The sequence below is a fragment of the Catenulispora yoronensis genome, assembly GCF_039531695.1.
Lineage (GTDB): Bacteria > Actinomycetota > Actinomycetes > Streptomycetales > Catenulisporaceae > Catenulispora > Catenulispora yoronensis.
In genome coordinates, this window is the sequence record NZ_BAAAQN010000033.1 from 1 (window position 1) to 115,343 (window position 115,343).

The 115,343-nt window shown below is 74.4% G+C and carries 16 protein-coding genes and 4 pseudogenes (1 of these 20 running past the window's edge); 19 read left to right on the top strand and 1 reads right to left on the bottom strand.

What is annotated here, in order from left to right; translation table 11 throughout:
• From ABD481_RS25220 to ABD481_RS25240, 5 genes and pseudogenes are all read left to right on the top strand, one after another.
• Positions 1–224: pseudogene (locus ABD481_RS25220) on the top strand (F0F1 ATP synthase subunit alpha); the annotation flags it as partial.
• Positions 225–278: 54 nt separating this feature from the next.
• Positions 279–1,190 carry a F0F1 ATP synthase subunit gamma gene (locus ABD481_RS25225; protein WP_344668227.1) on the top strand — a complete coding sequence of 304 codons (912 nt, stop codon included), beginning with the start codon at positions 279–281 and terminating at the stop codon, positions 1,188–1,190.
• Between the two features lies 1 nt (position 1,191).
• Positions 1,192–2,631 carry a F0F1 ATP synthase subunit beta gene (gene atpD, locus ABD481_RS25230; RefSeq protein WP_344668228.1) on the top strand — a complete coding sequence of 480 codons (1,440 nt, stop codon included), beginning with the start codon at positions 1,192–1,194 and terminating at the stop codon, positions 2,629–2,631.
• Entirely contained in the window at positions 2,628–3,065 is a 438-nt protein-coding gene (locus ABD481_RS25235; protein ID WP_344668229.1) for a F0F1 ATP synthase subunit epsilon, read from the top strand. The genes atpD and ABD481_RS25235 overlap by 4 nt, the downstream gene beginning before the upstream one ends.
• 41 nt (positions 3,066–3,106) lie before the next feature.
• Positions 3,107–3,553, top strand: coding sequence for a DUF2550 domain-containing protein (locus ABD481_RS25240; RefSeq protein ID WP_344668230.1), 447 nt, complete (start codon positions 3,107–3,109; stop codon positions 3,551–3,553).
• A gap of 499 nt (positions 3,554–4,052) precedes the next feature.
• Here ABD481_RS25240 and ABD481_RS25245 read toward each other — a convergent pair whose 3' ends face one another.
• Positions 4,053–5,054 (bottom strand): transcriptional regulator, encoded by a 1,002-nt coding sequence (locus ABD481_RS25245; protein ID WP_344668231.1) that lies wholly within the window; start codon positions 5,052–5,054, stop codon positions 4,053–4,055.
• Between the two features lie 682 nt (positions 5,055–5,736).
• On the opposite strand from ABD481_RS25245, the gene ABD481_RS25250 reads away from it, so the two are divergent.
• From ABD481_RS25250 to ABD481_RS25315, 14 genes and pseudogenes are all read left to right on the top strand, one after another.
• A complete protein-coding gene (locus ABD481_RS25250) occupies positions 5,737–5,985 on the top strand; it encodes a DUF5988 family protein (protein ID WP_344668232.1) in 249 nt (82 codons plus the stop codon).
• A gap of 548 nt (positions 5,986–6,533) precedes the next feature.
• Positions 6,534–21,137: a type I polyketide synthase gene (locus tag ABD481_RS25255; protein WP_344668233.1), complete on the top strand. Its 14,604-nt coding sequence runs from the start codon at positions 6,534–6,536 to the stop codon at positions 21,135–21,137.
• A 72-nt stretch (positions 21,138–21,209) separates the two neighbouring features.
• A complete protein-coding gene (locus ABD481_RS25260; protein WP_344668234.1) occupies positions 21,210–31,115 on the top strand; it encodes a type I polyketide synthase in 9,906 nt (3,301 codons plus the stop codon).
• A 33-nt stretch (positions 31,116–31,148) separates the two neighbouring features.
• Positions 31,149–45,854: a type I polyketide synthase gene (locus ABD481_RS25265; protein ID WP_425559282.1), complete on the top strand. Its 14,706-nt coding sequence runs from the start codon at positions 31,149–31,151 to the stop codon at positions 45,852–45,854.
• 44 nt (positions 45,855–45,898) lie between these two features.
• Complete coding sequence (locus tag ABD481_RS25270) at positions 45,899–69,799, top strand: type I polyketide synthase (RefSeq protein WP_344668236.1); 23,901 nt, start codon at positions 45,899–45,901, stop codon at positions 69,797–69,799.
• Positions 69,800–69,866: 67 nt separating this feature from the next.
• Positions 69,867–74,846 carry a type I polyketide synthase gene (locus ABD481_RS25275; protein WP_344668237.1) on the top strand — a complete coding sequence of 1,660 codons (4,980 nt, stop codon included), beginning with the start codon at positions 69,867–69,869 and terminating at the stop codon, positions 74,844–74,846.
• Between the two features lie 27 nt (positions 74,847–74,873).
• Positions 74,874–84,641, top strand: coding sequence for a type I polyketide synthase (locus ABD481_RS25280; protein ID WP_344668238.1), 9,768 nt, complete (start codon positions 74,874–74,876; stop codon positions 84,639–84,641).
• A gap of 80 nt (positions 84,642–84,721) precedes the next feature.
• Positions 84,722–96,499 (top strand): annotated as a pseudogene (locus ABD481_RS25285) (type I polyketide synthase); the annotation flags it as partial.
• A 318-nt stretch (positions 96,500–96,817) separates the two neighbouring features.
• Complete coding sequence (locus tag ABD481_RS25290; RefSeq protein ID WP_344668240.1) at positions 96,818–97,684, top strand: 3-hydroxyacyl-CoA dehydrogenase family protein; 867 nt, start codon at positions 96,818–96,820, stop codon at positions 97,682–97,684.
• A complete protein-coding gene (locus ABD481_RS25295) occupies positions 97,681–97,977 on the top strand; it encodes an acyl carrier protein (RefSeq protein ID WP_344668241.1) in 297 nt (98 codons plus the stop codon). Before ABD481_RS25290 ends, ABD481_RS25295 begins: the two co-directional genes overlap by 4 nt.
• Positions 97,970–99,079, top strand: coding sequence for an acyl-CoA dehydrogenase family protein (locus tag ABD481_RS25300; RefSeq protein ID WP_344668242.1), 1,110 nt, complete (start codon positions 97,970–97,972; stop codon positions 99,077–99,079). The genes ABD481_RS25295 and ABD481_RS25300 overlap by 8 nt, the downstream gene beginning before the upstream one ends.
• A gap of 19 nt (positions 99,080–99,098) precedes the next feature.
• Positions 99,099–100,199, top strand: a complete 1,101-nt coding sequence (locus ABD481_RS25305) for an HAD-IIIC family phosphatase (protein ID WP_344668243.1) — start codon at positions 99,099–99,101, stop codon at positions 100,197–100,199.
• Between the two features lie 181 nt (positions 100,200–100,380).
• Positions 100,381–110,505 (top strand): annotated as a pseudogene (locus tag ABD481_RS25310) (type I polyketide synthase); the annotation flags it as partial.
• A 49-nt stretch (positions 110,506–110,554) separates the two neighbouring features.
• Positions 110,555–115,343 (top strand): annotated as a pseudogene (locus ABD481_RS25315) (type I polyketide synthase) (its annotated part continues 1,976 nt past the right edge of the window); the annotation flags it as partial.

The following is a 115,343-nucleotide window of genomic DNA, read 5'->3' on the forward strand; positions in this document are numbered from 1 at the left end:
AGTTCATCTCCTTCCTGAAGACCGATCATGCCGGTGTGCTGGCCAGTATCCGTGAGACCGGTCAGCTGGCCGATGACACGGTGGTGGCGTTCAAGGACGCCGTCGCGACCTTCAAGCGCAGCTTCGAGCTCGGCGACGGCACCCTGCTCGCCGACCAGAACAAGGTCGAGGCCCTGGACGAGGACGAAGTCGGCCAGGCCACCATCACCCGGCACAAGGCCTGATCGCGGTGACCCAGACATCGTTGAGCAACCAGACGTGGGAAGGGGTGAACTGACATGGGAGGCCAGCTCCGGGTCTACCGGCGGCGCATCTCCTCGGTGAAGGCGACCAAGCAGATCACCCGCGCCCAGGAACTGATCGCCACGGCCCGCATCGTGAAGGCGCAGCAGAAGGTCGCCGCCTCCACTCCGTACGCGGAGGAGATCACGCGCGCCGTCTCGGCGGTCGCGTCGCGCTCCAACGCCGCGCACTCGCTGACCACCGAGCGCGCCCCGCGGCCGGGCGTCAAGCCCAAGGCCGCGGTGGTCGTGGTGACCAGTGACCGCGGCTTCTGCGGCGGCTACAACGCCAACGTCCTGAAGGAGGCGGAGCAGCTGATGCAGCTGCTGCGCGAGCAGGGCAAGGAGCCGGTGCGCTACGTCATCGGCCGCAAGGGCGTGGTCTACAACACCTTCCGGGAGCGGCCGCTGGCCGGCTCCTGGGTCGGCTTCTCGGACAACCCCTCCTACGAGGACGCCCGCGACGTCGCCGACGAGGTGATCGAGGCGTTCCTGGCCGACGAGGGGATCGACGAGATCCACCTGGTGTCGACCCGGTTCATCTCGATGCTGTCGCAGCAGCCCGTCACGGTGCGGATCCTGCCGCTGCAGTACGAGGAGACCAGCGAGCCGCCGGCCGGCGGGGTGTTCCCGCTGTACGAGTTCGAGCCCTCGCCGGAGACGGTGCTGAACGCGCTGCTTCCGCACTACGTGCGGGCGCGCATGTACAACGCCCTGCTGCAGGCCGCCGCCTCCGAGCACGCGGCCCGCCGGCGGGCCATGAAGTCGGCGACCGACAACGCCGGCGACCTGATCGACAACCTCACCCGCCTGGCGAACGCCGCCCGGCAGGCCGAGATCACCCAGGAAATCAGCGAGATCGTGGGCGGCGCCAACGCGCTGGCCGATGCGAATGTGGGAAGTGACTGAAATGACTGCGACCACTGAGACCACGACGAAGGCCGTGGGCCGCGTCGCGCGGATCATCGGCCCGGTCGTCGACGTGGAGTTCCCCGTCGACGCCATGCCGGAGCTGCTCAACGCGCTCACCATCAACTACGAGTTCCTCGGCGAGACCCGGACCCTGACCCTCGAGGTGGCCCAGCACATCGGCGACGGCATGGTCCGCGCCATCGCGCTGAAGCCCACCGACGGCCTGGTCCGCGGCGCCGAGGTGGTCAACACCGGCGGCCCGATCACCGTGCCGGTCGGCGACATCACCAAGGGCCACGTCTTCGACGTCACCGGCGAGGTGCTCAACCTCAAGGAGGGCGAGAAGTTCGAGGTCTCCGAGCGCTGGGGCATCCACCGCAAGGCGCCGAGCTTCGACCAGCTGGACTCCAAGACCGAGATGTTCACCACCGGCATCAAGGTCATCGACCTGCTGACGCCGTACGTGAACGGCGGCAAGATCGGCCTGTTCGGCGGCGCCGGCGTGGGCAAGACCGTGCTGATCCAGGAGCTGATCTACCGCGTCGCGGAGAACTTCGGCGGCGTGTCGGTGTTCGCCGGCGTCGGCGAGCGCACCCGCGAGGGCAACGACCTGATCGCGGAGATGACCGAGACCGGCGTCATCGAGAAGACCGCCCTGGTCTACGGCCAGATGGACGAGCCGCCGGGCACCCGCCTGCGCGTCGCCCTGTCCGCGCTGACGATGGCGGAGTACTTCCGCGACGTGCAGAAGCAGGACGTGCTGCTGTTCATCGACAACATCTTCCGCTTCACCCAGGCCGGCTCGGAGGTGTCGACCCTGCTGGGCCGCATGCCCTCCGCGGTGGGCTACCAGCCGACCCTGGCCGACGAGATGGGCGAGCTCCAGGAGCGCATCACCTCGACCAAGGGCCACTCCATCACCTCGGTGCAGGCGATCTACGTCCCCGCGGACGACATCACCGACCCGGCCCCGCACACCACCTTCACCCACCTGGACGCGACGACGGTGCTCAGCCGTCCGATCACCCAGAAGGGCATCTACCCCGCGGTGGACCCGCTGGACTCCACCTCGCGCATCCTGGACCCGCGCTACATCAGCCAGGACCACTACCAGTGCGCGACCCGGGTGAAGCAGATCCTCCAGAAGTACAAGGACCTGCAGGACATCATCGCCATCCTCGGCATGGACGAGCTGTCCGAAGAGGACAAGATCACGGTGCAGCGCGCCCGCCGCATCGAGCGCTTCCTGTCCCAGAACACCTACGTGGCCAGGGTCTTCACCGGCATCGAGGGCTCCTTCGTCCCCCTGGACGAGACCATCCACGCCTTCACCGCCATCGCCGACGGCAAGTACGACCACGTCCCGGAGCAGGCGTTCTTCATGTGCGGCGGCCTCGACGACCTGGAGAAGAAGGCCAAGGAGCTGGAGCGGGCATGAGCGACCTGCACGCCGGCGCCCGCCGGCTGAACGTCTCCCTGGTGGCCGCCGACCGCAAGGTCTGGCAGGGCACCGCGGAGATGATCGTGGCCCGCACCACCGAAGGCGACACCGGCGTGCTCCCGGGCCACCAGCCGATCCTGTCCATCCTGCTCCCCTCCGTGGTCTCCATCCGCGGCACCGAGCAGGGCACCCTGGAAGCAGTGGTCTCCGGCGGCTTCCTGTCCGTGGCCCGCGACGACGTCAGCGTCCTGGCGGAGAGCGTCCTGCTCCCCTCCGAGATCGACCTCGCCGCGGCCCAGCAGCTCGCCGCCGAAGCCCGCTCCTCCGAGCACAGCGAGGACAAGGCCACCCGCGACCAGGCCGACGCGGACCTCCGCTTCGCCGAGGCCCAGCTCCGCGTGGCAGGCCACGCCCCAGCCGGCACCCACTGAGGCCCCCCGATGCGCCCGGAACCCGACAGCGAGGAGCACTAATGCTCAGCGCTGTCGAGTTCCTGGCCATCGGCATCGTGATCCTCTGCCTGGCCCTGGCCTTCATCCCCATGCGCCGCCACCTGATCCGCCGCGGCGGCGGCGCCTTCGACTGCGCAGTCCGCTTCGCCCCCATCCCCACCCTGGGCGACGCCTCCGGCTGGTCCTTCGCCGTAGGCCGCTACCGCGAACTGACAGTAGAGCTCTACCGCGTCTTCAGCTACTCCCCCCGCCCCCGCACCAGCCTCGCCCGCCGAGGCTTCGACGTCGTAGGCCGCCGCGAAGCAGCGGGGGAGGAGACCCGCACCCTCCTACCCGGCTGGTCCGTCCTGGAATGCTCCGCCGCCGGCGAGTCCGTGGAACTGGCGATGTCCCCCGAATCAATGATGGCCTTCCTGACCTGGGTCGAGGCCGCACCCCCGGGGTGGAACATTTCGCGGGTGAGTTAGCCCCGCGACCGACTGCGTAGCCACGACCAGAACCGGCGGCGGCCCAGCAAAAAAGACTGGCCACCAGCACAACCGGCAGCGGCAAGCAAAACAAGTCTGGCCATCATCACATCCGGCAGCGGCCAGCAAAACCGGTGCTCATCGCAACCGGCCGCCCCGCTTTTGACTTTTGCTTTGCCCCAAAGTTAGGTCTTCGGTTCCGGTCTTTCCGTCGCGTCGGCGGGCGTAGCCAATCGCGCCGCCCAGGCGGTGTCAAGGCTCGCATCAGCCGGGGCACAAGCACAAAGGGTCGCCTTGATACCGCCTGGGCGGTGTGATTCCTTCAGGCGACGATGCGACGGAAAGGCCGGGACCGAAACCGGAACCACCGACCAAGGCCGCGCCAACCCGCCCGGCCCCACTCTTTCCAGAGCGAGGCCCTCCCCGGAGGGGCCGCCGGAGGCGCAGTTGACTTTGATCTGGCTTTTGACTGGCTCTTGATCTCCCCCTCCCCCCACCCCTACCCCTCATCCTCCAACTCCCGCGCAAACTCCATCCACATCCGCGCATAGCACTCCGCCAACTGCCGCACCAACCCCTTCGAATGCGGAGGCATCGCACTCGCCAACGTCGGCAGCTCCTTCGCTCCAATCGCAGTGGTCTGCATCAGCCGCAGCAGCTGCCGCCCATTCTCCGTATGCCGCAGCGACGGGTCGCGCACCAACTTCTCCAACACCGGCGCCGGATTCGGCACCTCCACTCCCAACGCCGCCATCCGGTCTCCAACCCCACCCCCAACTCCACCCCCGGCCCCGCTACCACCATTCCCAACCCCGCCGATCCCCCCACCAGCGTGCGACAAAGCCCCCGCTCCCACCCCCGCCCCCACACCCCTCCCCGGCGCCTCCCCCCGCAACAACCGCTTCCGCACATCACTCGCCGTAGCCGGCGACACCCCCGCAATCCTCGCCAACTCCCGCAACGAAGCATGCGGACGCTCCGTCATCAACTCCGCGACCCGCGCCCTCCGCTCCATCCCATTCAGCGGCCGCGCGCGCCCATCCCGACCGATCCGGCTCGTAGTCCGGCTCGCATCGTCCTCCGACTGATGCCGCAGCATCGCGATCGTCTTCGCCGACAACCCCGTAACCTGCGCGATGGCGCGATCCGAGAGATGCCGATGCGAGCTGAGTATCCGACGTGCCGCAGCCCTGCGATCGTTCAGCGACAGTGGAAACCCATGCGCGACGTTCGCCTCCACCGCGCGCAGAAACACATCCGCGGGATCGCCATCAAAGAACTCGACCTCGATAGTCGGACGGTGGTTGACCGCCGCCGCCATCAACCGATGCGTACCGTCGATCACGCGCATCGTGCGCCGATCCACCAAGATCGGCGGCAGCGGAGCTTCGATCTCCGCCAAGCGTGCGACGTGTGCGGCGTCCTGCCCCTCCAGCCTCGGTGACTCGCCCGGCAACAACAGCGACAAGGGAACAGTCACTGCCCGCGCCTCAGCGTTCATCACGCCAGTAGCCGCGCTAGAAGTCACGCCAGCAGCCGCGCCAGAACCAGCACCCAACAGCTGCCGAGCCTCAGCCTCCGGCAACGGCCTCAGCGGCAGCACCGGCCCCACCAACCCGACCTGCCCAGCCGCCGCCCGCCCGAACGAAGCAGAGCCGGCAGAGGTCCCAGAACTGCCAGATCCCCCAACACCACCCGACCCGAGCGCAGCCGCAACCCCAGAAACGACGTCATCAACAAGCAGCTGATTCACCTCGGAGCTCCCGTCACTCTCGACCAAGGTGCGTGATCTTCGCGAAGGCTAGAACCGCCGTCTACAGCCGAGGTGGTGCCCACCCACAATCAGAGCCCAGCGACACTGGAGCCCCCCACCCCGCGTTCCACACACCCACCGCCCCACCTCGGGGGCAGCCACCGCGGTCATCGCCAGGTGGACGCGAGGAGGTACGTGCGCGGCCGGCGACGAACCCCCGCCCCATAGCGCCGATCGACCCCAACCCGCTATGGTGGCCGGTTTTCCTTCCCCTCAATAAACAATTCCCACCCCCTAAAACCCAACCCCTCAACACCCCCTCACCACCCCCACTGTTCAGAACCCCGCTACCTGCCCCCCGCCCTTCCGGTTACAGTCATCCCGAAGGTCATCACCCGCGTGAATATAGTCCTGAATTGGAGGACCTTCCATGACCGACACCGTGAAGGACGCCACCAAACAGAGCAAGACCGAGAACCACATCCGCGCGATCCTTGTAGGCGGTCCGAGCAGCCTTCCGGAGATGCACCGCATCCAGTCGGTGAGTCCCCAAAAGGACAAGATCAAGATCGTCCACCAGGGCGGATACGAGCACTTCGAACGCCGCACCTGCGGCTCCGACAACGGCCCGGGGGAGATCCACTTCCACTGGACCATGCGCACCAAGGTCGCCGAGTAACCCCAGGCGACGGCTTCCACCAGGCGACCGCAACCACCTGGCGACCGCAACCACCTGGCAACGGCAACCGCCTGGCACCAGCAACCACCTGGCAACCACAACCACCTGGCACCAGCAACCGCCCGGCGACCCCAACCACCGGCCGAAAGTCTCCGCCGGCCAACAACCGGCCGACAGCTTCCACAGGCCAACAACCGGCCGACAGTCTCCCCGGCCAACAACCGGCCGACAGTCTCCCCGGCCAACACCGGCCGAAAGTCTCCACCGGCCACCCCACCCCACCCCCCGGGCACCTGTTCAACCGCGAAGCTTCAGCTGTTGAACACTCACCCCACAGCGTCTCCGCGCTCCCCAGCGCGAAAACGCAGCACCCCAAGCGAATTCTCTTGAGCGAGCGGTGAGAACCGCTCGCTCCTTGGTGGACCGTTCATTTTCCAGCGGGCGTCGGCCCACCGCTGTGCGCGATTCTGCGCGATTCTTGAGAACGACGTAGGGCGACGTTAGGGCGACGTTGTCGTGGCCGCCGGCTTATCGGGATGGCGAAGAATATGGCGAACGAAGACAAGTTCCGTGACTATCTCAAGCTCGTGACCGCGAACCTGCGGCAGGCCCGCCGATCCCTGCGCGAAGTGGAGCGCCGGCGGCACGAGCCGATCGCCGTCGTCGGCATGGGCTGCCGCTTCCCCGGCGGTGTCAGCGCCCCGCAGGAACTGTGGGAGCTGCTCTCCTCCGGCGGCGACGCGATCTGCGGCTTCCCGGACGATCGCGGCTGGGATGTGGACGCCCTCTACGACCCCGATCCGGACCGGATGGGCACCTCCTACTCCCGGCACGGCGGCTTCCTGCGCCAGGCCTCGGAGTTCGACGCCGGCTTCTTCGGCATCAGCCCCCGGGAAGCGCTGGCCATGGACCCGCAGCAGCGCCTCATGCTGGAGGTCGCCTGGGAGGCGCTGGAACGCTCGGGCATCGACCCCCAGTCGTTGAAGGGCTCCCAGACCGGCGTCTTCGCCGGCGCCTACGCCTCCGGCTACGGCCTCAAGCCCGCCGAGGAGTCGCAGGAGGTCGAGGGCCACCTGCTGACCGGCATGGCCACCTCCGTCCTGTCCGGCCGCATCGCCTTCTCCCTCGGCCTGGTCGGCCCGACCGTCACCGTCGACACCGCCTGCTCCTCGGCGCTGGTGGCGCTGCACCTGGCCTGCCAGTCGCTGCGCTCCGGCGAGTGCGATCTGGCGTTGGCCGGCGGCGTCACGGTGATCGTCACGCCCACCATGTTCGTCGAGTTCTCCCGGCAGAAGGGCATGTCCGTCGACGGACGCTGCCGCTCCTTCGCCGCCGCGGCCGACGGCTCCGGGTGGGCCGAGGGCGCCGGTCTGCTGGTCGTCGAGCGGCTGTCCGACGCCCGCCGCAACGGCCATCCGATCCTCGCGGTCGTCCGCGGCAGCGCCATCAACCAGGACGGCGCCTCCAACGGCCTCACCGCCCCCAACGGCCCGGCCCAGCAGCGCGTCATCCGCGCCGCGCTGGCCAACGCCCAGCTCGCGACCTCCGACATCGACGTCGTCGAGGCCCACGGCTCGGCCACCACCCTCGGCGACCCGATCGAGGCGCAGGCGCTGATCGCCACCTACGGCCAGGACCGTCCCGATGGGCGTCCCCTGTATCTGGGCTCTGTGAAAAGCAACATCGGCCACACCCAGGCCGCCGCCGGCGCGGCCGGCCTGATCAAGACGGTGCTGGCACTCCAGAACCAGGCGATGCCGCGCACGCTGCACGCCGACGAGCCCTCGCCGCACATCGACTGGTCCGCGGGCCAGGTTCAGCTGTTGCAGGACCAGGTGGCGTGGGCGCCGGGGGAGCGGACGCGGCGCGCGGGGGTGTCGTCGTTCGGGATCAGCGGGACCAACGCGCACGTGATCCTGGAGGAGGCGCCCGGCCCCGAGGACTTCGTCGACGACGCCGAGACCGACGCCGACGGCTCCAGCGAGCCCGGCGCCGCCTCCGAGCCTGGCACCGCCACCGAGTCCGGCGCCGCCACCGAGCGCACGACCACCCCGGTGGCGACAGCCTCAGCAGTCGCAACAGCCTCAACAGCCTCCGAACAGCCTCAACCCCCTGCGATCCTCAAAACCCCCTCCACCCACCCCGTCTGGCTCGTCTCCGGCCGCAGCGCCGACGGCCTGGCCGGCCAAGCCGGCCGACTCCGCGAGTACACGCTGGCCCGGCCGGAATTGGAGCCGGCCGATGTCGCGTGGTCCCTCGCCGCGTCGCGGTCGGTGTTCGACCACCGGGCCGTGGTCACCGGCACCGACCGCGCCTCGCTCGTCTCCGGCCTGGCCGCGCTCGCCACCGGGCAGAGCGCGCCCGGCCTGACCACCGGTTCGCTGGTCGCCGGCGGCGTCGGCCGACCGGTGTTCGTCTTCCCGGGCCAGGGCAGCCAGTGGGCCGGCATGGGCCGCGAGCTGCTCGCGGACTCCCCGGTCTTCGCCGCTCGCCTCGCCGAGTGCGCCGAAGCCCTCGCACCCCTGGTCGACTGGTCGCTGCTCGACGTCATCAAGAACGCCGAGCCCCTCGACACCGCCGACGTCGCCCAACCGGTGATGTGGGCCGTGATGGTCTCCCTCGCAGCCCTCTGGCAGGCAGCCGGAGTGAATCCGGAAGCTGTCATAGGCCACTCCCAAGGTGAGATCGCCGCCGCCACCGTTGCCGGGATCCTCTCGATCCCGGACGGCGCCAAGGTCGTCGTCGCGCGCTCCAAAGCCCTGGCCGGCCTCAACGCCTCCGGCGGCCTGCTCTCCGTGGTCATGCCGGAAGCAGCGGTCGTGACAGTCCTCGAAGAAACCGGCTTCGCCGACCGCGTCACCATCGCCGCCGTGAACTCCCCGGCCGCGACTGTCGTCTCCGGCACCCCCGAAGACCTCGACGCCTTCGAAGTGAAGCTGTCCAAGCGCCGCATCCTGCGCTGGCGCGTCCCGGCCACCGCCGACTTCGCCGCGCATTCCCCGCGCGTGGAGCGCATCGAGCCCGAGCTGACCCGCGAACTGGCGCGCATCCGCCCCGCCGAGAGCAGGATCGCCTTCTACTCCACGGCGCACAGCCGCTGGATGGCCGGTCCCGAACTCGGCGCCGCGTACTGGTACGCCAACGTCCGCGAGCAGGTCCGCTTCGCCGACGCCGTCGCCGAGCTGGCGCAGGCCGGACACCGCACCTTCCTGGAGATCTCCGCGCAGCCGACGCTGACCGGCTCGATCACCGAGACCGTGCAGGAGGCCGACCTGCCCGCGCCGGTGGTGTCCGGCACGATCACCCGCGAGGACGCCGGCGCCACCGGGCTGCTGGCGTCGTTCGCCGCCGTGCACGTCCAGGGCGTCGCCCTCGACTGGCGCGCGATCCTCGGCGGCGACGGCACCCGCGTGGACCTGCCCACCTACGCCTTCCAGCACCGCCGCTTCTGGCTCAAGCCGCTGGCGGCCACCATCGCCGGCAACCCGGCCGACGACGAGCTGTGGGCCGCGGTCGAGGACGGCGACGTCTCCCGCCTCGCCGACGCCCTGGCGCTGGACACCGACCGCGCCGGCGACCTGCTTCCGGCCCTGGCGTCCTGGCGCCGCCGCGAGCGCGCCGACTCCGCCGCCTCCGACTGGCGCTACCGCATCACCTGGTCGGCGGTCACCGACCCGGGCTCGGCGGTGCTGTCCGGGACCTGGCTCGCCGTCGTGCCGGCCGGGGCCGACGCCCACGACGAGATCAGGGCCCTGACCGACCGGGGCGCGCAGGTCGTGCTCCTCGAAACCGGTGCCGCCGATCTCGATCGCGAAGTCCTGGCGGCCCGCCTGGCCGAGCTCGCCGCACAGACCGAGCTCGCCGGCGTGCTCTCCTTCCCCGCGGCAGCCGCTGGCGACACCGCCATCACGAGCGACACCGCCGCCACCAACGACCCCACCACCGCCGGCGCCCCCTCCACCCCCACCACCGCTGGCGTCGTCCCCAGCCTCGCGACGACCCTGATCCTGATCCAGGCCCTCGGCGACGCGGACATCTCCGCCCCGCTGTGGACCGTGACTCAGGGAGCTGTCTCGGCCGTCGCCGGCGACCCGGTCGCCGACCCGTTCCAGGCCCAGCTCTGGGGCCTGGGCCGCGTCGCCGGTCTGGAGCACCCGGAGCGCTGGGGCGGTCTGATCGACCTCCCGCCGGTCCGGGACGACCGGATCGCCTCCCGCTTCGCCGCCGCGCTGGCCGGGCTCGGCGAGGACCAGGTCGCCGTGCGCGAATCCGGTCTCCTCGCACGCCGCCTGGCCCGCGCCCCGCAGGCCGCGTCCAAGCGCACGTGGACCCCGCACGGCACCGTCCTGGTCACCGGCGGCACCGGAGCGCTGGGCCGCCACGTCGCCCGCTGGCTCGCCGACCGCGGTGCCGAGCGGATCATTCTGGCCAGCCGTTCCGGCGCCTCCGCCGCCGAAGCCGCCGCCCTGGCCGCCGACCTCGCGGTCGCCGCCACCGCACCCTCCGGCGTGGCAATCGACATCGTGTCCTGCGACGTGACCCAGCGCTCTGCGATCTCCACTGTCCTGAACAGCATCGCCGCCTCCGGGCCGCCGCTGACCGCCGTGTTCCACCTGGCCGGCGTCAGCCAGACCACCCAGGTCGCCGACACCACCCTCGCCGATCTGGCCGACGTCGCCGACGCGAAGATCGCCGGCGCCCGCCTGCTCGACGACCTCACCACGGACCTCCAGCTCGAAGCCTTCGTCCTCTTCTCCTCCGCCGCCGCGACCTGGGGCGGTGCCCAGCAGCCCGGCTTCGCCGCCGCCAACGCGCATCTCGACGCCCTGGTCGAGGCCCGCCGCGCGGCCGGCCGCACCGCCACCGCCGTCGCCTGGGGCCCCTGGGCCGGCGACGGCATCGCGGACGGCGACGCCGGCGCCCAGATGCAACGCAGAGGCCTGACGCCGCTGGACCCGGCCCGCGCCGTGGCCGCCCTCGGCCGCGCCCTGGACGCCGACGACCTCCAGGTCACGATCGCCGACGTGGACTGGGAGAAGTTCGCGCCGACCTTCACCCTGCGCCGCCCCAGCCCGCTGATCGAGGCGCTGCCCGAGGTCCGGCAGGCGCTGGCCGCCGCGGCCGCGCAGGGCGCCGCCGAGAGCGACGGCGCGCTGGCCGAGCAGATCAAGACCCTGAGCCGCGCCGACCAGGACCGCCTGCTCACCGAACTGGTGCGCGGCCAGGCCGCCGACGTCCTGAAGTACCCGTCGGCCGCCGCCGTCGAGCCGAACCGCGCCTTCAGCGAGCTCGGTTTCGACTCGCTGACCTCGGTCGAGCTGCGCAACCGCCTCGGCGCCGTCACCGGTCTGCGGCTGCCCGCCACCCTGCTGTTCGACTACCCGACCTCCGCCGTCCTGGCCGAGTTCCTGCGCACCGGCCTGCTCGGCATCGGTGCCGACGACGAGGCCGCGCGCCCCCAGGCCACCGCCGGCTTCGACCGGACCGGCGCCGACGACCCGATCGCCATCGTCGGCCTCGGCTGCCGCTTCCCGGGCGGCATCAGCACTCCCGAGGAGCTCTGGGACCTGCTGGCCTCCGGCGGCGACGCCATCGGCGCCTTCCCGACCAACCGCGGCTGGGACATCGACAGCATCTACGACCCGGACCCCGGCCACACCGGCACCTCCTACGTCCGGCACGGCGGCTTCCTGCACGAGGCCACGGACTTCGACGCCGGATTCTTCGGCATCAGCCCGCGCGAGGCGCTGGCCATGGACCCGCAACAGCGCCTGCTGCTCGAAGTCTCCTGGGAAGCCCTGGAGCGCGCCGGCATCGACCCGCACTCGCTGCGCGGCACGGCCACCGGCGTGTTCGCCGGCGCCAGCTTCGCCGGCTACGGCCTGGCCCCCTCCGACGACGCCGAGAACCTCGAAGCGCACCTGCTGACCGGCACCACCACCAGTGTCATCTCCGGCCGGGTCTCCTACACCCTGGGCCTGGAGGGCCCCGCCGTCACCGTCGACACCGCCTGCTCCTCGACCCACGTCGCGCTGCACCTGGCCTGCCAGGCGCTGCGCAGCGGCGAGTGCTCGCTGGCCCTGGCCGGCGGCGCGTTCGTCTCGGCCAGCCCGGAGCTGTTCGTGTGGACCAGCCGCCAGCGCGGCCTGGCCGAGGACGGCCGCTGCAAGTCCTACGCCGGCGCCGCCGACGGCATGGGCATCTCCGAGGGCGCCGGCATGATCCTGGTCGAGCGCCTGTCCGACGCCCGCGCCAACGGCCACCCGGTACTGGCGGTCATCCGCGGCACCGCGGTCAACCAGGACGGCGCGAGCAACGGCCTCACCGCCCCCAACGGCCCCTCGCAGCAGCGGGTCATCCGCGCCGCGCTGGCCAACGCCAGGATCACGACCAACGACGTCGACGTGGTCGAGGGCCACGGCTCCGGCACCACGCTCGGCGACCCGATCGAGGCGCAGGCCGTGATCGCCACCTACGGCCAGGGCCGCCCCGAGGGGCAGCCGATGTATCTGGGCTCTGTGAAGTCCAACATCGGCCACGCGCAGGCCGCGGCCGGCTCGGCCGGCATCATCAAGATGGTCATGGCGCTGCGCAACGAGCTGCTGCCGCAGACCCTGCACATCGACGAGCCCTCGCCGCACATCGACTGGTCGGCCGGGGACGTGCAGCTGCTGACCGAGGCCGTGCCGTGGCCCACCGGCGGTGAGCGGGTCCGCCGCGCCGGCGTCTCGTCGTTCGGCGTCAGCGGCACCAACGCGCACATCATTCTCGAAGAGGCGCCGCTCTACGCACCCGTCGTCGCCGGTGCCACCGCCGAAGGCGACGACACCTCCGACAACACCTCGGACGCCACCGCCACCGCCACCACCACCGAGGCGACACAGAACCCTGACGAGGCCCGGAACTCCGCCCCGACCCTGCTCGCCCCCTGGTGCCCGGTGACCGCCTGGCCCGTCTCGGGCCGCAGCACCGACGGCCTGACCGGCCAGGCCGGCCGACTCCGCGAGTTCGTCCTCGCCCGGCCCGGCCTCGCACCGACCGACGTCGGCTGGTCGCTGGCGACCTCCCGCTCCACGTTCGAGCACCGCGCGGTGGTCGTCGGCTCCGACCGCGGCACGCTCGCCGCCGGACTCGCCGCCGTCGCGACCGGACAGGCCGCGCCGGGCGTGGTCACGGGGTCCGCCGGATCCTTCGGCGGCCGCACGGTCTTCGTCTTCCCCGGCCAGGGCAGCCAGTGGGCCGGCATGGGCCGCGAGCTGCTCGCGGACTCCCCGGTCTTCGCCGCCCGCCTCGCCGAGTGCGCCGACGCCTTGGCGCCATTGGTCGACTGGTCGCTGCTCGACGTCATCGAGAACAGCGAACCGCTCGACACCGCCGACCTCGCCCAACCGGTGATGTGGGCCGTGATGGTCTCCCTCGCAGCCCTCTGGCAGGCAGCCGGAGTGAATCCGGAAGCTGTCATAGGCCACTCCCAGGGCGAGATCGCCGCCGCCACCGTCGCCGGGATCCTCTCGATCCAGGACGGCGCCAAGGTCGTCGTCACCCGCGCCAAGGCGCTCGCCGACCTCAACGCCTCCGGCGGCCTGCTCGCGGTGGTCATGCCCGAGCAGGCGGTCGTGACCGTCATCGAGGAGACCGGCTTCGCCGACCGGATCACCGTCGCCGCCGTCAACTCCCCGGCCGCGACCGTCGTCTCCGGCGTCCCGGCCGACCTCGACGCCTTCGAGGCCAAGCTGTCCAAGCGGCGCATCCTGCGCTGGCGCGTCCCGGCCACGGCCGACTTCGTGGCCCACTCGCCGCGCGTCGAGCCGATCGAGGCGACGCTGCGCGAGGCGCTGTCCGGAATCCGCCCCGCCGACGGCGCGATCTCCTTCTACTCCACCGCGCACAACCGCTGGGTGTCCGGCGCCGAGCTCGACGCGGGGTACTGGTACACCAACGTCCGCGAGCAGGTCCGTTTCGCCGACGCCGTCGTCGATCTCGCGCAGAACGGCTACCGCGCCTTCATCGAGGTCTCCGCGCAGCCGACCCTCACCGGCGCCGTCACCGAGTGCGCCGACGAGTCCGGCGCCACCGGGACGGTCGTCACCGGCACGGTCACCCGCGAGGAGTCCGGCGCCGCCGGGCTGCTCACCGCGCTGGCCCGGGCCCACGTCGCCGGCGTCCAGGTCGACTGGCGCGCCGTCCTCGGCGGCGGCGAACGCGTCCCGCTGCCCACCTACGCCTTCCAGCGCCGCCGATACTGGATGCAGGGTTCGACGACGCAGGCCGCCGCCGAGACCACCGCCGACGCCGCCGAGGCCCGGTTCTGGGCCGCGGTGGAGGACGGCGACCTGCGCGAACTCGCCGAGGAGCTGGCCATCGACGGCCGGCTGCCGCTCAACGACCTGCTGCCCGCCCTGGCGACCTGGCGCCGCCGGGAACGCGCCGACTCCGTCGTCGGCGACTGGCGCTACCGCGTCACCTGGGTGCAACTGCCCGAACCGGCCTCCGCGGCGCTGACCGGGAGCTGGCTGCTCGCCGTCCCGGAGAGCCACACCGCCGATCCGTGGCTGGCAGCGCTGGTCCGCGCGCTGACCGAGCACGGCGCGCACGTCGTCCAGATCCCGGTCGCGGTCACCGATCCCGCCCTGGACCGGACGACGCTCGCCGCGACGCTGACCGCGGCGGTCGCAGGGCTCGAAGACACCAAGGTGTCCGGGGTCCTGTCGGTGCTGTCGCTGGACGAGACGCCCTACCCGGGCGTGCCGACCGTGCCGGCCGGCGTGGCCGGAACCCTGTTCCTGCTCCAGGCCCTCGGCGACGCCGGGATCGGCGCCCCGCTGCGGATCCTGACCACCGGCGCCGTCGCCACCGGCCTCGGCGAGCCCGTGACCAGCGCGGTGCTGTCCGAGATCTGGGGCCTGGGCCGGGTCGTCGCGCTGGAGCACCCGGACCGCTGGGGCGGTCTGATCGACCTGCCGGCGGCGTGGGACGACCGGATCGCGCACCGCTTCTGCGGCCTGCTCACCCATGTGGTCGAGGACCAGATCGCCGTGCGCGGCAGCGGAATCCTGGGCCGCCGCCTGGTGCGCGCCCCGCAGGCCCGGCAGTCCCGGACCTGGACGCCCGGCGGCACCGTGCTGATCACCGGCGGCACCGGCGCGATCGGCGGCCACGTCGGCCGCTGGCTCACCGGCCGCGGCGCCGAGCGGATCGTGCTGACCAGCCGGTCCGGCGCCGAGGCGGCCGGGGTTCCGGAGCTGGCCGCCGCGCTGGCCGGCTCGGGCACCGACGTGGTGGTGGCCAGCTGCGACACCGCGCGGCGCTCCGACGTGGCCGGCGTGCTCGGCCGCATCGCCGCCGACGGTCCGCCGCTGTCCACCGTGATCCACAGCGCCGGCGTCCTGGACGACGGCGTGCTGGACCGGCAGAGCGTCCCGCGCCTGGCCACCACGCTCGGCGCCAAGGCGGCCGGCGCGGCCTGGCTGGACGAGCTGACCCGGGACGCCGACCTGGACGCGTTCGTCGTGTTCTCCTCGGCGGCGGCCACCTTCGGCGGCGGCGGCCAGGGCAACTACGCCGCGGCCAACGCCTACCTGGACGGCCTGGTGGAGAAGCGGCGCGCGGCCGGGCTGCCCGGCCTGTCGGTGGCCTGGGGCCCGTGGGCCGGCGGCGGCGTGTCGCAGGCCACTGACGCCGCCCGGGCCCGGCTGCGCCGCAACAAGTGGGAGGTCCTGATGGCCCCCGAGCTCGCGGTGCGGGCTTTGGGCCAGGCCCTGGACAACCCCGACGACGTCACAGTGACCGTGATCGACATCGACTGGGCGCAGCTGTGCACCGCGCCCGCCGCCGCCGAGCTGCGCCAGCACCCGATGGTCCGCGATCTGCCGGACGTGGTGCGGAACCTGGCGAACCCCGGCGGCGCTTCGGACAGCCGCGGCGGGGCGGCGGACGGCGACCTGGTCCGGCAGCTGGCCGGCCTGCTTCCCGCCGAGCAGGAACGGACGCTGACGGACCTGGTCCGCGCCGAGGCCGCCGCGGTGCTGAACTACCCCTCGGCCGAGGCGGTGGAACCGGACCGGCCGTTCAGCGAGCTCGGGTTCGACTCGCTGACCTCGGTGGAGCTGCGCAACCAGGTCAGCGCCGCGACCGGGCTGCGGCTGCCGGCCACCCTGCTGTTCGACTACCCGACGCCGACCGTGCTGGCCGCGTATCTGCGTTCTGAGATGCTCGGCGCGCTGGCCGGCGCCGGCGCCGCCACCGGAACCGACGCGCCGGCCGGTCCGACCGCGTCCGGCCCGGGCGCGGACCCGGCCGAACCGCTGGCGATCGTCGGCATGGGCTGCCGGTTCCCCGGCGGCGTGCGCAGCCCCGAGGATCTGTGGCGGCTGCTGGAGAACGCCGCCGAGGGGATCTCGCCGCTGCCCGCGGATCGCGGCTGGGACGTCGAAGCCCTCTACCACCCGGACCCGGACCACGCCGGCACCTCCTACGTCCGCGAGGGCGGCTACGTGCAGCGCGCGACCGAGTTCGACCCGGCGTTCTTCGCGATCAGTCCGCGCGAGGCGCTGGCGATGGACCCGCAGCAGCGGCTGCTGCTGGAGACGTCCTGGGAGGCCCTGGAGCGCGCGGGTATTGACCCGCACTCGCTGCGCGGGTCCCGCACCGGCGTCTTCGTCGGCGGCTATGGCTCCGGCTACGAGGCCCTGGGCATGGCGGCCGTGCGGGACGGCGCCGAAGGCGTCGAAGGACACTTGGTCACCGGCAACGCGACCAGCATCCTGTCCGGCCGGGTGTCCTACGCCCTGGGGCTGGAGGGCCCGGCGGTCACCGTCGACACCGCCTGCTCCTCCTCGCTGGTCGCGATGCACCTGGCCGGTCAGGCGCTGCGCTCCGGCGAGTGCGCGCTGGCCCTGGTGAGCGGCGTGACCATCATGGCGACGCCGCGCGAGCTGATCGGGTTCTCCCGGCAGCGCGGCCTGGCCGCCGACGGCCGGTCGAAGGCGTTCTCCGCGGCGGCCGACGGGATGGGGATGGGCGAAGGCGTCGGCACCCTGATCGTGGAGCGGCTGTCCGACGCCCAGCGCAACGGGCATCCGGTGCTCGCGGTGGTGCGCGGCAGCGCGGTGAACCAGGACGGCGCGAGCAACGGCCTGACCGCGCCGAACGGCCCTTCGCAGCAGCGCGTCATCCGCGCCGCTCTGGCCAACGCCCGCCTGACGCCCACCGACGTCGACGTGGTGGAGGCGCACGGCACCGGCACCCCGCTCGGCGACCCGATCGAGGCCCAGGCCCTGATGGCCACCTACGGCCAGGGCCGCGCCGAGGACAAGCCGCTGTGGCTGGGCTCGGTGAAGTCCAACATCGGCCACGCGCAGGCCGCCGCCGGCGTCGCCGGGATCATCAAGGTGGTGCTGGCGATGCGGCACGAGGTGCTGCCGCAGACCCTGCACGTCGAGGACCCCTCGCCGCACATCGACTGGACCGAGGGCGACGTGCGGCTGCTGGCCGCGCCGGTGCCGTGGCCCGGCGGCGGGAAGGTGCGGCGCGCGGGTGTGTCAGGGTTCGGCATCAGCGGGACCAACGCGCACGTGATCGTGGAGGAAGCGCCGGAGCTGCCGGCCGAGGTGGCGATCGAGGATCCGGAAGCCACTGAAGCCACTGAAGCCGTTGAGAACGTTGAGAACATTGAGGAAGCGGCGGCCGAGAAGCAGCCGGTGCTCGGCGGTGCCGACGTGTCCGCGTGGGTGATCTCCGGCCGGGGTTCCGAGGGGCTGGCGGCGCAGGCCGGCCGGCTGCGGGAGTTCGTGCTCGCGGAAGCGGTCGAGACCGAGGACGTCGCCTACTCGCTGGCGACTGCCCGCGCCCGGTTCGACAACCGCGCGGTGGTGATCGGCCGGACTCGCGAGGAGCTGACGGCGGGTCTGGCGGCCGTCGCGACCAAGCAGTCCGGACCGGTCGTCGGCGTCGCGAAGACCGGCGCCCGGGTCGGCTACCTGTTCTCCGGTCAGGGCGCCCAGCGGGCCGGAATGGGCCGCAGCCTGTACGCGGCCTCGCCGGTGTTCGCAGAGTCCTTTGATCGGGTCGCGGCCATCCTCGAAGCGGAGCTGGGTCTTCCGGTCGCCGACGTCGTCCTCGGCCGGGCCAAGGATGTCGACGCCGACCAGACCGTCTTTGCCCAGACCGGATTGTTCGCGGTCCAGGTGGCGCTGGTCGAGATGCTCACGGCCGCCGGGGTCCGCCCCGACGCGGTCGCGGGCCACTCCGTCGGCGAGATCGCGGCCGCTTGGGCGGCCGGAGTGCTGTCGCTCGAAGACGCCTGCCGCCTGGTCGCCACCCGCGCGCGCCTGATGCAGGCGCTGCCCGAGGGCGGCGCGATGTGCTCGATCGCCGCGACGGAGGCCGAAGTCCTCGAAACCCTCACCGGGAACGTCGCGATCGGTGCGGTCAACGGCCCGATGGCCACGGTCGTCTCCGGTGACGCCGCCGAGGTCGACGCCATCGCAGAGCTCTGGCGCGGACGCGAGCGCCGGGTGCGCCCGCTGCGCGTCAGCCACGCCTTCCACTCCCACCACATGGACCCGATCCTCGAAGAACTCGGTGGCGTCGCCAACACGGTGACGCATTCCGCGGCGCGGATCCCGTGGGCCCAGGCCGCGATCGGCGAGGTCGCCCCGTCCTACTGGACCGAGCAGGCCCGCCAGCCGGTGCGTTTCGCCGACGCCGTCAACGCCCTCGCCGAGCGCGGGATCACCGTCTACATCGAGATCGGGCCGGACGGCACGCTCTCGGCGATCGGCTCGGCGGCCGTGCCCGCCGAGACCGGTGCGACCTTCATCCCGCTGCTCCGCTCGAAGTCCCCGGCCCCGGTGACCGTCGCGACCGCCTTGGCGCGGGCCCACGTGCAGGGCATCGGCGTCGACTGGCCGGCGGTGCTCGGCACCGGCGACCGGATCGATCTGCCGACCTACGCCTTCCAGCACCAGAGCTTCTGGCCGCAGGTCACGCAGGTCTACGGCGGCAAGGCCGCCGAGGCCACCGGCGCCGAGGCCGAGTTCTGGTCGGCGGTCGAGGGCGGCGACGTGTCGCAGCTCGCTGACACTCTCGCCATCGACGGCGACCGGCTCGCCGATCTGCTCCCGGCCCTGGCGTCCTGGCGCCGCCGGGAACGCGCGGACTCGGCCGTCGCCGACTGGCGCTACCGCGTCTCCTGGGCCCCGGTCCCGGAGCCGGCCGCTGCTGTGCTCGACGGCACCTGGCTCCTGATCGCCCCGGCCGGGCACCCGACCGCCGATCTGGCCCAGGCGTTGGGCGCCCGCGGGGCCGAGGTCCGGACCTTCGAGTTCACCGCCGCCGACCTCGACCGCGCCGCGCTGACCGCGCGCCTCGCCGAGACCTTCGCAGGCTTCGAAGAAGGTCGACTGGCCGGTGTGGTCTCGCTCCTGGCGCACGCCGAGACCCCGCTGCCCGACCTGCCGGGCGTCCCGTTCGGCGTCGGCGGCACCCTGGTCCTGGCCCAGGCGCTCGGCGACGCCGACATCGCCGCCCCGCTGTGGGCGCTGACCAGTGGCGCCGTCGCCACCGACCGGGGCGAGGCCGTCGCGCACCCGGTGCAGGGCCAGATCTGGGGCCTGGGCCGCGTCGTCGGCCTGGAGCACCCCGAGCGCTGGGGCGGCCTGGTCGACCTCCCGCAGGAGTGGGACGACCAGATCGCCGCCAAGCTGTGCGCGGTGCTGGCGACGCCGACCGGCGACACCGGCGAGGACCAGCTCGCGGTCCGCGCCGCCGGCATCTTCGGCCGCCGCCTCACGCATGCCCCGGCGGCGCGTTCCGGGCGCGAGTGGACTCCGCGCGGCAGTGTCCTGATCACCGGCGGCACCGGTGCGATCGGCGGCCACGTCGGCCGCTGGGTCGCCGAGCGCGGTGCCGACCGGGTGGTGCTGTGCAGCCGTTCCGGCCCGGCCGCCGCGAACGTCGCGGGCCTGGCGGCACAGCTCGCCGCCGCCGGGACCGCGGTCGACCTCGTGGCTTGCGACACCTCGCGCCGCGAGGCCGTGCAGGGCCTGCTGGCCCGGATCGCCGCGACCGGCCCGGCGCTGACCGCCGTCATGCACACCGCCGGCGTCGGCCAGGCCACCTACATCGCCGACACCACGCTCGCCGAGCAGGCGGCGGTGTGCGGGGCCAAGGCCGACGGCGCGGCGCTGCTGGACGAGCTGACCCGGGACGCCGATCTGGACGCGTTCGTGGTCTTCTCCTCCATCGCCGCGGTCTGGGGCAGCGCGATGCAGCCCAGCTACGCCGCGGGCAACGCGTATCTGGACTCGATGATGGAGAACCGCCGCGCCGAGGGCCGGCCCGCTCTCTCGGTGTCCTGGGGCCCGTGGGGCGGCGGCGGCATGACCGCCGTCGAGGACGCCGAGCGGATGGTCAAGCGCGGCCTGAAGCTGCTCGACCCGCGGCTGGCCATGCAGGCCCTGGCGCAGGCCGTGGACGCCGGCGAGGACCTGCTCACCGTCGTCGACGTCGACTGGGCCACCTTCGCCCCGCTGTTCACGCTGCGCCGGCCCAGCCCGCTGATCGAGGGGCTGCCGGAGGTGGCGGCGGCGCTGGCCGCGGCCCGCGAGGAGTCGGCCGGGACCGGCGCCGGCGGCGAACTGGCCGTGCAACTGGCCGGGCTGTCCGCCGCGGACCAGGACCGGGTGCTGATCGACCTGGTCCGGACCGAGGCGGCGCGGGCCCTGGGCTATCCGTCGGCCGACGCCGTCGAGCCCGACCGGGCGTTCTCCGACCTCGGGTTCGACTCGCTGACCGGCGTGGAGCTGCGCAACCGGCTCACCGCCGCGACCGGCCGGGCGATCTCGGCGACCGTGGTGTTCGACTACCCGACCCCGATCGCGCTGGCCGGCCATCTGCGGCAGGCCATCGCGCCGGCCGAGGCCGAGCAGCTGCCGCTGCTGGCCGAGCTGGACCGGCTGGAGTCGGTGCTGAGCACGGCGGCGGTGTCCGAGGGCGACTCCGGCAAAGTCACAGCGCGGCTCGAGGCCGTCATGACGAAGTGGAAGGAAATCCGAGGCCTGACGGAGGGGACCGCCGTCATGGACAAGCTCGAGTCGTCCAGCGACGACGAGATCTTCGACTTCCTCGGCAAGGAGTTCGGGATCCGCTGATGTACCGCTTTGCGCCGGCCGGAGCAGGTCCGACGCGGCGGCCGACGATTTCTGGCGATGGGGTGACGGTAAGTGAGTGAGGACGACAAGCTCCGGTATTTCCTCAAGCAGGTCACAGCGAACCTGCACGAGACGCGTCGGCGCCTGCATGACCTCGAGGCGGCGGCCGAGGAGCCGCTGGCGATCGTGGGCATGGGCTGCCGCTTCCCCGGCGGGGTGCGCAGCCCGGAGGACCTGTGGGAGCTGGCGGTCTCCGGCGCCGAGGCGGCCGGCGAGCTGCCCCGGGACCGCGGCTGGGAGGGCGCCTCGCCGGTGCGCGGCGGCGGTTTCGTCTACGACGCCACGGAGTTCGACCCCGGGTTCTTCGGGATCAGCCCGCGCGAGGCGGCCGCCATGGACCCGCAGCAGCGGCTGCTGTTGCAGACCGCTTGGGAGGCGCTGGAGCGGGCCGGCATCGACCCGCTGGCGTTGAAGGGCACGAAGACCGGCATCTTCGCGGGCGCCAGCTTCGCCGGGTACGGCTGGTTCTCCGCCGAGCGCGGCGGCCTGGACGGCCACCTGATGACCGGCAACGCGACCAGCATCCTGTCCGGCCGGGTGTCCTACACCCTGGGGCTGGAGGGCCCGGCGGTCACCGTCGACACCGCCTGCTCCTCGGCGCTGGTGGCGCTGCACCTGGCGTGCCGCTCGCTGCGCGCCGAGGAGTGCTCGCTGGCCCTGGTCGGCGGCGCCTTCGTGGCCGCCACGCCGGTGCTGTTCACCGACTTCAGCCAGCATCTGGGGCTGTCCAACGACGGCAAGTGCAAGGCCTTCGCCGACACCGCCGACGGCATGGGCGTCGCCGAGGGCGCCGGCGTGCTGGTCGTGGAGCGGCTCTCCGACGCCCGCCGCAACGGCCACACCGTGCTGGCCGTGGTGCGCGGCAGCGCGGTGAACCAGGACGGCGCGAGCAACGGCCTCACCGCCCCCAACGGTCCGGCGCAGCAGCGGGTCATCCGCGCCGCGCTGGCCGGCGCGCACCTGTCCACCGCCGACGTCGACATCGTCGAGGCGCACGGCACCGGCACCCCGCTCGGCGACCCGATCGAGGCGCAGGCGCTGCTGGCCACCTACGGCCAGGACCGGCCCGAGGACCGGCCGCTGTGGCTGGGCTCGATCAAGTCCAACATCGGGCACGCGCAGCAGGCCGCCGGCATCGCCGGGATGATGAAGATGGTCATGGCGCTGCGCAACCGCACGCTGCCGCGCACTCTGCACGCCGACAATCCCTCGCACGAGATCGACTGGACCACCGGCCTCGTGCGCCTGATCGGCGAGTCGCAGCAGTGGCCGGACCACGGCCGCCCGCGGCGCGGCGGCGTGTCCGGGTTCGGGATGAGCGGCACGAACGTGCACGTGATCGTCGAGGAGGCGCCGGACTTCGCCGCCGAGACCGAAGCAGAACCCGAAGACGCTCCGGTCGTCGAGGAGGAGACGGCACCGGTCGAGCCGGCGCTCCGGGTCTTCGAAGGGCTGGAGAGCACCGCCTGGCTGGTCTCCGGGCGCACCGGGGACGCTCTGGCGGCGCAGGCCGGTCGGCTGCGCGAGCACTTGTTGGCCCGGCCGGAGCTGGACGTGGCGGACGTCGCCTGGTCGCTGGCCACCATGCGCGCGACCTTCGAGAACCGTGCTGTGGTGATCGGCACTGCCGCGCAGGGCCCGAATACTGCCGGTTTGAGCGCCGCCGGTTCGAGCACTGCCGGTTCGAGCGCCGCCGCACTGACAGCGGCCGGAGCCGGTCCCGCTTCAGCGGCCGGGACCGCGATCGCCGGGCTCGCGGCGGTCGCGACCGGCCAGGCGGCAGTCGGCGTGATCACCGGATCGGCGGGTTCCTCGGCCGGCCGGACCGTCTTCGTCTTCCCGGGCCAGGGCAGCCAGTGGGTCGGCATGGGCCGCGAACTGCTGGCCACGTCCCCGGTCTTCGCCGCTCGCCTGACCGAGTGCGCCGAGGCGTTGGCGCCGCTGGTCGACTGGTCGCTGCTCGACGTCATCGAGAACGCCGGTGCCCTGGACACTGCCGACGTCGCCCAGCCGGTGATGTGGGCCGTGATGGTCTCGCTCGCCGCTGTGTGGCAGGCAGCCGGAGTGAATCCGGAAGCTGTCATAGGCCACTCCCAGGGCGAGATCGCCGCCGCCACCGTCGCCGGGATCCTCTCGATCCGGGACGGCGCCAAGGTCGTCGTCGCGCGCTCCAAAGCCCTGGCCGGGCTCAACGCCTCCGGCGGCCTGCTGTCGGTGGTCATGCCGGAAGCGGCCTGCTTGTCAGTGCTCGAAGAGACCGGGTTCGCCGACCGCGTCACCGTGGCCGCCGTGAACTCTCCGGCCGCGACCGTCGTCTCCGGCACGCCCGAGGACCTGGACGCCTTCGAGGCCGCGCTCTCCAAGCGCCGCATCCTGCGCTGGCGCGTCCCGGCCACGGCCGACTTCGTGGCCCACTCGCCGCGCGTCGAGCCCATCGAGGCCGACCTCACCCGCGCCCTGGCCGGCATCGCCCCGCAGACCGGCGACGTCGCCTTCTACTCCACCGCTCGCGGCCAGTGGCTGCACGGCGGCGACCTCGGCGCCGGCTATTGGTACGCCAACGTCCGCGAGCAGGTCCGCTTCGCCGACGCCGTTGCCGACCTGGCGCGCAGCGGCTACCGCACCTTCATCGAGGTCTCCGCGCAGCCCGCGCTCACCGGTGCCGTCGCCGAGACCGTCGAGGACGCCGGGACCGGCGCCCCGACCGTCACCGGCACCGTCACCCGCGAGGACCCGGGCCCGGCCGGCCTGCTCACTTCCCTGGCCCGGCTGCACGTCGCCGGAATCAGCGTCGACTGGGCCGCCGTGCTCGGCGGTGGCGAACGCGTTGAGCTGCCCACCTACGCCTTCCAGAACCGCCGCTACTGGCTCCAGGCCGTCGAGGCCGGCACCAAGACCGACTCCGGCCACAACAGCGAGGCCGAGGCCGAGTTCTGGGCCGCCGTCGAGGGCGGCGACACCGAGCAGCTCGCCGCGTCGCTGTCCGTCGACGACGAGACCCTCGCCGAGATCCTGCCCGCCCTGGCCTCCTGGCGCCGCCGCGAACGCGCCGACTCCGTCGTCGCCGACTGGCGCTACCGGGTCACCTGGGCCCCGGTCTCCGACCCCGGCGCGAGCGTGCTCACCGGCACCTGGCTGGTCGTGCACCCGGCGCAGCCGGACGACACCGTGGACCTGTGTGTCAATGCCCTGACCGAGCGCGGCGCCGAGGTCGCCACCCTCCGGCTCGGCGCCGCCGATCTGGACCGCGACGCCCTCGCCGACCGGCTTGCCCAGCTCACCGCCGGGGACCAGCGGCTCAGCGGCGTCGTCAGCCTCCTGGCCTTCGACGAGACCCCGAACCCGCGGTTCCCCGGCATCGCCACCGGCCTGGCCGGGTCGCTGCTGCTGACCCAGGCGCTCGGCGACGCCGGCGTCGACGCCCCGCTCTGGCTCGTGACGCGGGACGCCGTCGCCGCCGCGCCCGGGGACCGCCTCACCCACCCGACGCAGGGCCAGGCCTGGGGTTTCGGCCGCGTCGCAGGACTCGAACACCCTGAGCGCTGGGGCGGCCTGGTCGACCTGCCGCCGGAGTGGGACGACCGGACCGCTACCCGGTTCACCGCCGTGCTGGCCGGACTCGGCGACGAGGACCAGGTCGCCGTTCGTTCGGCCGGGATCCTCGGCCGTCGGCTGGTACGGCCGCCGAAGCATCGGGACCGCGACCTCAAAACCTGGAGGCCGCGCGGAACCGTGCTCATCACCGGCGGCACCGGCGCCCTGGGCAACCACCTCGGACCCTGGCTGACCGGCCGCGGCGCCGAGCGGATCGTCCTGACCTCGCGCTCCGGCCCGGCCGCGGCCGGCGTCGCCGAGCTCAGCGCCAAGCTGGCGCAGGCCGGAACCCGCGTCGACATCGTGGCCTGCGACACCGCGCGCCGCGACGAGGTCGCCGGACTGCTCGGCTGGATCACCACCGACGGCCCCAACCTCAGCTCCGTCATGCACGCCGCGCTGGTCTTCGACGACAAGCCGGTCGCCGCCCTCGAACTGGAACGGCTGGACCGCGCCCTGGCCGCCAAGGTCGCCGGCGCGCGCTGGCTGGACGAGCTGACCGCCGGGCTGAACCTCGACGCCTTCGTCATGTACTCCTCGATCGCCGCCACCTGGGGCGCCGGTCACGAGCCCGGCTACGCCGCCGGCAACGCGTATCTGGACGCGCTGGCCGACAACCGGCTGGCGCGCGGCCTGAAGGCCACGTCCATCGCCTACGGCCCGTGGGCCTCCGGCGGCCCGACCGAGGGCGACGCCCGGATCCAGCTGGCCCGGCGCGGTCTGCGGCTGCTGGAGCCGCCGCTGGCGATCGAGGCGCTGGCCCGCACCCTGGACGCCGGCGAGTCCCTGGTCACCATCGCCGACGCCACCTGGGAGATCCTCGGCCCGACGTTCTCGCTGCGCCGTCGCAGCCCACTGCTGGAGGGCCTGCCGGAGGTGCGCGCGGCGCTGGCCGCCGCGGCCGAGGCCGAGGCCGCGGTGGACCGCGCCGACCCCGTCGGCGGCGAGCTGGCCGGCCGGCTGGTCGGGCTGAGCCCGGCCGAGCAGGACCGGCTGCTGACCGACGTGATCCGGACCGAGGCCGCCTCGGTGCTGGGCCACGACTCGGCGGACGCGGTCGACGCCGGCCGGGCCTTCAGCGACCTCGGATTCGACTCGCTGACCTCGGTGGAGCTGCGCAACCGGCTGAACGCCGCGACCGGGCTGCGGCTGCCCGCCACGCTGCTGTTCGACTACCCGACGCCGGCCGTGCTCGCCGAGTACCTGCGCACCCGCGCCCTGGGCCTGCAGGCCGGTCCGGCCGGTCCGGTCGGGGGCGCGGTGCTCGCCGAGCCGGTGGCGATCGTCGCCATGGGCTGCCGCTACCCGGGCGGCGTCGCAGGGCCCGACGACCTGTGGGACCTGGTCGCGGCCGGCGGCGACGCCATCGCCGGGTTCCCGACCGACCGCGGCTGGGCCCAGAACCTCTACCACCCGGACCCGGACCACGTCGGCACCTCCTACGTGCGCGAAGGCGGCTTCCTCAACGCCGCCGGCGAGTTCGACGCGCCGTTCTTCGGGATCAGCCCGCGCGAGGCGCTGGCCATGGACCCGCAGCAGCGGATGCTGTTGGAGGTCACGTGGGAGGCGCTGGAGCGCGCCGGTATCAATCCCCAGACACTCAAGGGCTCGCGCACCGGCGTGTTCGTCGGCGGCGCCGAGTCCGGGTACCAGGCGCTGGGGATGCAGCTGGCGCTGACCGGCACCGAGGGCATCGAGGGCCACCTGGCCACCGGGACGGCGGGCAGCGTGCTGTCCGGACGCCTGTCCTACGTCCTGGGCCTGGAGGGCCCGGCGGTCACGCTGGACACCGCGTGCTCCTCCTCGCTGGTCGCGCTGCACATGGCCGCGCAGGCGGTGCAGTCCGGCGAGTGCGACCTGGCACTGGCCGGCGGCGTCACGATGCTCGCCACCCCGGTGGTGTTCGTCGGCTTCTCGCGGCAGCGCGGCCTGGCCTTCGACGGCCGGTGCAAGGCGTTCTCCCACGAGGCCGACGGCATGGGCATGGGCGAGGGCGCGGGCATGGTCGTGCTCGAACGGCTCTCCGACGCCCGCCGCAACGGCCACACCGTGCTGGCCGTGATCCGGGGGAGCGCGGTGAACCAGGACGGCGCGTCCAACGGCCTCACCGCCCCGAACGGCCCGTCGCAGCAGCGCGTCATCCGCGCCGCGCTGGCCAACGGCCGGCTCACCACCGCCGACGTCGACGTGGTGGAGGCGCACGGCACCGGCACCCCGCTCGGCGACCCGATCGAGGCCCAGGCCCTGATGGCCACCTACGGCCAGGACCGGCCCGCCGACCGGCCGCTGTGGCTGGGCTCGGTGAAGTCCAACATCGGGCACTCGCAGTCGGCGGCCGGCGTCGCCGGCGTCATCAAGACGGTCATGGCCCTTCGCAATGGCCTGATGCCCAGGACGCTGCACGCCGAGGAGCCCTCGCACGAGATCGACTGGACCGCCGGGCACGTCAGGCTGCTCCAGGAGCCGGTGGCCTGGCCCGCCGGGGACCGGGTGCGGCGCGGCGGGGTCTCGGCGTTCGGGATGAGCGGCACGAACGTGCACGTGATCCTGGAGGAGGCGCCGGCCTTCGACGGCGCGGACGCCTCGGACGCCCCGGGCGGCAGCGGAGCCGACGGGACCGGTGACAGCGCCCTGATCGGCTCCGGCACCCACGCCCACGCCCATGCCCACGCGCCCGGCGGCGACGAGCCCCGGACCCCGGCGGTCCTCGCCGGCGCCGGCGTCGCGGCCTGGCCGATCTCCGGCCGCACCGCCGACGCCCTGGCCGGACAGGCCGGCCGGCTGCGCGAGTTCGTGCTGGCCCGGCCGGGGCTGGACCCGGCCGACGTCGGCTGGTCGCTGGCCGCCACCCGGGCGACGTTCGCCCACCGCGCCGTCGTCATCGGCTCCGACCGCGCCGAACTGGCCGCGCGCCTGGCGTCCGTCGCCACCGCGCAGCAGGCGGCCGGGGCGGTCAGCGGCTCGGTCCCGGCCGGCGGCGTCGGGCGCAGCGCGTTCGTCTTCCCCGGCCAGGGCAGCCAGTGGCCCGGCATGGGCCGGGCGCTGCTGGCCGAGTCGCCGGTGTTCGCCGCGCGCTTCGCCGAGTGCGCCGACGCGCTGGCCCCGTACGTCGACTGGTCGCCGCGCGACGTCCTGGACCAGGCCGACGGCGCGCCGACGCTGGACTCCGCCGACGTGGCACAACCGGTGATGTGGGCCGTCATGGTCTCGCTGGCCGCGGTCTGGCAGGTCGCCGGCGTCACTCCCGACGCGGTGGTCGGCCACAGCCAGGGCGAGATCGCGGCGGCCACCGTCGCCGGGATCCTGAGCCTGGACGACGCCGCCCGGGTCGTGGTGCTGCGCTCCAAGGCGCTGGCCGGCCTCGGGGCCAGCGGCGGACTGCTGTCCGTCGTGATGCCGGAGTCCGCCGCGGCCGGTCTGCTGCGCGACTTCCCCGCGCTGACCGTGGCCGCGGTCAACTCCCCGGCCGCCACCGTGATCTCCGGGCCGCCGGAGGACCTCGACCGGTTCGAGGCCACCCTGTCCAAGCGCCGCATCCTGCGCTGGCGGGTCCCGGCCACATCGGACTTCGTGGCCCACTCGCCGCGCGTGCGGCCGATCGAGGACCAGCTGCTGGACGGCCTGTCCGGCATCCGCCCGCAGGCCGGCCGGATCGCCTTCTACTCCACCGCCTACAACCGCTGGCTGCCCGGCCACGAACTCACCGGCGCCTACTGGTACGCGAACGTCCGCGAGCAGGTCCGCTTCGCCGACGCGGTGGGCGAACTGTCGCGCGCCGGCTACCGCACCTTCGTCGAGGTCTCGGCGCAGCCGGTGCTGACCGGTGCGATCACCGAGTGCGTCGAGGAGGCCGCCGGCCCGGCGCCGGTCGTCACCGGCACCGTGACCCGCGAGGAGCCCGGCGCCGCCGGCCTGCTCGCCGCGCTGGCCCGGGTCCACGTCCACGGGACCGACGTCGACTGGACCGCGGTCCTCACCGGCGAGCGCACCGACCTGCCGACCTACGCCTTCCAGCGGCGCCGCTACTGGCTCGACACCCCCGACGTCGCAGCCCTCGAAGAAGGCTCGGCCGGCGCCGCCGAGGCCCGCTTCTGGGCCGCGGTCGAGGGCGGCGACCTCAGCGGCATCGAGGACAGCCTCGCCATCGACCCGCGGCGCCCGCTGACCGAATTGCTGCCCGCGCTCGCCTCCTGGCGCCGCCGCGAGCGGGAGGACTCGGCGGTCGCCGACTGGCGCTACCGCGTGGCCTGGACGCCGCTCGGCGAACCCGGCGCGGCGGTGCTGGGCGGGACCTGGCTGGTGGTGACGCCGGGGCAGGCCGGATCGGAAAGCCCTGCCGGCAGCGGGATCGCCGGGCACGGTAGCAGCACCCGGAGTAACGGCTCGGCGCAGGAGCAACTTGCCGACAGCGCTTTCGCCGCGGACGGCAGCAGTACTCTGAGCAACGACCTGGCGCAGGCGTTGCGGGAGCGCGGTGCCGAGGTCGTCACCCTCCCCGTCGGTACGGCCGACCTGGACCGGACGGCGCTCGCCGCCGCCATTGCCGGAGCTGGAGCCGGGGCCGGCGGATCGTTCTCCGCGGTCGTGTCGCTGCTGGGCCTGGACGAGCGCCCGGCCGTCGAGGACCTGCCGTTCGGCGTGGCCGCGACGCTGCTGCTGACCCAGGCCCTCGGCGACGCCGGCATCGAGGCGCCGTTGTGGGCGGTGACCCAGGGCGCGGTCTCCACCGGCTCCGGCGACCCGCTGACCAGCCCGGGCCAGGCCCAGATCTGGGGCCTGGGCCGCGTCGTGGCCCTGGAGCACCCCGAGCGCTGGGGCGGCCTGATCGACCTGCCCGCGGTCTGGGACGACCGGGTCGCCGCCCGATTCAGTGCCCTGATCGGCAGCACTCCGTCCGCCGAGGGCTTCGAGGACCAGGTGGCGGTCCGCGCCACCGGAGTCTTCGGCCGCCGGCTGGAGCACGCCGCCCCCGGCGCGGCGCCGACCGAGTGGCAGCCGCGCGGCACCGTCCTGATCACCGGCGGCACCGGGGCGCTCGGCGGCCACGTCGGCCGCTGGCTCACCGGCCGCGGCGCCGAGCGGATCGTGCTCACCTCCCGCTCCGGTCCCGGCGCCCGCGCCGTCGCGGGGCTGGCCGCCGAGCTGGCGACCGCCGGGACCACCGTCGAGGTCGCCGCCTGCGACACCGCGCGGCGCTCCGAGGTCGGCACCCTGCTGGCCCGGATCGCCGCGACCGGCCCGGCGCTGAGCTCGGTCGTGCACACCGCCGGCGTCGGACAGGCCACCCTGCTGGCCGACACCTCGCTGGCCGAGCAGGCGAGCGTCACCGCGGCCAAGACCGCCGGCGCCGCCGTGCTCGACGAGCTGACCGCCGATCTGGACCTCGACGCCTTCGTGATGTTCTCCTCGATCGCCGCGACCTGGGGCGGCGGGATGCAGCCCAGCTACGCCGCCGGCAACGCCTACCTCGACGCGCTCGCCGAGAACCGGCGCGCGCGGGGGCTGGCCGCGACGTCGGTGGCGTGGGGCCCGTGGGGCGGCGGCGGGATGACCGACGTCGAGGGCGCCGAGCAGATGGCGCGGCGCGGGCTGCGGCTGATGGAGCCGCGGCTGGCGGTGCAGGCCCTGGCCGGGGCGCTGGACTCCGGGGAGGACCTGCTGACCGTCGCCGACATGGACTGGCAGCGGTTCGCGCCGGTGTTCGTGCTGCGGCGGCCCTCGCCGCTGATCGAGGCGCTGCCCGAGGTGGGCCGCGCACTGGCCGAGACCGAGGCCGCCGCGCCGGCGTCCGGCGACACCGCCTCGGCGCTGGCCGGGCAGCTGACCGGGCTGGCCGCCGCCGAGCAGGTCAGGATCCTGACGGACCTGGTGCGGGCCGAGGCCGCCTCGGTGCTCGGCTACGCCTCGGTGGAGGACGTGGAGCCGGAGCGGGCGTTCAGCGAGCTCGGGTTCGACTCGCTGACGAGCGTGGACCTGCGCAACCGGCTGTCGGCCGCCACCGGCCTGCGCCTGAGCGCGACTCTACTGTTCGACTACCCGAATCCGAGCGTGCTCGCCGACCATCTGCGGGCCCAGTGGTTCCCGGCCGACGCCGACGGGCTGCCGCTGCTCGCCGAGCTCGACAAGCTCGACGCGCTGCTGTCCGGCGCCACGCCGGACGGCGAGCTGCACGAGCAGGTCACGGCCCGGCTGCAGCGGTTCCTGGCCACGTGGAGCGGGATCGGCTCGGCCGCCGGCGACGGCGCCGAGGTCGCCAAGCGGATCGAGTCCGCCTCCGACGACGAGATCTTCGACTTCATCCACCGGGAGCTCGGCCGGTCCTGACCGGGCGGACCGGCTTGCTTTCTCCAGACGCGAATAGGTGAGGTTCCGGTGGCATCTGAAGAGACCCTGCGCGACTACCTCAAGTGGGCGACGACGAGTCTGGCCGACGCGCAACGGCGCCTCCGGGAGATGGAAGACCAGAGCCGGGAGCCGGTCGCGATCATCGGGATCGGGTGCCGCTTCCCCGGCGGCGCCCACGACCCGGACCGGCTGTGGGAGCTGCTGGCGGCCGGCGGCGACGCCGTCGCCGGCCTGCCCACCGACCGCGGCTGGGACCTTACCGAACTGCGCGACCTGGAATCGGAGGTCGAGGACGGCGCCGCCTCCCTGAGCGAGGCCGGCTTCGTCTACGAGGTGGGCGACTTCGACGCCGGCTTCTTCGGCATCAGCCCGCGCGAGGCCGTGGCCATGGACCCGCAGCAGCGGCTGCTGCTGGAGACGTCCTGGGAGGCATTGGAGCGCGCCGGGATCGACCCCCGGTCCCTGCGCGGCTCCAAGACCGGCGTGTTCACCGGCGCGGCGGTCTCCGGCTACGGCTTCGGCAAGGGCCTGGACCGCCTGCTCGACGGCCACCTGCTGACCGGCACGGCCAGCAGCGTGGTCTCCGGCCGGGTCTCCTACACCCTGGGCCTGGAGGGCCCGGCGGTGACCATCGACACCGCGTGCTCCTCCTCGCTGGTGGCGCTGCACCTGGCCTGCCAGTCGCTGCGCTCCGGCGAGTCCACCCTGGCCCTGGCCGGCGGCGCCACCGTGCTGGCCGCCCCGACCATCTTCACCCAGTTCAGCACCCAGCTCGGCCTGGCCTCCGACGGCCGCTGCAAGGCGTTCGGCGCCCGCGCCGACGGCATGGGCGTCGCCGAGGGCGTCGGCATGATCCTGGTCGAGCGCCTCTCCGACGCCCGCCGCAACGGCCACCCGGTGCTGGCGGTGATCCGCGGCAGCGCGATCAACCAGGACGGCGCCTCCAACGGCCTGACCGCGCCCAACGGCCCGTCGCAGCAACGCGTCATCCGCGCCGCCCTGGCCAACGCCCAACTCTCCACGGCCGACGTGGACGTGGTCGAGGCCCACGGCACCGGCACCACCCTCGGCGACCCGATCGAGGCCCAGGCCCTGCTCGCCACCTACGGCCAGGACCGCCCCGCCGACCGCCCGATGTGGCTCGGCTCGATCAAGTCCAACATCGGCCACCTCCAGGCCGCCGCCGGCGTCGCGGGCATCATCAAGATGACCCTGGCCCTCCACCACGGCCTGCTGCCCCGAACCCTGCACGCCGAGGAGCCCTCACCCCACATCGACTGGACCGCCGGCAACGTCAAGCTGCTGAACGAGGCGGTGGAGTGGCCGAGCGGTGAGCGCCCGCGCCGCGCCGGAGTGTCCGGCTTCGGGATGAGCGGGACGAACGCGCACGTGATCCTGGAGGAGGCACCGAGCGCGGCCGAGGCCGACGAATCGCAGGATGCTGAGGCTGGAGCGCCCGACGAGATCGAGGAGACAGCCGTTGCGCCCGCGCTGCCGGTGCTGGCTTATGCGGCGCCTGAGGTGGTGGGCGGCGGTTCGGCCGCGGTGACTGACGGTTTGGCTGCGACGGGTGCCGGTTCGGCCGCAGTGGTCGGCAACCTGGCTGCGGCGGCTGGCGGTTCGGCTGTGGCGGGCGGCAATGCGGTTGGCGGTGTGGCGGGGGGCGGTTCGGCTGCGCCAGCTGGCGGCCTGGCTGCGGCAGCTAGCGGTTCGGCTGCCGAGCGCGGCGGCTCTGCTGTAGCGGGTGCCGGTTCGGCCGCAGTGGTCGGCAACCTGGCTGCGGCGGGGGGCGGTTCGGCTGCGGCAACCGATGGCGCCGGCGTCTCCGCGTGGCTGGTCTCCGGTCGCGGCGCTGATGCGTTGGCGGCGCAGGCTGCGCGGTTGCGGGAGTTCGTGGTTGAGCGGCGGCCGAGCGATGCTGATGTCGCGTGGTCGTTGGCGACCGGCCGGTCGGCGTTCGAGAACCGGGCCGTTGTTATCGGCAGTGGCGATGAGCTGGCGGCGGGGCTGTCCGCTATCGCGACCGGACAGCCTTCGGGCGCTGTGGTGACCGGTGTCGCGGGTGCGTCGGGTGTCGGCAAATCTGTATTCGTATTTCCTGGTCAGGGCAGCCAGTGGGTTGGCATGGGCCGGGAGCTTCTGGAGAGCTCGCCGGTGTTCGCGGCCCGGTTTGCCGAGTGTGCCGAGGCGTTGGCGCCGTTCGTCGACTGGTCTCTCTACGACCTTTTGGACCAGCAGCTTGAGACCGCCGACCAGGTCCAGCCGGTCCTGTGGGCCATGATGGTGTCGCTCGCGGCGGTCTGGCAGGCGGCCGGGGTCAAGCCGGACGCCGTCGTCGGCCACTCCCAGGGTGAGATTGCCGCGGCGGTCGTCGCCGGGATCCTGTCGCTCGAAGACGGGGCCCGCGTCGTCGCCCTCCGCTCCCAGGCTCTGCGTCCGCTCGCGGGCCAAGGCGGCATGCTCTCGCTCGCTCTGCCGGTCGACGCCGTTCGTGAGCGCATCGCAGAGTTCGGTGATCGGGTCTCGGTGGCCGCGATTAACGGTGCCTCCGCGACCGTCGTTTCCGGCGAGCCTCAAGCCCTCGAAGAGATCAAGGCCGCCGCTGAGGCCGAGGACATCAGGGCCCGCATGGTCCCTGTCGACTACGCCTCGCACTGCGCGCAGATCGATGCGCTGGAGACCGAGATCAAGCGCGTCCTGGCGGGCATCAGTCCCGCCGCCACCCGCATCCCGATGATCTCCGCCATGAGCGGCGAATGGCTGCGCGGCCCGGAGGCCGATGCCGACTACTGGTACGCCTCCCTGCGCTCCCCGGTCGAGTTCGACCGCGCCATCCGCACCCTGGCCGGGTCCGGCCACCGCACCTTCGTCGAAGTGTCCCCGCACCCGGTCCTCACCGGCGCCATCGGCGACACCCTGGAGGCCGCCGGCGTCCTGGCCCCGGCCGTGGTCGGCACCCTGCGCCGGGACGAGGGCGGCCCGGCCCGGCTGCTCGCCTCCTTCGCCGACGCCCACGTACGCGGCGTCGCCGTCGACTGGACCGCCGTCTTGCGCCCCGGCGGGCACGTCGACCTCCCCACCTACGCCTTCCAGCACCAGCGCTACTGGACCCAGGCCACCACCGACGCCGCCGTCGACGGCACCGAGATCGGCCGCCTGGCCGGCACCGAGGCCGAGGCCCGGTTCTGGGCCGCGATCGAGACCGGCGACGTGACCGGGCTCGACCAGGCGCTCGCCATCGACAGCAGCCGCCCGCTCAACGAACTGCTCCCGGCCCTGGCCGCCTGGCGCCGCCGCGAGCAGGACGACTCCACCATCGCCGACTGGCGCTACCGCGTCTCCTGGCTGCCGCAGAAGGCCGCCGAGGCGCGCGTCCTGGCGGGGACCTGGCTGATCGTCGCCACCGCCGCCGAGGCGGCGCTGGCCGAGAACTGTGTGCGTACCCTGACTGGCCGGGGCGCGCAGACCGTGGTCGTCACGATCGACGCCGACGACCTGGACCCGGCGCCCCTCACCGAGAAGGTCACGGCGGCGCTCGCCGAGGCGGCCGACGGCCGGTTCGCCGGCGTCCTGTCCCTGGTCTCCCTCGACGAGGCCAGGCTCGGCGGCTCTCCCGTCGTCACGGTCGGCGTTGCCGGCACGCTGTTCCTGGAGCAGGCGCTCGGCGCGGCCGGAGTCACCGCCCCGCTGTGGGCCGTTACGCGCGGCGCCGCGAACGTGACCCCGGTCGAGCCGCTGCGCAATCCGCTCCAGATCCAGATCTGGGGCCTGGGCCGCGTCATCGGCCTGGAGCACCCCGACCGCTGGGGCGGTCTGATCGACCTGCCGCCGGTCTGGGACGACCGGGTCGGCGCCCGCCTGGCCGCGGTGCTGGCCGACGGCTCCGAGGACCAGGTGGCGATCCGGCCCTCCGGCACCCTCATCCGTCGCCTGGTCCGCGCCGAGCCCCGGCGTCCCCGCGCCGGCGCCGCCGCCGACGAGGCCTGGACCCCGAGCGGCACGGTGCTGGTCACCGGCGCGACCGGGGCCATCGGCCCGCGGCTGCTGGACTGGCTGGGCCGCCGGAACGCCCGGCACGTGCTCATCCCCACCCGCTCCGGCCCCTCGGCGTCGAACACCGCCGCGCTGGCCGCGAAGCTCGCCGAAGCCGGGACCGCCGTCACCATCGTGGCCTGCGACATTGCCAAGCGCGACGATCTCAGTGGTCTGCTGAGGGTCTGGGGCGGCACCCCGTTCCCGCCGCTGACGGCGGTCGTCCACGCCGCCAACCTCGTGCACCTGATGCCGCTGGCCACCACCGACCTGGCGGAGCTGCACGTCGCCCTCGGCGCCAAGGCGGCCGGCGCGGTGTGGCTGGACGAGGTCACCGTCGAGCTCGGCATCGAGCTGGAAGCCTTCATCCTGTTCGGCTCCATCGCCGCCACCTGGGGCGGCAAGGAGCACGGCGCCTACGCCGCCGGCAACGCCTTCCTGGACGCGCTGGCCATGGACCGCCGGGCCCGCGGCCTGACCGCGACCACCGTCGCCTGGGGCGTCTGGGACACCCGGAACGACGACGAGATGGACCTGCCGCTCCCCGAGGTCGTCAAGTGGCTGATGAAGCAGGGCATGGGCTTCCTCAACCCGGGCCGCGCGCTGGCCGCCCTGGAGCAGGCGCTGGCCGACGACGAGACCTTCATCGCGGTCGCCGACGTCGACTGGAAGCTGTTCTCCCCGGTCTTCGGCTCGGCCCGGTCCTGGCCGCTGCTGAACGAGATCCCTGAGATCAGGGCCCTGGCCGCCGCGCCGTCCGTCGCCGACCCGGCCGCCGCCGGCGCCGCCGGGGAGCTGGCCGGGCGGCTGCTGGACGCGGCCCCGGCCGAGCGGGTCCGGATCGTCGTCGACGTGATCCAGGGCCAGGCCGCGGCTGTGCTCGGCCACGCCTCCCCGGCGCAGATCGACCCCGACCGCGCGTTCCGGGACCTGGGCTTCGACTCGCTGACCGCGATCGATCTGCGCAACCGCCTGAACGCGGCGACCGGCCTGACGCTGCCGTCCACGGTCGTCTTCGACTACCCGTCGGCCACGGTGCTCTCGCACGAGATCATCTCCCAGCTGGTCGGCGGGGCCGATGCCGCGGCCGCCGCCCCGGTGGCGGCCGCGGCGTCCGACGAGCCCATCGCGATCGTCGGCATGGGCTGCCGTTTCCCCGGCGGCGTCGCGACGCCCGAGCAGCTGTGGGAGCTGGTGGCGGCCGGCGGCGACGCGGTGTCCGGGTTCCCGGCCAACCGTGGCTGGGACATGGCAGGACTCTTTGATCCGGACCCCGACAACCCCGGCACCTCCTACGTCCAGCAGGGCGGCTTCCTGCACATGGCGCCGGAGTTCGACCCGGCGTTCTTCGGGATCAGCCCGCGCGAGGCCATCGCGATGGACCCGCAGCAGCGGCTGCTGCTGGAGATCTGCTGGGAGGCGCTGGAGCGCGCCGGGATCGATCCCGACACCCTGCGCGGCTCCGCGACCGGGGTCTTCGCGGGCGCCTCGCCGTCCGGCTACCTCGGGCAGGCGCTGACCGTCGAGGGCGCCGAGGGCCACCTGATCACCGGCAACATCACCAGCATCCTGTCCGGCCGCGTGTCCTACACCCTGGGCCTGGAGGGCCCGGCGGTCACCGTCGACACCGCCTGCTCCTCCTCGCTCGTCGCCCTGCACCTCGCCGCGCAGGCGCTGCGCTCCGGGGAGTGCACGCTGGCGCTGGCCGGCGGCGTGATGGTGATGGCCGACCCGGCCGGGTTCGTCGGCTTCTCCAAGCAGCGCGCGCTGGCCGCCGACGGCCGCTGCAAGGCGTTCTCCGACGACGCCGACGGCATGGGCATGGGCGAAGGCGCCGGTGTGCTGTTGCTGGAGCGGCTGTCCGACGCCCAGCGCAACGGGCACCCGGTGCTGGCCGTGGTGCGCGGCAGCGCGATGAACCAGGACGGTGCCAGCAACGGCCTGACCGCGCCGAACGGGCCCTCGCAGCAGCGGGTGATCCGCGCCGCGCTGGCCAACGCCCGGCTGACGGGCTCGGACGTGGACGTCGTCGAGGCGCACGGTACCGGCACGGCGCTCGGCGACCCGATCGAGGCGCAGGCGCTGCTGGCCACCTATGGCCAGGACCACTCCGAGGACCGGCCGCTGTGGCTGGGCTCGGTGAAGTCCAACATCGGCCACGCGCAGGCCGCCGCCGGCGTCGCCGGGATCATGAAGATGGTCATGGCCCTGCGCCACGCCACGCTGCCCCGGACCCTGCACGCCGAGACGCCCTCCTCGCACATCGACTGGACCACCGGATATGTCAGGCTCCTGAACGAGCCGGTCGCCTGGCCGGGCGGCGAGCAGACCCGGCGGGCCGGCGTCTCGGCCTTCGGGCTGAGCGGCACGAACGTGCACGTGATCATCGAGGAGCCGCCGGCGGCGGAGGCCGAGGACGAGGACGAGGCGCGGGAGCCGGCGCCCGTACCGGTCCTGGCCGGTTCCGACGTCTCCGCGTGGGTGGTCGCCGGCCGGAGCGCCGAAGCCCTGGCCGGGCAGGCCGGCCGGGTCCGGGAGTTCGCCGTCGCGCACCCCGAGGCGGAGCCGACGGACGTCGCGTGGTCGCTGGCGGCGACGCGGGCCCGGTTCGACCACCGGGCCGTGGTCGTCGGCCGGACGCGCGAGGAGCTGCTGGCCGGGCTGGCCGCCGTGGCGACGAATCAGTCTGCTTCGACAGTGGTCTCCGGCGTGGCGCGCGGTTCGCGGGTCGGCTTCGTCTTCTCCGGTCAGGGCGCGCAGCGGGCCGGGATGGGCCGCGGCCTCTACGCCGCCTCGCCGGTCTTCGCAGAGTCCTTCGACTATGCGAGCGCCGTCCTGGAGGCCGAGCTCGGACTTCCCATTGCGGACGTCGTCCTCGGCCGCGCCAAGGACATCGATGCCGACCAGACCGTCTTCGCCCAGACCGGTTTGTTCGCGGTCCAGGTCGCGCTCGTCGACATGCTCGCGGCCGCCGGGGTTCGTCCCGATGCCGTCGCCGGCCACTCCGTCGGTGAGATCGCGGCGGCGTGGGCGGCCGGGGTGCTGTCCCTGGAGGACGCCTGCCGCCTGGTCGCCAACCGTGCGCGTCTGATGCAGGCGCTGCCCGAGGGCGGCGCGATGTGCTCGATCGCGGCGACCGAGGAAGAGGTCCGGGAGACCCTGACCGAGCACGTCGGCATCGCCGCCGTCAACGGTCCGCGTTCCGTCGTCGTCTCCGGTGACGCCGCCGAGGTCGACGCCATCGCAGAGCTCTGGCGCGGCCGCGAGCGCCGCGTGCGGCCGCTGCGCGTCAGCCATGCTTTCCACTCCCTGCACATGGACCCGATCCTGGAGGAGCTCGGAGCGGTCGCGGCCGGTCTCGACCACGCGCCGGCCAAGGTCCTGTGGGCGCGGGCCGCCGACGGCGAGATCGCCTCCGAGACCTCCGCTTCCTACTGGACCGACCAGGCCCGCCACGCGGTCCGCTTCGCCGACGCCGCGAACGCGCTGGTCGAGCGCGGCGTCACGGTCTTCGTGGAGATCGGCCCGGACGGCACGTTGTCCGCCATCGGCACCGCCGCCGTTCCGGCCGGCGCCGGCGCGACGTTCGTCCCGTTGCTGCGCTCCAAGTCCCCGGCCCCGATCACCGTCACCACCGCGCTGGCGCGGATCCACGTGCAGGGCGTCCCCGTCGACTGGCCCGCCGTGCTCGGCACCGGGCAGCGCGTCGATCTGCCCACCTACGCCTTCCAGCACCAGAACTTCTGGCCGCAGGTGTCCGCCACGCTGATCCAGTCGGTGGTCGGCACCGCGACCGTGGCGGTCGGCGCCGCCGAGGGCCGGTTCTGGACCGCGATCGAGGACGGTGATTTGTCCGGGCTCGAAGACGCGCTGGCGATCGACGCGACGCGTCCGCTGAGCGAGCTGCTGCCCGCGCTGGCCTCCTGGCGGCGGCGGGAGCGGGCCGACGGCGCGGTCGCGGACTGGCGCTACCGCGTCGCCTGGAGCCCGGTGGGCGACCCCGGTCCGGCGGTGCTGGCCGGGACCTGGCTGGCCGTGGTGCCGGCCGGACATGAGGATTCGGCGCGGGGCGTGCTCGACGCCCTCGCCGAGCGAGGCGCCCAGCCGGTCGTGCTGCCGCTCGGTCCGGGGCTCCCGGACCGGGGGGCGCTGGCCGCCCGGCTGGCGGAGGAGGTGGCAGGGCCCGGGGACAACGTGGTCGCCGGAGTCCTGTCGCTGCTCGCCTTCGACGAGGCGCCGCTGGAGGGGTACGCGGCGGTGCCGGCCGGCGTGGCGTGGACGGTCGCGCTGGCGCAGGCGCTGGGCGACGCGGGGATCAGCGCGCCGCTGTGGGCGGTGACGCAGGGGGCTGTGTCAACCGGTCCCGGCGACGTGCTGTCCTCGCCCGCCCAGGCGCAGGTCTGGGGTCTGGGGCGGGTGCTCGGACTGGAGCACCCCGAGCGCTGGGGCGGTCTGGTCGACCTGCCGCCGGAGTGGGACGAGCGGGTCGCGGCGCGGCTGTGCTCGGTGCTGGCCGGCGCGTCCGGGACCGCCGGCGAGGATCAAGTGGCCGTGCGCAGCACCGGTCTGCTCGGGCGGCGCCTGGTGCGCGTGCCCCAGCCGAACAGCGGGACCTGGACGCCGCGTGGCAGTGTCCTGATCACCGGCGGCACCGGCGGCATCGGCAGCCTGGTGGCGCGGTGGGCCGCCGGCCGGACGGCCCGGCGCGTGGTGCTGACCAGCCGGTCCGGAGCCGGCGCGGCGGGGGTGGCCGGGCTGGCCGCCGAGCTCGCGGCGTCCGGAACCGCCGTCGAGGTCGTCGCCTGTGACATCGCGCAGCGTCCGCAGGTCGCGGCGCTGCTGACCCGGGTCTCCGGGACCGGCCCGGCGCTGAGCTCGGTCATCCACGCCGCCGGTGTCGGTCAGGGCACTGCGACCGCCGAGCTGACGATCGCCGAACACGCGGCCGTGTCCGAGGTCAAGACCCTCGGCGCGGTCTGGCTGGACGAGCTGACCGCGGATCTGGATCTGGACGCCTTCGCGCTGTTCTCCTCCGTGTCCGCGACGTGGGGCAGCGGACTCCAGCCCAGCTACGCCGCCGCGAACGCCGCGCTGGACGCGCTGGCCGAGACCCGGCACGCGCGCGGACTGGTCGGGACGTCCGTGGCGTGGGGCCTGTGGGCCGGCGCCGGGATGGGGGCCGGCGACGCCGGCGAGCAGCTGCAGCGCTACGGCCTGCGGCTGATGGACCCGGAGCTCGGTATCAGGGCCCTGGCCCAGGCGATCGACGGGCGCGAGGTCCAGGTGACCGTCGCCGACGTGGACTGGGAGCGGTTCGCGCCGCTGTTCACACTGCGCCGGCCCAGCCCGCTGCTGGAGCTGCTGCCGGAGGCCCGGCAGGCGTTGACCGCCGCCGCGGCCGAGGCGCGCGGGGGAGTGGTCGCGGAGTCGCAGAGCGAGCTGGTGCAACGGCTGCACGCGGCCTCGCGCGCGGACCAGGAGCGGCTGCTGGTCGATCTGGTGCGCGGCGAGGCGGCGATCGTCCTGGGGCATGCCGGGGCCGAGGCGGTGGCCGCCGACCAGGCGTTCGCCGGCCTGGGCTTCGACTCGGTCACGGCGATGGAGTTGCAGAACCGCCTGAACGCGGTGACCGGGCTGACGCTGCCCGCGACCCTCGCCTTCGACTATCCGACCTCTGCGATCCTCGCCGAGCATCTGCGCGGTGAACTGCTGGGCATCGCGGCCGACACCGCCGTGCCGGTGGTCGTCGCCGCCGCCTCCGACGAGCCGATCGCGATCGTCGGCATGGGCTGCCGTCTGCCCGGCGGCGTCGGCGGTCCGGAGCAGTTGTGGGACCTGGTCATGGCCGGGACCGACGCCATCTCCCCGTTCCCGCAGGACCGCGGTTGGGACGCGCACGAACAGGGTCTCGGCTCCGCGGACATGGACTACGCGCGCGTCGGCGGCTTCGTCTACGACGCCGGCGACTTCGACGCGCCGTTCTTCGGCGTCAGCCCGCGCGAGGCGCTGGCGATGGATCCGCAGCAGCGGCTGCTGCTGGAGGTGTCGTGGGAGGCGCTGGAGCGGGCCGGGATCGACCCGGCCGCGCTGCGCGGGACGCCGACCGGCGTGTTCGCCGGGGCCTCCTCCTCCGGCTATGACATAGGCCTGCTTTTGTCGACCACCGGCGCCGAGCGCACCCAGGGCCACCTGACGACCGGCAACGCCGGCAGCGTGGTGTCCGGCCGGGTCGCCTACACCCTCGGCCTGGAAGGTCCGGCGGTCACGATCGACACCGCCTGCTCCTCCTCCCTGGTCGCCCTGCACCTGGCCTGCCAGGCGATCCGCACCGGCGAGTGCACGATGGCGCTGGCCGGCGGCGTGACCGTGATGGCCACCCCGGGCGCGTTCGGCGATTTCTCCAAGCAGCAGGGCATGGCCACGGACGGACGCTGCAAGGCGTTCAGCGACGAGGCCGACGGCACCGGCTGGGCCGAGGGCGCGGGCATGATCCTGCTGGAGCGGCTCTCCGGCGCCGAGCGCAACGGCCACCAGGTGCTCGCGGTCATCCGCGGCACGGCGACCAACCAGGACGGCGCCTCCAACGGCCTGACCGCCCCGAACGGCCCGTCGCAGCAGCGGGTCATCCGCGCCGCGCTGGCCAACGCCGGGCTGACCACCGCGGACGTGGACGTGGTCGAGGCGCACGGTACCGGCACCAAGCTCGGCGACCCGATCGAGGCCGGCGCGCTGCTGGCCACCTACGGCAAGGACCGTCCCGAGGACCGGCCGCTGTGGCTGGGCACCGTGAAGTCCAACATCGGCCATGCGCAGCAGGCCGCGGGCGTTGCGGGCGTCATCAAGATGGTCATGGCGCTGCGCAACGGTGTCCTGCCCCGCACGCTGCACGCCGCTACTCCGTCGACGCACGTCGACTGGACGGCCGGCGCGGTGCGGCTGCTCGCGGACGAGGTCGCGTGGACGCCGGGGGAGCGGACGCGGCGCGCGGGGGTCTCGGCCTTCGGGATGAGCGGGACCAACGCGCACGTGATCGTCGAAGAAGCTCCGGTTGCCGAGCCCGTTTCTCTTATAGAGGAGCCCGTACCCACGGCTCCTCGTGTTCTGTCCGGCACCGCAACGGCTGCGTTGCTGGTCTCCGGGCGCGGCCCGGACGCGCTGGCCTCGCAGGCCGGGCGGCTGCGCGAGTTCCTGCTCGGTCGGCCGGAGACGCAGGTCTCTGATGTCGCCTGGTCGCTGGCCGCCACCAGGGGCCTGTTCGAGCACCGCTCGGTCGTCATCGGCACGGATCGCGGCGAACTCGCCGCCGGACTGGCGGCGGTCGCGACGCGGCAGCCGTCCGCTGGCGTCGTCACGGGATCGACCACCGCCGGGTCCATCGGTCGCAGTGTCTTCGTGTTCCCGGGTCAGGGCAGCCAGTGGGTTGGCATGGGCCGGGAGCTGCTGGAGAGCTCGCCGGTGTTCGCGGCCCGGTTTGCCGAGTGTGCCGAGGCTCTGGCGCCGTTCGTCGACTGGTCGCTGTACGAGCTGTTGGATCAGCAGCTTGAGACGGCTGAGCAGGTGCAGCCGGTGCTGTGGGCGATGATGGTCTCCCTGGCCGCGGTCTGGCAGGCGGCCGGGGTCACGCCCGATGCCGTGGTCGGCCACTCTCAGGGCGAGATCGCCGCCGCGGTGGTCTCCGGGATTCTGTCCCTCGAAGACGGCGCCCGCGTCGTCGCCTTGCGGTCCCAGGCGCTGAAGCCGTTGGCCGGCAAGGGCGGCATGCTCTCCATCGCCCTGCCCGTCGACGCCGTCCGCGAGCGCATCGCAGGGTTCGGCGACCGGGTCTCGGTGGCCGCGATCAACGGTGCCTCCGCGACCGTCGTTTCCGGCGAGCCTCAAGCCCTCGAAGAGATCAAGGCCGCCGCTGAGGCCGAGGACATCAGGGCCCGCATGGTCCCTGTCGACTACGCCTCGCACTGCGCGCAGATCGAAGCCCTGGAGACCGAGATCAAGCGCGTCCTGTCCGGCGTCGCCCCGACCGCGACGCGGATCCCGATGATCTCCGCGATGAGTGGCGAATGGCTGCGCGGCTCGGAGGCCGATGCCGACTACTGGTACGCCTCCCTGCGCTCCCCGGTGGAGTTCGACCGCGCCATCCGTACTCTCTCCGGGTCCGGACACCGCACCTTCGTCGAAGTGTCGCCGCACCCGGTCCTCACCGGCGCCATCGGCGACACGCTCGACGAGCTCGACGTCGCGGCCCCGGTCGTCACCGGCACCCTGCGCCGCGACGAGGGCGGACCGGCGCGGCTGCTCACCTCGCTGGCGGAGGTGCACGTCCGCGGCGTCCGCATCGACTGGAGCACGGTCCTGGAACCGGCCGCGCCGGTCGGCCTGCCGACCTACGCCTTCCAGCACGAGCGCTACTGGCCCGAGGTGGGCCAGGCCCTCCTCCAGGTGGCCAACGGCGGCGGTCCGGCCGCGGCCGACGGCGCGGAGGCCGACTTCTGGGCGGCGGTCGACGGCGGCGACGTCCACCGGCTGGCCGAGACCCTCGCCCTGGAGGACGAGCGCCTCACCGACGTGCTGCCCGCGCTCGCGTCCTGGCGGCGCCGCGAACGCACCGACTCAGTCCTCAACGACTGGCGCTACCGCATCACGTGGGCGCCGATCCCCGAGCCCACGGCCCCGGGGCCGGAGGGCACCTGGCTGATCGTCGCCCCCGCCGGGTCCGGCCCGGCCGTCCAGAACGTGGTCCAGGCCCTGGCCGCACGGCGTGCCGCAACCGCAGTCGTCACCACCGACGGCTCGGGCCTGGACCGCGCCGCCCTGACCGCCCGCCTCGTCGAGGCCGTGGCTCTGGTCGGAGCGGCGCAGGAGGGCGCGGCCGGGTTGCCGGCCGAGGCCCAGGCGGCCGTCGGCCTGGACGCCATCGCCGGCGTGGTCTCCCTGGCCGCGCTCGACGAGACCCCGGTCCCGGACCATCCGGTCCTGGCCACCGGGGTCGCGGCGACCCTGGTGCTGGTCCAGGCGCTCGGCGACGCCGGGATCGCGGCCCCGTTGTGGGTCCTGACCCGCGGCGCCGTCAGCACCGGTCCGCAGGACGTGCTGACCAGCCCGACCCAGGCGCAGGTCTGGGGGATGGGCCGGGTCGCCGGGCTCGAACACCCGGACCGCTGGGGCGGCCTGATCGACCTGCCCGAGCAGTGGGACGACCGCGCCGCCGCCCGGCTGTGCGCGATCCTCGCCGGGGCCGCCGCCGGGGCCGGCGCGGAGTCCGAGGAGGACCAGCTGGCCATCCGCGCCGCCGGTGTCCTCGGCCGCCGCCTGGTCCGCGCGCCGCAGGCCCGCACCCCTGATCCGTGGTCCCCGCGCGGCACCGTGCTGGTGACCGGCGGCACCGGCGGCATCGGCGGCCTGGTGGCCCGCTGGGCGGCCGAGCGCGGCGCCCCGCGCCTGGTGCTGACCAGCCGCTCCGGGCCGAGCGCGCCGGACGTCGCCGAGTCCGTGGCCCGGCTGGCCGCCTCCGGCACCCCGGTCGAGGTCGTGGCCTGCGACGTCGCCAGCCGCGAGGACGTGGCCTCGCTGCTGGACCGGATCAAGGAGTCCGGCCCCGCCCTGAGCTCGGTCGTGCACAGCGCCGGCGTGGGCCAGGGCACTGCCCTGCTCGACACCACCGTGGACGAGCAGGCCTATGTCTCGGCCGCCAAGTGCGCCGGGGCGGCCTGGCTGGACGAGCTGACCGCGCAGGACGACCTGGACGCCTTCGTCACCTTCTCCTCCGGCTCGGCGATCTGGGGCAGCGGCCTGCAACCCGCCTACGCCTCCGCGAACGCCTACCTGGACGCGCTGGCCGAGAACCGCCGCGCGCGCGGCCTGGCCGCGACCTCCGTGGCCTGGGGCCTGTGGGGCGGCGTGGGCTTGGCCCAGGGCAACACCGGCGAGCAGCTCCAGCGCTACGGCCTGCGGGTGATGGACCCCGAGCTCGGCATCAAGGCCCTGGCGCGCGCCGTGGACGGCGGCGACGGCGCGATCACGGTGGCCGACGTCGACTGGAGCCGGTTCGCCCCGACCTTCACCGTGCACCGGCCCAGCCCGCTGCTCGGCTCGGTGCCGGAGGCCCGGCAGGCGCTGGCCGGGGCCGAGGACGCCGGCGGCGCCCCCGAGTCGGCCTCGGACCTGGCCGCCCGGCTCGCCGGGCTGTCCCGGACCGACCAGGACCGGCTGCTCACCGATCTGGTCCGGGCCGAGGTGGCCGCGGTCCTGGGCTACGCCTCCGGCGAGGCGGTGGAGGCCGGGCGCCCCTTCAAGGACCTGGGCGTGGACTCGGTGACGGCGGTCGAGCTGCGCAACCGGCTGACCGCTGTGACCGGACTCAAGCTGTCCTCGACCTTGGTGTTCGACTATCCGACGTCGGCGGTGCTGGCCGAGCACCTGCGCGCCCGCCTGGCCCCGGACGGGGCCGAGCGGGGCGAGCCGGTGTTCGGCGAACTCGACCAGCTCGAAGCGGTGCTGGCCGGGATCCCGGCGGACAGCGGGGTGCGGGCCGAGGTCACCGCCCGCCTGCAGACGGTGCTGTCGAGGTGGCTCGGTGCCCAGGACGCCCCGAAGCGGGAGGCCGACACCGCCGCGGTCACCGACCGGCTCGGCGCCGCCAGCGCCGACGAGGTCCTCGACTTCATCAACAAAGAGTTCGGAATGTCGTGATTCGGAGCTCCCCCTAAGGGCGCTCGAGCTGAGGAAGGTCCCTGATGGCGGAGAACCAGCAGCTTCTCGACTACCTCAAGAAGGTCGCGGCGGATCTCTACGAGACCCGGGAGCGGCTTCGGGAGCTGGAGGCCGGGGAACAGGAGCCGATCGCGATCGTCGGGATGGGCTGCCGGCTCCCCGGCGGGGTCGCCGATCCGGACCAGTTCTGGGAGCTGCTGGCGGCCGGCGGCGACGCGATCGGGGCCTTCCCGGCCGACCGCGGCTGGGACGTGATCGAGGAGTCGTTCGGCCTCAATCAGGGCACCGAGGGGCAGGACGCCTACTCGCGCACCGGCGGCTTCGTGCACGAGGCCCCGGAGTTCGACGCCGGGTTCTTCGGCATCAGCCCGCGCGAGGCCCTGGCGATGGACCCGCAGCAGCGGATCCTGCTGGAGGTGGCCTGGGAGACGCTGGAGCACGGCGGCGTGAACCCGGCGAGCCTGAAGGGCACCAAGACCGGCGTGTTCGTCGGCGCCAACTCCTCCGGCTACGGCACCAGCCTGGTCGGCAGCGGCAGCGCCGCCGAGGGCTACGTCCTGACCGGCGGCCTGACCGCCGTCATCTCCGGCCGGGTGTCCTACACCCTGGGTCTGGAGGGCCCGGCGGTCACCGTCGACACCGCCTGCTCCTCCGCCTCCGTCGCCCTGCACCTGGCCTGCCAGTCCCTGCGCACCCGCGAGAGCGAGCTGGCGCTGGCCGGCGGCGTCGCGGTGATGGCGCTGCCCGGGGCCTTCGCGGAGTTCTCCAAGCAGCAGGGCATGGCCGCCGACGGCCGCTGCAAGGCGTTCGGCGCCGGCGCCGACGGCATCGGCTGGGCCGAGGGCTCCGGGATGGTGCTTCTGGAGCGGCTGTCCGACGCCCGCCGCAACAACCACCAGATCCTGGCCGTGATCCGCGGCACCGCCGTGAACCAGGACGGCGCCAGCAACGGCCTCAGCGCCCCGAACGGCCCGGCGCAGCAGCGCGTCATCCGCGCCGCGCTGGCCCACTCCCACCTGTCGCCGGCCGACGTCGACGCGGTCGAGGCGCACGGCACCGGCACCACCCTCGGCGACCCGATCGAGGCCGGCGCGCTGCTGGCCACCTACGGCCAGGACCGGCCCGAGGACCAGCCGCTGTGGCTGGGCTCGGTGAAGTCCAACATCGGCCACCCGCAGACCGCCTCCGGCGCGGTCAGCCTGATCAAGGTCGTGCTGGCGCTGCGCAACGAGCTCCTGCCGCCGACCCTCCACGCCGCCGAGCCGTCCCCGCATATCGACTGGACCGAGGGCAACGTCCAGCTGTTGCAGGAGGCGCGGCCCTGGCCCAAGGGCGAGCGGACGCGGCGGGCCGGCATCTCGGCTTTCGGGATCAGCGGGACGAACGTGCACATGATCGTGGAGGAGGCCCCGGAACCGGAGGCCGCCGAGACGGAGAGCGCTGAGACGTCCGGCGACGGTTCGGGCGCGCAGACCGGCCAGAACAGCCAGACGGACCAGAACGAACAGTCCGAGCAGGCGGCGCGGACCGCCGCCCCGAAGGTCCTGACCGGCGGCGACGTGCGCACCTGGCTGGTCTCCGGCCGCGGCGCCGACGGCCTGGCGGCCCAGGCCGCGCGGCTGCGCGAGTCCGTGGCCGGCCGGCCCGGGCTCGACCTCGCCGACGTCGGCTGGACGCTGGCGAACTTCCGCGCGACGTTCGAGAACCGCGCCGTCGTCATCGGCGCGCAGCGTGACGTGCTCCAGGCGGGATTGGCGGCGGTCGCCACCGGTCAGCCGGACGGCGCGGTCGTCTCCGGCGCCGTTCCCGCCGCCGGACTCGGCCGCACAGCGTTCGTGTTCCCTGGTCAGGGCAGCCAGTGGGTCGGCATGGGCCGTGAGCTGCTGGCGACGTCGCCGGTGTTCGCTGCTCGCTTCGCAGAGTGCGCCGAAGCTCTGGCGCCGTTCGTCGACTGGTCGCTGTACGAGCTGTTGGATCAGCAGCTTGAGACGGCCGACCAGGTGCAGCCGGTCCTGTGGGCCATGATGGTCTCCCTGGCCGCGGTCTGGCAGGCCGTCGGGGTCACGCCCGACGCGGTGGTCGGCCACTCCCAAGGTGAGATTGCCGCCGCTGTCGTCGCCGGGATTCTGTCCCTCGAAGACGGCGCCCGTGTCGTCGCCCTCCGCTCCCAGGCGCTGAAGCCCTTGGCCGGCAAGGGCGGCATGCTCTCCATCGCCCTGCCCGTCGACGCCGTCCGCGGCCGCATCGCAGAGTTCGGCGACCGCGTCTCGGTCGCCGCCGTCAACGGCGCCAAGGCCACCGTCGTCTCCGGCGAGCCGGAAGCCCTTCAGGAGATCAAGGCCGCCGCCGAGGCCGAGGACATCAGAGCCCGCATCATCCCCGTCGACTACGCCTCGCACTGCGCGCAGATCGACGCCCTGGAAAGCGACATCAAGCGGGCGCTCGCCGAGGTCCGGCCGGCCGCCGCCGTCATCCCGATGATTTCGGCGATGAGCGGTGAGTGGCTCTCCGGCCCGGAGGCCGACGCCGGCTACTGGTACGCCTCCCTGCGCTCCCCGGTCGAGTTCGACCGCGCCCTGCGCACCCTGGCCGCCGGCGGCCACCAGGTCTTCATCGAGGTCTCGCCGCATCCGGTGCTCACCGGCGGCATCGCCGCCACCTTCGAGGATCTCGGGACCACCACCCCGGTCGTCACCGGCACCCTGCGCCGCGACGAGGGCGGACCGGCCCGCCTGATCGCCTCGCTGGCCGAGGCCCACGTGCACGGCGTCCCGATCGACTGGACCACCGTCCTGCCGCACGGGGACCGCACCGCGCTGCCCACCTACGCCTTCCAGCACCAGCGCTACTGGGCCGAGGCGATGCCCGGCACCCGCAGCGCCGCCTCCGCCACGGCCGGACCGGGCAGCGCCGCCGAGGCCGCGTTCTGGGCCGCCGTCGAGGAAGGCGACCTGCGCGACCTCGCCGACCGGCTGTCCGTGGACGACGACCGCCTCGCCGAACTCCTGCCCGCGCTGGCCTCCTGGCGCCGCCGCGAACGCGCCGAGTCGGCCGTCGCCGACTGGCGCTACCGCGTCACCTGGGTCCCGGCCCCCGACACCGGCGCCACCGTGCTCTCCGGCACCTGGCTGGCCGTGATCCCGCAGGCCGGCCCGGCCACCGAGGACGCCTCCGAGTCCATCATGGGCGCGATCGGCGCGCTCAACGAGCGTGGTGTCAGCGTCCTGACGATCGACGTCGGCCCGGACGAGCTCGACCGGGCCGCGCTGGCCGCCGTGCTCGCCGAGGCCGCGCAGACCGCGCGCGTCACCGGCGTCATCTCCTTCCTGGCGGTCGACGAGACGCCGGTCCCCGGCCACCCGGCGGTCCCGGCCGGCACCGCCGGCACGCTGCTGCTGGTGCAGGCGCTCGGCGACGCCGGGATCGCCGCCCCGCTGTGGGTGGTCACGCTGGGCGCCGTCGCGACCGGCGCCGGGGAGACCCCGGCCAGCGCCGCGCAGGCGCAGGTCTGGGGCCTGGGCCGGGTCGCGGGCCTGGAGCACCTGGACCGCTGGGGCGGGCTGATCGACCTGCCGTCGGAATGGGACGACCGCGTCGCCGCCCGGCTGTGCGCGGCCCTGGGCACCCTGGCCGAGGACCAGGTGGCGATCCGGCCTTCCGGCACCCTGGCCCGCCGCCTGATCCGGGCCCGCGCGCGCCGCGCCGACGCCGGGTTGTGGACGCCGACCGGCACCGTGCTGGTCACCGGCGCCACCGGCGAGATCGGCCCGTACCTGGGCCGCTGGCTGGCCGCCCGGGGCGCCGACCACGTGGTGCTGACCAGCCGCTCCGGGCCGTGGGTGGCCGGCGGCGAGGCGGCCGACGCGGTCGCCGAGCTCCTGGCGCGGATGGCCGGCTCCGGGACCGGGGTCAGCCTGCTGGCCTGCGACCTGACGCAGCGCTCCGAGGTCGCCGCGCTGCTCGACCGGATCGCCGCCGACGGGCCGCCGCTGAAGACCGTCCTGCACGCCGCCAACGCCGGCCGCATGGTCTCCTACGACGGCACCGACCTGCGCGATCTGGACGTCGCCCTCGGCGCCAAGGGCGTCGGCGCCGTGATCCTGGACGAGCTGACGCAGGATCTTGATCTGGACCACTTCGTCCTGTTCTCCTCCATCGCCGCGACCTGGGGCAGCGCCGAGCACGCCGCCTACGCCGCCGGCAACGCCTTCCTCGACGCCCTGGCCCAGCGCCGCCGCGCCTGCGGGCTGCCCGCGACCTCGATCGCCTGGGGCGTGTGGGACACCCAGGAGTGGACGGTCGCCGGGGCGGTCGTGCCCGACGGCCCCGGGGTCGTCACCCCGGCCCGGCTGATGCGCCAGGGCATGAACTTCCTGGCCACCGACCGCGCCGTCGCCGCGCTGGAGCAGGTGCTGGCCGACAACGAGACCTTCATCGCGGTGGCCGACGTCGACTGGGCCCGGTTCGCACCGGTGTTCCGCGCCAGCCGCAACTGGCCGCTGTTCGACGGCCTGCCGGAGGTGCGGGCCCTGGCCGCGGCCCCGGCCGCGATGAGTACGGACCCTGACACCACCGCGACCGGCGGCCTGGCCGGGCAGCTCGCCGTGCTGGCCGCCGCCGACCGCGAGCGCCTCGTCGTGGACCTGGTCCGCACGAACGCCGCCGCCGTGCTCGGCCATCCCTCGGCCGACGCCGTCGACCCCGGCCGGGCCTTCCGCGACATGGGGTTCGACTCGCTGACCGCGGTCGACCTGCGCAACCGGCTGAACGTCGCGACCGGACTGGCGCTGCCCTCCACGGTCGTCTTCGACTACCCGTCGGCGACGGTCCTGGCCCGGCAGATCATTACCCAGCTGCTCGGCGCCGCCCCGGCCGCCCGGACGCCGGTCCTGACCGCGTCGATCGGCGCGGCCGCCTCCGACGAGCCGATCGCGATCATCGGTATGGGCTGCCGCTTCCCTGGCGGCGTCGCCTCGCCGGAACAGCTGTGGGACCTGGTCGCGGCCGGCGGCGACGCCATCTCCGGCTTCCCCACCGACCGCGGCTGGGACATGACCGGCCTGTTCGATCCCGATCCCGACAACCCCGGCACCTCCTACGTCCAGGAAGGCGGCTTCCTGCACGGCGCCGCGCAGTTCGACCCCGGTTTCTTCGGGATCAGCCCGCGCGAGGCCATCGCGATGGACCCGCAGCAGCGCATGCTCCTGGAGGTGTGCTGGGAGGCGCTGGAGCGGGCCGGCATCGACCCCGAAGCCCTGCGCGGCACTCTGACCGGCGTGTTCGCCGGCGCCTCGCCGTCCGGCTACGCCGGCCAGGTCGTCGGCATCGAGGGCGCCGAAGGGCACCTGATCACCGGCAACATCGCCAGTGTCCTGTCCGGCCGCGTCTCCTACACCCTGGGGCTGGAAGGACCGGCGGTCACCGTCGACACCGCCTGCTCCTCCTCGCTCGTCGCCCTGCACCTGGCCTGCCAGTCCCTGCACACCGGTGAGAGCACGATGGCCCTGGCCGGCGGCGTGATGGTGATGGCCGATCCCACGGAGTTCGTCGGCTTCTCGCGCCAGCGCGCGCTCGCTGCCGACGGCCGCTGCAAGGCGTTCTCCGACGATGCCGACGGCATGGGCATCGCCGAAGGCGCCGGGATGATCCTGCTGGAGCGGCTCTCCGACGCCCAGCGTCTCGGCCACCCGGTGCTCGCCGTCGTCAAGGGCAGCGCCATGAACCAGGACGGCGCCAGCAACGGCCTGACCGCTCCCAACGGCCCGTCGCAGCAGCGCGTCATCCGCGCGGCGCTGGCCAACGCGCAGCTGGTCGCCTCCGAGGTGGACGCCGTCGAGGCGCACGGCACCGGCACCGCGCTCGGCGACCCGATCGAGGCGCAGGCCCTGCTGGCCACCTACGGCCAGGACCGGCCCGAGGACCAGCCGCTGTGGCTGGGCTCGGTGAAGTCCAACATCGGCCACACCCAGCAGGCGGCCGGCATCGCCGGCGTCATCAAGATGGTGCAGGCGCTGCGCCAGGACCTGCTGCCCGCGACCCTGCACGCCGGGACCCCGTCCTCGCACATCGACTGGACCCTGGGCGACGTCCGGCTGCTGACCGAGCCGGTCGCCTGGCCGCACGCCGACGGCCGGCCGCGCCGTGCCGGAGTCTCCGCCTTCGGGCTCAGCGGCACGAACGCGCACGTGATCCTGGAAGAGGCCCCGGCCGCCGAGGAGGCCACCGACGATGCTGGTGACCATGAAGCTCCGGTCCTGGCCGGTTCCGACGTCTCGGCCTGGGTCGTCTCCGGACGCGGCGCCGACGGACTGGCCGGGCAGGCCGGACGCCTGCGCGAGCACGTGCTCGCGCACCGCGAGCTGGAGAAGGCCGACGTCGCGTGGTCGCTGGCGGCGACGCGCGGCCGGTTCGACCACCGCGCCGTCGTCGTCGGGCGCGGCCGCGAGGACCTGACCGCCGGCCTGGCCGCCGTCGCGACGAAGCAGACCTCCGCCACGGTCGTCACCGGCGTGGTGCGGGGCACCCCGCGCGTCGGGTTCGTCTTCGCCGGGCAGGGCGCGCAGCGGGCCGGAATGGGTCGGGGCCTGTACGCGGCCTCGCCGGTCTTCGCCCGGACCTTCGACCGTGTCGCCGCGGTCCTGGAGGCGGAGCTCGGCCTGCCGGTCGCGGACGTGGTCCTCGGCCGCGCCAAGGACGTCGACGCCGACCAGACCGTCTTCGCCCAGACCGGTTTGTTCGCCGTGCAGGTCGCGCTGGTCGAGATGCTGGCCGCCGCCGGGGTCCGCCCGGACGCCGTCGCCGGGCACTCGGTCGGCGAGATCGCGGCCTCGTGGGCTGCGGGAGTCCTGTCCCTGGAGGACGCCTGCCGCCTGGTCGCGAACCGCGCGCGCCTGATGCAGTCCCTGCCCGAGGGCGGCGGCATGTGCTCCATCGCCGCCACCGAGGCCGAGGTCCTGGACTCGATGGTGGAGCTCGGGGTCGAGGGCGTCGGCATCGGCGCGGTCAACGGCCCGCGCTCGACCGTGGTCTCCGGTGTCGCCGCCGGGGTGGACCGCGTCGCGGAGCTCTGGCGCGAGCGCGGCCGCCGCGTGCGCCCGCTGCGGGTCAGCCATGCCTTCCACTCCGTCCTGATGGACCCGATCCTGGCCGAGCTCGGCGCGGTCGCGGCCGACCTGGCCTACGCGCCGGCCCGGATCCCCTGGGCCCAGGCGGCCACCGGCCAGGTCGTGGCCGACTGCGCGCCGTCCTACTGGACCGAGCAGGCCCGGCAGCCGGTGCGGTTCGCCGACGCGGCCGCGACCTTGGCCGAGCGCGGCGTCTCCGTGTTCCTGGAGATCGGCCCGGACGGCACGCTGTCCGCCATCGGCACCGCCGCCGTCCCGGCCGGCACCGGCGCGACGTTCATCCCGTTGCTGCGCTCCAAGTCCCCTGCCCCGGTCACCGTCGCGACCGCGCTGGGCCGCGCGCACGTGCTGGGCGTCGACGTCGACTGGGAGGCCGTGCTCGGCACCGGCGCGCGCGTCGACCTGCCCACGTACGCCTTCCAGCATCAGAGCTTCTGGCCGCAGGGCGGCCACGCCGTGCAGACCGGGACCGCGGAGACCGCGGCCGAGAGCGACTTCTGGGCCGCGGTCGAGGATGGCGACGTGTCCCAACTCGCCGGCACCCTGGCCATCGACGGCGAACGGCTCGCCGAACTGCTGCCCGCACTGGCGTCCTGGCGGCGGCGCGAGCGCGAGGACTCGGCCGTGGCCGACTGGCGCTACCGGATCACCTGGGTCCCGGTCACCGACCCCGGCGCCGCCGTGTTGTCAGGGACCTGGCTCGCCGTGGTCCCGAGCGGACTGGAGGCCGCGGTCTCCGACTATCTGCGGGCCCTGACCGATCGCGGCGCGACCGTCGTCACCCTGGCCGTGGAGCAGTCCGATCTGGACCGCACCGCCCTGGGCCGGAACCTCTCGCAGGTCGCCGCCACCGCCGAGGCGCCGATCGCCGGCATCCTGTCGCTGCTGGCCCTGGACGAGTCGCCGCTCGGGGACCGTCCCGCGGTCCACGCCGCCGTCGCCGGCACGCTGCTGCTGGTGCAGGCGCTCGGCGACGCCGGGATCACGGCGCCGCTGTGGTCGGCGACCCGCGGGGCCGTCGCCACCGGTCAGGGCGACGCCCTGGAGAGCCCGGTGCAGGCGCAGGTCTGGGGCCTGGGGCGGGTCGTCGGGCTGGAGCACTCCGAGCGCTGGGGCGGGCTGGTCGACCTGCCCGGGCAGTGGGACGAGCGGGTCGCCGCCCGTTTCTGCGCCGTGCTGTCCGGCTTCGGCGAGGACCAGGTCGCGGTCCGGCCCTCCGGGATGGTCGCGCGCCGCCTGGTGCGGGCCCCGCACCCGCGCGAGTCGGCGCCGTGGACGCCGCGTGGCAGTGTCCTGATCACCGGCGGCACCGGCGGCATCGGCAGCCTGGTGGCGCGCTGGGCGGTCGGCCGCGGGGCCGAGCGCGTGGTGCTGACCAGCCGGTCCGGCGCCGGGGCGGCCGGGGTCGCCGGGCTGGCCGCCGAGCTGGCGGTGGCGGGCACCGCGGTCGACATCGTGGCCTGCGACATGTCGCGCCGCGACGCGGTGTCCGGGCTGCTGAACCGGATCGCCGCCACCGGCTCGGCGCCGAGCTCGGTGATCCATGCCGCCGGGGTCGGCGAGGCCACCGCGATCGAGGAGTTCACGCTCGACCGCCTGGCCCACGTTTCGGCGGTCAAGACCACCGGGGCGGTGCTGCTCGACGAGCTCACCGCCGGTCTGGAGCTGGACGCCTTCGTGCTGTTCTCGTCGGTGTCCGCGACGTGGGGCAGCGGCCTGCAACCCGGCTACGCCGCCGCGAACGCCTTCCTCGACGCGCTGGCCGAGACCCGCCGGGCGCGGGGGCAGGCCGCGACGTCGGTGGCGTGGGGCCTGTGGGGCGGCGCCGGGATGGGCGCGGGCGAGGCGGGGGAGAACCTGCACCGCTACGGCCTGCGGCAGATGGACCCCGAGCTCGGTATCAGGGCCCTGGCGCAGGCGGTCGACGGCCGCGAGACCGAGGTCACCGTCGCCGACGTCGACTGGCAGCGCTTCGCCCCGCTCTACACCCTGCGTCGCACCAGCCCGCTGCTGGAGCTGCTGCCGGAGGTCCGGCAGGCGCTGGCCGGCGGCGGCGAGAGCGGCGGCGCGGCCGTGGTGGAGTCGCAGAGCGAGCTGGTGCAGCGGTTGGCGGCCTCCTCGCGCGCCGACCAGGACCGGCTGCTGGTCGAGCTGGTGCGCACCGAGGCCGCGCAGGTGCTCGGGCACGCCTCGGTCGACGCCGTGGAGAAGGACCGCGCGTTCAACGAGCTCGGCTTCGACTCGCTGACCGCGATGGAACTGCGGAACCGGCTGAACACGGTGACCGGGCTGGCGCTGCCCGCCACGCTCGCCTTCGACTATCCGACCTCTGTCATCCTCGCCGAGCATCTGCGCGCCGAGCTGCTGGGCACCGGTTCCGACCTCGCGGTGCCGGTGGCCGCGGCCGCCGCCTCCGACGAGCCGATCGCGATCGTCGGCATGGGCTGCCGCCTGCCCGGCGGCGTCGGCGGCCCGGAACAGCTGTGGGACCTGGTGATGGCGGGCATCGACGCGATGTCCCCGTTCCCCCAGGACCGCGGCTGGGAGGCCCACGAGCCGCAGGACGCCGCCTACGCGCGGGTCGGCGGCTTCGTCCACGACGCCACCGAGTTCGACGCCGGGTTCTTCGGCATCAGCCCGCGCGAGGCGGTCGCGATGGACCCGCAGCAGCGGCTGCTGCTGGAAGTGGCGTGGGAGGCGCTGGAGCGCGCGGGCATCGACCCGCACGCGCTGCGCGGCTCCGCGACCGGCGTCTTCGCCGGCGCGTCAGGGTCCGGATACGACATCGGCCTGCTGATGGCCGCGCTCGGCGGCGACCGCACCGAGGGCCACTCGGCCACCGGCAACGCGGCGAGCGTCGTCTCCGGCCGCGTCGCCTACGCCCTGGGCCTGGAGGGCCCGGCGGTCACGGTCGACACCGCGTGCTCCTCCTCGCTGGTGGCGCTGCACCTGGCCTGCCAGTCGCTGCGCTCCGGGGAGTCCACGCTGGCCCTGGCCGGCGGCGTCACCGTGATGGCGACGCCCGGCACCTTCGGCGAGTTCTCCAAGCAGCAGGGCATGTCCTCCGACGGCCGCTGCAAGGCGTTCTCCGACGACGCCGACGGCACCGGCTGGGCCGAGGGCGCGGGCATGATCCTGCTGGAGCGGCTGTCCGACGCCGAGCGCAACGGCCACACCGTGCTGGCGGTGATCCGGGGCAGCGCGATCAACCAGGACGGCGCCAGCAACGGCCTCACCGCTCCCAACGGCCCGGCCCAGCAGCGCGTCATCCGCGCCGCCCTGGCCAACGCCCGGCTGACCACCGCCGACGTCGACGCCGTCGAGGCGCACGGCACCGGCACCACCCTCGGCGACCCGATCGAGGCCCAGGCCCTGCTCGCCACCTACGGCCAGAACCGCCCGGCCGACGAGCCGCTGCGCCTGGGCACCGTGAAGTCCAACATCGGCCACGCGCAGCAGGCCGCGGGCGTCGCGGGCGTCATCAAGATGGTCATGGCCCTGCGCAAGGGCGTCCTGCCGCGCACCCTGCACGCCGAGGTCCCCAGCACCCACGTCGACTGGTCGGCGGGCCACATCCGCCTGTTGCACGAAGCCGTCGAATGGGCGCCGGGGGAGCGGCCGCGGCGCGCGGGCGTTTCGGCGTTCGGGATGAGTGGGACCAACGCGCACGTGATCGTCGAGGAGGCACCGGCGGCGGAGACCGCCGAGGAGCCCACCGACGAGCCGCCGGCGACCGAGCCCCGAGTTCTCGACACGACCGAGGTGTCCGCCTGGACCGTCTCGGCCCGCGGTGCCGAGGCGCTGGCCGGACAGGCGGGCCGCTTGCGGGAGATCGCGCTCGCGGGCACGACGCAGGCCACTGACATCGCCTGGTCGCTCGCCACCACCCGCGCGCTGTTCGAGCACCGCGCCGTGGCCATCGGAACCGCCGACGCGCTGGCCTCCGGGCTCGCGGCGATCGCGACCGGACAGCCGGGCACCGGGGTGGTGAGCGGTTCGGTCCCCGCCTCCGGGCTGGGCCGGCGGGTGTTCGTGTTCCCGGGTCAGGGCAGCCAGTGGGTCGGCATGGGCCGGGAGTTGCTGGAGAGCTCGCCGGTGTTCGCTGCTCGCTTCGCAGAGTGCGCCGAAGCTCTGGCGCCGTTCGTCGACTGGTCGTTGTACGAGCTGCTGGATCAGCAGCTTGAGACGGCCGACCAGGTGCAGCCGGTGCTGTGGGCGATGATGGTCTCGCTGGCCGCGGTCTGGCAGGCGGCCGGGGTCACTCCCGACGCGGTGGTCGGCCACTCCCAGGGCGAGATCGCTGCCGCTGTCATCGCCGGGATCCTCTCGCTGGAGGACGGCGCGCGGGTGGTGGCTCTGCGATCGCAAGCTCTGAAGCCCTTGGCCGGCGAGGGCGGCATGCTCTCGCTCGCCCTGCCCGCCGACGCCGTGCGCACCCGCATCGAGCCGTTCGGCGACCGGGCCTCCGTCGCCGTGATCAACGGCGCGTCCGCGACCGTGGTCTCCGGCGAGCCCGTGGCGTTGCAGGAGATCCAGGCCGCCGCCGAGGCCGACGGCATCAGGGCCCGGATGATCCCGGTCGACTACGCCTCGCACTCCGCGCAGATCGACGTTCTCGAAGCCGACATCAAGCGGGTGCTCGCGGGTGTCGTCCCGGGCACCGCCCGGATCCCGATGATCTCGGCGATGAGCGGCGACTGGCTCGGCGGACCGGAGCTGGACTCCGACTACTGGTACGCGTCGCTGCGCTCGACCGTCGAGTTCGACCGGGCGATCCGCACCCTGGTCGGCTCCGGCCACCGCACCTTCGTCGAGGTGTCGCCGCATCCGGTCCTCACCGGCGCGATCACCGACACCATAGAGGACGCCGGCACCGCGACCGCGCTCGTCCTCGGCACCCTGCGCCGCGACGAGGGCGGCCCGGCGCGGCTGCTCACCTCGCTGGCCGAGGCCCACGTGCGCGGCGTCGAGATCGACTGGACCGCGGTCCTGGCCCCCGGCGCGCGCACCGATCTGCCCACCTACGCCTTCCAGCACCAGCGGTACTGGCCGCGCGTCCCCGAGTCGCTGGCCGCCATCACCGACGGCTCCTCCGGCGGCGCGGTGGAGGACGGCTTCTGGGCGGCGGTGGACCGCGGCGACGTCGCGGAACTCGCCGACACCCTCGGCATCGACGGCGACCGCCTGGCCGCGTTCCTGCCCGCGCTCGCCGACTGGCGCCGCCGCGAGCGGGCCGACTCGGCCGTCGCGGGCTGGCGCTACCGTGTCGCGTGGGCGCCGGTCGCCGACGCGGCCGGCACGCTCTCCGGCTCCTGGCTGGTCGCCGCCGGCTCGGTCCACGACGAGCTGACGCACCAGGTCGTCAGGGCCCTGACCGAGCGCGGTGCCCGCGTGGTGCTGCTGCCGGTCGGCGCGGAGGACCTCGATCGGATCGACCACGGATCGGGCGCGGCGTCCGGCACTGGCACCGGCACTGGCACTGGCACAGCCTCCGGCACCGCCCCCGGCGCGGTGCTGGCCGAGCGCATCAGGACCCTGTCGACCGAGTCCCCCTTCACCGGCGTCGTGTCCCTGCTGGCGCTCGACGAGGAGCGTCTGCCCGACTTCCCGTCCGTCTCCCGCGGCCTGGCCGCGACCACGTTCCTGACGCAGGCGCTGGCCGACGTCGGTTCGACCGCCAAGGTGTGGGCCCTGACCCGCGGCGCGGTCAGCACCGGCCCCGGCGACCAGCTCACCAGCCCGTCGCAGGGCCAGGTCTGGGGTCTCGGCCGCGTCGCCGCGCTGGAGCTGCCCACCGCGTGGGGCGGTCTGGTCGACCTGCCCGGGCAGTGGGACGAGCGGGTCGCCACCCGCCTGGTCGCGGCGCTCGCCGGCGCCGCCGAGGACCAGATCGCCATCCGCCCGGCCGGCGTCCTGGCCCGCCGCCTGGTGCACGCCCCGGCCGCGAGCAGCGGCACCGAGTGGGTGCCGAGCGGCAGTGTCCTGATCACCGGCGGCACCGGCGGCATCGGCGGCCACACCGCGCGCTGGCTCGCCGGCCGCGGCGCCCCGCGCGTGGTGCTGACCAGCCGGTCCGGCGCCGCCGCCGTCGGCGCCGCCGCGCTGGCCGCCGAACTGGCCGGCGCCGGCACCGCCGTCGACATCGTGGCCTGCGACGTCGCCCGGCGTCCGCAGGTGGCCTCGGTACTGGCGCACATCGCGGCCACCGGTCCGGCGCTGACCGGCGTCGTCCACGCCGCCGGCGTCTCCGGGGGCGGCACCGTCCTCGGCTCCGGCCCGGCCGACCTGGCCGAGCACCTGGCCGCCAAGGCGGACGGCGCGACCTGGCTCGACGAACTGACCGGGGACCTGGACCTGGAGGCCTTCGTGGTCTTCTCCTCCGGCGCCGCGGTGTGGGGCAGCGGCTCGCTGGCCGGCTACGCGGCCGCGAACGCGCACCTGGACGCCGTCGCCGACAGCCGGGCCGGCCGCGGCCTGCCCGGCACGTCCGTCGCCTGGGGTCTGTGGGGCGGCGGGGGCATGGTCTCCGGCGAGATCGGGGAGCAGCTCCAGCGCTACGGCATGCGCGCGATGGACTCCGAGCCCGGAATCAGGGCCCTGGCCCAGGTGCTGGACGGCGACGGCCGCTCCACCGCCATCGCCGACGTCGACTGGGAGAAGTTCGCCCCGACCTTCACCCTGCGCCGCCCGAGCCCGCTCATCGCCGGGCTGCCGGAGGTGCGCCGGGCCCTGGCCGAGCCGGAGGCCGCGGCGTCCGGCGGTGACGCCCCGCAGTCGCAGAGCGAACTGGCCGCGCGGCTGGTCGCGCTGTCAGAGCTCGAACAGACCCGGTTCCTGGTGGATCTGGTCCGGGGCGAGACGGCGGCCGTGCTCGGGTACCCGTCGGCGGACGCCGTCGAGGCCGAGCGCGCGTTCCGGGAGCTGGGCATCGACTCGGTGACGGCCGTCGAGCTGCGCAACCGGCTCGGCACCACCACCGGGCTGCGGCTGCCCTCGACGCTGGTCTTCGACTACCCCTCGGCGGCCGCCGTCGCCGAGTACCTGCGCGGCGAGCTGATCGGCACCGGCTCGGCCGCCGGACCGGCCGCCGTCGGCGCCGCCGCCTCCGACGACCCGATCGCGATCGTCGCCATGGGCTGCAAGATCCCCGGCGGCGTCGGCGGACCGGAGCAGTTCTGGGAGCTGCTGGCCAACGGCACCGACGCGGTCGGCGAGTTCCCGGCCGACCGGGGCTGGGACGTGATGGAGGAGGCGTACTGGGCGAGTCTGGCGGCCGCGGGTGCGGACACCGACATCTCCATCCCGCACGTCGGCGGCTTCGTCTACGACGCCGGGGAGTTCGACGCCGGGTTCTTCGGCATCAGCCCGCGCGAGGCGCTGGCGATGGACCCGCAACAGCGGATGCTGCTGGAGGTCTCGTGGGAGACCATCGAGCGCGCCGGGTTGAACCCGCACGCGCTGCGCGGCACCCGCACCGGCGTCTTCGCCGGCGCCACCTACTCCGGCTACGGCGCCGGCGGCAGCCTGGACTCCGGGTCCGAGGGCTACATGCTTACCGGCAGCCTGACCGCCGTCATCTCGGGCCGCGTGTCCTACACGCTCGGTCTGGAGGGCCCGGCGGTCACCGTGGACACCGCGTGCTCCTCCTCGCTGGTGGCGTTGCACCTGGCCTGCCAGTCGCTGCGCTCCGGCGAGTGCGAGATGGCGTTGGCCGGCGGCGTGGCCGTGCTCGCGGTCCCCGGGGCCTTCGCGGAGTTCTCCAAGCAGCAGGGCATGTCCACCGACGGCCGCAGCAAGGCGTTCTCCGCGGACGCCGACGGCATCGGCTGGGGCGAGGGCGCCGGCATGCTGCTGCTGGAGCGCGAGTCCGAGGCGCGGCGCAACGGGCACCCGGTGCTCGCCGTCATCAAGGGCAGCGCCATGAACCAGGACGGCGCCAGCAACGGCCTGAGCGCCCCGAACGGGCCCTCGCAGCAGCGGGTGATCCGCGCCGCGCTGGCCAACGCCCGGCTGGCGCCGAACGACATCGACATCGTCGAGGCGCACGGCACCGGCACCAGCCTCGGCGACCCGATCGAGGCGCACGCGCTGCTCGCCACCTACGGCCGCGGCCGCCCCGAGAACCGGCCGCTGTGGCTGGGCTCGGTGAAGTCCAACATCGGCCACCTGCAGACCGCCTCCGGCGTGATCAGCATCATGAAGATGGTGCTGGCCATGCAGCACGGCGAGATGCCGCGCACGCTGCACGCCGAGGTGCCGTCGCCGCACATCGACTGGTCGGCCGGGAACGTGAAGCTGCTCCAGCAGGCCCGGCAATGGCCCGGCGGGGAGCAGCCGCGCCGCGCGGGCGTGTCGGCGTTCGGGATCAGCGGGACGAACGTGCACGTGATCGTGGAGGAAGCCGGCCCGGCGGCGATCGAGGAACCGGCCGAGGAGCCGGAGCCCACGGTCGCGCCGCCGCGCCGGCCGGTGCTGGAAGCCGCCGCCGTGGCGGCCTGGCCGGTGTCGGCCCGCAGCCACGACGCGCTGGCCGCCCAGGCCGGACGGCTGCGCGAGTTCGCGCTGGCGCACCGGGATCAGGACCCTGCGGATGTCGCCTGGTCGCTCGCGGTCACGCGCTCGGTGTTCGAGCACCGGGCGGTGGCGATCGGCGCCGACCGCGGCGAGTTGGCCGCGGGCCTGGCGGCGGTGGCCACCGGGCAGCCCGCCTCCGGGGTGGTGACGGGGGTCGCGCCCTCCGGCGGCGCCGGACGCAGCGTGTTCGTGTTCCCCGGCCAGGGCAGCCAGTGGATCGGCATGGGCCGGGAGCTGTTGGAGAGCTCGCCGGTGTTCGCGGCCCGGTTCGCCGAGTGCGCCGCCGCCTTGGCGCCCTTCGTGGACTGGTCGCCGTACGACTTGCTGGACCGGCAGCTCGAAACCGCCGACGAGGTCCAGCCGCTGCTGTGGGCGATGATGGTCTCCCTCGCCGCGGTGTGGCAGGCGGCCGGGGTCGAGCCCGACGCGGTGGTCGGCCACAGCCAGGGCGAGATCGCCGCCGCGACGGTCGCCGGGATCCTCTCGCTGGAGGACGGCGCGCGCGTCGTGGCGCTGCGGTCCCAGGCGCTGAAGCCGTTGGCGGGCAAGGGCGGGATGCTCTCGATCGCGCTGCCCGCCGACGCCGTCCGCGAGCGCATCGCGAGCCACGGCGACCGGGCTTCGATCGCGGCGATCAACGGTGCGTCGGCGACCGTGGTCTCCGGCGAGCCCGAGGCGCTGCGCGCGATTCAGGCTGCTTGCGAGGCCGAGGACATCAGGGCTCGGATGATCCCGGTGGACTACGCCTCGCACTCCGCGCAGATCGACGCCCTCCAGGACGAGATCCTCGCGGTCCTGGCCGGAGTCACGCCGGTCGGGACGCGCGTCCCGATGATCTCGGCGATGAGCGGCGAGCAGCTCACCGGCCCCGAGATGGACGCCGCCTACTGGTACGCGTCGCTGCGCTCCACCGTCGAGTTCGACCGGGCCATCAGGGCCCTGGCCGACGGCGGGCACCAGGTGTTCATCGAGGTCTCGCCGCATCCGGTGCTGACCGGGGCGATCACCGACACCCTGGAGGACCGGGCGCGCACCGTCGCCGGTCCGGACACCGTCGTGCTCGGCACCCTGCGGCGCGACGAGGGCGGACCGGCGCGGCTGTTGTCGTCGCTGGCCGAGGCGCACGTGCGCGGGGTCGGCATCGACTGGTCGCTGGTGGCCGGGCCGGCCGAGCGGCTGGTGCTGCCGACCTACGCCTTCCAGCGGGAGCGCTACTGGGCCGAGGCCGCCGCGCCGGCGGTCGCGGCCACGGCGGTCGCCGAGTCCAGCGAGGTGGAGGCCCGGTTCTGGGCCGCCGTCGAGCAGGGCGATCTGGGCGAGCTCGCCGACACCCTGGCGCTGGACGCCAGCCAGCCGCTCAACGACCTGCTGCCCGCGCTGGCCTCCTGGCGACGGCGCGAGCGCGCCGACTCGGCCGTGGCCGACTGGCGCTACCGCGTCTCGTGGACGCCGGTCGCCGACGCCGCCGCGGCGGTGCTGACCGGTACCTGGCTGGTCGTGGCGCCGCAGGGCCTGACCGCCGACCCGGGTTCCGGCGCTGGTACTGGTACTGGCAAGGCGGATCCCGCCGCGTCGCCCGCCGCCGGTCTGCTCGCCGCGGTGACCGCCGCCCTCACCGACCGCGGCGCGGACATCGCAGTCCTCGAAGTCTCCGCCGCCGACCTGGACCGCGCCGCCTTCGCCGCCCGCCTCGCCGAGGCGGTCTCCGGCCCGGTCGCGGGCATCGTCTCCCTGCTGGCCTTCGACGAGCAGCCGGTCCCCGGCTTCCCGGCGGTGTCCGCGGGCGTCGCCGGCTCCCTGCTCCTGGTGCAGGCCCTGGGCGACGCCGGGATCGCGGCCAAGACCTGGTCGCTGACCTCCGGCGCGGTCGGCGTCAACGACCGGCCGACCCGCCTGGTGCAGTCCGAGGTCTGGGGCCTGGGCCGGGTCGCGGGCCTGGAGCACCTGGACCGCTGGGGCGGCCTGGTCGATCTGCCGGCGGTGTGGGACGACCGCACCGCGGCGCGGCTGTGCGCCGCCCTGGCCGACGGCACCGAGGACCAGGTCGCGATCCGCGCGACCGGCACGCTGGCCCGCCGCGTGGTCCGGGCCAAGGCCCGCCGGTCGGCCGGCAGCTGGACCCCGCGCGGCACCGTGCTGGTCACCGGCGCCACCGGCAAGATCGGGCCGTACGTGGCCGAGTGGCTGACCGCGCGGGGCGCCGAGCGCGTCGTGCTCACCAGCCGCAGCGGACCGGCGGTGGCCGGGGCCGAGGCGCAGGTGGCCGAGCTGGTCGCGGGGATGGCCGGGGCCGGGACCGGAGTCAGCGTCCTGGCCTGCGACATCACCGACCGCGACGACGTCGCCGGACTGCTGGCCCGGGTCGCCGAGGACGACGGCCCGCCGCTGAAGCACATCCTGCACACCGCCAACGCCGGGCGCATGGTCTCCTTCGACGGCACCGACCTGCGCGACCTGGACATCGCCCTGGGCGCGAAGGCCTCCGGCGCGGTGTGGCTGGACCAGCTGACCCGGGACCTGGACCTGGCCGACTTCGTCCTGTTCTCCTCGATCGCCGCGATGTGGGGCAGCGCCGAGCACGCCGCCTACGCCGCCGGCAACGCGTTCCTGGACGCCCTGGCCGAGGACCGGCGCGGCCGCGGCCTGCCCGCCACCTCGGTGGCGTGGGGCGTGTGGGACACTCAGCAGTGGACGGCGAACGGCGCCGAGCTGCCGGACGGCCCGGGCGTCGTCACCCCGGCCCGGCTGGCCCGGCAGGGCATGAACTTCCTGGCGCCGGACCGCGCGCTGACCGCGCTCGGCCACGTCATGGCCGACGACGAGACCTTCATCGCGGTCGCCGACGTCGACTGGGCCCGGTTCGCGCCGGTGTTCAGCGCGATGCGGCACTGGCCGCTGTTCGACGGCCTGCCGGAGGTGCGCAGGCTCGCCGAGGCCGCGGGCGCGCCCCGCGATCGGGCGGCGGTCGCGCAGGTGGAGGGCGAACTGGCCAACCGGCTGGTGCCGCTGTCCCCGGCCGAGCGCGAGCGGGTGGTCACGGACCTGGTGCGCACGCACGCCGCCGCGGTGCTCGGCCACTCCTCCGCCGACGCCGTCTCGGCCGGCCGCGCGTTCCGCGACCTCGGCTTCGAGTCGCTGACCGCCGTCGAGCTGCGCAACCGGCTCAACGCCGCGACCGGGCTGGCGCTGCCCTCCACCGTGGTGTTCGACTACCCGTCGCCGACGGTGCTGGCGCGGCAGATCATCACCCAGCTGCTCGGCGCGTCGCAGGACTCTGCCGCCCGGCAGCCGGTCGCGCGCGCCGTCCTGGACGAGCCGGTCGCCGTCATCGGCATGGGCTGCCGCTTCCCCGGCGGCGTCTCGACCCCGGACCAGCTGTGGGACCTGGTCGCGGCGCGCGGCGACGCGATCTCCGGGTTCCCGACCGACCGCGGCTGGGACATGGCGGGACTCTTCGATCCCGACCCCGACAACCCCGGCACCTCCTACGTCCAGGAGGGCGGGTTCCTCCAGTCCGCCGCCGAGTTCGACGCGCCGTTCTTCGGGATCAGCCCGCGCGAGGCGCTGGCCATGGACCCGCAGCAGCGGCTGCTGCTGGAGACGTCGTGGGAGGCCCTGGAGCGCGCCGGGATCGACCCCGAGACCCTGCGCGGCACGCTGACCGGCGTGTTCGCCGGCGCATCCCCGTCCGGCTACGCCACCCAGGTCCTGGAGTCGGTCGAGGGCGCCGAAGGGCACCTGATCTCCGGCAACGCGACCAGCGTGCTGTCCGGCCGCGTCTCCTACACCCTCGGCCTGGAAGGGCCGGCGGTCACCGTCGACACCGCTTGCTCCTCCTCCTTGGTGGCGCTGCACCTCGCCGCCCAGGCGCTGCGCAACGGCGAGTGCACGATGGCCATCGCCGGCGGCGTCATGGTGATGGCCGACTCGGCGGAGTTCGTCGGGTTCTCCCGCCAGCGCGCGCTGGCCGCCGACGGCCGCTGCAAGGCGTTCTCCGACGAGGCCGACGGCATGGGCATCGCCGAGGGCGCGGGCATGATCGTCCTGGAGCGGGTCTCCGACGCCCGCCGCAACGGCCACCCGATCCTGGCGGTGATCCGCGGCAGCGCGATCAACCAGGACGGCGCCTCCAACGGCCTCACCGCGCCGAACGGCCCTTCGCAGCAGCGCGTCATCCGCGCCGCTCTGGCCAGCGCCCGCCTGACGAGCGCCGAGGTCGACGTGGTCGAGGCGCACGGCACCGGCACCACCCTCGGCGACCCGATCGAGGCCCAGGCCCTGCTCGCGACCTACGGCCAGGACCGGCCCGCCGACCAGCCGCTGTGGCTGGGCTCGGTGAAGTCCAACATCGGCCACGCGCAGCAGGCCGCGGGCATCGCCGGCGTCATCAAGACCGTGCTGGCGCTGCGCCACGAAGTGCTGCCGGCCACGCTCTACGCCGAGGAGCCCTCGACCCACGTCGACTGGACCGCCGGGCATGTCAGGCTCCTGACCGAGCCGGTCGCCTGGCCGCACGACGACCGGCGGCCGCGCCGCGCGGGCGTGTCGGCGTTCGGACTCAGCGGCACCAACGCGCACGTCATCGTCGAGGAGGCGCCGGCGGGCGAGGAGCCCGAGGCCGAGGACACGGTGACGCTGTCCGAGCTGCCGGTGCTGGAGAGCTCCGAGGTCGCGCCCTGGCTGATCAGCTCCCGCACCGCGGAGGGACTGGCCGACCAGGCCACCCGCCTGCGGGCCCACGCCACCGCGCACCCCGGGCTGGAGACGGCGGACGTCTCGTGGTCGCTGGCCACCACCAGGACCGTCTTCCAGCACCGAGCGGTATCCATCGGTACTGATCGGGAAGCCGCGGTCGGCGGTTTGGCGGCGATCGCCGCCGGGCTGCCGGACGCCGGCGTGATCCGAGGCGCGGCCCCGGCTTCCGGGCTCGGGCGCACAGTGTTCGTGTTCCCCGGGCAGGGCGGCCAGTGGGTCGGCATGGGCAAGGAGCTCCTTGAGTCCTCGCCGGTGTTCGCGGCCCGGTTCGCCGAGTGCGCGGCGGCACTGGCGCCGCATCTGGACTGGTCGGTGCGCGACGTGGTGTCCGGCGCCGACGGGGCCCCGGCGCTGGAGGCGGCCGAGGTCGTCCAGCCGGTGCTGTGGGCGATGATGGTGTCGCTCGCGGCGGTCTGGCAGGCCGCCGGGGTCGCCCCCGACGCGGTGGTCGGCCACTCGCAGGGCGAGATCGCGGCGGCGTGCGTCGCCGGGATCCTGTCCCTGGAGGACGCCGCCCGCGTCGTCGCCCTGCGCTCGCAGTCGCTCCGCGCGATCGCCGGGATCGGCGGGATGCTGTCCCTCGCCCTGGCCGCCGACCAGGTCCGCGAACGCCTCGCCGCCTACGGCGACCGCATCTCCGTCGCGGCCGTCAACGGCCCGGCCGCGACCGTGGTCTCCGGCGAGCCCGAAGCCCTGCAAGCGCTCCAGGCCGCCTGCGAGGCCGAGGAAATCAGGGCCCGTATGATCCCCGTCGACTACGCCTCGCACTCCGCGCAGGTCGACGCCCTCCAGGAGGAGATCCTCCGCGTCCTGGCCGGCATCACTCCGTCCGCCGCACGGATCCCCATGATTTCGGCGATGAGCGGCGAGTGGCTCACCGGCCCCGAAATGGACGCCGACTACTGGTACGCCAGCCTGCGCAGCACCGTCGAGTTCGACCGCGCGATCCGCGGCCTGGCCGACGGCGGGCACCAGGTGTTCATCGAGGTCTCGCCGCACCCGGTCGTGACCGGCGCCGTCGCCGACACCCTGGACGCCGTCGAGGCCGCCGCCCCGGTCGTCACCGGCACCCTGCGCCGCGACGACGGCGGCCCGGCCCGCCTCGTCGCCTCCCTGGCCGAGGCCTGGACGCACGGCGTCGCCGTCGACTGGACCTCGGTCCTCGGCCGCGGCGAACGCGTCGACCTGCCGACCTACGCCTTCCAGCACCAGCGCTACTGGCCCGAGCCCAAGGCCCACGCGGCCACCGCCGCCACGAACGGCAGCCCCGCCGAGGCCGGATTCTGGGCCGCGGTCGAGGACGGCGACGTGCGCCGGGTCGCCGACACCCTCGCCGTCGACGACGAACGCCTCGCCGGACTGCTGCCCGCGCTGGCGTCCTGGCGGCGCCGCGACCGCGAGGACAACGCCGTCGCCGACTGGCGCTACAAGGTCACCTGGACCCCCGTCACCGACACCGGCTCCACCGCGCCCACCGGAACCTGGCTCGCGATCGTCCCGGCCGGCACCCCCGACGCCGAGGCCGCCACGAACGCCCTCCAGGCCCTGCGCGACCGCGGCGCCGACGTCACCACCTTCGTGGTCGGCCCGGACGACCTGGACCGCGCGGCGCTCGCTGCTCGGCTCACGGCTATAGCCGCGACCAGCACGACCAGCACGACCAGCATGACCGCGACCGGCACGACAGCCGACAGCGCAACAGCCGACAGCGCAACGGCGGCAGGGCTCGACGGTTCCCCCGCCGAAGCCTTCGCCGGCGTCATCTCCTTCCTCGCGCTCGACGAGTCCCCGCTTCCGGACCGCCCGGTCCTGCACACCGCCGTCGCCGCCTCGCTGGTCCTGGTCCAGGCGCTCGGCGACGCGGGGATCACCGCGCCGCTGTGGGCGGTGACGCAGGGTGCTGTCTCGATCGGCTCCGGCGACCCGCTCACCAGCGTGGTGCAGGCGCAGGTCTGGGGCCTGGGCCGGGTCGTGGCCCTGGAGCACGGCGACCGCTGGGGCGGCCTGATCGACCTGCCCGCGACCTGGGACGAGCGCATCGCCGCCCGCTTCGGCGCCGCGCTGGCCGGGACCGAGGACCAGATCGCCGTCCGCGCGACCGGCAGCCTGGCCCGCCGGCTGGTCCGGGCTTTGCAGCCGCCGGAGACGACGCCGTGGATCCCCGGCGGCAGTGTCCTGATCACCGGCGGCACCGGCGGCATCGGCGGCCACACGGCGCGGTGGCTCGCCGGCCGCGGCGCCCCGCGTCTGGTACTGACCAGCCGCTCCGGGGCCGGCGCGGCCGGGGTCGCGGCGCTGGCCGCCGAGGTCGCGGCCCAAGGGGCCCGGGTCGACGTCGTGGCCTGCGACATGGCCTCCCGCGCGCAGGTCTCCGGGCTGCTCGGCGGCATCGACGACCTGGCCGGGGTGATCCACTCGGCCGGGGTCGGCGAGGCCACCGCGATCCACGCCTTCACGCTCGACCACCTGGAGTACGTCTCGGCCGTCAAGACCGCCGGCGCGGTCCTGCTCGACGAGCTGACCGCGCAGCGCGACCTCGAAGCCTTCGTCGTCTTCTCCTCGGTCTCCGCGACCTGGGGCAGCGGCCTGCAACCCGGCTACGCCGCCGCCAACGCCTTCCTCGACGCCCTGGCCGAGGACCGCCGGGCCCGCGGTCTGGCCGGGACCTCGGTGGCCTGGGGCCTGTGGGACGGCGGCGGCATGGGCTCCGGCGACTCCGCCGACCAGCTCCAGCGCTACGGCCTGCGCCTGATGGACCCGGCGCTGGGAATCAGGGGCCTGGCCCAGGCCGTGGACGGCCGCGAGGTCGCGGTCTCGGTCGCCGACGTGGACTGGGAGCGGTTCGCCCCGACCTTCACCATGCACCGGCCCAGTCCGTTGCTGGCCACCATTCCCGAGGCGCAGCGCGCGCTGGCCGTCGACGAGCAGCCGGCGGCGGCCGGGGAGTCGCAGGGCGAGCTGGTGCAGCGCCTGGCCGGGCTGAGCCGCGGCGACCAGGAACGGCTGCTCGGCGACCTGGTGCGCGGCGAGGCGGCGGCGGTGCTGGGCTACGCCTCGGCCGACGCCGTCGAGCCCGAGCGCCCGTTCAAGGACCTCGGCGTGGACTCGGTGACCGCGGTGGAGCTGCGCAACCGGCTCAACGCCGCGACCGGGCTGCGGCTGTCCTCGACCCTGGTGTTCGACTATCCGAACCCCGCGACGCTGGCCGGGCACCTGCGCGAGCAGCTGGCGCCCGGGGACGGTGGACCGGCCTCGATCTTCGACGAGCTCGGCCGCCTGGAGGCGGCGCTGGACGGGCTGGACCCGGCCGACGCCGCGCACCAGGACGTCACCCGCCGCCTGCAGGGCATCCTGTCCCGCTGGATCGGGACCCGCGACGCCGACCGGGACGACGAGGAGTCCGGGATCGACTTCGAGTCGGCGACCTCCAGCGAGGTCTTCGACTTCCTTGAGAACGAGCTCGGCCTGTGACGCCGTCGCAAGCCGCCGCATCACCAAGACGACCCGGCTGAACGCGCCGCCATAAGGAGTCTGGTTCATGGAGAGTCAGGAAAAGCTCTTTGACTACCTCAAGAAGGTGTCGGCCGAGCTCCAGAAGACCCGCAGCCGCCTGCGCAAACTGGAGGCCGGCGTGCGGGAGCCGGTGGCGGTGGTCGGCATGGCCTGCCGCCTGCCCGGCGGGGTGCGGGACCCGGAGGCGCTGTGGGACCTGGTCGCCAGCGGCACCGACGCGATCTCGGAGTTCCCCCGGGACCGCGGCTGGGAGATCCCGGGCGTGGAGGCCGGCTACGCCCCGGTCGGCGGCTTCGTCTACGACGCCCCGGACTTCGACGCGGCGTTCTTCGGCATCAGCCCGCGCGAGGCGCTGGCGATGGACCCGCAGCAGCGGATCCTGCTGGAGGTCTCGTGGGAGGCGCTGGAGCGGGCCGGCATCGACCCGGACACCTTGCACGGCACCCGGACCGGCGTGTTCGTCGGCGCCAACTTCTCCGGCTACGGGGTCACCGTCGCCGGGGAGAAGGAGGCCCAGGGCTACGTCCTGACCGGCGGCCTGACCGCGGTGATCTCCGGCCGCGTCGCCTACACCCTGGGGCTGGAGGGCCCGGCGGTCACCGTCGACACCGCGTGTTCGTCCTCGTCGACGGCCCTGCACCTGGCGCTCCAGTCCCTGCACAACGGCGAGAGCACCATGGCCCTGGCCGGCGGCGTCGCGATCATGGCGCTGCCCGGGGCGTTCTCGGAGTTCTCCAAGCAGCAGGGCATGGCCACCAACGGCCGCTGCAAGGCGTTCAGCGCGGACGCCGACGGCATCGGCTGGGCCGAGGGCGCGGGCATGGTGCTGTTGGAGCGGCTGTCGGACGCGCGCCGCAACGGCCACCAGGTGCTCGCCGTGATCAGCGGCAGCGCCGCCAACCAGGACGGCGCCTCCAACGGCCTGACCGCTCCGAACGGCCCGTCGCAGCAGCGCGTCATCCGCGCCGCGCTGGCCGACGCGAAGCTGGCGGCCGGCGACATCGACGCGGTCGAGGGCCACGGCACCGGCACGACCCTCGGCGACCCGATCGAGGCCCAGGCGCTGATCGCCACCTACGGCCAGGAGCGGCCGGAGGGCCGGCCGCTGTGGCTGGGCTCGGTGAAGTCGAACATCGGGCACCCGCAGGCCGCGTCCGGGGTGGTCAGCCTGATCAAGATGGTGCAGGCGCTGCGGTACGGCGAACTGCCCAAGACGCTGTTCGCCGAGGAGCCCTCGCCGCACATCGATTGGGCGGCCGGGGACGTGCGGCTGCTGAGCGAGGCGCGGCCGTGGCCCGCGGGCGAGCGGCCCCGGCGCGCCGGGATCAGCTCGTTCGGCGTCAGCGGCACGAACGTCCACATGATCGTCGAAGAGGCCCCTGCGGAAAAGGCCGAGAAGGCTGAGAAGGCCGAGAAGTCGGACAATACCGAGTCGGCGGAATCGATCGCCGCCGAGGACGTCGAGACTCCGTCGGCGCCCCGCGTCCTGGAAGGCACCGACGTCTCGGCGTGGCTGGTATCGGGTCGCGGCGGCGAGGCCCTGGCGTCGCAAGCCGGACACCTGCGCGAGTTCGCCGTGGGCCGACCCGGGCTGACCCCGGCCGACATCGCCTGGTCCCTGGCCGCGACCCGCGCCACGTTCGAGAACCGCGCAGTCGTCATCGGCGGCGGCCGCGAAGCCCTGAACGCCGGACTGGCCGCCGTCGCGACCGGCCAGCCGGCCCCGGGCGTGGTCACCGGATCCGTCGGCACCCTCGGCCCGGGCAAGACGGTCTTCGTCTTCCCCGGCCAGGGCAGCCAGTGGGTCGGCATGGGCCGCGACCTCGTCGACACCTCCCCGGTGTTCGCCAAGCGCTTCGCCGAGTGCGCGAAGGCCCTCGCGCCGTTCGTCGACTGGTCCCTCTACGACGTCCTGGATCAGCAGCTGGAGACGGCCGACCAGGTGCAGCCGGTGCTGTGGGCGATGATGGTCTCGCTCGCGGCCGTCTGGCAGGCCGCGGGGGTCGTGCCGGACGCCGTGGTCGGCCACTCCCAGGGCGAGATCGCGGCCGCCGTCGTCGCGGGCAGCCTCTCGCTCGAAGACGGCGCCCGCGTCGTCGCCCTCCGCTCCCAGGCCCTGAAGCCGTTGGCCGGCAAGGGCGGCATGCTCTCGATCGCGCTGCCCGCCGACGCCGTCCGCGAGCGCATCGCGAGCCACGGCGACCGGGCTTCGATCGCCGCGATCAACGGCGCCTCGGCCACCGTGGTCTCCGGCGAACCCGAGGCCCTGCAAGCGATCCAGGCCGCCTGCGAGGCCGAGGACATCAGGGCCCGGATGATCCCGGTGGACTACGCCTCGCACTCCGCGCAGATCGACGCGCTTCGGCCGGAGATCCTTCAAGCCCTCGCCGGGGTCGGCCCCTCCGAGGCGACGATCCCGATGATCTCGGCCATGAGCGGCGAGCTGCTCACCGGCACCGAGCTCGGTCCGGACTACTGGTACGCGTCCCTGCGGTCGACCGTCGAGTTCGACCGCGCCATCCGCGAGCTGGTCGAGACCGGGCACCGCGCCTTCATCGAGGTCTCGCCGCACCCGGTCCTCACCGGCGCCATCACCGACACCGTCGAGGACACCGGCACCGCCGCCTCCGTCGTCACCGGCACGCTGCGCCGGGACGAGGGCGGTCCGGCGCGGCTGCTGGCGTCTTTGGCCGAGGCGCACGTCCACGGCGTCCGCGTGGACTGGAAGGCGGTCCTGGAACCCGGCGCCGTCGGCGACCTGCCCACCTACGCCTTCCAGCGCCAGCGGTTCTGGCCCAGGCCGCCCGAGCCCGAGGCCGCGCCGATCGCGACCGGCACCGGGTCCCCGGCCGAGGCCGAGTTCTGGGCCGCCGTCGAGAACGGCGACCTGACCGGCCTGTCCGACAAGCTGGCCCTGGAGGCCGCGCAGCTCAGCGAGGTCCTCCCGGCCCTGGCCGGCTGGCGCCGCCGGGAACAGGACATGTCCTCGGTCGCGGACTGGCGCTACCGCGTCTCCTGGGTCCCGGTCACCGACCCCGGTCCCGCCGCGCCGAGCGGTACGTGGCTGCTGGTCGTGCCCGCCGACCTGGCCGACGCGACCGCCTCCGACTGTGCCAGTGCTCTGATAGCCGGCGGCGCGCAGGTCGTCACGATCACCGTCGGTGTCGCCGACCTCGACCGCACGACCTTCGCCGGATACGTGCGCGCGGCCTTCCCCGACGGCGAGAGCGACTTCGCCGGTGTGCTGTCGCTGCTGGCCCTGGACGAGACCCCGACCGCCGGATTCCCCCTGGTGACCGGCGGCCTGGCCGGGACCACCCTGCTGATGCAGGCCCTCGGCAACGCCGCGATCACCGGCCCGCTGTGGGCCGCCACCCGCGGCGCCGTCGCCGCCGGTCTCGGCGAGCACCCGAGCCACCCGGTCCAGGCCCAGATCTGGGGCCTCGGGCGGACCGCCGGGCTGGAGCACCCCGACCGCTGGGGCGGCCTGATCGACCTGCCCGCGCAGTGGGACGACCGCGCCGCCGCGCGCCTGGCCACCGTCCTCGGCGGCTGCGGCGAGGACCAGGTGGCGCTGCGCTCCTCCGGCATCATGGCCCGCCGCGTCGTGCGCGCGGCCCGCCGCACCCGGGACGACCAGTGGAGCCCGAGCGGCACCGTGCTGGTCACCGGCGGCACCGGCGAGGTCGGGCCGCACCTGGTGCGCTGGCTGGCCGGGCGCGGCGCCGAGAACATCGTGCTCACCACCCGCGCCGGCGTGCGGCCGCAGGCCGGGGCGGCGCTGGCCGCCGTCGCCGGGAGCGGCACCGCGGTCAGCCTCGTCGCCTGCGACATCGCCGACAAGGACGACGTCTCCGGCCTGCTCGGCCGGATCGCCGCCGACGGCCCGCCGCTGAAGTCGGTCATGCACGCCGCCAACGCCGTCGACCTGATGCCGTTCGACGCCACCGGCCTGGGCGACCTGTCCAAGGCGCTCGGCGCCAAGGTGGCCGGCGCGCTGTGGCTGGACGAGCTGACGCGGGACCTCGATCTGGACCGCTTCGTGCTGTTCTCCTCGATCTCCGCGACCTGGGGCAGCAACGAGCACGCCGCCTACACCGCCGCCAACGCGCATCTCGACGCCCTGGCGCAGGAGCGCCGCGCGCGCGGCCTGCCCGGCACCTCGGTGGCGTGGGGGATCTGGGACACCCGTGAGTGGGGCGACCTGTCGACCATCACCCACGACAAGCCCGGCGCCATCACCCCGGCGCGGCTGCTGCGCCAGGGCCTGACGTTCCTGAACCCGCAGCGCGCGCTGACCGCGCTGGACCAGGCGCTGGCCGACGACGAGACCAACCTGGTGGTGGCCGACGTCGACTGGACCCGGTTCGCGCCGGTGTTCACGGCGCTGCGGCCCTGGCGGCTGCTGGACCAGGTCCCCGAGGTCAAGGCCCTGAACGCCCCGGCCGCCGCCTCGGCGGCGCCCGACGCCTCCGCCGGCGACCTGGCCGCCAAGCTGGCCGCGATGGTCCCGGCCGAGCGCGAGCGCACCGTCACCGACCTGGTGTGCACGCACGCCGCGGCGGTCCTCGGGTTCGGCTCCGCGGCCGAGATCCCGGCCAACCGGGCGTTCCGGGAGATGGGCTTCGACTCGCTGACCGCGGTGGAACTGCGCAACCGGCTCAACGCTGCGACGGGTCTCAAGCTCGCCTCGACCGCCGTATTCGACTATCCCTCGCCGGAGGTGCTGGCCGCGCACGTCGCCAAGCAACTGGCCGGGAAGGCGACGGCGGCGGGCGGGACGACGGCCGGCGGGACGACCGCGGCCGCGCGGCCGGTCCTGGAGGAGTTCGACCTCCTGGCCGCCGCCGCGTCCGACCTGGACGACCGGACGCGCGAGGACCTGGTCCGGCGGTTGGAAAAGCTGGCCCGCGACCTGCGCGGGGCGGACACGGAACAGGCCGTGGACGACGACGAGATGTTCGGGCTCGTCGACGACGTGCTCAACGCTCCCGACTTCGATTGACCTGATGGCCGAAGGGTGTGAAGGGTGATGGAGAGCCAGGAGAAGCTGCGCGATTACCTCAAGCAGGCGACCGGCAGACTGCGGCGGACCCAGGCTCTCCTGAAGGAGGCCCGCGACCGGGAGCGGGAGCCGATCGCCGTGGTCGGGATGGGCTGCCGGTTCCCCGGCGGCGTCGGCACCCCCGAGCAGCTGTGGGACCTGGTGGCGGCCGGCGGCGACGCCGTCTCCGGCTTCCCGACCGACCGCGGCTGGGACATGACGGGCCTGTTCGACCCCGACCCCGACAACCCCGGGACGTCGTACGTGCAGGAAGGCGGCTTCCTGCACGACGCCTCGGAGTTCGACTCGGCGTTCTTCGGGATCAGCCCGCGCGAGGCCATCGCGATGGATCCCCAGCAGCGGCTGCTGCTGGAAGTGTCGTGGGAGGCGCTGGAACGAGCAGGGATCGATCCGACGTCGCTCGGCGGCACCCTCACCGGCGTGTTCGCCGGCGCCCCGCCGTCCGGGTACCTGGTGCACGCCGGGGCCGGACTGGCGGGGTCGGAGAGCCATCTGATCACCGGCAACGTCACCAGCGTCATCTCCGGCCGCATCTCCTACACCCTGGGCCTGGAGGGTCCGGCGGTCACCGTCGACACCGCGTGTTCGTCCTCGTTGGTGGCGCTGCACCTGGCTTGCCAGGCACTGCGCACCGGGGACTGCACGATGGCCCTGGCCGGCGGCGTGATGGTGATGGCCGACCCCGGTGAGTTCGTCGGGTTCTCGCGCCAGCGCGCGTTGGCCGCCGACGGCCGCTGCAAGGCGTTCGCCGACGACGCCGACGGCATGGGCATCGCCGAGGGCGCCGGGATGGTCGTGCTGGAGCGGCTCTCGGACGCGCAGCGCAACGGGCACCCGATCCTCGCCGTCGTCCGGGGCAGCGCCACCAACCAGGACGGCGCCTCCAACGGCCTGACCGCGCCGAACGGCCCGTCGCAGCAGCGGGTGATCCGCGCCGCGCTGGCCAACGCCCGGCTCACGGCCGCCGAGGTGGACGCGGTCGAGGCGCACGGCACCGGCACCACCCTCGGCGACCCGATCGAGGCCGGGGCCCTGCTGGCCACCTACGGTCAGGAGCGTCCGGCGGACCGGCCGCTGTGGCTGGGCTCGATCAAGTCCAACATCGGCCACGCGCAGCAGGCCGCCGGCATCGCGGGCGTCATGAAGATGGTGCTGGCGCTCCAGCACGGGCTGCTGCCCGCCACCCTGCACGCCGCCGTCCCGTCCTCCCACATCGAGTGGTCCGAGGGCGACGTCCGGCTGTTGCACGAGAACCGCGACTGGCCGCGGAGCGACACCCCGCGGCGGGCCGGGGTGTCCGCGTTCGGGCTGAGCGGCACGAACGCGCACGTCATTCTCGAAGAGGCGCCGGAGCTCGACGCCGCGACGACGGAGAACCCTGATTCCGACGCCACCGGCAGTTCCGATGCCGCCGACGCCTCGGACGCCGTGGCGCCGCTCCGCGTGTTGTCGACCTCTGATCTCGCCGCCTGGCCGGTCTCCGGGCGCGGTACCGAGGGCCTGGCCGCCCAGGCCGGTCGGCTGCGGGAGTTCGCCCTGGCGAACCCCGACGCCACCACGGCCGAGATCGCCTGGTCCCTGGTCACCACCCGCTCGGCGTTCTCCCACCGCGCCGTGGTCCTCGGCGCCGACCGGTTCTCCCTGATCGAGGGCCTCACCGGCGTCGCGACCGGCCGTTCGGCCGCGGGCATCGTCACCGGCGCGCTGCCGGCCGGCGCCACGCGCGGCGGCCGGATCGCCTTCGTCTTCCCCGGCCAGGGCAGCCAGTGGATCGGCATGGGCCGGGAGCTGCTGGCGGCCTCGCCGGTCTTCGCGGCCCGGTTCGCCGAGTGCGCCGAGGCCCTCGCGCCGTTCGTCGACTGGTCGCTGCACGACGTGATCGCCTCCGACGCGCCGCTGGAGACCGCCGACCTGGTGCAGCCGGTGCTGTGGGCGATGATGGTGTCGCTGGCCGCCGTCTGGCAGGCCGCCGGGGTCGTCCCCGACGTGCTCGTGGGCCACTCCCAGGGCGAGATCGCCGCCGCCACCGTCGCCGGGATCCTGTCCCTGCGCGACGGCGCCCGCGTCGTGGCGCTGCGCTCGAACTCGCTGAAGATCCTGGCCGGCAAGGGCGGCATGCTCTCGATCGCCGAGCCCGCAGCCAAGGTCCGCACCCGGATCGCCGCCTGGGGCGAGCGCGCCTCGGTCGCGGCGGTCAACGGCCCGGCCGCGACCGTCGTCTCCGGCGAGCCCGGGGCCCTGCAGGAGATCGCCGCGGCCTGCGAGGCCGACGGTGTCAGGGCCCGCATGGTCTCCGTCGACTACGCCTCGCACGGCGCCCAGGTCGACGCCCTGCACGAGGAGATCCTCGCGGTCCTCGACGGCATTACCCCCGGCCCCGCGCGCATTCCCATGATTTCGGCGATGAGCGGCGCCATGATCGCCGGACCCGAACTCGACGCCGCCTACTGGTTCGCCAGCCTGCGCAACCCGGTGGAGTTCGACGGCGCCGTGCGCGCCCTGGTCCGCGCCGGCAACCGCACCTTCGTCGAGATCTCGCCGCACCCGGTCCTCACCGGCGCCATCACCGACACCGTCGAGGACGTCCTCACTGACCCGGCCGTGAACATCCCCGGCCTGCCCGACCCCGCGGTGATCGGCACCCTGCGGCGCGACGAGGGCGGCCCGGCGCGGCTGCTCACCTCGCTGGCCGAGGCCTTCGCGCACGGCGCCCGCGTCGACTGGACCACGGTCCTGGAGCCGGCGCGCGCGATCGAGCTGCCGACGTATGCCTTCCAGCATCAGAAGTACTGGCCGATCGCGCCCGAGGCACCTGGCGGCCCGAACGCCGCGGACGCCGCGTACACCGAGGGCGAGTCCCGGTTCTGGTCCGCGATCGAGGACGGCGACCTCCGGCACGTCTCCGCCGCGCTCGACGTCGGCGACCACAGCCCGCTGAGCGAGGTGCTGCCCGCGCTGGCGTCGTGGCGGCGCCGGGACCGGGAGGGCTCGGCCGCCGCGGCGTGGCGGTACCGCGTCTCCTGGGTGCCGCTGGGCGGCGCGGCCGCGCCGGCGCTGGACGGCGACTGGCTGATCGTCGCCTCCTCCGACCACGAGGAGCTGACCCACCGCTGTGCCAGTGCCCTGACGGAGTTCGGCGCGCAGACCTCCCTCATCGAGATCACCGCGCACGGACTCGACCGCGCCGAGCTCGCCGAGCGGATCGCGCGCGTGCAGCCGGGGGAGGGTTTCGCCGGAGTGCTTTCCCTGGTTGCGCTCGACGAGACGCCGCTGGCCGACTACCCGACGGTGCCCGCCGGGCTGTCCGCGACCGTGCTGCTGGCGCAGGCGATGGGCGAGGCCGGGGTCGAGGCGCGGCTGTGGGCCGTGACCGAGGGCGCGGTCGTGGCGGGGGCCGGCGACGTGCTGGCCTCGCCGGCCCAGGCGCAGGTCTGGGGCCTGGGCCGGGTGGTGGCGCTGGAGCACCCCGAGCGCTGGGGCGGCCTGATCGACCTGCCGGGGGAGTGGGACGAGCGCACCGCCGCGCGGCTGTGCACGGTGCTGGCCGGCGGCGGCGAGGATCAAGTGGCCGTTCGGTCGTCCGGGGCAATGGCGCGCCGCCTGGTGCATGCGCCGGTCAACACCAGGGCAACGGGACAGAGCACTGAAACGTCTGAAGGAACGGCGGCGTCAGGGGGAGGGAAACGATGGCAGCCCCGAGGAACAGTTCTGGTCACCGGCGGGACCGGCGCGATCGGCGGCCACGTCGCGCGCTGGTCGGCCGGACGCGGTGCGGAGCGCCTGGTCCTTACCTCCCGTTCCGGACCGACCGGGTCCGGAGCTGCGACGCTGGCCGCACGGCTGGCCTCGGCGGGCGCGCGCGTCGACGTCGTCGCCTGTGACGTTGCCGACCGGGCCGAGGTCTCCGGGCTGCTGGCCCGGATCGGGGCCGACGGCCCGGCGCTGAGCTCGGTGCTGCACGCCGCCGGGATCGCGCGCGGCTGCCTGGTGCAGGACCTGGGGCCGGCCGATCTGGCCGAGGAGCTGGCGGCCAAGGGCGCCGGGACCGACGCGCTGGACGAGCTGACGCAGGACCTTGATCTGGACGCCTTCGTGCTGTTCTCCTCCGGGGCCTCGACCTGGGGCAGCGGAATGCTCGGCGGCTACGCGGCGGCGAACGCCTATATGGACGCCGTCGCCGAGCGGCGGCGGCAGCGCGGACTGGCCGCGACCTCGGTGGCCTGGGGGCTGTGGGGCGGCGGCGGTCTGGGCGCCGGCGACGCCGGGGACCAGTTGCAGCGCTACGGCATGCGCTTCATGGACCCGGACGTCGCGGTGCAGGCGCTGGCCCAGGCCCTGGACGGCGACGACGGGCTGATCAGCGTCGCCGACGTGGACTGGGAGAAGTTCGCGCCGACTTTCACGCTGCGGCGCCCGAGCCCGCTGATCGCCTCGCTGCCCGAGGTGAAGCAGGCCCTTGCGAAGGCTGAGGCCGGCCCGGCGGCGGACGCGGCTTCCGGGGCCCCGCAATCGGATCTGGCCCGCCAGGTCCGCGCGCTGTCCCGGATCGAGCAGGACCGGCTGCTGGTGGACGTGGTGCGGACCGAGGTCGCGGCCGTGCTCGGATACGCCGCCCCCGACGCGATCGAGAAGGCGCAGGCGTTCAAGGACCTGGGCATCGACTCGGTGACCGCGGTCGAGCTGCGCAACCGGCTGAACGCCGCGACCGGGCTGCGGCTGCCGTCGACGCTGGTGTTCGACTACCCGTCGTCGGCGGTGCTGGCCGACTATCTGCGCGGCGAGCTGACCGGCGTGCAGGCCGGCCCGGCGGCCGCCGCTCCGGTGGCGTCCCCGATCGCGGCCGGGGAGCCGATCGCCGTCGTCGGCATGGGCTGCCGGCTGCCCGGCGGCGTGACCGATCCCGAGCAGCTGTGGGACCTGGTGGCCGCGGGCGGCGACGCGCTGGGGCCGTTCCCGACCGACCGCGGCTGGGACATCGTCGAGGAGACCTACGGCCTGAACCAGGGCGAGGGCTCCACCTCCTTCATCCGGGTCGGCGGTTTCGTCCACGACGCGGGCGGCTTCGACGCCGGGTTCTTCGGGATCAGCCCGCGCGAGGCCATCGCGATGGACCCGCAGCAACGGCTGCTGCTGGAGACGTCCTGGGAGGCGCTGGAGCGCGCCGGGATCGACCCGCACTCGCTGCGCGGCTCGCAGACCGGGGTCTTCGTCGGCGCCAACCACTCCGGCTACGGCGGCGGCCTGGTCGGCGAGAGCGGCTCGGAGGGCTATCTGCTCACCGGCGGCCTGACCGCCGTGATCAGCGGCCGCATCTCCTACACCCTCGGCCTGGAGGGTCCGGCGGTGACGATGGACACCGCGTGCTCGTCCTCCTCGGTGGCCCTGCACACGGCGGTGCAGTCGCTGCGCGCCGGCGAGTGCTCGATGGCCCTGGCCGGCGGTGTGGTCGTGATGATCATCCCCGGTGCCTTCGCCGAGTTCAGCAAGCAGCAGGGCATGGCGGCCGACGGCCGCTGCAAGGCGTTCTCCGCCGACGCCGACGGCATCGGCTGGGCCGAGGGCGGCGGCATGGTGGTCCTGGAGCGGCTGTCCGACGCCCGCCGCAACGGCCACGAGGTGCTCGCGGTGATCAGCGGCACCGCCATGAACCAGGACGGCGCCTCCAACGGCCTGACCGCGCCGAACGGCCCGTCGCAGCAACGGGTCATCCGCGCCGCCCTCGCCAACGCCAAGCTGGTGAGCGCGGACGTCGACGCGGTCGAGGCGCACGGTACCGGCACCACGCTCGGCGACCCGATCGAGGCGCAGGCGCTGCTGGCGACCTACGGCCAGGACCGGGACGAGGACCGGCCGCTGTGGCTGGGCTCGGTGAAGTCCAACATCGGCCACATGCAGGCGGCGTCCGGCGTCGCGAGCCTGATCAAGATGGTCATGGCGCTCAAGCACGAGCTGCTGCCGGTGACGCTCTACGCGCAGGAGCCCTCGCCGCACATCGACTGGGACGCCGGCAACGTGAAGCTGCTGAACGACCCGGTGCCGTGGACCGCCGGCGGGAAGACGCGGCGGGTCGGGGTGTCGTCGTTCGGCGTGAGCGGGACGAACGTGCACATGATCGTGGAGGAGGCGCCGGCCGCCGAGCCGGTGGTCGGGACTTCCGACGAGCCGGAAGCCGGGCAGTCGAAGCAGACCATTGATTCCCCGGTCACCGCCTGGCTGGTCTCCGGCCGCAGCCTCGATGGCCTGGCCGGACAGGCGGGACGGCTGCGGGAGTTCGTGCTCGCGCATCCGGACCAGGAGCCCGGCGATGTCGGATGGTCGCTGCTGACCACGCGCTCGACCTTCGAGCACCGGGGCGTGGTGGTCGGGACCGATCGTGGTGTCCTGGCAGAGGGCCTCGCGGCGATCGCCACCGGGCAGCCGGCCGCCGGGGTGGTCACTGGTTCCACCACCTCCAACGGCCCGGGCCGCACCGTGTTCGTCTTCCCGGGCCAGGGGAGCCAGTGGGTCGGCATGGGCCGCGAGCTGCTGGCGACGTCGCCGGTGTTCGCTGCTCGCTTCGCAGAGTGCGCCGAAGCTTTGGCGCCGTTCGTCGACTGGTCGCTGTACGACCTGCTCGACCAGCAGTTGGAGACCGCCGACCTGGTGCAGCCGGTGCTGTGGGCGATGATGGTGTCGCTCGCGGCGGTCTGGCAGGCGGCCGGGGTCGCACCGGACGCGGTGGTCGGCCACTCGCAGGGCGAGATCGCCGCCGCGGCCGTCGCCGGGATCCTCTCGCTGAGCGACGCGGCCAAGGTTGTGGCGCTCCGCTCCCAGGCCTTGAAGCCGTTGGCCGGCAAGGGCGGCATGCTCTCCATCGCCCAGCCCGCCGACCTGGTCCGCGACCGCATCGCTCCGTTCGGGGCGCGGGTCTCGGTCGCCGCCATCAACGGCGCCGCCGCGACTGTGGTCTCCGGCGAGCCGGAAGCCCTTCAGGAGATTCAGGCCACTGCGGAAGCCGACGGCATCAGGGCCCGGATGATCCCCGTCGACTACGCTTCGCACTCCGCACAGGTCGACGCCCTCGAAGCCGAGATCAAGCGCGTCCTGGCCGGCATCACGCCGACCGCCGCCGCGATCCCGATGATTTCGGCCATGAGCGGCGAGATGCTGGCCGGAACCGAGCTCGGCCCCGACTACTGGTACGCGTCGCTGCGCTCCACCGTCGAGTTCGACCGCGCCGTGCGGACGCTGGCCCGGAACGGCCACCGCACCTTCATCGAGGTCTCGCCGCATCCGGTCCTGACCGGCGCGATCACCGACACCCTCGACACCGAGGACCTCGCCGCGCCCACCGTCCTGGGCACCATCCGTCGCGACGAGGGCGGCCCGGCGCGGCTGCTGGCGTCGCTGGCCGAGGCCCACGTCCACGGCCTGGAGATCGACTGGGTCAGCATCCTGACGCCCGGCGACCAGGTCGCGCTGCCGACCTACGCCTTCCAGCACCGCCGCTACTGGGCCCCGCCCTTCCCGGAGATGCCGACGAAGGAAGTGCCGGCGATCTCCGGCAGCTCCGAGGCCGAGGAACGCTTCTGGACCGCCGTCGAGCAGGGCGACATCGCAGAACTCACCGACACCCTGGCCGTCGAGGACGCCGACGCGCTGAGCGGCCTGCTCCCCGCCCTCGCCTCCTGGCACCGCCGCGAACGCACCGACTCCACGGTCGGCAACTGGCGCTACCGGGTGGCCTGGAAGCCGGTCACCGACTCGGCCGCCCCGGCGCTCACCGGCACCTGGCTGGTCGTGGCGCCCGAGACGCCGGACCCGGCCGTCGCGGCGACGATCAGCACCTGCACCGAGGCGCTCGCCGCGCACGGCGCACAGCCGGTCACGGTCGTGGCCGCCGCGAGCGACGTCGACACCCTGGACCGCACCGCCCTGGCCGCCCGCGTCACCGCGGCGCTGGACGGCGCCGAGCCCGCCGGAGTGATCTCCTTCCTGGCGCTCGACGAGACCCCGATCGCCGCCTACCCGGGCGTGACCCGCAGCATCGCCGGCACCATGGGCCTCACCCAGGCGCTCGGCACCGCCGGCGTGGCCGCGCGACTCTGGGTCCTGACCCAGGGCGCGATGTCCGCCAACCCCGACGACCACCTCACCAGCCCGGTCCAGGCCCAGTCCTGGGGCCTCGGCCGCGTCGCGGGGCTCGAACACCCCGACCGCTGGGGCGGCCTGATCGACCTGCCGGCCACAACCTCTGTTCCGCCCACCACCGCCGACCTCCTCGTCTCCGTCCTCGCCGACGGCGCCGAGGACCAGATCGCGCTGCGTGGCACCGAGATCCTCAAGCGCCGCCTCGTCCGCGCGCCGCGCGCCGTCGAGCCCGCCGAGCCGTGGAGTCCGACTGGTACCGCGCTGGTCACCGGCGGCACCGGCGAGATCGGGCCGCATCTGGTGCGCTGGCTGGCCGCCTCCGGGGTGCGGCGGGTGGTGCTGCCCAGCCGTTCGGCGGTCGCCCCCCAGGCGGCCGGGGCGCTGGCCTCGCTCGCCGCGTCCGGGACCGAGGTGACGCTGGTGCGCTGCGACGTCGCCGACCGGGGCGAGGCCGGGGCGCTGCTGGGCTGGATCGGCGCCGACGGTCCGCCGCTGACCACCGTGGTGCACGCTGCGAACGCCGTGGACCTCACCATGCTCGACGACACCGGCCTGGCCGATCTGCAGAAGGCGCTCGGCGCCAAGGCGGCCGGGGCGGTGAGCCTGGACGAGCTGACCGCCGACTCCGGCGTCGACAAGTTCGTGCTGTTCTCCTCGATCGCGGCCACCTGGGGCAGCGCCGAGCACGCCGCCTACGCGGCCGGCAACGCCTTCGTCGACGCGCTGGCCGTCAACCGGCGCCAGCGCGGGCTGCCGGCGACGTCGGTGGCCTGGGGCGTGTGGGACACGCAGGGCTGGTCCACCTCCGGCGCCGCGCTGCCCGACGGCCCCGGCATCGTCACCCCGGCCCGGTTGGCCCGCCAGGGCATGGCGTTCCTCACCCCCGAGCCGGCGCTGACCGCGCTCGGCCAGGCCGTCGCCGACGACGAGCCGTTCCTCGCCGTGGCCGACGTGGACTGGTCCCGCTTCGTCCCGGTGTTCAGCGCCAAGCGCGACTGCCCGCTGCTGGACGAGCTCGCCGACAAGCGGGCCGCCGCCGCGGCGAGCACGGACCCGGACGAGCCGGCTGACTCCGGCCAGGCCGGGGAGCTGGCCCGCCGGCTGGCCGAGCTGCCGCAGCCGGACCAGGAGCGCCTGCTGGCCGATCTGGTCTGTACCCACGCCGCCGCGGTCCTGGGCCACGCCTCGGCCCGCGAGGTCCCGGCCCACCTGGTGTTCCGCGACATGGGCTTCGACTCGCTGACCGCCGTCGAGCTGCGCAACCGGCTGTCCGCGGCCACCGGCCACAAGCTGCCCTCCACCGCGGTGTTCGACTACCCGACCCCGGCAGTGATGGCCGCGTATCTGCGCGGCGAGATCTGTGGCGCCTCCGGCGGCGGATATCTGCCCGCTCTAGAGGAACTCGAGCGTCTCGCGTCCACCCTCGCGTCTAATGCCCGCGACGACGAAGCCCGGACCCGGATCGCGGGGCGGCTGCAGGCGCTGCTGGACCGGTTCCAGAGCCCCGCCGAGGACGGCCGCGCCACCCGCGACCTGGACGCCATGAGCGCGGCGGAGATGTTCGACCTCGTCGAGGACGAGTTGAACGCGGCCGACTTCGACTGACCCGCAGTACTGGCAGTAGTCGCAGATCAGTAGCAGACCAGTGGCAGATCAACCGTGTCGGACCGCTCAGAGGGTGTGACTTGATGGAGAACGAGGAACGCCTGCTCGATTACCTCAAGCAGGTCACCGGCAAGCTGCGGGCGACCCGCGAGCAGCTGCGCGAGGCCCGTTCGCGGGGCCGCGAGCCGATCGCGATCGTCGGCATGGGCTGCCGGTTCCCCGGCGGCGTCGGCACCCCCGAGCAGCTGTGGGACCTGGTGGCGGCCGGCGGCGACGCGGTCTCCGGCTTCCCGGTGGACCGCGGCTGGGACATGTCGAGCCTGTTCGACCCGGACCCGGACAACCCCGGGACCTCCTATGTCCGGGAGGGCGGCTTCCTGCACGCCGCCGCCCGGTTCGACGCCGAGTTCTTCGGCATCAGCCCGCGCGAGGCCATCGCGATGGACCCGCAACAGCGGCTGCTGCTGGAGACGTCCTGGGAAGCGCTGGAGCGGGCCGGCGTCGACCCGTTCACCCTGCGCGGCTCGCTCACCGGCGTGTTCGTCGGCGGCGCGCCCTCGGGCTACATCGAGCAGGCGATCCACGCCGAGGGCGCCGAGAACCACCTCATCACCGGCAGCGCCATCAGCATCCTGTCCGGCCGCATCTCCTACACCCTGGGCCTGGAAGGGCCCGCAGTGACGGTCGACACCGCTTGTTCCTCCTCGCTGGTGGCGCTGCACTTGGCGTGCCAGGCGCTGCGCAACAGCGAGTGCTCGTTGGCCCTGGCCGGCGGCGTCATGGTGATGGCGAACCCGGCCGAGTTCATCGGCTTCTCCCGGCAGAAGGCCCTGGCCGCCGACGGCCGCTGCAAGGCCTTCGCCGAGGACGCCGACGGCATGGGCATCGCCGAGGGCGCCGGCATGATCGTGCTGGAGCGGCTGGCCGACGCCCGGCGCAACGGCCACGAGGTGCTCGCGGTGGTCCGCGGCAGCGCGGTCAACCAGGACGGCGCCTCCAACGGCCTGACCGCCCCCAACGGCCCCTCCCAGCAGCGCGTCATCCGCGCCGCGCTGGAGAACGCCCGGCTGTCCAGCCTGGACGTGGACGCCGTCGAGGCGCACGGCACCGGCACCACGCTCGGCGACCCGATCGAGGCCCAGGCCCTGATCGCCACCTACGGCCGCGACCGCACCGAGGAGCGGCCGCTGTGGATCGGATCGCTGAAGTCGAACATCGGCCACGCGCAACAGGCCGCGGGCATCGGCGGCGTCATGAAGATGGTGCTGGCCCTGCGCAACGGCCTGCTGCCGGCCACCCTCTACGCCGACACCCCCTCCACCCACATCGACTGGTCGGACAACACCGTCCGGCTGCTCGGCCAGGCCCGGCCCTGGCCGGCCGGCGAGCAGCCGCGCCGGGCCGGCGTATCAGCCTTCGGACTCAGCGGCACCAACGCCCACGTCATCGTCGAAGAGGCCCCGGCCGTCGCGGAGGGCGCGCCGCGGTCCGCCGACGAGGACGGCGCCGACCTCGAAGCCGAGATCCCGGCCGAGGAGCAGCCCGCGCCGAAGGTGCTGGCCGGCTCCGCCGTGCACGCCTGGCCGGTCTCCGGACGCACCGCCGCCGGACTGGCCGCCCAGGCCGGACGGCTGCGCGAGTTCGCCCTCGGCGCGCCGGGGCTGAGCCCGGCCGCCGTCGGCTGGTCGCTGGCCACCACCCGGTCCGCGTTCGAGCACCGCGCCGTCGTGACCGGCGCCGCCCGCGAAGCCCTGAACGCCGGACTCGCCGCCGTCGCCACCGGACAGCCCGGAACCGGCGTCACCACCGGCGCCGTGCCCGCCGCCGGCGTCGGCCGCCGCGTGTTCGTCTTCCCCGGGCAGGGCAGCCAGTGGATCGGCATGGGCCGCGACCTGCTGGCCGCCTCGCCGGTGTTCGCCGCCCGGTTCGCCGAGTGCGAGGCGGCCCTGGCCCCCTATCTCCCATGGTCGGTGCGCGACCTGGTGACCGGCGCCGACGGCGCGCCGGAGCTGGAAGCCGCCGAGATCGTGCAGCCCGCGCTGTGGGCGATGATGGTGTCGCTGGCCGCCGTGTGGGAGGCCGCCGGAGTCCGGCCGGACGCCGTGGTCGGCCACTCGCAGGGCGAGATCGCGGCCGCCGCCGTCGCCGGGATCCTGTCGCTCGACGACGCGGCGAAGGTCGTGGCGCTGCGGTCGCAGGCGCTGAAACCGTTGGCCGGCAAGGGCGGGATGCTCTCGATCGCCGAACCCGCCGACCGGGTCCGCACCCGCCTCGCCGCCTACGGCGACCGCGTCTCCGTCGCCGCCGTGAACGGGCCGGCGGCCACCGTCGTGTCCGGCGAGCCCGCCGCGCTCCAAGAACTCTGCGACACCTGCAAGTCCGAGGATGTCAGGGCCCGGATCATCCCCGTCGACTACGCCTCCCACTGCGCGCAGATCGACGAGCTGGAGAGCGACATCAAGCGGGTCCTGGCCGGCGTCACGCCGACCGCCGGCCGCGTCCCCATGATCAGTACCAGCTCGAAAGTCTGGGCGATGGGCGGCGCCTGGCTCGACGGCCCCGAACTCGACGCCGACTACTGGTACGACTCCCTGCGCTCCCCGGTCGAGTTCGACCGCGCCGTCCGCACCCTGGCCGGCACCGAATACCAGGTCTTCATCGAGATCTCCGCGCACCCGGTCCTCACCGGCGCCATCGGCGACTCCCTGGAAGCCGCCGCCCAGGACGCCGTCCTGCCCGCGCCGGTCGTCACCGGCACCCTGCGCCGCGACGAGGGCGGCCCGGCCCGACTGCTCGCCTCGCTGGCCGAGGCCCACGTCCACGGCGTCGACGTCGACTGGACCGCGGTCCTCGAACCCGGCGACCGCGTCGCCCTGCCCACCTACGCCTTCCAGCACGGCCACTTCTGGCCGCCGGCCGCACCCGGCCACGCCGAGGACGGCGCCTTCTGGGCCGCCGTCGACAACGGCGAGTTCCGCGAACTGGCCGACAGCCTCGGCGCCGACGGCGAAGCCCTCGACGAAGTGCTGGCCGCCTGGCGGAACCGCGAACGCGCCGACTCCCAGATCGCCGACTGGCGCTACCGCATCACCTGGGCCCCGGTCCCGGACCCGGCCGCCACCGTGCTCGACGGCACCTGGCTCGTCGTCGTCCCCGAGGGCGCCGACCACGAGACGACCGCCGGAAGCTGCGTCCGGGCCCTGACCGACAAGGGCGCCGAGACGCTGATCCTCGGCGTCGCGCCCGAGGAGCTCACCCGGCCGCTGCTCGCCGGACGGATCGCCCAGGCGCTCGCCGCGGCCTCCGGTTCCGAACCCGCTGCCGGCGAACCCACCGGAGCCGAACCCGCCGGAGCCGACGGAGCCCACGGTCGCCTCGCCACTGCGAACGGCTCGGACCCGGCCGCGCCGCCGGAGCCCAGCCGCCGGATCACGGTGTCCGGGGTGCTGTCGCTGCTGGCGCTCGACGAGACCCCGCTGCCGGGCTACGCGACCGTCGCCTCCGGCCTGGCGGGCACCGTCACCCTGATGCAGGCGCTCGCCGAGACCGGCACCGCCGCGCCGCTGTGGGTGGCCACCCGGGGCGCGGTCGGCGCGGCTCCGGGCGAGCGTCCGGCCAGCCCGGTGCAGGCGCAGGTCTGGGGGCTGGGCCGGGTCGCAGGGCTCGAACACCCCGATCAGTGGGGCGGTCTGATCGACCTTCCCGAGTCCTGGGACGAGCGCGGTGCCTCCCGCGTCGGCGCCGTCCTGGCCGGCTGCGGCGAGGACCAGGTCGCGGTGCGCGCGGCCGGGATCCTGGGCCGCCGCCTCTCCCACGCCCCGGTCGTCGCCGGCCCGGCGTGGCAGCCGCGCGGCACGGTCCTGGTCACCGGCGGCACCGGTGCCATCGGCGGCTTCGTCGCTCAGCTCGCCGCCGAACGCGGCGCCCCGCGCGTGGTGCTGACCAGCCGGTCCGGCGCGTCGAGCCGCGGCGCCGCCGAACTGGCCGCGAACCTGGCCCACAGCGGCACCCTCGCGGAGATCATCGCCTGCGACATCGCGGAGCGCGGGGACGTCGAGGGCCTGCTGGCGCGCCTGGCCGCCGACGGCCCGTCGCTGTCCGGCGTGCTGCACGCGGCCGGGGTCGCGCACGGCTGCGCGGTCCAGGAGATCGTGCCCGCGGACCTCGCCAACGAGCTCGGCGCCAAGCGCGCCGGCACCGATCTGCTCGACGAGCTGACGCGGGACCTCGATCTCGACGCCTTCGTGCTGTTCTCCTCCGGTGCCGCGACCTGGGGCAGCGGTTCGCTCGGCGCGTACGCCGCGGCCAACGCCTACATGGACGCCGTCGCCGAGGACCGGCGCGCCCGCGGCCTGGCCGCGACCTCCGTGGCCTGGGGCCTGTGGGACGGCGGCGGCATGGGCTCCGGCGACGCCGGCGACCAGATGCAGCGCTACGGCATGCGCCTGATGAGTCCCGACCAGGGAGTCAAGGCCCTGGCCCAGGCCCTGGACAGCGGCGACTGCCTGGTCAGCGTCGCGGACATCGACTGGGACACCTTCGCCCCGACCTTCACCCTGCGCCGGCCGAGCCCGCTGATCGCCTCGCTGCCCGAGGTGCGCCGGGTGCTGTCCGGGGCTTCGGAGAGCTCTGACGACACCCCGCGCACGGCCCTGGCCCGCCGCCTCGACGGCCTGTCCCCGGCCGAGCAGGAGCGCACCGTCGTCGGGGTGGTCCGCGCCGAGGTCGCGGCCGTGCTCGGCTACGCCTCCGGCGACGACGTCGACCCGGACCGCGCGTTCAAGGACCTGGGCTTCGACTCGGTGACCGCCGTCGAGCTGCGCAACCGCCTCAACGGGGCCAGCGGTCTGACCCTGCCCTCCACCCTGGTCTTCGACTACCCGAACTCGACCGCCGCCGCGCGCCATCTGCTGGGCCGGGTGCTCGGCACGAAGACCGACGCGGCCGGCTCCGGCCCCACCCTGACCGCCGCCGACGGCGAGCCGCTGGCCGTCATCGGCATCGGCTGCCGCTTCCCCGGCGGCGTGCACGGCCCCGACGACCTGTGGGAGCTGGTGGCCGGCGGCACCGACGCGATCTGCGGCTTCCCGGCCGACCGCGGCTGGGACCTGGAGGGCGAGTACGGCCAGGAGGGCGGCTACCTCGCCGACGCCGCCGAGTTCGACGCCGGGTTCTTCGGCATCAGCCCGCGCGAGGCCCTGGCCACCGACCCGCAGCAGCGGCTGCTGCTGGAGGTGTCGTGGGAGGCGCTGGAGCGGGCCGGGATCGACCCGCACTCGCTGCGCGGCTCGCAGACCGGCGTGTTCGCCGGCGGCTGGATGCAGACCTACGGCGACATCCTCCCGCTGGAGGCGCTCCAGGGCTACACCCCGGCCAGCGACGGCGGCAGCGTGATCTCCGGCCGCGTCGCCTACACCCTCGGCCTCGAGGGCCCGGCGATCAGCGTCGACACCGCCTGCTCCTCCTCGCTGGTCGCGATCCACCTGGCGGGCCAGGCGTTGCGCTCCGGCGAGTGCGACCTGGCGCTGGTCGGCGGCGTCACCGTGATGCCGTCCACCTCCCCGTTCGGCTTCGGCTCGTCGCTGGGCCTGGCCCCGGACGGCCGCTGCAAGTCCTTCGCCGCCGAGGCCGACGGCATGGGCATGGGGGAGGGCGCGGCGATCCTGGTCGTCGAGCGGCTGTCCGACGCGCGCCGCCACGGCCGGGAGATCCTGGCGGTGATCCGCGGCAGCGCGGTGAACCAGGACGGCGCCTCCAACGGCTTCACCGCGCCGAACGGGCTGTCCCAGCAGCGGGTCATCCGCACCGCGCTGGCCAGCGCCGACCTGACCACCGACGACGTCGACGTGGTCGAGGCGCACGGCTCGGGCACCGTGCTGGGCGACCCGATCGAGGCGCAGGCCGTCATCGCCACCTACGGCCAGGGCCGGCCCGAGGACCGGCCGGTGTATCTGGGCTCGGTCAAGTCGAACATCGGGCACGCGCAGGCCGCCGCCGGGATGGCCGGCGTGATCAAGATGATCATGGCGCTGCGGCACCGGCTGCTGCCGCGCACCCTGCACGTCGAGCATCCCTCGCCGCACATCGACTGGTCGGCGGGCAACGTCAGGCTGCTCAGCGACCACGTGCCATGGCCGTTCGACGGCGACCGGCCGCGCCGGGCCGGGGTCTCCGGCTTCGGGATCAGCGGTACCAACGCGCACGTCATCGTGGAGGAGGCTCCGGCGTCGCAGGGGGCTGACGGGGGCGTGGCCGGTGGCGGTGCCGTCGGCGGTGCTGGCGGTGCTTTCGGTGCTGTCGGTGCTGCCGGCTCGGCCGATGCTGTCGACTCGGCTGGTGCTGTTGGTCCCGACGGTCTCGACGGTCCCGGAGCCGAATTCGCGGCCGTGCCGGTCCTGTCCGGCACCGGCGTCTCGGCCTGGCTGGTCTCGGCCCGCTCCGCCGACGCCCTGGCCGGCCAGGCCGGGCGCCTGCGCGAGTTCGCCCTGGCCCGGCCGGAGCTGGAACCGGCCGACGTCGCCTGGTCGCTGGCCACCACCCGCTCCACCTTCGGGCACCGGGCCGTGGTCATCGGCTCCGACCGCGGCGAGCTGGCCGTGCGCCTGGCCGCCGTGGCGACCGCGCAGCCGGCCGGCGGCGCGGTGGTCGGCAGCGTCCCGGGCTCGGGTCCGGGCCGCACCGTGTTCGTCTTCCCCGGACAGGGGAGTCAGTGGCCTGGTATGGGTGCCGAGCTGCTCGACGCCTCGCCGGTGTTCGCCGCCCGCTTCGCCGAGTGCGCGGCCGCGCTCTCCGCGCACGTCGACTGGTCGGCGCGCGACGTGATCCGCCAGGCCGAGGGGGCCCCGACCATCGACTCCGCCGACGTGGCGCAGCCGGTGATGTGGGCCGTCATGGTCGCGCTCGCCGCCGTGTGGGAGGCGGCCGGGGTCCGGGCCGACGCCGTGGTCGGCCACAGCCAGGGCGAGATCGCCGCGGCCACCGTCGCCGGGATGCTGACGCTGCCCGACGCGGCCCGGATCGTGGTGGAGCGGTCCAGGGCGCTGGCGGCGCTGAACGTGCGCGGCGGGCTGCTGTCGGTCGTGCTGCCCGAGGCCGGGGTGCTGGAGATCCTGAGCGACTTCCCGGACCTGTCGGTGGCGGCCGTGAACTCCCCGGCCGCGACCGTGGTCGCCGGATCGCCGGAGGACCTCGACGCGCTGGAGGCGCTGCTGTCCAAGCGGCGGATCCTGCGCTGGCGGGTGCCGGCCACCGCCGACTTCGTGGCGCACTCGGCCCGGGTCGAGCCGGTCCGGGCCGGGCTGACGGCGGCGCTGGCCGGGATCCGGCCGACCCCGGGCACCGTCGCGCTCTACTCCACCGCGCTGGGCCGCTGGGTCTCAGGGTCCGAACTCGACGCCGACTACTGGTACGCCAACGTCCGGCAGCCGGTCCGCTTCGCCGACGCCGTCGCCGAGCTCGCCGGCGCCGGCCACGGCACCTTCGTCGAGGTCTGCGCGCAGCCGGTGCTGGGCAGCGCCGTCACCGAGACCGCCGAGGCCCTGGGCGGGGCGGCGCCGGTCGTCGCCGGGACCGTGCGGCGCGAGGACGCCGGCGCCGCCGGGCTGCTGACGTCGCTGGCCAGGCTGTACGTCGCCGGGGTCCCGGTGGACTGGGCCGCGGTGCTCGGCGCCGGACGGCGCGTGGAGCTGCCGACCTACGCCTTCCAGCGCGGGCACTTCTGGCCCCGCACCGGCAAGACCGCCACCAGCGGCGCCGCCGACCTGGGCCTGAGTCCGATCGGCCACCCGCTGCTGGGCGCGGCCGCCGAGCTGGCCGGCGGCGCCGGCTGGCTGCTGACCGGGCGGTTGTCCCAGCGCACCCACCCCTGGCTGGCCGACCACGTGGTGCACGGCACCGTGATCCTGCCCGGCACCGCGTTCGTGGAGCTGGCGCTGGTCGCCGGCTACCAGGCCGGCGTGGTCCGGATCGAGGACCTGACGCTGGAGACGCCGCTGGTGCTGCCCGCCAAGGGCGCGGTCCACGCGCAGGTCTTCGTCGGCGCGGCCGACGAGGACGGCCGGCGGCCCTTCGAGATCCACTCCCGGCCCGCCGCCGACGCCGAGCAGCAGGCACCGTGGACCCGCCACGCCAGCGGCTTGCTCGCCCCCGCGCGCCCGGCGTCGCAGGCTCCTGACCCCGACTTCGCCGCCTGGCCCCCGGCCGGCGCGCAGGCCGTCGACATCGAGGGCTTCTACGAGGCGGCGGCGGCCGGCGGCTACGCCCTGGGCCCGGCCTTCCACGGCCTGCGCGCGGTCTGGCGTCGCGGCGGCGACGTCTTCGCCGAGGTCGCCCTGCCGTCCGACCTCGCCGAGGACGCCCCGCGGTTCGGCCTGCACCCGGCCCTGTTCGACGCCGCGCAGCAGGCGGGCATCTTCATCACCGGCGCCGGCGAGGGCCAGACCTGGCTCTCCTTCGGCTGGAACGGCGTGTCGCTGGAAGCCACCGGCGCCCGCACCCTGCGCGTCCGCCTGCGCCAGGACGAGGACGGCGGCTACTCGCTGACCGCCACCGACCTGAGCGGCTCGCGCGTGCTGGCGGTCGACTCCCTGCTGATGCGCCGCGCCTCGGTCGACCAGACGCCGACCGCCGCCGACCACCGCGACCTGTCCGACGCGCTGTTCGCGGTCGACTGGACCGCGCTGCCGACGATCACCGCCGCGCCGATCGGTCGGATTCGCTGGGCCGTGCTCGGCGCCGATCCCGACGACCTGGCCGGCGATCTGGGCGCGGCGGGCGTGGACGTCCGCTCGCACGCGAGCCTGGCCGACCTCGTCCAGGCGGTGGAGGACGGCGAGCTGCTGCCGGACCTGGTGCTTGCGCCGCTGGGCTCGGCGGAGGCCGGAACCGGAGCGGGAATCAATGCCGAAGCCGGAACCGAAGTCGGAACCGGAACCGGAACAGGACTCAGAGTCGGAACCGGAACCGGAGTCGGAATCGAAGCCGGAACCGGAAGTGGAGTCGGAGTCGGAGTCGGAGTCGGAGTTGGAATCGGAACTGGAACCGGAGTCGGTGCCGGAGTCGGAACTGATGTCGAAGCCAGCGGCAATGTTGGGGCGGCGGCCTGTGCGCTGACCGTCGATACGCTCGCGCTGGTTCAGGAGTGGTTGGTCGAGGACCGGTTGGGGCCGGCGCGGCTGGCGCTGGTGAGCCGGGGCGCGGTGGCCGCGGAGCCCGGAGAAGGGGTCGCGGATCCCGCGGCGGCGGCGGTGTGGGGCTTGGTGCGCTCGGCGCAGTCGGAGAACCCCGATCGGCTGCTGCTGTTCGACCTGCCGGTCGGCGCCGTCGACAGCGGGGCGGCCGAACTGGTCGTCGCCGCGCTCGGCGGCGGCGAGTCCGAGCCCGAACTCGCGCTGCGGGGCAGTGTCGTCCGCGCGCGGCGGCTCGTGCGCCCGCTGGCCGGACTGCCGATCCCGGAGGGCGACAAGCCCTGGCGCCTGGCCGCCGCCGAGGGGCTGATGCTGGTGCCGTATCCGCAGGCCGCTGAGAAGCTCCGGGCCGGACAGGTCCGGATCGCGGTGCGCGCCGCCGGGATCGACGCCGCCGACCTGGCCGCCGCGGCCGCCACCACCGCCGACGACGCCCCCGAGCCGCTCGGCGCCGAGATCGCCGGCGTCGTGCTCGAAAGCAAGGTCAAGACCTTCAAGCCCGGCGACCGCGTCTTCGGCTTCGCCCCCGGCTCGATCGGACCGGTCGCCGTCGCCGACGCCACCGGCCTGGCCCCGATCCCGACCGGCTGGACCTTCGCCGAAGCGGCAGCCCGATGGCCCGCGACCGGCTCGGTGCCTGGCTCGACATCCGGCTCGGCCAACGGTGCGGCGACCGGTTCGGCCAACGGCTCGGCATCCAGTTCGGCGACCGCCTCGGCGAAAGGCTCGGTGACCGCCTCGCAGTCCGATCCGGCGCCCCTCGATTCCGCCGCGCTCTCCGCCGCCTCCGCGCAGCTCCCGCCGCCCCTGCACGCCTGGGACGTGCGCCGCGCCTCCGAAGCCTTCCGCGCCGCCGCCGACGGCCGCGAGAAGGTCGTCCTCACCATCCCGCCGGACCCCGCCGCCCCGCGTCCGCGCGGCACCGTGCTCATCACCGGCGGCACCGGCACCCTCGGTGCCCTCGTCGCCGAGCGCTACGCCGCTACCGGCCGCGCCGCCGAACTCGTCCTGTCCAGCCGCTCCGGCCCGCTGGCGCCCGGCGCCGCGGCGCTCGCGGCCCGGCTGGCCGGCGTCGGTGAAGCCACCGGCACCGCCGTGCGCATCGTCTCCTGCGACGCCGCCGACGAGCGCGCGCTGGCCGGGCTGCTCGCCGATGTCCCGCTCACCGGCGTCGTCCACACCGCCGGGGTGCTCGACGACGGCGTCGTCGCCTCGCTCACCCCGGAGCGGATCGCCGGCGTCATGCACCCCAAGGCCACGTCGGCGTGGCACCTGCACCGGCTCACCCGCGACCGGGACCTCGACACCTTCGTCCTGTTCTCCTCGGCCGCCGCGACGCTCGGCGCGCCCGGGCAGGGCAACTACGCCGCGGCGAACGCCTTCCTCGACGCCCTCGCCGGCCACCGGCACGCCCTCGGCCTGCCGGCCCACGCCCTCACCTGGGGCCTGTGGGCCGACGCCAGCGCCATGACCGGGCACCTGGACGCCGGGGAGCGCAGCCGCATCGGCTCCAGCGGGGTCGGCACCATCGGGGCCGAGGACGGCCTGGGCCTGCTGGAGCTGGCCGTGGGCCGGGACGAGCCGCTGCTCGCCCCGATCCGGCTGAGCATCCCGACGCTGCGCGCCGTGGCCCGCTCCGGCCGTCTCCCGGCCTGCCTGCGCGCCCTCGCCCCGGTGCCGCGCGCGGTCCGCGAGACCGGCTCGCAGTTCGCCGGTCCGGCACTGCGCGAGCGCCTGGCCCGGGGCACCGAGGCCGAGCAGGTCAGGATCCTGACGGACCTGGTCCGCTCCGAGGCCGCCTCGGTCCTGGGCCACGACTCGCCCGAGGCCGTCGCCGTCGACATCACGTTCCTGGAGCAGGGCTTCGACTCGCTGACCGCCGTCGAACTGCGCAACCGGGTCAACGCGATCACCGGCCTGCGGCTCACCGGCGCCATGGCCTTCGACCACCCGACGCCCGGCGAACTGGCCCCGTTCCTGCGCGCGAAGCTGGCGGCGGCCGGAGTGCTGTCCGGCGACGGGCAGGACGCGCCCGCGAAGGCCGACCGCGACGCCCGCCGCTACCGGCTGGCCGGGGCTGCCGAGCCCGCCGGGACCGCGGCCGCGACCGGCACCCCCAGCGGCCCCGCCGCCACCGCCACCGCCACCGCCACCGCCACCGACACCCTCAGAGCCCTGTATCTGCAAGCCGTCCAACAGGACCGCGCGCCGGAGCTGATGGCGCTGATCAGGGGCCTGGCCGCGTTCCGGCCCCGGTTCGCCGCGGCCGCCGAGCTCGCCGAGGTCCCGGAGGCCACCGTCGTCTCCCGCGGCCCGCAGACCCCGCAGCTGATCTGCTTCCCGTCGTTCGGGGGCAGCTCCGACGCCCAGGAGTTCGCGCGGTTCGCCGCCGGGTTCCGCGGCCGCCGCGCGGTCTCGGTCGTGCCGACACCGGGCTTCGCCGCCGGCGAGCCGCTGGCCGCCGACGTCGGCGCCCTGCTGGACGTCTGCGCCGCGAGCGTGCGCCGGACCGCCGCCGGCCGGCCGGCGGTGCTGGTCGGCTTCTCCTCCGGCGGCCTGGTCGCGCACGCCGTCGCCGACCGGCTGGCCGACGAGGGGTCCGAGGTCGCCGGGCTGGTCCTGATCGACACCTTCGTCCCCGAGGACGACGGCGTCCCCGACGCCGTGCAGGCCTACCTGGCCGGCGCCGTGCTGGCGAACGACTCCGAGCGGCACAGCCTCGGCGGCGACGAGTGGCTCACCGCCCTGGCGCACTACTACTCGATGGACTGGCGCGGCCTGCCCCGCACCGCCATCCCGACGCTTCTGCTGCGGGCCGCCGAATCCCTGGCGGGGCCGTCCGGCTGGGACCTGTCGGCGGCGATGACCGTCGCCGACGTCCCCGGCGACCACTTCAGCCTGCTGCGAGACCACGCCGCGACGACGGCTCAAGCCGTCGCCGAGTGGCTGGACACATAACCAACACCTACCGATCGCAGGGAGGTCCCGTCGATGGGCACTGACCACACCGGGCACCGGCTCGCCGTCGTCGGCGCCGGGGTCATGGGCACCAACATCACCGCCACGGCCCTGGGGCACGGTGTCGACGTCGTCCTGGTGGACGTCAGCGACGAGCTGCTGGCCGCCGGGCGCCGCAAGATCAAGGAGAAGACCCGGCACGCGCAGCTGATGGGCGCGCTGCCGGCCGGCGTGGCCCCGGGCACCCTGACCACCACCACCGAGCTGTCCGGGATCGCCGAGGCCACCGTGGTGGTCGAGGCGGTGCTGGAGGTCGCCGAGGTCAAGGAGAAGGTCCTGACCGAGGCCGGGCGGATCGTCCGGCCGGGCACCGTGGTCATCTCCAACACCTCGTGCATCCCGATCGACGAGATGGCGGACTGGCTGGAGCGGCCCGAGGAACTGGTCGGCGTGCACTTCATGAACCCGACCTATCTGATCAAGGCCGTGGAGATGATCCGCGGGCCGCGCACCTCCGAGGCCACCATGGCCGGCGGCAAGGCGCTGCTGGCCGCGATGGGCCGCGAGGGGCTGGTGGTCAACGACAACCCCGGCTTCGTCATCAACTTCCTGCTGCACCCGCTGATCAACAGCGCGGCCAAGCTGGTCGAGCGCGGCGTGGCCGACGTGGAGACGATCGACAAGCTGCTGGAGGGGTGCCTGGGGCACTCCACCGGGCCGCTGCGCACCGCCGACCTGATCGGCATCGACAACCTCGTCGACTCGCTGGTCGTGCTCTACGAGCGCAGCGGGGACGAGAGCTGCAACCCCTGCGAGCTCATGCTCGAGAAAGTCCGCACCGGCGCTCACGGCCGCAAGTCCGGCCGGGGTTTCTACGATTACGGAAAGGTTGTCTCATGACCGTCGATCAGGACACTGCGCCCGAGGCCCTGGACGCCCCGACCGTCGAGCAGGCGCTGCTGGCGTTCCTGGCCGAGCAGATCAAGACCGAGGTCGGCCTGGACGAGGACCTGTTCGGCTCCGGCCTGGTCAGCTCCATGTTCGCGATGCAGCTGGTCGTGCACCTGGAGGAGACCTTCGACATCGCGATCATCGGCCCGGAGCTGAAGCTGGAGAACTTCCGCACCGTGACCGCGATGACCGCGCTGGTGCTGCGGCTGCGCGAGCAGCAGGGCGCCGAGTCGGATGCCTGAGTCGCTGCTCGCGGCCCGGGCTGCGGTCGGCGACCTCGTCGGCTCGCAGCCCGGGGCCTGGGACCTGGCCGGGGAGCTGCCGATCGCGCTGCTGCGCAAGCTCGGCGCCCAGGGCCTGCTGTGCGCGGAGGTGCCGCAGTCCTTCGGCGGGCTGGGCGCCGGCAGCCAGGACAACGGCGAGTTCACCGCCTACGTCGGCGCCCTGGACAGCTCGCTGCGCAGCATCATGACCTCGCAGGGCATCGCCGCCGCGGCGGTGCGCCGGTTCGGCGACCGCGAGCAGCGCAAGCGCTACCTGGGCGAGCTGACCGGTGGTCGGCTGGCCGCGGTCGGGTTCAGCGAGCCCGGCGCCGGCAGCGAGCTGGCCGGCATGGGCACCCGGATCACCGCCGACGGCGAGGGGTTCGTCCTCACCGGCCGCAAGATGTGGGTCACCGGCTCCGCCTACGCCGACTACCTCATGATCGTCGCGCTGCACGAGGACGCCGCCGCCGCGGTCATGGTCCCCACCGACGCCCCCGGGCTGCGGATCGAGAAGATCCCGGACCCGCTGGGCTGCCGCGCCGCCGGCCACTGCGACGTCTACTTCGACGACGTGCGCCTGTCGGCCTCGGCCGTGCTCGGCGGCGGCGGGCAGTCGCTCCAGATGATCTTCACCACCGCCCTGACCTACGGCCGGATGTCCATCGCCTGGGGCTGCGTCGGCATTCTGCGCGCCTGCCTGCAGGCCGCTTCCGCGCACGCCAAGAAGCGGGCCCAGGCCGGCAAGGTGCTGGCCGAGCACCAGCTGGTGCAGCGGCACCTGGCCGAACTGCTGGTGGCCGAGCGCTCGGCGACCGCGGTCTGCGAGCAGGCCAGCCGGGCCTGGGACGCGAACTCCGCCGAACTGGTCGTCTCCGCCGTGCTGGCCAAGCACTTCGCGGCCGGCAGCGCCGCGCGCGGCGCCGCCTCGGCGGTCCAGGTGCTGGCCTCGGCCGGCGCCCAGGACGGCCACGTGGTGGCGCGGGCCTTCCGCGACGCCAAGTGCATGGAACTCATCGAGGGCACCAACGAGATCTGCCAGCTGGTCCTCGCCCAGCACGCCCTCTCTTCAGTGGACTGAGAAACAAGGAGGACCTCCGGTGTCCGACAAGCCGACGCTCGTCAAGTGCCTGGTCTGGGACCTGGACAACACCCTGTGGGACGGCACCATCCTGGAGGACGGCTCGGTCGAGCTGTTCCCCGGCATCAAGGAGCTGATCGTCGAGCTGGACTCCCGCGGCGTGCTGCAGTCGGTGGCCAGCAAGAACGACCACGACTACGCCTGGGCCCGGCTGGAGCAGCTCGGCGTCAGCGAGTACTTCGTGCTGCCGAAGATCGGCTGGGGCCCGAAGTCCGAGTCGATCGCCCGGATCGCCGAGGAGCTGAACTTCGCGCTGAAGACCATCGCCTTCATCGACGACCAGCCGGCCGAGCGCGCCGAGGTCCAGTACCACGCCTCGGAGGTGCGGGTCTATGACGCGGCGCAGGCGCTGGAGCTGGCCGGGCTGGCGGACTTCAGCCCCGAGGTGGTCACCGTCGACGCCCGCCGGCGCCGCGAGATGTACCAGGCCGGCTTCAAGCGGGACGCCGAGAAAAGCGAGTTCGCCGGCGCCGACGAGGACTTCCTGCGTACGCTGGACCTGCAGATGATCATCAAGCACGCCGACGGCGAGGACCTGTCCCGGGTCGAGGAGCTGACGCTGCGCACCAGCCAGATGAACGCCACCGGCGTGCACTACGGCGACGAGGACCTGCGCGCCCTGCTGGCCGACCCCAAGCACGCGGTGCTCACCGTCACCCTGACCGACCGGTTCGGCCCGCACGGCGCGGTCGGCGTGCTGCTGCTGGAGTACTTCCCCGGCGTGTGGAACCTCAAGCTGCTGGCCACCTCCTGCCGCGTGGTGTCCTTCGGCGCCGGCGCGGTGCTGCTGAACTGGCTGGTCGACCAGGCCGCCCGGGCCGGCGCCCACCTGGTGGCCGACTTCCGGCGCACCGACCGCAACCGGATGATGGACGTCGCCTACCGCTTCGCCGGCTTCACCGACGACGCCTGCGAGTGCGGCGCCGCCCTGGGCGCCACCGCCGCCGCCGACATCAAGCGGCTGCACCTGGTCGCCGACCACCGCCCCGGACCCACCACGATGACCCTGACCGCGCCGGAGCTGGCCGTGCAATCGCGCCAAGCCGTCGCGGTCGGCTGAGACACCGCCGATCGCTTTGGCGTCAGCCACCGACGCCGCGCGGGGACTGGGGGGTCCTGTCGCACAAGGCAGGATCCCGCGTCCCCGCCGCCCCCGCATCTCACTCGCCCCGCGTCACACCGAGGCAGAACCCTGATATTTGGAGCGGACAATGAGCGCGTCCGGAACGTTCCCCACCGCCGAGCCATTGGCGATCGTGGGCATGGGTTGCCGCTACCCGGGCGGCGTGGGCTCACCGGAGGAGCTGTGGCGGGTCGTCGCCGACGAGCGCGAGGTGCTGACCGGCTTCCCGGCCGACCGGGGCTGGGACCTGGACGCGCTGGCCGACCCGGACCCGGACGCCCCGGGCACGTCGTACACCCGCCGCGGCGGGTTCCTGCCCGGCCTGGCCGACTTCGACGCCGCGTTCTTCGGCGTCTCGCCGCGCGAGGCGCTGGCCATGGACCCGCAGCAGCGCCTGGTGCTGGAGACCGCCTGGGAGGCGCTGGAGCGCGCCGCCATCGACCCGGCCGCGCTGCGCGGCACCGGCACCGGCGTGTTCATCGGCGCCGAGCCCAAGGACTACGGCCCGCGCCTGCACACTGCCCCGGCCGATCTGTCAGGGTACTTGTTCACCGGCACCACCGGCAGCGTGGTGTCCGGCCGCGTCGCCTACGCCCTGGGCCTGTCCGGCCCGGCCCTGACCGTCGACACCGCCGCCTCCTCCTCGCTGGTCGCCCTGCACCTGGCCGCCGAGTCGCTGCGGCGCGGCGAGTGTTCCCTGGCCCTGGCCGGCGGCGTGTCCGCGATGGCGACCCCCGGGGCGTTCGTGGCCTTCAGCAGACTCAGAGGCCTGGCGGCCGACGGCCGCTGCAAGCCGTTCTCCGCCGACGCCGACGGGACCGTCTGGTCCGAGGGCGTCGGTGTCCTGGTGCTGGAGCGGCTCGCCGACGCCGTGGCCCGCGGCCACCGGGTGCTGGCCGTGCTCTCCGGCGTCGCGGTCAACAACGACGGCGCCAGCGACACCCTCACCGCGCCCAGCCCCGAGGCCCAGAGCGCGGTGATCCGCGCCGCCCTCGCCGACGCCGGCCTGGCCCCGGACGACGTGGACGTCGTCGAGGCGCACGGCACCGGCACCCCGCTCGGCGACGCCGTCGAGGCCCGGGCCCTGGCCGCCGCCTACGCCGACCGCGGCCGGCCGCTGCTGGTCGGCTCGATGAAGGCGAACATCGGCCACACCCTGGCCGCCGCCGGCGTGGCCGGCGTGATCAAGATGGTCATGGCCCTGCGCTACGGCGTGGCCCCGAAGACCCTGAACATCACCGAGCCGAACACCGACGTCGACCCGGCCGCCCTGACCCTGCTGACCGAGCAGCGGCGCTGGCCGGTGACCGACCGGCCGCGCCGCGCCGCCGTCTCCGGCTTCGGCATCAGCGGCACGAACGCGCACGTGATCCTGGAGCAGGCGCCGGCTGTCGGGGAGGAGCACGCCGGCGCCGCGCCCGGACGCAAGCGGATCCCGCTCGGGGCCAGCTGGCCGGCGAACGGCGCCGACGCGCAGCGCTTGGCGGCCGGCGCGGGCGCCGTGGCGGGCCCGGGTCCGCTCCAGGGCCGGGCCCAGGATTCGGCCCAGAGCCCGGTCCAGGGCTCGGTCCAGGGCTCGGCCCTGAATTCGGCACAGTATGCGGCCCAGAGCCCGGCCCAGAGCCCGGCCCAGAGCCCGGCCCGGAATCCGGCCCTCAGTGCGGCAGCGGCGGCGCCGGTTCTGGCGCACGGCACCTCCGCCTGGCTCGTCGCGGGCCGGTCCGCCGAGGGCCTGGCCGCCCAGGCCACCCGCCTGGGCGAGTGGATCGCGCAGCGGCCGAAGCTCGACGCGACCGACCTCGCCTGGTCGCTGGCCACCACCCGCTCAGCCCTCGAACACCGCGCCGTCGTCCTCGCGCCCGACGGCCTGGAAGCGCTCGCCGCCGGCCAGCCGCACCCCGGGGTGATATCGGGCGCCTCGGCACCCGGCGCGCGCAAGACCGCCTTCGTCTTCCCGGGCCAGGGCAGCCAGTGGGCCGGCATGGGCCGCGACCTGCTCGCGGACTCGCCGGCCTTCGCTGCCCGCTTCGCCGAGTGCGAGGCGGCCCTGGCGCCCCACATCGACTTCTCGCTGCGCGACGCGCTCGCCGAGCCGCCGCAGGCCGCTGACATCGTCCAGCCGCTGCTGTGGGCCGTGGCCGTCTCGCTGGCCGCCGTCTGGCAGGCCGGCGGGGTCGAGCCCGCCTCCGTCGTCGGCCACTCCCAGGGCGAGATCGCGGCCGCGACGGTCGCCGGCGTCCTCACGCTCGAAGACGGCGCCCGGGTCGTCGCCCTGCGCTCGAAGGCGCTGCGCGCCCTGGCCGGGGCCGGCGGGATGCTGTCCATCGCCGAGTCCGCCGACCGGGTTCGCGAGCGCCTGGCCGCGTTCGGCGACCGCCTGTCGGTCGCCGCCGTCAACGGCCCCGCCGCGACCGTGGTCGCCGGGGAGCCCGAGGCGGTGCAGGCGCTGAAAGAACTCTGCGACGCCGACGAGGTCCGCGCCCGCGTCGTCCCCGTCGACTACGCCTCCCACAGCGCGCACGTCGACGCCATCGAGTCCGAGATCCGGACCGCGCTCGCGGGCATCACCCCGCGCGCCGCCGCGGTCCCGCTCGTCTCGGCCATGAGCGGCGAATGGCTTCAGGGCCCGGAGATGGACGCCGCCTACTGGTTCGCGTCCCTGCGCTCCCCGGTCGAGTTCGACCGCGCCGTCCGGGTCCTGGCCGGCTCCGGGCACGACGCCTTCGTCGAGGTCTCGGCGCATCCGGTCCTCACCACGGCGATCACCGACACCCTGGAGGATCTGGGGCGCGGGAACCTGTCCGCGGTCATCGGCACGCTGCGCCGCGACGAGGGCGGCTCCGACCGCCTGCTCGCCTCGCTGGCCGAGGCCCATGTCCACGGCGTCGCCGTCGACTGGACCGCGCTGCTGACCCCCGGGCACCGGATCGAGCTGCCCACCTACGCCTTCCAGCGTCAGCGGTTCTGGCTCACCGACGACTCGGTCCCTGGCGCCTCGGCGGCCGCGGGCGCCGGCGGCCCGGCCCGGACCGCCGCCGGTACCGGACAGGCCGGGGCGTCCGGGGCGTCCGGGGCAGCCGGGCCATCCGCCGCCGACACCGTGCGGACCGGCGCCGTCGCGGACACCCTGCTCCGCCGCCAGCTCATCGATCTGTCGGAGTTGGAACGCGAGCAGTTCACGCTGGACCTGGTCCGCACGCACGCCGCCGCGATCCTCGGCCACGCCTCGCACCACGCCGTCGACCCGGCGCTGACCTTCAAGCAGCTCGGCATGGACTCCGTCACCGCCGTCGACCTGCGCAACCGCGTCAACGCGGCCACCGGCCTGGCGCTGCCGACCACCGTCGTGTTCGATTATTCGACCCCTGTGACGCTGGCCCGCTTCCTCGGCGCCGAGGCGCTGGGCGACGGTCCGGAGGAGTCCGGGCCCGCGGTCGGGGCGGTGGGCGCCGCCGCGCACAGCACCGACGACCCGATCGCCATCGTCGGCATGAGCTGCCGCCTGCCCGGCGGGGTCGAGACCCCCGAGGACCTGTGGCGGCTGGTCGCCGACGGCACCTGCGCCATCACCGAGTTCCCGGCCAACCGGGCCTGGGGCGTGGACCAGGTGACGATGTCGGACGCCGACGGCTCCGGCGGCCTGACCGCGGTGCAGCGCGGCGGCTTCGTCGCCGACGCCGATGAGTTCGACGCCGAGTTCTTCGGCATCAGCCCGCGCGAGGCGCTCACCATGGAGCCGCAGCAGCGGCTGCTGATGGAGGCCAGCTGGGAGGCGCTGGAGCGGGCCGGCATCGACCCGCTGGGCCTGCACGGCAGCCAGACCGGCGTGTTCACCGGCACCTTCTCCTCCGAGTACGCCGGCGGCCTGCCGGAGGCGGTGGAGAAGGACTCCGCCGAGACCTACATGCTCACCGGCACCGCGACCTCCGTCGCCTCCGGCCGGGTCTCCTACAACCTGGGCCTGATGGGCCCGGCGGTCACCATGGACACCGCCTGCTCCTCCTCGCTGGTGGCGCTGCACCTGGCCTGCCAGTCGCTGCGCTCCGGCGAGACCGATCTGGCCCTGGTCGGCGGCGCGACCGTGCACGCCACCGCCGGCTGGCTGGCCTGGTTCGCCGCGCAGCGCGGCCTGGCCCCGGACGGCGAGTCGAAGGCCTACTCCGAGAGCGCCGACGGCGTCGGCCTGGCCGAGGGCGTCGGCGTGCTGGTCGTCGAGCGGCTCTCCGACGCCCGCCGCAACGGCCGCCGGGTGCTGGCGCTGGTCCGCGGCAGCGCGGTGAACCAGGACGGCGCGTCCAACGGCCTGACCGCGCCCAGCGGCGTGTCCCAGCAGCAGGTCATCCGCGCCGCGCTGGCCAACGCCGCGCTCACCGCCGCCGACGTCGAGGTCGTCGAGGGCCACGGCACCGGCACCCCGCTCGGCGACCCGATCGAGGCGCAGGCGCTGATCGCCACCTACGGCAAGGCCCGCGACGCCGAGCACCCGCTGCTGCTCGGCTCCATCAAGTCCAACATCGGCCACGCCATGGCCGCCGCCGGCGTCGCCGGGATCATCAAGATGATCGGCGCCGTCCAGCACGGCGTGGTGCCCAAGACGCTGCACGTCACCGCGCCGAACCCGAAGGTCGACTGGTCCGGCGGCACCGTGCGGCTGGTCACCGAGGCCGAGGCCTGGCCGGACGAGGGCCGGCCGCGCCGCTTCGGCATCTCCTCCTTCGGGATCAGCGGCACCAACTCCCACGTCATCGTGGAGCAGGCCCCTGAGCAGGACCGGGCGCACGACACGGTCGGCGCCGCGCCGGACCTGCCGGGCTCGGCACGGTCGGACGGCGCTCCGGACGGCACCGGGCCCTCGACGCCCGCGTCCGCGTCCGCGTCCGGCTCCGCGCCCGCCCCCGCCCTCGGCCTGGCGGCCTGGCCGATCTCCGGACGCGGCTCCCAAGGACTGCCGTCCCAGGCCGGCCGCCTGCGTGAATTCGTGCTCGGACACCCCGAGCACAGCCCGGCCGACATCGGCTGGTCCCTGGCCTCCACCCGCTCGGCCCTCGAACACCGCGCGGTCGTCTCCGGCGCCGGCCGCGAGGACCTGGCCGCCGGACTGGCCGCCGTGGCCACCGGCCAGGAGGCGTCCGGCGTCGTCACCGGGACGACCGGCGCGCTCGGCGCGCTCGGCTTCGTGTTCTCCGGGCAGGGCGCCCAGCGGCTCGGCATGGGCGCCGACCTGTACGCGCGGCACCCGGTCTTCGCCCGAGCCTTCGACAAGATCTGCGCCGAACTCGACAAGCACCTGGCCGGCGTCGACCTGCCCGGTGCCGAGCCCGCCGACGGCCGGCGCTCGGTCGCGGCGGTCTTCCACGGCACCGACGCCGATCTCGTCAACGAGACCGTGTGGGCGCAGTGCGGCTTGTTCGCCATCGAGGTCTCGCTGTGCGAGCTGCTCGCCTCCTGGGGCGTCACGCCGCAGCTGGTCGCGGGGCACTCCATCGGCGAGCTCGCCGCCGCCCACGTCGCCGGGGTCTGGTCGCTGCCCGACGCCTGCGCGCTGGTCGCGGCCCGCGGCCGCCTGATGCAGGCGCTGCCGCGCGGCGGCGCCATGGTCGCCATGACCGCCACCGAGGAGCAGATCTCCGCGATCCTCGCCGAATGCGGCGACCGCGTCGCGATCGCCGCGGTCAACGCCGCCGCCTCGGTCGTCGTCTCCGGCGCCGAGGACCAGGTCGACGTGGCGGTGGAGCGGATGTCCGCCGAGGGCGTGCGCTGCAAGCGGCTCCGGGTCTCCCACGCCTTCCACTCCCCGCTCATGGAACCGATGCTGGCCGAGTTCGGCCGGGTCGCGATGAGCCTGGAGTACCGGATCCCGAAGGTGGCGCTGGTATCAGGGCTCACCGGGCAGCCGGTGACGCAGGAGGTCACCGACCCCACCTACTGGATCCGGCACGTGCGCGAAGCCGTCCGCTTCGGCGACGCCGTCACCTCGCTGCGCGCCGCCGGCGTGCGCACCTTCGTCGAGATCGGCCCGGACGCCGCGCTCACCCCGATGGTCACCGCCGCCGCCGGCGAGGCCTGGCTGCCGGTGCTGCGGCGCCAGCGCGACGAGGCCGAGACGCTCACCGCGGCGCTGTCCGGGCTGTGGGTGCGCGGCGGCACCGTCGACTGGTCCCGGTACTACGCCGGCACCGGCGCGCGACGCGTCGATCTGCCCACCTATGCCTTCGACCGCAAGCGGTTCTGGATGGGGATGGCCACCGGCGGCGGCAAGGACCTCGCCGGAGTCGGTGTCGCGGGGACCGAGCACGGTCTGCTCGGGGCGGCCGTCGAGCTGCCCGACAGCGGCGGCGTGGTGCTCACCGGTCGGCTCACCCGCCAGTCGCATCCGTGGCTGGTCGACCACGCCGTCGCCGGAGCCGTGATCGTGCCCGGCACCGCGTTGGTGGAGATGGCGATCCGGGCCGGCGACGAGGTCGGCTGCGGACGCCTGGGCGAACTGGTGATCGAGGCGCCGCTGGTGATCCCGGAGACCGGGGGCGTGCGGGTGCAGGTCTCGGTCGGCGCCGCCGACGAGTCCGGGGCCCGCGAGGTCGCGCTGTACGCGCGGGTCGAGGGCGACGGCGTCGACGAGCCCTGGGTGCGCCACGCCTCCGGCGTCCTGGAGCCGGAGCCGGCGCCGGTCGACGACCCCGGCCTGACCCAGTGGCCGCCGTCCGGCGCGCAGCGGGTCGACCTGGAGGAGTTCTACAGCGGTCTGGCCCGGGCCGGGCTCTGCTACGGCCCGGTGTTCCAGGGCGTGCGGGTCGCGTGGAAGCGCGACGAGGACGTGTTCGCCGAGGTCGCGCTGCCCGACGGCGTGACCGCCACCGGCTTCGGCGTCCACCCGGCGCTGCTCGACGCCGCGCTGCAGACCATCTCGCTGGCCGGGGACGGCTTCGGCGGGACCCCGCAGGTCCCGTTCGCGTGGGCCGACGTGCAGGTGCACGCCGTCGACGCGGTCGCCGCGCGGGTGCGGATCGCCTCGGGCCCGGCCGGGGTGCGCGTCGACCTGGCCGACGCCACCGGCGGCCTGATCGCCTCGGTCGGCTCGCTGACCATGCGCGAACTGCCCTCGGACACCTTCGACGCGGCCGCCGCGCTGGCCCGCGAGGCGCTGTTCCGCGTCAGCTGGCAGCCCGCCCCGGCCCCCGAGGACGAGGCCGGCGCCGCCACCGACGGCACCGGCTGGGCGATCCTCGGGCCGGACCGCGGCCTGGACCTGCCCGCCGCCGCGCACTACGCCGACCTGGAGGCGCTGACCGCCGCGCTGGCCGACGGGGCGACGGTGCCGCACACCGTCGTCGCGTTCTGCCAGGCGCCGCCGCGCGCCGAGAAGACCACGAACATCAAGGGCGGCGTGCTCGGCGCCGTCAGCGGCGCGCTGAACGGCGTCGCCAAGGGCGCCGGGATCCAGTCCGTGGCCGGCAAGGTGGCGGACAAGGTCGTCGGCAGCGTCGCGGGCAGTTTCGCCGGCGCGATGAAGGGCTTCACCGGCGGCGGCGCCGCCGGCGGCGACTACCACGACGCGGCCGGACTGGCGCGCGGTGTGGTCGTCGGGACGCAGAGCCTGGTGCAGGCGTGGCTGAGGACCGACCAGCTGACCGCCGCGCGCCTGGTGGTCGTGACGCACCGGGCCGTGGACGCCGGGGCCGAGGCCGCGGTGCGGCCCGGGACCGCCGGGGTCTGGGGCCTGATCCGGGTCGCGGCCTCGGAGAACCCCGGCCGGGTGTTCGCCGCCGACGTCGACGACGTCGCCGGCAGCGGGCCCGCGCTGGCCGCCGGGCTGGCGGTCGGCGAGGCCGAGTTCGCGGTGCGCGGCGGGCAGATCCGCGTCCCGCGCATGGTGCGCGCCGACCGCGGCCTGACGGTGCCCGAGGGCATCGTGCCCGGCGGCTGGGCCCTGGGCTACGAGGGGCAGGGCACGCTGGAGTGCCTGCGGCTGGTGCCCGCGAACGGCGCGACCGTCGCCCTGGAACCCGGCTTCGTGCGGGTCGGGCTGCGGGCCACCGGCGTGAACTTCCGCGACGTGCTGACCGTGCTCGGCGTCTACCCCGGGCCGCCCGGACCGCTGGGCCTGGAGGGCGCCGGCGTGGTGCTGGAGGTCGGGCCCGGCGTGCGCGGGTTCGGGGTCGGCGACCGGGTCATGGGCGTGTTCACCGGCGGCTTCTCCCCGGTGATCGCCGCCGATGCCAGGGCCCTGATCCCGGTCCCGGCGGGCTGGACCTTCGCCCAGGCGGCCGGCGCCCCGGTGGCCTTCGCCACCGCCTACTACGCGCTGGTCGAGCTGGCCGGGCTCGGCCGCGGCGAGTCGGTGCTGATCCACGCCGCCGCCGGCGGCGTCGGGAGCGCGGCGGTGCAGCTGGCGCGGCACCTCGGCGCGGACGTCTACGGCACCGCGAGCCCGTCCAAGTGGCCGGTGGTGCGGGATCTCGGGGTCGCAGCCGAGCAGCTGGCCTCCTCCCGGACCCTGGACTTCGAGGAGCAGTTCGCCGGTCTGGCCGGTGAGCGCGGCATCGACGTCGTGCTCAACTCGCTGACCGGGGAGTTCATCGACGCCTCGCTGCGCCTGATGCGCCCCGGCGGCCGGTTCGTCGAGATGGGCAAGACCGACCTGCGCGAACCCGACGCCGTCACCGGCGCGTACGGGGTCTCCTACCAGGCCTTCGACCTGCTGGATCAGGGCACTGAGAAGATCGGCTCGATCCTGGCCGCGCTGGACCCGCTGTTCCAGTCCGGGGTGCTGCACGCGCCGCCGGTCGCCTGCTGGGACGTGCGGCGCGCCGCCGAGGCGTTCCGGTTCCTGAGCCAGGGCTTCAACATCGGCAAGGTCGTGCTGACCCTGCCGGCCGCCCACCGCCGGCGCGGAGCGGTCCTGGTCACCGGCGCCTCCGGCGCGCTGGGCGCCCTGGTCGCGCGGCACCTGGCGGCGACCGGGCAGGCCGAGGAGCTGGTGCTGGCCTCGCGGCGCGGCGCCGAGGCCAAGGGCGCCGCCGCGCTGGCCGCCGACCTGGCCGCGCTCGGCGCCTCGGTCCGGGTCGCGGCCTGCGACGTCGCCTCGGCCAAGCAGCTCGGCGGGATGTTCACGAAGCTGAAGCTGGCCGGGGCCGCGGTCACCGGCGTCGTCCACACCGCCGGCGTGCTGGACGACGCGGTGTTCGGCTCGCTGACGCCCGAGCGCACCGAGGCGGTGCTGCGGCCCAAGCTGGACGGCGCCTGGCACCTGCACGAGGCCACCCGCGACCTGGACCTGGACCTGTTCGTGCTGTTCTCCTCGGTGGCCGGCGTCATCGGCTCGGCCGGACAGGGCAACTACGCGGCCGGGAACACCTTCATGGACGCGCTGGCCGGCTACCGGCGGCGCAGCGGCCTGCCGGCGGTGTCGATGGCCTGGGGCCCCTGGAAGCTCCAGGACCCGGCGGCCGGCGGCATGGCCGGAACCCTGGAGGGCGGACACTGGGAGCGGATGGCCCGGCAGGGCCTGGCGCCGCTGTCCGGACCGGACGGGCTCGCGCTGCTCGACGTCGCCGCCGGCGCCGCCGACCCGCTGCTGGTCGCGGCCCGGATGGACCTGGCCCGGCTGGCCCGGGCCGGCGCCGACCCGATCCCGATGCTGTCGCAGCTGGTGCGGCGCGGCGGCGGCGCCGGGGCCCGGCCGTCCGCCGGGCGCGGCGGGGCCTCGGCACAGCAGGGGTTGGCCGAGCGGCTGGCGACGCTGGCCCCGGAGGAGCGGCACGAGGCGCTGCTGCAGATCCTGCGCACCCAGACCGCGCTGGTCCTGGGCATCGGCAACGCGCAGGCGATCCAGACCCACCGCTCGTTCCGCGACCTCGGGTTCGACTCGCTGACCGCCGTGGAGCTGCGCAACCGGCTCACCGCCGCGACCGGCCTGGCGCTGCCCGCCACCATGATCTTCGACTTCCCGACCCCCGACGCCCTGGCCGACCACATCGCGGCCGAACTCGGCGGCGGCACCCCGGCCGACGACGACGCCCCGCTGGTGTCGGCGTTCTCGGGGCTGGAGAAGGTCGAGTCGTTCCTGGCCCGGATCGTCACCGACACCTCGGCCCGCGGCCGGCTGGAGACGCGGCTGCGCGGCATCCTGACCGCGCTCGGCGGAGCCGCCGAGGAGGGCGGCGCCGGATCGGTCGCCGACCAGATCCAGGACGCCGACGACGACGACATCTTCGACTTCATCGACAACCAGCTCGGGATCTGAAAACCGGCACCGTTCCTCGCAGGACAAGGAGTCATCGATGGCGAACGAGGACAAGCTTCGCGACTATCTGAAGCGGGTCACCACCGATCTGGCTCAGACCCGGGAGCGGCTGCGGGAAGTGGAGGAGCGGCAGCAGGAGCCGATCGCGATCGTCGGCATGAGCTGCCGCTTCCCCGGCGGCGTGGACAGCCCCGAGTCGTTCTGGGAGCTGGTCGCCCAGGGCCGCGACGCCGTGACGAAGTTCCCTGACAACCGCGGCTGGGACCTGGACAACCTCTTCGACCCGGACCCCGAGCACCCCGGCACCTCCTACGCCGACGTCGGCGGCTTCCTGCACGACGCCGGGAACTTCGACCCCGAGTTCTTCGGCATCAGCCCCCGCGAGGCGCTGGCCATGGACCCGCAGCAGCGGCTGCTGCTGGAGGCCAGCTGGGAGGCGCTGGAACGGGCCGGCATCGACCCGACCACCCTGGCCGGCTCCCAGACCGGCGTGTTCACCGGCGGCTTCGCCCTCGGCTACGGCAGCGGCACCCCCGGCGACCTCGACGTCGGACGGCAGGAGGGCGGCGAGTCGCTCGAAGGCTTCCTGATGACCGGCGTCGCGGTCAGCGTCTACGCCGGACGGGTCTCCTTCACCCTGGGCCTGCAAGGCCCCGCGGTGACCCTGGACACCGCCTGCTCCTCCTCGCTGGTGGCCATGCACCTGGCGGTCAACTCGCTGCGCACCGGCGAGTCGTCGTTGGCCCTGGTCGGCGGCGTGACCGTGCACTCGACCCCGGTGATGTACACCGAGTTCTCCCGGCAGGGCGGCCTGGCCCGGGACGGCCGCTGCAAGGCGTACTCCGACGACGCCGACGGCACCGGCTGGGGCGAGGGCGTCGGCGTGCTCGTCGTCGAACGGCTCTCCGACGCCGTGCGCAACGGCCGCGAAGTGCTCGCCGTGGTGCGCGGCAGCGCCGTCAACCAGGACGGCGCCTCCAACGGCCTCACCGCCCCCAACGGCCAGTCGCAACAGCGCGTCATCCGCGCCGCCCTGGCCAACGCGAACCTGTCGCCGAACGAGGTCGACGTCATCGAGGGCCACGGCACCGGCACCGCGCTCGGCGACCCGATCGAGGCCCAGGCCCTGCTCGCGACCTACGGCCGGGACCGCGACCCGGAACGGCCGCTGCTGCTGGGATCGGTGAAGTCCAACATCGGCCACTCGCTGGCCGCCGCCGGCGTCGCCGGGATCATCAAGATGGTCGAGGCGATGCGGCGCGGCGTGGTGCCGGCGACGCTGCACGCCGACCAGGTGTCGACGAATGTGGACTGGTCCGCCGAGACCATCCGGGTCGTGGCCGAGGCCGCGGCCTGGCCGGAGACCGGACGGCCGCGGCGCGCGGCGGTGTCCTCGTTCGGGATCAGCGGGACGAACAGCCATGTGATCGTGGAGCAGGCCCCTGTTTCGTTGAAACAGAACTCTGATGCTGTCGGGGGCGAGCCCGCTGCTGGTGCTGAGGACCAGGGCGAGAAGCCGGCCGAGAAGCCGGCTGAGAGCCAGGCCGAGGCGCGTGCCGAGGGAACGAGGGCGGCCGACGCCATAGCCCCGGCATGGGTGGTGTCCGGCCGGAGCGCGGCGGCGTTGGCCGCGCAGGCCGAGCGGCTGCGCGAGTTCGCGCTGGCGCGGCCGGAGCTGGACCCGGTCGCCGTCGGCGCCGCGCTGGCGACGTCGCGCGCCGCGTTCGAGCATCGGGCCGTGGTGACCGGGGACCTGATCGAGGGGCTGGCGGCGGTCGCGGCGGACGAGGACGCGGTCGGGGTGGTCCGGGGCAACGCCGAGAGCGTCGGCAACCTCGCGTTCGTGTTCTCCGGCCAAGGCGCGCAGCGGTTGGTGATGGGCGCCGAGCTGTACGAGAAGTACCCGGTGTTCGCGGCGAAGTTCGACGAGGTCTGCGCCGAACTCGACCGGGCGCTGGGTGCCGAGGAATCCGTGGCGTCGGTGATTCACGGTGCTGATGCCGAGGTCGTGAACGAGACGATGTGGGCGCAGAGCGGACTGTTCGCGGTCGAGGTGGCGCTGTGCGAGCTGCTCGCGTCCTGGGGGATCGTGCCGCAGCTGCTGGCCGGGCACTCGATCGGTGAGCTGGCGGCGGCCCACGTGGCCGGGGTCTTCTCGCTGACCGACGCCGCGACGGTGGTCGCGGCGCGCGGGCGGCTGATGCAGCAGCTCCCGCGCGGCGGCGCGATGGCGGCGGTCGCGGCCTCGGAGGCCGCGGTCGCCGAGGTGCTGACCCGCTGCGGGGACCAGGTCGCCGTCGCCGCGGTGAACGGCGACCAGTCGGTCGTGGTGTCCGGCGACGAGGCCGGCGTCGAGCGGGCGATCGCCGAGCTCACCGAGGCCGGCGTGCGGTGCAAGCGGCTGCGGGTGTCGCACGCGTTCCACTCGCCGCTGATGGACCCGATGCTCGCCGAGTTCGAGGCCGTGGTCGCGCGGGTCACCCTGAACGCGCCACGGATCGGGCTGGTGTCGGGGCTGACCGGCGCCCTGGTCGCCGACGAGGTCACCGAGCCCGGCTACTGGGTCCGGCACGTGCGCGAGGCCGTCCGCTTCGGCGACGCGGTCACGGCACTGCGGGCGGCGGGCGCGAAGACGTTCGTCGAGATCGGGCCGGACGCGGCCCTGACCCCGATGGTGACGGCGGCCGACGGCGAGGCGTGGCTGCCGGTCCTGCGGCGGCAGCGCCCGGAGATCGAGACGCTGGTGGCGGCGGTCGCCGGAGTGTGGGCGCGCGGTGGCGCCGTCGATTGGGCGAGATACTACGAGGGCTGCGACGGAGGCCGCGGCGTCGACCTGCCCACGTATGCCTTCCAGCACCGGTACTTCTGGCTGAGCAAGGCGGCCGGGGCCGGGGACGTCGCAGGGCTCGGACTGGCCGGCGCCGACCACGGACTGCTGAAGGCGGCCGTGGACGTCCCGGAGACCGGTGGCACGCTGCTCACCGGACGGCTGTCGTTGCAGACCCAGCGATGGCTGCGGGACTGCACGGTCGGCGGCGTCGCCGTGGTGCCGAGCGCGGCGCTCGTGGAGATGGCTGTGCGGGCCGGCGACGAGGTGGGCTGCGGCCGGGTCGCGGCGCTGACCATCGAGGCGCCGCTGGCGGTGCCGGACACCGGCGGAGTGCGGGTGCAGGTCGCGATCGGCGCTGCGGACGACGGCGGCGCGCGCGAGGTGGCGCTGTTCGCGCGGCCGGAGATCGACGGGGCGGCGTGGGTGCGGCACGTGGTGGGGGTGCTGGAGCCGGAGCCGGAGACGGTCGCCGATCCGGGGCTGACCCAGTGGCCGCCGGCGGGCGCCGAGACGGTCGACGTCAGCGGGTTCTACGAGCGGCCAGGATTCGACCTGGGGCCGACGTTCCAGGGCGTGCGGGCCGCGTGGGCGCGGGACGGTGAGGTGTTCGCCGAGGTCACGCTGCCGGACGGGGTCGGGGCGTCGGAGTTCGGCGTGCATCCGGCGCTGCTGGACGCGGCGGTGCAGGTGGTCGGGTTGGTGGAGGAGGGGGCGGCGGCCGGGTCGGTGCCGTCCGGGTCTGTGCCATCTGGGTCGGCGTCATCCGGGTCGGCGTCGACGGGGCGGCCGCGAGCGGCGTATGAGTGGGCTGATGTGCAGGTCCACGCCGTGGACGCGGTGACCGCGCGGGTCCGCGTCACCCCGGAGGCCGACGGCTATCGCCTGGTCCTGGCCGACGCGACCGGCGGCCTGATCGCGTCGGTGGGCGGCGTGGTGGTCGGCGACCTGCCGTCCGACGTCTTCGACGCGGGCGCGGCGCTGGCCCGGGAGGCGCTGTTCCGGGTGAGCTGGCAGGCGTTGCCGGTGCGGGCCGAGGGGGTCGACGGCGCCGAGAACTGGGCCGTCGTCGGCGCGGATCCGGGGCTGGGCCTCGCCGGGGCGGCGGCCTACGCGGACCTCGAAGCGTTGGTGGCGGCGGTGGCGGGCGGCGCTCCGGCGCCGAAGACAGTGGTGGTGTGCGCAGCCGATCAGGGTTCTGATGACTATCTGCACGCGGCGCGCGGCGCGGTCGTCGGGGTTCAGGAGCTGCTTCAAGCATGGCTGACGGCGGAAGGGCTGGGGACCTCGCGGCTGGTGGTCGTGACGCGCCGCGCGGTGGACGCGGGCGCGGAGGCGGCGGTGCGGCCCGGCGTGGCCGGAGTGTGGGGGATGGTGCGGGTCGCCGCGTCGGAGAACCCCGGACGGATCGCGGCGGTGGACGTCGACGACCCCGTGGGCAGCGGACCGTCCATCGCGGCGGGGCTGGGGGTCGGGGAGACCGAGTTCGCGGTGCGGTCCGGACAGATCCGGGTGCCGCGGCTCGTGCGCGCCGACCGCGGGTTGAAGGTGCCGGAGAGCGGCGGCTGGCGGCTTGGGTACGAGGGCCAGGGAACGTTGGAGTGCCTGCGGTTGGTGGCGGGGGAGGCGGGTTCGGGGAGTGCGGACGCGACTGCGGATTCGACTGGAACTGCGGCTGCGGCTGCGGCTGCGGGTTCGGGTTCGGGTTCGGATGAGGTTGCGAACGCTTCTGCTGGTGCGGGTGTGAGCGGGCAGAGATCGACAAGCCGCGCGCTGGAACCGGGCCAGGTCCGGATCGCCGTGCGGGCCGCGGGCGTCAACTTCCGCGATGTTCTGACCGTGCTGGGCGTCTACCCGGGACCGGCCGGTCCGCTGGGCCTGGAGGGCGCGGGCATCGTCGTCGAGATCGGTCCGGGCGTGGAGCGCTTCGCGGTCGGCGACGCGGTCGCCGGGCTGTTCGCCGAGGCGTTCGGCCCGGTCGCGGTCGCCGATGCCCGCACCCTGATTCCCA

Coding starts and splice junctions, on each gene's coding strand:
- ABD481_RS25225 (WP_344668227.1), top strand. CDS start 279: ATGGGAGGCCAGCTCCGGGTCTACCGGCGGCGCATCTCCTCGGTGAAG.
- atpD (WP_344668228.1), top strand. CDS start 1,192: ATGACTGCGACCACTGAGACCACGACGAAGGCCGTGGGCCGCGTCGCG.
- ABD481_RS25235 (WP_344668229.1), top strand. CDS start 2,628: ATGAGCGACCTGCACGCCGGCGCCCGCCGGCTGAACGTCTCCCTGGTG.
- ABD481_RS25240 (WP_344668230.1), top strand. CDS start 3,107: ATGCTCAGCGCTGTCGAGTTCCTGGCCATCGGCATCGTGATCCTCTGC.
- ABD481_RS25245 (WP_344668231.1), bottom strand. CDS start 5,054: ATGAACGCTGAGGCGCGGGCAGTGACTGTTCCCTTGTCGCTGTTGTTG.
- ABD481_RS25250 (WP_344668232.1), top strand. CDS start 5,737: ATGACCGACACCGTGAAGGACGCCACCAAACAGAGCAAGACCGAGAAC.
- ABD481_RS25255 (WP_344668233.1), top strand. CDS start 6,534: ATGGCGAACGAAGACAAGTTCCGTGACTATCTCAAGCTCGTGACCGCG.
- ABD481_RS25270 (WP_344668236.1), top strand. CDS start 45,899: ATGGCGGAGAACCAGCAGCTTCTCGACTACCTCAAGAAGGTCGCGGCG.
- ABD481_RS25275 (WP_344668237.1), top strand. CDS start 69,867: ATGGAGAGTCAGGAAAAGCTCTTTGACTACCTCAAGAAGGTGTCGGCC.
- ABD481_RS25280 (WP_344668238.1), top strand. CDS start 74,874: ATGGAGAGCCAGGAGAAGCTGCGCGATTACCTCAAGCAGGCGACCGGC.
- ABD481_RS25290 (WP_344668240.1), top strand. CDS start 96,818: ATGGGCACTGACCACACCGGGCACCGGCTCGCCGTCGTCGGCGCCGGG.
- ABD481_RS25295 (WP_344668241.1), top strand. CDS start 97,681: ATGACCGTCGATCAGGACACTGCGCCCGAGGCCCTGGACGCCCCGACC.
- ABD481_RS25300 (WP_344668242.1), top strand. CDS start 97,970: ATGCCTGAGTCGCTGCTCGCGGCCCGGGCTGCGGTCGGCGACCTCGTC.